This is a genomic window from Streptomyces sp. DT190 (assembly GCF_049846985.1).
Classification (GTDB): domain Bacteria; phylum Actinomycetota; class Actinomycetes; order Streptomycetales; family Streptomycetaceae; genus Streptomyces.
The window spans coordinates 524,887-635,694 of record NZ_JBNCNM010000002.1 but is presented as its reverse complement, the minus strand read 5'-3'; the positions used below and the strand labels follow the sequence as shown (position 1 = coordinate 635,694).

112 protein-coding genes, 2 tRNA genes and 3 pseudogenes (1 of these 117 only partly in view) are annotated in these 110,808 nt (G+C 72.3%); 23 read left to right on the top strand and 94 right to left on the bottom strand.

Annotation, left to right across the window (positions count from 1 at the left end):
- The 13 genes from ACPXCS_RS06440 to bldG form a co-directional block, all read right to left on the bottom strand.
- A partial coding sequence (locus tag ACPXCS_RS06440; RefSeq protein ID WP_425970910.1) for a BTAD domain-containing putative transcriptional regulator occupies positions 1-2,406 on the bottom strand: 2,406 nt, incomplete at its 3' end.
- Positions 2,407-2,768: 362 nt separating this feature from the next.
- On the bottom strand, positions 2,769-3,662 hold the full coding sequence (locus ACPXCS_RS06435; protein ID WP_425943652.1) for a glycosyltransferase family 2 protein: 894 nt from the start codon (positions 3,660-3,662) through the stop codon (positions 2,769-2,771).
- 260 nt (positions 3,663-3,922) lie between these two features.
- Positions 3,923-3,999 (bottom strand) — tRNA-Thr (locus tag ACPXCS_RS06430).
- A 107-nt stretch (positions 4,000-4,106) separates the two neighbouring features.
- Entirely contained in the window at positions 4,107-5,774 is a 1,668-nt protein-coding gene (locus ACPXCS_RS06425) for an alpha/beta hydrolase (protein WP_425943654.1), read from the bottom strand.
- A 137-nt stretch (positions 5,775-5,911) separates the two neighbouring features.
- Positions 5,912-7,117 carry a DNA polymerase III subunit delta' gene (locus ACPXCS_RS06420; RefSeq protein ID WP_425943656.1) on the bottom strand — a complete coding sequence of 402 codons (1,206 nt, stop codon included), beginning with the start codon at positions 7,115-7,117 and terminating at the stop codon, positions 5,912-5,914.
- 338 nt (positions 7,118-7,455) lie between these two features.
- Positions 7,456-10,719, bottom strand: coding sequence for a dTMP kinase (gene tmk, locus ACPXCS_RS06415; protein WP_425943658.1), 3,264 nt, complete (start codon positions 10,717-10,719; stop codon positions 7,456-7,458).
- Positions 10,720-10,873: 154 nt separating this feature from the next.
- Complete coding sequence (topA, locus tag ACPXCS_RS06410; RefSeq protein ID WP_425943660.1) at positions 10,874-13,732, bottom strand: type I DNA topoisomerase; 2,859 nt, start codon at positions 13,730-13,732, stop codon at positions 10,874-10,876.
- A gap of 246 nt (positions 13,733-13,978) precedes the next feature.
- Positions 13,979-14,176, bottom strand: a complete 198-nt coding sequence (locus tag ACPXCS_RS06405) for a hypothetical protein (protein WP_425943662.1) — start codon at positions 14,174-14,176, stop codon at positions 13,979-13,981.
- A 308-nt stretch (positions 14,177-14,484) separates the two neighbouring features.
- Positions 14,485-16,014, bottom strand: a complete 1,530-nt coding sequence (locus tag ACPXCS_RS06400; protein WP_425943664.1) for a DUF7059 domain-containing protein — start codon at positions 16,012-16,014, stop codon at positions 14,485-14,487.
- 124 nt (positions 16,015-16,138) lie between these two features.
- A complete protein-coding gene (locus ACPXCS_RS06395) occupies positions 16,139-16,729 on the bottom strand; it encodes a small secreted protein (protein WP_425943666.1) in 591 nt (196 codons plus the stop codon).
- Positions 16,730-16,922: 193 nt separating this feature from the next.
- Positions 16,923-19,328 carry a sodium-translocating pyrophosphatase gene (locus ACPXCS_RS06390; protein WP_425943668.1) on the bottom strand — a complete coding sequence of 802 codons (2,406 nt, stop codon included), beginning with the start codon at positions 19,326-19,328 and terminating at the stop codon, positions 16,923-16,925.
- Between the two features lie 277 nt (positions 19,329-19,605).
- On the bottom strand, positions 19,606-20,028 hold the full coding sequence (locus tag ACPXCS_RS06385; RefSeq protein ID WP_425943670.1) for an ATP-binding protein: 423 nt from the start codon (positions 20,026-20,028) through the stop codon (positions 19,606-19,608).
- A 138-nt stretch (positions 20,029-20,166) separates the two neighbouring features.
- Positions 20,167-20,508 carry an anti-sigma factor antagonist BldG gene (gene bldG / locus ACPXCS_RS06380; protein ID WP_003991900.1) on the bottom strand — a complete coding sequence of 114 codons (342 nt, stop codon included), beginning with the start codon at positions 20,506-20,508 and terminating at the stop codon, positions 20,167-20,169.
- Positions 20,509-20,587: 79 nt separating this feature from the next.
- Here bldG and ACPXCS_RS06375 point away from each other — a divergent pair, with 79 nt between their 5' ends.
- Positions 20,588-23,107: a DEAD/DEAH box helicase gene (locus tag ACPXCS_RS06375; protein WP_425943672.1), complete on the top strand. Its 2,520-nt coding sequence runs from the start codon at positions 20,588-20,590 to the stop codon at positions 23,105-23,107.
- Between the two features lie 375 nt (positions 23,108-23,482).
- Here the strand turns inward: ACPXCS_RS06375 and ACPXCS_RS06370 are convergent.
- The 6 genes and pseudogenes from ACPXCS_RS06370 to ACPXCS_RS06345 form a co-directional block, all read right to left on the bottom strand.
- Positions 23,483-23,869: pseudogene (locus tag ACPXCS_RS06370) on the bottom strand (Rv3654c family TadE-like protein); the annotation flags it as partial.
- A complete protein-coding gene (locus tag ACPXCS_RS06365; protein WP_425943674.1) occupies positions 23,866-24,225 on the bottom strand; it encodes a TadE family type IV pilus minor pilin in 360 nt (119 codons plus the stop codon). The pseudogene ACPXCS_RS06370 and the gene ACPXCS_RS06365, both read right to left, overlap by 4 nt.
- Complete coding sequence (locus ACPXCS_RS06360) at positions 24,212-24,421, bottom strand: DUF4244 domain-containing protein (RefSeq protein ID WP_365091649.1); 210 nt, start codon at positions 24,419-24,421, stop codon at positions 24,212-24,214. The genes ACPXCS_RS06365 and ACPXCS_RS06360 overlap by 14 nt, the downstream gene beginning before the upstream one ends.
- Before the next feature lie 95 nt (positions 24,422-24,516).
- The gene (locus ACPXCS_RS06355) at positions 24,517-25,308 is read right to left on the bottom strand and encodes a type II secretion system F family protein (protein WP_425943676.1); all 792 of its coding nucleotides are present in this window, start codon (positions 25,306-25,308) and stop codon (positions 24,517-24,519) included.
- Entirely contained in the window at positions 25,305-26,180 is an 876-nt protein-coding gene (locus ACPXCS_RS06350) for a type II secretion system F family protein (RefSeq protein ID WP_425943678.1), read from the bottom strand. The genes ACPXCS_RS06355 and ACPXCS_RS06350 overlap by 4 nt, the downstream gene beginning before the upstream one ends.
- Positions 26,164-26,550 (bottom strand): annotated as a pseudogene (locus tag ACPXCS_RS06345) (ATPase, T2SS/T4P/T4SS family); the annotation flags it as partial. The gene ACPXCS_RS06350 and the pseudogene ACPXCS_RS06345, both read right to left, overlap by 17 nt.
- A 34-nt stretch (positions 26,551-26,584) precedes the next feature.
- On the opposite strand from ACPXCS_RS06345, the gene ACPXCS_RS06340 reads away from it, so the two are divergent.
- Positions 26,585-28,159 (top strand): recombinase family protein, encoded by a 1,575-nt coding sequence (locus ACPXCS_RS06340; RefSeq protein WP_425943680.1) that lies wholly within the window; start codon positions 26,585-26,587, stop codon positions 28,157-28,159.
- 424 nt (positions 28,160-28,583) lie between these two features.
- Positions 28,584-28,826 (top strand): helix-turn-helix domain-containing protein, encoded by a 243-nt coding sequence (locus ACPXCS_RS06335; RefSeq protein ID WP_425943682.1) that lies wholly within the window; start codon positions 28,584-28,586, stop codon positions 28,824-28,826.
- A 53-nt stretch (positions 28,827-28,879) separates the two neighbouring features.
- Here ACPXCS_RS06335 and ACPXCS_RS06330 read toward each other — a convergent pair whose 3' ends face one another.
- Positions 28,880-29,071 (bottom strand): hypothetical protein, encoded by a 192-nt coding sequence (locus ACPXCS_RS06330; RefSeq protein ID WP_425943684.1) that lies wholly within the window; start codon positions 29,069-29,071, stop codon positions 28,880-28,882.
- Between the two features lie 407 nt (positions 29,072-29,478).
- Positions 29,479-30,000, bottom strand: a complete 522-nt coding sequence (locus tag ACPXCS_RS06325; RefSeq protein WP_425943686.1) for a hypothetical protein — start codon at positions 29,998-30,000, stop codon at positions 29,479-29,481.
- Positions 30,001-30,292: 292 nt separating this feature from the next.
- On the opposite strand from ACPXCS_RS06325, the gene ACPXCS_RS06320 reads away from it, so the two are divergent.
- From ACPXCS_RS06320 to ACPXCS_RS06310, 3 genes are read left to right on the top strand one after another with little or no spacing between them, the layout of a single operon-like run.
- Entirely contained in the window at positions 30,293-30,550 is a 258-nt protein-coding gene (locus tag ACPXCS_RS06320) for a hypothetical protein (RefSeq protein ID WP_425943688.1), read from the top strand.
- Complete coding sequence (locus tag ACPXCS_RS06315) at positions 30,525-31,058, top strand: DUF6879 family protein (protein ID WP_425943690.1); 534 nt, start codon at positions 30,525-30,527, stop codon at positions 31,056-31,058. Before ACPXCS_RS06320 ends, ACPXCS_RS06315 begins: the two co-directional genes overlap by 26 nt.
- Positions 31,059-31,080: 22 nt before the next feature.
- Positions 31,081-31,932 (top strand): helix-turn-helix domain-containing protein, encoded by an 852-nt coding sequence (locus ACPXCS_RS06310; protein ID WP_425943692.1) that lies wholly within the window; start codon positions 31,081-31,083, stop codon positions 31,930-31,932.
- A 64-nt stretch (positions 31,933-31,996) separates the two neighbouring features.
- On the opposite strand, the gene ACPXCS_RS06305 is transcribed toward ACPXCS_RS06310, so the two are convergent.
- The 50 genes from ACPXCS_RS06305 to ACPXCS_RS06060 form a co-directional block, all read right to left on the bottom strand.
- Positions 31,997-32,728, bottom strand: a complete 732-nt coding sequence (locus tag ACPXCS_RS06305; protein ID WP_425943694.1) for a collagen-like protein — start codon at positions 32,726-32,728, stop codon at positions 31,997-31,999.
- Positions 32,725-33,054, bottom strand: coding sequence for a hypothetical protein (locus tag ACPXCS_RS06300; protein WP_425943696.1), 330 nt, complete (start codon positions 33,052-33,054; stop codon positions 32,725-32,727). Before ACPXCS_RS06300 ends, ACPXCS_RS06305 begins: the two co-directional genes overlap by 4 nt.
- 11 nt (positions 33,055-33,065) lie before the next feature.
- A complete protein-coding gene (locus ACPXCS_RS06295) occupies positions 33,066-33,317 on the bottom strand; it encodes a holin (RefSeq protein WP_425943698.1) in 252 nt (83 codons plus the stop codon).
- 9 nt (positions 33,318-33,326) lie between these two features.
- The gene (locus ACPXCS_RS06290; RefSeq protein ID WP_425943700.1) at positions 33,327-34,118 is read right to left on the bottom strand and encodes a peptidoglycan recognition protein family protein; all 792 of its coding nucleotides are present in this window, start codon (positions 34,116-34,118) and stop codon (positions 33,327-33,329) included.
- Positions 34,111-34,362, bottom strand: coding sequence for a hypothetical protein (locus ACPXCS_RS06285; protein ID WP_425943702.1), 252 nt, complete (start codon positions 34,360-34,362; stop codon positions 34,111-34,113). The genes ACPXCS_RS06290 and ACPXCS_RS06285 overlap by 8 nt, the downstream gene beginning before the upstream one ends.
- Before the next feature lie 63 nt (positions 34,363-34,425).
- Positions 34,426-36,417, bottom strand: a complete 1,992-nt coding sequence (locus tag ACPXCS_RS06280) for a right-handed parallel beta-helix repeat-containing protein (protein WP_425943704.1) — start codon at positions 36,415-36,417, stop codon at positions 34,426-34,428.
- Between the two features lie 10 nt (positions 36,418-36,427).
- Positions 36,428-39,772 (bottom strand): hypothetical protein, encoded by a 3,345-nt coding sequence (locus ACPXCS_RS06275; RefSeq protein ID WP_425943706.1) that lies wholly within the window; start codon positions 39,770-39,772, stop codon positions 36,428-36,430.
- 3 nt (positions 39,773-39,775) lie between these two features.
- Entirely contained in the window at positions 39,776-41,893 is a 2,118-nt protein-coding gene (locus ACPXCS_RS06270; RefSeq protein WP_425970908.1) for a hypothetical protein, read from the bottom strand.
- A 40-nt stretch (positions 41,894-41,933) separates the two neighbouring features.
- Positions 41,934-42,227 carry a phage tail assembly protein T gene (locus tag ACPXCS_RS06265; protein WP_425943710.1) on the bottom strand — a complete coding sequence of 98 codons (294 nt, stop codon included), beginning with the start codon at positions 42,225-42,227 and terminating at the stop codon, positions 41,934-41,936.
- Between the two features lie 50 nt (positions 42,228-42,277).
- Positions 42,278-42,643, bottom strand: coding sequence for a hypothetical protein (locus ACPXCS_RS06260; RefSeq protein WP_425943712.1), 366 nt, complete (start codon positions 42,641-42,643; stop codon positions 42,278-42,280).
- Positions 42,640-42,948 carry a hypothetical protein gene (locus ACPXCS_RS06255; RefSeq protein WP_425943714.1) on the bottom strand — a complete coding sequence of 103 codons (309 nt, stop codon included), beginning with the start codon at positions 42,946-42,948 and terminating at the stop codon, positions 42,640-42,642. Before ACPXCS_RS06255 ends, ACPXCS_RS06260 begins: the two co-directional genes overlap by 4 nt.
- Positions 42,948-43,370, bottom strand: a complete 423-nt coding sequence (locus ACPXCS_RS06250) for a phage tail tube protein (RefSeq protein ID WP_425943716.1) — start codon at positions 43,368-43,370, stop codon at positions 42,948-42,950. Before ACPXCS_RS06250 ends, ACPXCS_RS06255 begins: the two co-directional genes overlap by 1 nt.
- Before the next feature lie 13 nt (positions 43,371-43,383).
- Positions 43,384-43,785 carry a DUF3168 domain-containing protein gene (locus ACPXCS_RS06245; RefSeq protein WP_425943718.1) on the bottom strand — a complete coding sequence of 134 codons (402 nt, stop codon included), beginning with the start codon at positions 43,783-43,785 and terminating at the stop codon, positions 43,384-43,386.
- Complete coding sequence (locus tag ACPXCS_RS06240; protein WP_425943720.1) at positions 43,782-44,159, bottom strand: HK97-gp10 family putative phage morphogenesis protein; 378 nt, start codon at positions 44,157-44,159, stop codon at positions 43,782-43,784. Before ACPXCS_RS06240 ends, ACPXCS_RS06245 begins: the two co-directional genes overlap by 4 nt.
- 4 nt (positions 44,160-44,163) lie before the next feature.
- Positions 44,164-44,490: a hypothetical protein gene (locus ACPXCS_RS06235; protein WP_425943722.1), complete on the bottom strand. Its 327-nt coding sequence runs from the start codon at positions 44,488-44,490 to the stop codon at positions 44,164-44,166.
- A 9-nt stretch (positions 44,491-44,499) separates the two neighbouring features.
- Entirely contained in the window at positions 44,500-44,838 is a 339-nt protein-coding gene (locus ACPXCS_RS06230; protein ID WP_425943724.1) for a phage head completion protein, read from the bottom strand.
- The gene (locus tag ACPXCS_RS06225) at positions 44,835-45,431 is read right to left on the bottom strand and encodes a hypothetical protein (RefSeq protein ID WP_425943727.1); all 597 of its coding nucleotides are present in this window, start codon (positions 45,429-45,431) and stop codon (positions 44,835-44,837) included. Before ACPXCS_RS06225 ends, ACPXCS_RS06230 begins: the two co-directional genes overlap by 4 nt.
- Before the next feature lie 12 nt (positions 45,432-45,443).
- Positions 45,444-45,974, bottom strand: a complete 531-nt coding sequence (locus tag ACPXCS_RS06220) for a hypothetical protein (RefSeq protein WP_425943729.1) — start codon at positions 45,972-45,974, stop codon at positions 45,444-45,446.
- Positions 45,975-45,976: 2 nt separating this feature from the next.
- On the bottom strand, positions 45,977-46,354 hold the full coding sequence (locus tag ACPXCS_RS06215; protein ID WP_425943731.1) for a hypothetical protein: 378 nt from the start codon (positions 46,352-46,354) through the stop codon (positions 45,977-45,979).
- A 21-nt stretch (positions 46,355-46,375) separates the two neighbouring features.
- The gene (locus ACPXCS_RS06210) at positions 46,376-47,239 is read right to left on the bottom strand and encodes a phage capsid protein (RefSeq protein WP_425943733.1); all 864 of its coding nucleotides are present in this window, start codon (positions 47,237-47,239) and stop codon (positions 46,376-46,378) included.
- 14 nt (positions 47,240-47,253) lie between these two features.
- A complete protein-coding gene (locus ACPXCS_RS06205; RefSeq protein WP_425943735.1) occupies positions 47,254-48,021 on the bottom strand; it encodes a hypothetical protein in 768 nt (255 codons plus the stop codon).
- A 220-nt stretch (positions 48,022-48,241) separates the two neighbouring features.
- Positions 48,242-49,207 carry a hypothetical protein gene (locus tag ACPXCS_RS06200; protein WP_425943737.1) on the bottom strand — a complete coding sequence of 322 codons (966 nt, stop codon included), beginning with the start codon at positions 49,205-49,207 and terminating at the stop codon, positions 48,242-48,244.
- The gene (locus ACPXCS_RS06195) at positions 49,204-50,733 is read right to left on the bottom strand and encodes a phage portal protein (protein WP_425943739.1); all 1,530 of its coding nucleotides are present in this window, start codon (positions 50,731-50,733) and stop codon (positions 49,204-49,206) included. Before ACPXCS_RS06195 ends, ACPXCS_RS06200 begins: the two co-directional genes overlap by 4 nt.
- 13 nt (positions 50,734-50,746) lie before the next feature.
- Positions 50,747-52,393: a hypothetical protein gene (locus tag ACPXCS_RS06190; protein ID WP_425943741.1), complete on the bottom strand. Its 1,647-nt coding sequence runs from the start codon at positions 52,391-52,393 to the stop codon at positions 50,747-50,749.
- Positions 52,377-52,868 (bottom strand): hypothetical protein, encoded by a 492-nt coding sequence (locus ACPXCS_RS06185; protein WP_425943742.1) that lies wholly within the window; start codon positions 52,866-52,868, stop codon positions 52,377-52,379. Before ACPXCS_RS06185 ends, ACPXCS_RS06190 begins: the two co-directional genes overlap by 17 nt.
- Positions 52,869-53,430: 562 nt before the next feature.
- Positions 53,431-53,622 (bottom strand): hypothetical protein, encoded by a 192-nt coding sequence (locus tag ACPXCS_RS06180; protein ID WP_425943744.1) that lies wholly within the window; start codon positions 53,620-53,622, stop codon positions 53,431-53,433.
- 100 nt (positions 53,623-53,722) lie between these two features.
- On the bottom strand, positions 53,723-54,037 hold the full coding sequence (locus ACPXCS_RS06175) for a hypothetical protein (RefSeq protein ID WP_425943746.1): 315 nt from the start codon (positions 54,035-54,037) through the stop codon (positions 53,723-53,725).
- Positions 54,038-54,161: 124 nt separating this feature from the next.
- Entirely contained in the window at positions 54,162-54,401 is a 240-nt protein-coding gene (locus ACPXCS_RS06170) for a MerR family transcriptional regulator (protein ID WP_425943748.1), read from the bottom strand.
- Positions 54,402-54,641: 240 nt separating this feature from the next.
- Entirely contained in the window at positions 54,642-55,349 is a 708-nt protein-coding gene (locus tag ACPXCS_RS06165) for a hypothetical protein (protein ID WP_425943749.1), read from the bottom strand.
- Between the two features lie 115 nt (positions 55,350-55,464).
- Positions 55,465-55,740: a hypothetical protein gene (locus ACPXCS_RS06160; protein WP_425943751.1), complete on the bottom strand. Its 276-nt coding sequence runs from the start codon at positions 55,738-55,740 to the stop codon at positions 55,465-55,467.
- Positions 55,741-55,742: 2 nt separating this feature from the next.
- A complete protein-coding gene (locus ACPXCS_RS06155) occupies positions 55,743-56,441 on the bottom strand; it encodes a hypothetical protein (RefSeq protein WP_425943753.1) in 699 nt (232 codons plus the stop codon).
- A 3-nt stretch (positions 56,442-56,444) separates the two neighbouring features.
- Positions 56,445-56,678: a hypothetical protein gene (locus ACPXCS_RS06150; protein WP_425943755.1), complete on the bottom strand. Its 234-nt coding sequence runs from the start codon at positions 56,676-56,678 to the stop codon at positions 56,445-56,447.
- Entirely contained in the window at positions 56,675-57,052 is a 378-nt protein-coding gene (locus ACPXCS_RS06145) for a hypothetical protein (protein ID WP_425943757.1), read from the bottom strand. Before ACPXCS_RS06145 ends, ACPXCS_RS06150 begins: the two co-directional genes overlap by 4 nt.
- Complete coding sequence (locus tag ACPXCS_RS06140) at positions 57,049-57,387, bottom strand: hypothetical protein (protein WP_425943759.1); 339 nt, start codon at positions 57,385-57,387, stop codon at positions 57,049-57,051. The genes ACPXCS_RS06145 and ACPXCS_RS06140 overlap by 4 nt, the downstream gene beginning before the upstream one ends.
- A gap of 16 nt (positions 57,388-57,403) precedes the next feature.
- Positions 57,404-57,898, bottom strand: a complete 495-nt coding sequence (locus ACPXCS_RS06135; protein WP_425943761.1) for a hypothetical protein — start codon at positions 57,896-57,898, stop codon at positions 57,404-57,406.
- Between the two features lie 19 nt (positions 57,899-57,917).
- Positions 57,918-59,402: a hypothetical protein gene (locus tag ACPXCS_RS06130; RefSeq protein ID WP_425943763.1), complete on the bottom strand. Its 1,485-nt coding sequence runs from the start codon at positions 59,400-59,402 to the stop codon at positions 57,918-57,920.
- Positions 59,403-59,507: 105 nt separating this feature from the next.
- The gene (locus ACPXCS_RS06125; RefSeq protein ID WP_425943765.1) at positions 59,508-59,735 is read right to left on the bottom strand and encodes a hypothetical protein; all 228 of its coding nucleotides are present in this window, start codon (positions 59,733-59,735) and stop codon (positions 59,508-59,510) included.
- Positions 59,732-60,070, bottom strand: coding sequence for a hypothetical protein (locus ACPXCS_RS06120; protein WP_425943767.1), 339 nt, complete (start codon positions 60,068-60,070; stop codon positions 59,732-59,734). The genes ACPXCS_RS06125 and ACPXCS_RS06120 overlap by 4 nt, the downstream gene beginning before the upstream one ends.
- 59 nt (positions 60,071-60,129) lie before the next feature.
- Positions 60,130-61,557: a glycosyltransferase family 2 protein gene (locus ACPXCS_RS06115; RefSeq protein ID WP_425943769.1), complete on the bottom strand. Its 1,428-nt coding sequence runs from the start codon at positions 61,555-61,557 to the stop codon at positions 60,130-60,132.
- Positions 61,557-61,784, bottom strand: a complete 228-nt coding sequence (locus ACPXCS_RS06110) for a hypothetical protein (protein ID WP_425943771.1) — start codon at positions 61,782-61,784, stop codon at positions 61,557-61,559. The genes ACPXCS_RS06115 and ACPXCS_RS06110 overlap by 1 nt, the downstream gene beginning before the upstream one ends.
- A 286-nt stretch (positions 61,785-62,070) precedes the next feature.
- Positions 62,071-62,727: a hypothetical protein gene (locus ACPXCS_RS06105; protein WP_425943773.1), complete on the bottom strand. Its 657-nt coding sequence runs from the start codon at positions 62,725-62,727 to the stop codon at positions 62,071-62,073.
- Positions 62,724-64,025, bottom strand: a complete 1,302-nt coding sequence (locus ACPXCS_RS06100) for a hypothetical protein (RefSeq protein WP_425943775.1) — start codon at positions 64,023-64,025, stop codon at positions 62,724-62,726. The genes ACPXCS_RS06105 and ACPXCS_RS06100 overlap by 4 nt, the downstream gene beginning before the upstream one ends.
- A gap of 76 nt (positions 64,026-64,101) precedes the next feature.
- Complete coding sequence (locus ACPXCS_RS06095) at positions 64,102-64,314, bottom strand: hypothetical protein (protein WP_425943777.1); 213 nt, start codon at positions 64,312-64,314, stop codon at positions 64,102-64,104.
- Positions 64,311-64,541 (bottom strand): hypothetical protein, encoded by a 231-nt coding sequence (locus tag ACPXCS_RS06090; RefSeq protein ID WP_425943779.1) that lies wholly within the window; start codon positions 64,539-64,541, stop codon positions 64,311-64,313. Before ACPXCS_RS06090 ends, ACPXCS_RS06095 begins: the two co-directional genes overlap by 4 nt.
- Positions 64,535-65,047 carry a hypothetical protein gene (locus ACPXCS_RS06085; RefSeq protein ID WP_425943781.1) on the bottom strand — a complete coding sequence of 171 codons (513 nt, stop codon included), beginning with the start codon at positions 65,045-65,047 and terminating at the stop codon, positions 64,535-64,537. Before ACPXCS_RS06085 ends, ACPXCS_RS06090 begins: the two co-directional genes overlap by 7 nt.
- A complete protein-coding gene (locus ACPXCS_RS06080; protein ID WP_425943783.1) occupies positions 65,044-65,490 on the bottom strand; it encodes a hypothetical protein in 447 nt (148 codons plus the stop codon). The genes ACPXCS_RS06085 and ACPXCS_RS06080 overlap by 4 nt, the downstream gene beginning before the upstream one ends.
- A complete protein-coding gene (locus tag ACPXCS_RS06075) occupies positions 65,487-66,122 on the bottom strand; it encodes a hypothetical protein (RefSeq protein ID WP_425943785.1) in 636 nt (211 codons plus the stop codon). The genes ACPXCS_RS06080 and ACPXCS_RS06075 overlap by 4 nt, the downstream gene beginning before the upstream one ends.
- Entirely contained in the window at positions 66,119-67,087 is a 969-nt protein-coding gene (locus ACPXCS_RS06070; protein WP_425943787.1) for a hypothetical protein, read from the bottom strand. Before ACPXCS_RS06070 ends, ACPXCS_RS06075 begins: the two co-directional genes overlap by 4 nt.
- 87 nt (positions 67,088-67,174) lie before the next feature.
- Complete coding sequence (locus ACPXCS_RS06065) at positions 67,175-67,366, bottom strand: hypothetical protein (protein ID WP_425943789.1); 192 nt, start codon at positions 67,364-67,366, stop codon at positions 67,175-67,177.
- Positions 67,363-67,590 carry a helix-turn-helix domain-containing protein gene (locus ACPXCS_RS06060; protein WP_425943791.1) on the bottom strand — a complete coding sequence of 76 codons (228 nt, stop codon included), beginning with the start codon at positions 67,588-67,590 and terminating at the stop codon, positions 67,363-67,365. The genes ACPXCS_RS06065 and ACPXCS_RS06060 overlap by 4 nt, the downstream gene beginning before the upstream one ends.
- A 151-nt stretch (positions 67,591-67,741) precedes the next feature.
- Between ACPXCS_RS06060 and ACPXCS_RS06055 the strand changes: the two genes are divergently transcribed.
- Positions 67,742-68,200, top strand: a complete 459-nt coding sequence (locus ACPXCS_RS06055) for a hypothetical protein (protein ID WP_425943793.1) — start codon at positions 67,742-67,744, stop codon at positions 68,198-68,200.
- Positions 68,201-68,265: 65 nt separating this feature from the next.
- On the opposite strand, the pseudogene ACPXCS_RS06050 reads toward ACPXCS_RS06055, so the two are convergent.
- Positions 68,266-69,105 (bottom strand): annotated as a pseudogene (locus ACPXCS_RS06050) (TadA family conjugal transfer-associated ATPase); the annotation flags it as partial.
- Entirely contained in the window at positions 69,102-70,214 is a 1,113-nt protein-coding gene (gene ssd / locus ACPXCS_RS06045; protein ID WP_425943795.1) for a septum site-determining protein Ssd, read from the bottom strand. The gene ssd and the pseudogene ACPXCS_RS06050, both read right to left, overlap by 4 nt.
- Positions 70,215-70,789: 575 nt before the next feature.
- Here ssd and ACPXCS_RS06040 point away from each other — a divergent pair.
- Positions 70,790-71,623 (top strand): HAD family hydrolase, encoded by an 834-nt coding sequence (locus ACPXCS_RS06040; protein ID WP_351354748.1) that lies wholly within the window; start codon positions 70,790-70,792, stop codon positions 71,621-71,623.
- 355 nt (positions 71,624-71,978) lie between these two features.
- Here ACPXCS_RS06040 and ACPXCS_RS06035 read toward each other — a convergent pair whose 3' ends face one another.
- On the bottom strand, positions 71,979-72,803 hold the full coding sequence (locus ACPXCS_RS06035) for an oxidoreductase (RefSeq protein ID WP_425943797.1): 825 nt from the start codon (positions 72,801-72,803) through the stop codon (positions 71,979-71,981).
- 266 nt (positions 72,804-73,069) lie between these two features.
- Positions 73,070-74,362, bottom strand: coding sequence for a polysaccharide deacetylase family protein (locus ACPXCS_RS06030; RefSeq protein WP_425943799.1), 1,293 nt, complete (start codon positions 74,360-74,362; stop codon positions 73,070-73,072).
- A gap of 293 nt (positions 74,363-74,655) precedes the next feature.
- On the opposite strand from ACPXCS_RS06030, the gene ACPXCS_RS06025 reads away from it, so the two are divergent.
- From ACPXCS_RS06025 to ACPXCS_RS06000, 6 genes are all read left to right on the top strand, one after another.
- Positions 74,656-77,025: a SulP family inorganic anion transporter gene (locus ACPXCS_RS06025; protein ID WP_425943801.1), complete on the top strand. Its 2,370-nt coding sequence runs from the start codon at positions 74,656-74,658 to the stop codon at positions 77,023-77,025.
- Between the two features lie 484 nt (positions 77,026-77,509).
- Positions 77,510-79,465 (top strand): acetate--CoA ligase, encoded by a 1,956-nt coding sequence (gene acs, locus ACPXCS_RS06020; RefSeq protein WP_425943803.1) that lies wholly within the window; start codon positions 77,510-77,512, stop codon positions 79,463-79,465.
- A 199-nt stretch (positions 79,466-79,664) separates the two neighbouring features.
- Positions 79,665-81,101, top strand: coding sequence for a Na+/H+ antiporter NhaA (gene nhaA / locus ACPXCS_RS06015; RefSeq protein WP_425943805.1), 1,437 nt, complete (start codon positions 79,665-79,667; stop codon positions 81,099-81,101).
- A 126-nt stretch (positions 81,102-81,227) separates the two neighbouring features.
- On the top strand, positions 81,228-81,716 hold the full coding sequence (locus tag ACPXCS_RS06010) for a phage holin family protein (protein ID WP_425943807.1): 489 nt from the start codon (positions 81,228-81,230) through the stop codon (positions 81,714-81,716).
- Complete coding sequence (locus tag ACPXCS_RS06005; RefSeq protein WP_311677962.1) at positions 81,713-82,651, top strand: alpha/beta fold hydrolase; 939 nt, start codon at positions 81,713-81,715, stop codon at positions 82,649-82,651. Before ACPXCS_RS06010 ends, ACPXCS_RS06005 begins: the two co-directional genes overlap by 4 nt.
- A gap of 174 nt (positions 82,652-82,825) precedes the next feature.
- The gene (locus tag ACPXCS_RS06000) at positions 82,826-83,008 is read left to right on the top strand and encodes a hypothetical protein (protein WP_425943809.1); all 183 of its coding nucleotides are present in this window, start codon (positions 82,826-82,828) and stop codon (positions 83,006-83,008) included.
- A 99-nt stretch (positions 83,009-83,107) separates the two neighbouring features.
- Here ACPXCS_RS06000 and ACPXCS_RS05995 read toward each other — a convergent pair whose 3' ends face one another.
- The 3 genes from ACPXCS_RS05995 to nth form a co-directional block, all read right to left on the bottom strand.
- The gene (locus ACPXCS_RS05995) at positions 83,108-84,307 is read right to left on the bottom strand and encodes a MarP family serine protease (RefSeq protein WP_425943811.1); all 1,200 of its coding nucleotides are present in this window, start codon (positions 84,305-84,307) and stop codon (positions 83,108-83,110) included.
- Positions 84,308-84,320: 13 nt separating this feature from the next.
- Positions 84,321-85,016: an NUDIX hydrolase gene (locus ACPXCS_RS05990; protein WP_425943813.1), complete on the bottom strand. Its 696-nt coding sequence runs from the start codon at positions 85,014-85,016 to the stop codon at positions 84,321-84,323.
- A gap of 259 nt (positions 85,017-85,275) precedes the next feature.
- On the bottom strand, positions 85,276-86,406 hold the full coding sequence (gene nth, locus ACPXCS_RS05985; protein WP_425943815.1) for an endonuclease III: 1,131 nt from the start codon (positions 86,404-86,406) through the stop codon (positions 85,276-85,278).
- Between the two features lie 392 nt (positions 86,407-86,798).
- On the opposite strand from nth, the gene ACPXCS_RS05980 reads away from it, so the two are divergent.
- On the top strand, positions 86,799-87,473 hold the full coding sequence (locus ACPXCS_RS05980; protein ID WP_010031945.1) for a Crp/Fnr family transcriptional regulator: 675 nt from the start codon (positions 86,799-86,801) through the stop codon (positions 87,471-87,473).
- Between the two features lie 117 nt (positions 87,474-87,590).
- Complete coding sequence (locus ACPXCS_RS05975; protein WP_425943817.1) at positions 87,591-88,424, top strand: nucleotidyltransferase; 834 nt, start codon at positions 87,591-87,593, stop codon at positions 88,422-88,424.
- 125 nt (positions 88,425-88,549) lie between these two features.
- Here the strand turns inward: ACPXCS_RS05975 and ACPXCS_RS05970 are convergent, their stop codons facing one another.
- The 4 genes from ACPXCS_RS05970 to ACPXCS_RS05955 all read right to left on the bottom strand — a co-directional run bounded on the left by ACPXCS_RS05970 (position 88,550) and on the right by ACPXCS_RS05955 (position 90,956).
- Complete coding sequence (locus ACPXCS_RS05970; protein ID WP_425943819.1) at positions 88,550-89,380, bottom strand: MBL fold metallo-hydrolase; 831 nt, start codon at positions 89,378-89,380, stop codon at positions 88,550-88,552.
- Positions 89,377-90,255 carry an NUDIX hydrolase gene (locus tag ACPXCS_RS05965; RefSeq protein ID WP_425943821.1) on the bottom strand — a complete coding sequence of 293 codons (879 nt, stop codon included), beginning with the start codon at positions 90,253-90,255 and terminating at the stop codon, positions 89,377-89,379. Before ACPXCS_RS05965 ends, ACPXCS_RS05970 begins: the two co-directional genes overlap by 4 nt.
- Before the next feature lie 81 nt (positions 90,256-90,336).
- Complete coding sequence (locus ACPXCS_RS05960) at positions 90,337-90,798, bottom strand: RidA family protein (protein ID WP_425943823.1); 462 nt, start codon at positions 90,796-90,798, stop codon at positions 90,337-90,339.
- On the bottom strand, positions 90,798-90,956 hold the full coding sequence (locus tag ACPXCS_RS05955) for a DUF4177 domain-containing protein (RefSeq protein WP_003991873.1): 159 nt from the start codon (positions 90,954-90,956) through the stop codon (positions 90,798-90,800). Before ACPXCS_RS05955 ends, ACPXCS_RS05960 begins: the two co-directional genes overlap by 1 nt.
- Positions 90,957-91,074: 118 nt before the next feature.
- Here ACPXCS_RS05955 and ACPXCS_RS05950 point away from each other — a divergent pair, with 118 nt between their 5' ends.
- Together ACPXCS_RS05950 and ACPXCS_RS05945 are read left to right on the top strand one after the other, a co-directional pair.
- Entirely contained in the window at positions 91,075-92,052 is a 978-nt protein-coding gene (locus tag ACPXCS_RS05950; protein WP_425943825.1) for an ArsA family ATPase, read from the top strand.
- Positions 92,053-92,140: 88 nt separating this feature from the next.
- Positions 92,141-93,553 carry an ArsA family ATPase gene (locus tag ACPXCS_RS05945; RefSeq protein ID WP_425943827.1) on the top strand — a complete coding sequence of 471 codons (1,413 nt, stop codon included), beginning with the start codon at positions 92,141-92,143 and terminating at the stop codon, positions 93,551-93,553.
- A gap of 176 nt (positions 93,554-93,729) precedes the next feature.
- Here ACPXCS_RS05945 and wblA read toward each other — a convergent pair whose 3' ends face one another.
- A complete protein-coding gene (gene wblA / locus ACPXCS_RS05940; protein ID WP_425943829.1) occupies positions 93,730-94,068 on the bottom strand; it encodes a transcriptional regulator WblA in 339 nt (112 codons plus the stop codon).
- Between the two features lie 408 nt (positions 94,069-94,476).
- On the opposite strand from wblA, the gene ACPXCS_RS05935 reads away from it, so the two are divergent.
- Positions 94,477-96,798, top strand: a complete 2,322-nt coding sequence (locus ACPXCS_RS05935; protein WP_425943831.1) for a transglycosylase domain-containing protein — start codon at positions 94,477-94,479, stop codon at positions 96,796-96,798.
- Positions 96,799-96,908: 110 nt separating this feature from the next.
- Here ACPXCS_RS05935 and ACPXCS_RS05930 read toward each other — a convergent pair whose 3' ends face one another.
- Positions 96,909-97,373, bottom strand: a complete 465-nt coding sequence (locus ACPXCS_RS05930) for a GatB/YqeY domain-containing protein (RefSeq protein WP_425943833.1) — start codon at positions 97,371-97,373, stop codon at positions 96,909-96,911.
- Positions 97,374-97,507: 134 nt separating this feature from the next.
- On the opposite strand from ACPXCS_RS05930, the gene ACPXCS_RS05925 reads away from it, so the two are divergent.
- The 3 genes from ACPXCS_RS05925 to ACPXCS_RS05915 all read left to right on the top strand — a co-directional run bounded on the left by ACPXCS_RS05925 (position 97,508) and on the right by ACPXCS_RS05915 (position 99,559).
- Positions 97,508-98,434: a metallophosphoesterase gene (locus ACPXCS_RS05925; RefSeq protein WP_425943835.1), complete on the top strand. Its 927-nt coding sequence runs from the start codon at positions 97,508-97,510 to the stop codon at positions 98,432-98,434.
- A gap of 236 nt (positions 98,435-98,670) precedes the next feature.
- Entirely contained in the window at positions 98,671-99,438 is a 768-nt protein-coding gene (locus ACPXCS_RS05920; RefSeq protein ID WP_425943837.1) for a Pr6Pr family membrane protein, read from the top strand.
- 47 nt (positions 99,439-99,485) lie between these two features.
- A tRNA-Pro gene (locus ACPXCS_RS05915) sits at positions 99,486-99,559 on the top strand.
- An 86-nt stretch (positions 99,560-99,645) separates the two neighbouring features.
- Here ACPXCS_RS05915 and ACPXCS_RS05910 read toward each other — a convergent pair.
- The 10 genes from ACPXCS_RS05910 to ACPXCS_RS05865 all read right to left on the bottom strand — a co-directional run bounded on the left by ACPXCS_RS05910 (position 99,646) and on the right by ACPXCS_RS05865 (position 109,529).
- Complete coding sequence (locus tag ACPXCS_RS05910; protein WP_425943839.1) at positions 99,646-100,011, bottom strand: hypothetical protein; 366 nt, start codon at positions 100,009-100,011, stop codon at positions 99,646-99,648.
- 152 nt (positions 100,012-100,163) lie between these two features.
- Positions 100,164-100,700 (bottom strand): Pycsar system effector family protein, encoded by a 537-nt coding sequence (locus tag ACPXCS_RS05905; protein ID WP_425943841.1) that lies wholly within the window; start codon positions 100,698-100,700, stop codon positions 100,164-100,166.
- Positions 100,701-100,734: 34 nt separating this feature from the next.
- Positions 100,735-102,138 carry a DUF4407 domain-containing protein gene (locus tag ACPXCS_RS05900; RefSeq protein ID WP_425943843.1) on the bottom strand — a complete coding sequence of 468 codons (1,404 nt, stop codon included), beginning with the start codon at positions 102,136-102,138 and terminating at the stop codon, positions 100,735-100,737.
- The gene (locus ACPXCS_RS05895) at positions 102,131-103,204 is read right to left on the bottom strand and encodes a hypothetical protein (RefSeq protein WP_425943845.1); all 1,074 of its coding nucleotides are present in this window, start codon (positions 103,202-103,204) and stop codon (positions 102,131-102,133) included. Before ACPXCS_RS05895 ends, ACPXCS_RS05900 begins: the two co-directional genes overlap by 8 nt.
- A complete protein-coding gene (locus tag ACPXCS_RS05890) occupies positions 103,201-105,498 on the bottom strand; it encodes a hypothetical protein (RefSeq protein WP_425943847.1) in 2,298 nt (765 codons plus the stop codon). The genes ACPXCS_RS05895 and ACPXCS_RS05890 overlap by 4 nt, the downstream gene beginning before the upstream one ends.
- On the bottom strand, positions 105,491-106,240 hold the full coding sequence (locus ACPXCS_RS05885; RefSeq protein ID WP_425943849.1) for a hypothetical protein: 750 nt from the start codon (positions 106,238-106,240) through the stop codon (positions 105,491-105,493). The genes ACPXCS_RS05890 and ACPXCS_RS05885 overlap by 8 nt, the downstream gene beginning before the upstream one ends.
- Positions 106,241-106,374: 134 nt before the next feature.
- Positions 106,375-107,043: a Crp/Fnr family transcriptional regulator gene (locus tag ACPXCS_RS05880; protein ID WP_425943851.1), complete on the bottom strand. Its 669-nt coding sequence runs from the start codon at positions 107,041-107,043 to the stop codon at positions 106,375-106,377.
- Positions 107,044-107,309: 266 nt separating this feature from the next.
- Positions 107,310-107,720 carry a hypothetical protein gene (locus tag ACPXCS_RS05875; RefSeq protein ID WP_425943853.1) on the bottom strand — a complete coding sequence of 137 codons (411 nt, stop codon included), beginning with the start codon at positions 107,718-107,720 and terminating at the stop codon, positions 107,310-107,312.
- 64 nt (positions 107,721-107,784) lie between these two features.
- A complete protein-coding gene (locus ACPXCS_RS05870) occupies positions 107,785-108,489 on the bottom strand; it encodes a TIGR03943 family putative permease subunit (RefSeq protein ID WP_425943855.1) in 705 nt (234 codons plus the stop codon).
- The gene (locus ACPXCS_RS05865; protein ID WP_425943857.1) at positions 108,486-109,529 is read right to left on the bottom strand and encodes a permease; all 1,044 of its coding nucleotides are present in this window, start codon (positions 109,527-109,529) and stop codon (positions 108,486-108,488) included. Before ACPXCS_RS05865 ends, ACPXCS_RS05870 begins: the two co-directional genes overlap by 4 nt.
- 180 nt (positions 109,530-109,709) lie before the next feature.
- On the opposite strand from ACPXCS_RS05865, the gene ACPXCS_RS05860 reads away from it, so the two are divergent.
- A protein-coding gene (locus ACPXCS_RS05860; protein ID WP_425944521.1) for a potassium channel family protein crosses the window boundary here: on the top strand, positions 109,710-110,808 show its 5' portion. It continues 800 nt past the right edge of the window; the window shows 1,099 of its 1,899 coding nt (coding positions 1-1,099); its start codon is at positions 109,710-109,712; the stop codon falls past the right edge of the window.

The following is a 110,808-nucleotide window of genomic DNA, read 5'->3' as shown; positions in this document are numbered from 1 at the left end:
GTTGGCGGGGGTGACGTCCGGGTCGGGGGCGCGGGTGGCGGCAGTGGTGCCGTCCTCCGGGGCCCGTCCGTGGGCGACGGCGCCCGGGCCGGTGGCCGTGGCGGAGGTGCCGTCCTGCGCGGCCCGTTCGTGGGCGAAGGCGCGGACCAGGTCGTGCGGTACGTAGCGGCCGTAGGCGGGTTCCTCCAGCAGGGCCACGTCGACGAGCCGGTCCAGCGCCGCCTCCGTACGGGGCACGCCGGTGCCGGTGAGCCGGGCCAGCAGCGGGACGCCGTACGCGGGGAGGTCGAGCGCGCCGATCACGCGGAGCGTCAGGGCCGCGTCCCGGTCGGCCTGGCGCGGGGAGCCGGCCAGGGCGTCGTACCCGACGGCCAGGGAGCGGCGGACGCTCAGGTCGTCGTACTCCAGGTGCCGCAACCGGCCCTCCCGCGCGGCCAGTTGCCCGGCGAGGGCCGCCGGACTGAGAGACCGCCGGGCGGCCAGGCGTGCGGCGACGACGCGCAGGGCCAGGGGCAGGCCGCCGGTGCGTGTGACGAGGAGGCGGGCGGCCTGCGAATCGGCTGGGCCGCCCGAGCCGTCCAAACCCTCCAAGCGATCCAAGCCGCCCAAGCCGCCCTGGCCATCCCGGCCGTCCAGGCCATCCCGGCCGTCCAGGTCGCCCTGGCCATACCGGCCGTCCAGGCCATCCCGGCCGTCCAGGCCGTCCAGGTCGTCCCGGCCCGAGGCCGCGCGTAGCAGGTCGGTGCCCTCCTCGTCCGTCAGCGGGGCGAGCGGGAAGCGGGCCGCACCGTCCAGGGCGGTGAGCGGGGAACGGCTGGTGACGATCACCGCGCAGCCGGCGCCGCCCGGCAGCAGCGGCCGCACCTGCGCGGCGCTCACGGCACCGTCCAGCACGAGCAACGTGCGCGTCCGGGCGAGCAGAGTACGCAGCAACGCCGCTGCGGCGTCGGGCGATGCCGGAATACGGCAGGGCTCGACGCCGAGGTCGCGCAACAGGGCGGTGAGCGCCTGACCAGGGGTGAGTGGGGTCGTACCAGGAGTGGCGCCCCGCAGATCGAGGTGGAGCTGCCCGTTGGAGAAACGTTCCGCCAGATCGTGCGCGACCCGCAGGGCGAGTGCGGTCTTGCCGACCCCGGGCATGCCGCTGATCACCGCGGTGGGGCGGGGCCCGGCGGCGGTGAGGACGCGGTGCAGGGCCTCACGCTCGGGGGTGCGGCCGGTGAAATGGGCCGGTGGCGGGGGCAGTTGGGCGGGCTGTGGGGGCAGGGTGGCCGGGGTGGCGGGCAGGCCGACGGAGGCCGGGGCACCCGTGTCGTCACCGGACGGCCGTGCGGGGCGCCCGCCGGCGGGCCCGGCCGCGTCGGACCCCTGCCGCTGCCGACCTGCCGCAGGGGAGGCCTGCTCCGCCGCCCCCGCCGCAGAAGAGGTCCGCCCCGGCCCTGCCGCAGGGGAGGTCCGCTCCGCCCCCGCCGCATGGGGTGGCCGCTCCCCCACCTCCGCCGGGGTGGAGCCGGCCCGCCGCCTCCGACCCCCGTTTCCGCCGGCCTCCCGCAGCACCTCCACGTGCGCGGCCCGCACGCCCGGCCCCGGTTCGATGCCGAGCTGGTCGACGAGACGGGTGCGCAGGTCGCGGTGGACGGCCAGGGCCTCCGCCTGGCGGCCGGTGCGGTGCAGAGCGAGCATCAGCTGGCGGTGGTACGCCTCGCGCAGCGGATACTCCCCGGTCAGCGCCGTCAGCTCCGGCACCAGGGCGGGCAGCCGCGGTCCGCCCAGCGCCAGTTCGGCGTCGTAGCGCCACTCCAGGAGCAGCAGCCGGGCCTCGCGCAGCCGCTGGGCGAAGCCGTAGCCGCCCACCTCGGGCGGCAGGCCCGCGAGCGGCGCGCCCCGCCACAGCGCGAGCGCGGCGGCACAGGCGCGAAGGACGCCCTCCCAGTCCCGCCCGGCGTGCGCGGCACGGGCCGCGGCGACCCGGGCGTCGAACACGTGGACGTCCAGCTCGCCCTGCTCGACCCGCAGCAGGTAACCGGAGGGCGTGGTCCGCAACCGCCCGGGATCGTCGAGCAGCCGCCGCACCCGGGCCACGTGGTTGTGCAGCGAGGCCTGCGCGGAGACGGGCGGCGCCTCGCCCCACAGCGCGTCCTTGAGCGACTCGACGGAGACGATCCGCCCCGCGTCGAGCAGCAACGCGGCCAGCAGCGCCCGGGACTTGGGGCTGCGCACGGCCCGGGCCGCGCCGGGCCCGGCCTCGTCCGCGGTCCCGTCCGGGCCGTCGTAGTAGAGCACCGGCGGCCCCAGCAGGCCGAACCTCAGCCCGCGCCGCTCACCGTGCTCCTCGCCCGTCTCTTCCGTCTCCCCGACCGGGCAGGGAATCCCGTTGCCCGAGCAGGGGGATGCAGATGCCCCCATTGCGCCCCCGTTTTTTCGCTCACCGTCCGCGTCGGGTCGCGAGCGTGTCGCTTTCCCGCTCTCGGGCGGTGTTTTCACGCCAGTTCGCCCCTGTGCCCTCCACCGGGATCAGCCGCTGCTCCGGCCGTCCTCGACTCCGGTTCGGCGACTTCTCGCCAATCGAGGAACGACGCAACGGCGAACCGTTGGCCACATGTTAGCGATCCGTTGGCAAAGCCTGATGTGATCACAACATCGGATCTGGCCCGGCGGCGCGCGCGTGTGAACGCGCAACTCGGGGGAGTGTCGCCGCCGCGGCCGGGTCCGGGTCCCGGTCGGCGGAGGTGAACGGCCGGGGCCCCTCAACTTCCGCGCCGCGCCGCTCAGACGACGGGCGGCCGCCCCAGCCGCGTCAGCCGCCACACCGTGCGCCAGCGCATCGGCCGCCGCTCCCCCGCAGGCTCCCGTACGCCTTCCACGAATCCGCCGAACCATGCCCGCAGCCCCGCACGCGACCGGATCCGGGCGAGCGTGAGCAGCACCCAGACGCCCAGATGCACGGGGACGAGCGCGATCGGCAGCCGCCGGCGGGCGAGCCAGACCCGGTTGCGGGCGTTCACGCGGTAATAGATGGCGTGCCGGGCGGGCGAGGTCCGCGGGTGCCGGAGCACCAGTTCGGGCACGTAGAGGATCCGCCAGCCCGCGTCGGCCGCCCGCCAGGCGAGGTCGGTCTCCTCGTGCGCGAAGAAGAACTCGGCGGGCCAGTCCCCGACTTCGTCGAGCATCGCCATGCGCAGCGCGTGCCCGCCGCCGAGGAACCCGGTGACGTAGCCGCCCCGCATCGGGTCCGCGTTGCCGATCCGGGGCACGTGCCGTTGCTGCGTCTCGCCCTGTTCGTCGGCGATGCGGAAGCCGACGACGCCGAGCCGTTCGTCGGCGGCGTACAGGTCCCGGACCCGGCGCAGCACATCGGCGTCGGCGAGCAGACCGTCGTCGTCCAGGTCGACCACGACGTCGATGTCGCCGAACTCCCGCAGCCGGGCGAGCGCGGCGTTGCGCCCGCCGGGACAGCCCAGGTTCTCCTCGAGTTCGACCGCGGTGACCTCGCCGGGCAGCGACAGCCGCCGGGCGAACTCCGGCAGCGGGCAGCCGTTGCCCACGATCACGATCCGCTCGGGCGGCACGTCCTGCTTGGCCACCGACTCCAGCAGGGCGTCGATCTCGGCGGGCCGGTTGCCCATGGTCACCACGGCGACGGCGATCCTGGGTGCCCCCATGTCCTCCACCTCGTCCCGGTCGGCAGCTGACGGTCAGCGGGCGATGCTAGCCGTTCACGGCCCGGACCCTCTCCGTACGCCTGCCGGACGGCGATTCGCGCGCCGGGGAGCCGGGGGGAGGGGCAGGGACGGGCACAGGCGTTTGCACGGGGCGGCGTCCAGACCCGGCAGCAGGGCGGCACCGCCGGGAGGAGGGCGGCCGACCTGCCGCAGAAGACGACGAAACCCCAGCTCGGAGTCCATCCGACCTGGGGTTCCAGTGGAGCCGCCTTCGGGATTCGAACCCGAGACCTACGCATTACGAGTGCGTTGCTCTGGCCATCTGAGCTAAGGCGGCGCGCTGTCCGCACTATGGTGCGATCAGCAACGACGGTAAGTCTACACAGTTTCCGAGGGTGCTCCGTACCAGCCCCGGAGGCAGGCCCTCCGGGGCCGGGCGCACCGCTACGAGCAGCGCTTTCCGTCCTTCGGCGGGGTGCCGCGGAGCAGGTAGGTGTTGATCGTCCGGTCGACGCACGCGCTGCCGCGGCCGTACGCCGTGTGACCGTCGCCCTCGTAGGTGAGGAGGCGGCCCGAGGAGAGCTGGCCGGCCAGGGCCTGCGCCCAGCGGTACGGGGTGGCCGGGTCGCGCGTGGTGCCGACCACGACGATCGGCGCCGCGCCCTTCGCCTCGATGCGGTGCGGCTCGCCCGTGGCGGCCACGGGCCAGTACGCGCAGTTCAGCGCGGCCCACGCCAGGCCCTCGCCGAACACCGGGGAGGCCTTCTCGAACTCGGGCAGCGCCCGGCGCACCTCGTCGGGGGTGTCGAAGGAGGGCGGCAGGTCCAGGCAGTTCACGGCCGCGTTGGCGAACATCAGGTTGCTGTACCGGCCGTCGGCGTCCCGCTCGTAGTAACCGTCGGAGAGGACCAGCAGCCCGGAACCGTCGTTCTCCTTCATCGCGGACGTGAGGGCCTCGCGCAGCTGCTCCCAGGAGCCCTCGTCGTACATGGCCGCGATCACGCCGGTCGTGGCGAGCGACTCGGTGAGCCTGCGGCCGTCGGCGTCGCCGGTGGGCACGGGCCGCGCGTCCAGCTTCTCGAAGAAGGCCTTGAGGTTCTCGCCGACCTGTTCGGGCGAGGTGCCGGCACCGCCCAGCGGGCAGCCGGACTGCCGCACGCAGTCCCGCGCGAACGACCGGAACGCCGTCTCGAAGCCCGCCGTCTGTTCGAGGTTCAGCCGCCGCGCGGGCAGCGACGGGTCCATCGCGCCGTCCAGCACCAGCCGGCCCGTCCGGTCGGGGAACAGCCCGGCGTACGTCGCGCCGAGGAACGTCCCGTAGGAGGCCCCGACGAAGTTCAGCTTCTCGTCGCCGAGCGCCGCCCGCACGATGTCCATGTCCCGGGCCGTCTCCACCGTGGACACGTGGCGCAGCAGCCGGGGCGCGTCCGCGCCGCAGCCCTCGGCGAACGTCCGGTACGCCGCGACCAGCCCGTCCGTCTCCCGCGCGTCGTCGGGCGTGGAGTCGGTCCGCGTGTAGGTGTCCATGGCCGGCCCGTCCAGGCACTCGACCGGCTCGCTGCGGGCCACCCCGCGCGGGTCGACCGCCACCACGTCGTAGCGGGCGCGGACCTCGGCCGGGTAGCCGATGCCGGCGTACGCCTGCACGTACCCGATGGCCGAGCCGCCCGGCCCGCCCGGGTTCACCAGGAGCGAGCCCAGCCGCTCGCCCGGCCCCGTGGCCTTCTTGCGGGTCACCGCGAGCCGGACGTCACCGGCGGACGGGTCGGCGTAGTCGAGGGGCGCCTTGACCGTGGCGCACTCGAAGCCGGGCACGCCGCAACCGCGCCAGGCCGGCTTCTGCGCGTAGTACGGCGACAGCGCCGCGGGCGTGGACCGCGGCAGCGCGACCAGGGCCGCCTCCTCCGCCGCCGAGGCGGTGGACGTCGACGAGCTCCCGGAGGAGCAGGCGGAGACGAGCAGCGCGGCCGTGGCGAGGAGGCCGGCCGCCGTCCTGGCTCCGCTGCGGGCCCTGCGGTGGGCGCCGCGGGAGCGGGACGCGGCGGGGCCGGGCGGCGTGACGGCGACGGGGGCCGGAGCGGAGGCGGTGCGTGGGGTACGCCGTGTGTCCATCCAGCGAGCGTAACTCTGCGCGACGGGATGAGTGCCGTGCGTGCGTGTCGTGCCCCGTACGAGTTACGGCGTCAACCGCGGACCTGCCCCGGACCGCCGGAGCCCGAGGCCCGGGACCTTCCCGCCGCCCGGCGCGCTCAGCCCGCTCTGAGTGCCATCGTCATCGCCTCCACCGCCAGCAGCGGCGCCACGTTGCGGTCGAGGGCGTCGCGGCAGGCGCCGATCGCCTCGATGCGGCGGAGCGTGGCCTCGGGGGTGCTGCCGCGGGCGAGCCGCTCCAGGGCCTCCTCCGCGTCCGCGTTGGCGATGGCGACCCGGGAGCCGAGCTGGAGGGCGAGGACGTCGCGGTAGAAGGCCGTCAGGTCCGTCAGGGCCAGGTCGAGGCTGTCGCGCTGCGTGCGGGTCCTGCGGCGCTTCTGCTTGTCCTCCAGGTCCTTCATCACACCTGCCGTGCCGCGCGGCATGCGGCCGCCCTGGGCCGCGCCGAGAGCGGCCTTCAGCTCCTCGGTCTCCTTGGCGTCGAGCTCCTCCGCGAGCTGCTTGGCGTCCTCGGCGGCCGCGTCCACCAGCTCCTGGGCGGCCCGGAGCGCACCGCCGATCTCCTCGACGCGCAGCGGCAGCCGCAGCACGGCGGCCCGGCGCTCCCGCGCGGCCGGGTCGGTGGCCAGCCGGCGCGCCCGGTCGACGTGCCCCTGCGTCGCGCGGGCCGCGGCGGCGGCCACGGCAGGCTCGATGCCCTCGCGGCGCACCAGCATGTCGGCGACGGCGTCGACCGACGGCGTGCTCAGGTTCAGGTGGCGGCAGCGGGAGCGGATGGTCGGCAGGACGTCCTCGATGGAGGGGGCGCACAGCAGCCAGACCGTCCGCGGGGCGGGCTCCTCCACGGCCTTGAGGACGGCGTTGGCCGACTTCTCGTTCAGCCGCTCGGCGTCCTCGACGAGGATGATCTGCCAGCGGCCGGTCGCCGGGGAGGTGAACGACTTGCGGACCGTGTCGCGCATGTCGTCGGCGAGGATCTGCGTGCCGACCGCGGCGACGGTGGTGACGTCGGCGTGCGTGCCGATCAGGGCCGTGTGGCAGCCGTCGCAGAAGCCGCAGCCCGGGGCACCGCCGAGCGCGCGGTCGGGGCTGACGCACTGCAGGGCCGCCGCGAAGGCCCGCGCCGCCTGGTTGCGCCCGGCCCCGGGCGGGCCCGTGAACAGCCAGGCGTGCGTCATCTTCGACACCTCGGGCGGCGGGGCGTCGGTGGTGGCGGCCGTGACCAGCGCGTCGGCGTCCCGGGCGGCGGCGGCCAGCTGCTCGCTCACCCTCTCCTGCCCGACGAGGTCGTCCCACACGGTCATGGGTCACGCCGCCCTTCCGTCACGTCTGCCTTGCGCAATCCATTGTGGGGGTCACCACTGACAGCACCTGACGCCCGGCCCCTCGGGCCGACGCGACCCGGGCGGCCTCAGGCCGCCCGGGACAGGCCTTCCAGGCCGACCCCTCGCCGACCGGGCCACCTGGCCCCGAGGGACCCGCCCGGCCTGCCACAGGCGCCCGGGCTGAGCCACCTGCCAGGAACCGGGCCGGGGCCGCCTCCCGCAAGCCGACCAGGCCCGCCGCCCAGGGCGAACTCAGCCCCGGGCTCTTCCGCAGGTCAGCGCCCCGGCACCGGTACCCGCCGAAACCGCGGGAGGCCTCAGCGGCCCCGGCCGCCCCTGCCCCGGCGTCCACGGCCCTCGCCCGGCTCGTCGTCCTGCGGTCCGAGCAGTTCGTCCGCCAGCGACGGCAGGTCGTCCAGCGGCGTCTCCTCGGCCCAGTCGGACCGGCGGCGCGGCCTCCCCTCGGCGTCCACCTGGGGCAGCTCCCGCGTACGGTCCGTCCCGTCGGGGCGCTGCGCCGGAGCGTCCTCGCGGAAGTAGCCGGGCGGCACCCGGTCCGCCGGGCCGTCCTCGCGCACGGGCGGCAGCACGGCTGTCTCCTCGGCGTCACCGGACCGGACGGGCGGGAGCACGGCCGTCTCCTCGGCATCGGTGGGCCGGACCGGCGGCAGCACCGCCGTCTCCTCGGCCTCCCCCGGCCTGACCGGCGGCAGCACATCCGTCTCCTCACCGGCCGCCGGCGGAACCGGCGGCTTCGGCAGCTCGGCCGTCACCTCGGCCTCGGACTCGCCGGAGGCCCGGTCCCGGCCCCGCTCCTCGTCCCGCACCGGCCGCAGCACGGTCGTGTCGTCCGCCGAGCCGCCCGGGGTCACCACCGGCGTCGGCACGGTCACCGCGTCCTGACCCGCCGCCGAACGGGAGGGGCGCTCGGGTTCGGGGCCCTTGGACATGGAGATCTTCGGACCCGCCTCGGCCGCGGCTGCCGCCGCCTCCGCGAGCCGGCGCGCCTCCTCGGCCCGCAGCAGGGCCTCCTCGGCCTTGCGCTGCTTCTCCAGGCGGAGCGCCTCGGCCTCGGCGCGCAGCCGGGCCTCCTCCTCGGCCTGCTTGCGGCGCCGCTCCTCCTCGGCCTTGCGGCGGGCCTCCTCCTCGGCGCGGGCCTTCTCCTCCGCGAGGAGCCGCGCACGCTCCTCCTCGGCCTTCCTGCGCGCCTCCTCTGCCCGGCGCCGGGCCTCCTCCGCCTGCCGTTCGGCCTCGCGGCGCTGCGCCTCCTCCAGCTCGCGGCGCTTGCGCTCCTCCTCCTCGGCGCGCAGCTTGGCCAGCTGCTCCTGGCGCTCGCGCTCCAGGCGCTCCTCCTCGGCCTTGCGGGCGGCCTCTTCCTCGGCCTTGCGGCGGGCCTCCTCCTCGGCCTTCCTGCGCGCCTCCTCGCGGGCCTCGATCTCGGCCTCGGACAGCGGCAGCACCTGGTCGAGCCGGTGCCGGATGACGGTCGTGACGGCCTCGGGCTCCTGGCCTGCGTCCACGACCAGGTACCGCCCGGCGTCGGCGGCGGCCAGGGTGAGGAAACCGGCCCGCACGCGCGCGTGGAACTCGGCGGGCTCCGACTCCAGCCGGTCGGGCGCCTCCGTGAACCGCTCGCGCGCGGTCTCCGGCGCGACGTCCAGCAGCACGGTCAGGTGCGGCACCAGTCCGTTCGTCGCCCAGCGGTTGATCCGGGCGATCTCGGTCGGCGACAGGTCGCGGCCGGCGCCCTGGTAGGCGACGGAGGAGTCGATGTACCGGTCGGAGATGACGACCGCGCCCCGCTCCAGGGCGGGCCGTACGACGGTGTCGACGTGCTCGGCCCGGTCGGCCGCGTACAGCAGTGCCTCCGCGCGGTGCGACAGGCCGGCGCTGGACACGTCCAGCAGGATCGACCGCAGCCGCTTGCCCACCGGCGTCGCCCCCGGCTCGCGCGTGAGCACCACCTCGTGGCCCTTGGCGCGGATCCACTCGGCGAGCGCCTCGGCCTGCGTGGACTTGCCGGCGCCGTCGCCGCCCTCCAGGGCGATGAAGAAACCGGACTCGGCGGGCGCCTGCTCCGGGTCGTCGCCGCCGAGCAGCGCGTCCTTCAGGTCCTGCCGCAGCGGCACGCCGGAACGGTCGTCGACCTTGGCCAGCACCAGCACCGCGACCGGCAGCAGCAGCGCGCCGGCCAGCATCAGCGTGAAGGCGGCGCCGCCGTGTGCGAAGACGAACTTGCCGCTCTCCAGGTGGTGCGGGCCGATGGCCGCCGCCACCAGCGGGGCGATCACCGCGGCGAGCGCCACGCAGACGCGGACCACCGCGTGCAGGTGCTCCGTCGTGCGGGGCCGCCGGTACTCCTCGGTCTCCTGGTCGAGCAGGGTGTGCCCGATGTTGGCGGACATGCCCGCGCCGACACCGGCCAGGGCGAGGATCAGCAGGACCGTGGTGACGTCCGGAACGAGCCCGGAGGCCAGCAGCGCGACACCGGTGAACGCGATCGCCAGGGCGAGCATCCGGCGGCGCGACAGGGCGGGCAGCAGCGCGGGCGCCGTGCGGATGCCGACGACGACTCCGCCGGTCAGCGCGCCCGCGAACAGCCCGTACAGCACCGGACCGCCGCCGAGGTCCTTCGCGTGCAGCACGGCCACGGCGACGGCGGCGGACACCGCGGCGGCGACGGCCGCGCAGGCCAGGACGAGCAGCGGCGTCGCGCCGGTGCGGCCCTTGTCGGTGCCGGTGCCGGTCTTCGGGCGGCGCAGGCCCTCGAGCGGTGACCGGGCGCGCGGAGTGCGGGTGCCGGGCAGTTCGAGGAAGGTCAGCACGGACAGGGACGCGGCGAACAGGCCGGCCGCGACGTAGGAGGCGAGGGCCGCCTGGTGCTGGGCGAACCACTCGATGCCGGCGCCCAGCAGGTTGTTGAGGAGGGACGCGGCGACGAGCACGACGGCCGCGAGCGGGATCGCCACGAAGCCGGTGCGCAGCGAGAGCCGGCGCAGGGCGTCCATGTGGTCGGGCAGCGGCCGGACCGTCGCGCCCTCGGGCGGCGGGGCGGGCAGCAGCGCGGGGGCCGCGCTCTCCCGGCACACCGTCCAGAACCGCTCGGCGACACCCGTCACGAAGGCCGTGACGAGGAGGACGGCCAGCGCGTCCTCGGGCGTCCAGTCGATCCACAACGGCGCGACGATCAGCAGGGCGGCACGCAGCCCGTCCGCGCCGACCATGGTCCAGCGGCGGTCGAGCGGACCGTCCTGGGAGGTGAGCGCGGTGAGCGGGCCGAGGAGCACGGCGCCGAACAGGAGCGTCGCGAGGATGCGCACGCCGAAAACGGTCGCCACTGCGAACGCCGCGCCCCGGTAACCGCCCCCGAACGCCGCCTCGGCGACAGCCGCCTGGAGGGCGAGAAGCACCAGCACGAGAAGGGCGAGGGTGTCTCCCACGCCGCCCACGAGCTGCGCGCTCCACAACCGCTTCAGCTGCGGGCGGCGCAGCAGGGCGCGGACGGCACGCTCGCGGGAGTCCGCGACCAGGGCGTCGTCGGGGGCCGGCTGAGGGGCCGTTGGATGCTCGGCTCGCGTCATGCGTTCAGCCTATCGGGAGCCACCGTCACCCCGGGGTCCCCGGTCTGGCATGCGCACGCCCCGACACCGAAGTGTTGCCGGGGCGTTCGCTTTCCGAACCCGACGCGAAGATCCGGGCCGCGCCCCGCGGGGCGGGCCCGGGACGCGAACGGCCTCAGTCCTCCGTCGCCTTCGCGGCGGTCGCCGTCTTGGCGGCCGTCTTCTTCGCGGCGGTGGTGGTCTTCTTCGCCGTCGTCTTCTTCGCGGTCGTGGTCTTCTTCGCCGCGGTCTTCTTGGCCGTCGTCGCCTTCTTCGCCGGGGCCTTCTTCGCCGGCGCCTTCTTGGCCGTCTTCTTCGCCGGTCCCTTGGCGCGCTTCTCGGCGAGCAGCTCGAAACCGCGCTCCGGGGTGATCGTCTCGACACTGTCGCCGGAGCGCAGGGTCGCGTTGGTCTCCCCGTCGGTGACGTACGGGCCGAAGCGGCCGTCCTTGACGACGACCGGCTTCTCGCTGACCGGGTCGGTGCCGAGCTCCTTCAGCGGCGGCTTGGCCGCGGCCCGGCCACGCTGCTTGGGCTGGGCGTAGATCGCCAGCGCCTCCTCCAGCGTGATCGTGAAGAGCTGGTCCTCCGACTGCAGCGAGCGCGAGTCCGTCCCCTTCTTCAGGTACGGGCCGTAGCGGCCGTTCTGCGCGGTGATCTCCTGGCCCTCGGCGTCCGTGCCGACCACGCGGGGCAGCGACATCAGCTTGAGGGCGTCGTCGAGGGTGACGGTGTCCAGGGACATCGACTTGAACAGGGACGCCGTGCGCGGTTTGACCGCGTTCTTGCCCGTCTTCGGGGTGCCCTCGGGGAGGACCTCCGTCACGTACGGGCCGTAGCGGCCGTCCTTGGCGACGATCGTGTGGCCGGTGGCCGGGTCGGTGCCCAGCTCGAAGTCGCCGCTGGGCTTGGCCAGCAGCTCCTCGGCCAGCTCCACGGACAGCTCGTCCGGCGCGAGGTCGTCCGGGATGTCGGCGCGCTGGTGCTGCTCGGTGTCCTTCTCGCCGCGCTCGATGTAGGGGCCGTAGCGCCCGACCCGCAGCACGATGTCGTTGCCCACGGGGAACGAGGACACCTCGCGCGCGTCGATCGCGCCCAGGTCGGTGACCAGTTCCTTGAGGCCGCCGAGGTGGTCGCCGTCGCCGTTGCCCGCGTCGGCGGCGCCGGTGACCCCCGCGGCGAAGCCGCTGTCGGGCACTGTCTCGCCGAAGTAGAACCGCTTCAGCCACGGCACGGACTGGGCCTCGCCGCGGGCGATGCGGTCGAGGTCGTCCTCCATCTTGGCGGTGAAGTCGTAGTCGACGAGCCGCCCGAAGTGCTTCTCCAGGAGGTTGACCACGGCGAAGGACAGGAAGGACGGCACCAGGGCCGTGCCCTTCTTGAACACGTAGCCGCGGTCCAGGATCGTGCCGATGATCGACGCGTACGTCGACGGGCGGCCGATCTCGCGCTCTTCCAGCTCCTTGACCAGGGAGGCCTCGGTGTAGCGGGCCGGGGGCTTGGTGGCGTGCCCGTCGACCGTGATCTCCTCGGCGCTCAGGGGGTCGCCCTCGGAGACCTGGGGCAGCCGTCGCTCGCGGTCGTCCAGCTCCGCGTTCGGGTCGTCGGCACCTTCCACGTAGGCCTTCAGGAACCCGTGGAAGGTGATCGTCTTGCCGGACGCGCTGAACTCGACGTCGCGGCCGTCGGAGGCGGTGCCGCCGATCTTCACCGTGACGCTGTTGCCGGTCGCGTCCTTCATCTGGGAGGCGACGGTCCGCTTCCAGATCAGCTCGTAGAGCTTGAACTGGTCACCGGTCAGCCCGGTCTCGGCGGGAGTGCGGAAACGATCGCCCGAGGGGCGGATCGCCTCGTGGGCCTCCTGCGCGTTCTTGACCTTCCCGGCGTACGTCCTCGGCTGCGGCGGCAGGTAGTCGGCGCCGTACAGCTGCGTGACCTGGGCGCGGGCGGCGGCGACCGCCGTGTCGCTCAGCGTCGTTGAGTCCGTACGCATGTACGTGATGTAGCCGTTCTCGTACAGCTTCTGCGCGACCTGCATCGTGGCCTTCGCGCCGAAGCCGAGCTTGCGGCTGGCCTCCTGCTGCAGCGTCGTCGTGCGGAACGGGGCGTACGGCGAGCGGCGGTAGGGCTTGGACTCGACCGAGCGGACGGCGAACCGCGTCTGCTCCAGGGCGGCGGCCAGGGCGCGGGCGTTCGCCTCGTCGAGGTGGAGGGTGTTCGCGCTCTTCAGTTGTCCCAGGGAGTCGAAGTCGCGGCCCTGCGCGACCCGCCTGCCGTCGACGGTCTGCAGGCGCGCGACCAGCGACGACGGGTCCGACGGGTCTCCCGCGCGGCCGGTCGAGAAGGTGCCCGTCAGGTCCCAGTACTCAGCCGAACGAAAGGCGATGCGCTCGCGTTCCCGCTCGACGACGAGACGGGTGGCGACCGACTGGACACGGCCCGCGGACAGCCGCGGCATGACCTTCTTCCACAGGACCGGCGAGACCTCGTAACCGTAGAGACGGTCGAGGATGCGGCGGGTCTCCTGGGCGTCGACGAGCTTCTGGTTGAGCTGGCGCGGGTTGGCCACGGCGGCCTGGATCGCGGCCTTGGTGATCTCGTGGAAGACCATCCGCTTGACCGGGACCTTGGGCTTGAGCACCTCCTGGAGGTGCCAGGCGATGGCCTCGCCCTCGCGGTCCTCATCGGTGGCGAGGAAGAGCTCGTCCGACTCCTTCAGCAGGTCCTTGAGCTTCTTGACCTGCGCCTTCTTGTCGGCGTTGACCACATAGATCGGGGCGAAGTCATGTTCGACGTCCACACCGAGGCGGCGGACCTCGCCGGTGTACTTCTCGGGCACCTCGGCGGCGCCGTTGGGAAGGTCGCGGATGTGCCCGACGCTCGCCTCGACGGTGTATCCGGGCCCGAGATAGCCCTTGATCGTCTTCGCCTTGGCAGGCGACTCGACGATGACGAGTCGGCGGCCGCCCTTCGCGGTCTCGCTGGTCGGGGACAACTTCGCTCTTCTCTCCGGTCGACGCTGGGGCCTCCCCGGAGTCGCTCACCGGGGCTGGGTACGTGCTGACGCTGCGGAGTGTGACGGTACAGCCCGCCCCCGTGTCAAACGGGAAAAGCCCGCAACGGCCACTCGAACGGTAACCCGACTACCACCATTCCTGCCGCCCGGAGTGCCCGGACCAAGCCCGGCCCTGTGCGGAGCGCGACGCCCCGCTTACGCGCGGGGGCCGTGCCGCAGCGGGTCTCACAGGCGCGTGAAGCACCACGTTCCGACCGCCAGGGTGAGCACCGCGACGGCGCTCGCGACGGTCGCCGACGCGACCGGCCTCACCCCCTGGGCGACGGGCCGCTGCTGACGCACGCGCGTCACGGTCCACGCCAGCAGTGCCCCTCCGAACAGGGAGAACACCGTTCCCGCGAAGATCGCCGGTTCGCTCTCCATGGCTCGCCCTGCCCCTTTTCCCCGGTCCGGCCTTTCCCAGCCACGGGAGGCTGACACGCGCGGGCGGCGGGGAGGCGAACCCGAGGTGAACGCCGCGACGACACGGCTGCGGAGCGGGGCGCCCGGCCTGTCACGACCTGTTCCGGGCGAGGTGTCCAAATCGACTCGAAATTATTGGCGGACTTCCGCGACCCCGTGCCGGAGAAGCCGGTGAGGTCGCGGAACCCGGGGAAGCCGGGCAAGCCGCGGAAGCCGTCCGCCCGGCCGGGAAGCCGTCCCTGCGAGCAGGCGGTCCCCTGCGATCACACTCAGCGCACCGGCATCAGGAACCCCTGCTCCACCAGCAGCCGGATCTGGGCCGGGGTGCGGTCGCGCAGCAGGACCGGGTCCTCTCCGATCAGCTGGGCGATGGCGTCCAGGATGCGGCCCGCGCTCAGGGTGCCGTCGCACACACCCGCGAAGCCCGCCGCGACCGTGTCGACCCGGGTGGCCCTGCGCATGCCGCGGTTCTGGCGCAGCACGACGTGCTCGGGGTCCTCCGCTCCGGGCAGCCCGACCTGTTCCTGCACGACCTCGGCGGCCAGCCGGAAGTGTCCCTCCAGCAGGGCGGCGTCGTCGCGCGCCCGCAGGTGGTCGAGCCGGTCGAAGTGGTCGCGGATGGTGTCGCCGAGCGGCTGCTCGACCGGATGCGGCCATTCCTCCACCGTGAGGGACGGCACGGCGGCGTCCGTCCTGCGCAGCGTGATCCAGCCGAAGCCGACGGCCTTCACCTTGCGCGCCTCGAACTCGTCGAGCCACGCGTCGTACCGCGCCTGGTACTCCGCCACGTCCTCGCGGTGGTCACCCGCGTCCCGCAGCCACAGCTCGGCGTACTGATTGACGTCCTGCACCTCGCGCTGCACGATCCACGCGTCGCAGCCCCGGGGCACCCACGACCTGAGCCTGTCCTGCCAGTCCTCCCCCTCCACGTGCTGCCAGTTGGCGAGGAACTGCGCGAACCCGCCCTCGTTCAGCCGCTCCCCCGCCTCCTGAACGAGCGTGCGGCACAGATCGTCCCCGCCCATCCCGCCGTCGCGGTAGGTGAGCCGGGCACCGGGCGAGATCACGAACGGCGGGTTCGAGACGATCAGGTCGAAGGTCTCGTCGTCGCGGACCGGCTCGAAGAGGGAACCCTCGCGCAGCTCCGCCGCGGGGACACCGGACAGCGCCAGCGTCAGGGCGGTGATGTGCAGCGCGCGCGGGTTGAGGTCGGTCGCCGTCACGCGGGTGGCGTGCCGGGCGGCGTGCAGGGCCTGGATGCCGGAGCCGGTGCCGAGGTCGAGCGCGGCGGCGACGGGCGTACGGACGGTGATGCCGGCGAGGGTGGTGGAGGCGCCGCCGACTCCCAGGACGACGCCCTCGTCACGACGGCCGATCCCGCCGGCGCCGCCGACCGCACAGCCCAGGTCGGACACGATGTACCAGTCCTCGCCGTCGGGCCCTCCGTAGGGCCGCACGTCCACCGTGGCGGAGAGCTCGTCCCCGCCGGAACGGGCGAGCCAGCCACCGTCCAGGCACGCCTCGACGGGCAGGACGTCCGCCACGCGCGCGTGCGGCACGGGCTGCTGCAGCAGGAACAGCCGCACGAGGAGCTCCAGCGGCGTGTCCCCGCGGGTGGCCCGGAGCGCGGGCACGGTCTCGCTCCGGGCGAGCGCCGCGTACGCGGGGGCACCGAGCAGTTCGAGCAGTCCGTCGGCGGTGAAGGAGGCCCCGAGCAGGGCGTCCCGGAGCCGTGCGGCGACGTCGGGGCGGTCGGAGGCGGGCAGCGGGGGCAGCGGTGACTGGCTGGCGTTACTCACGTCCCCATTGTGGCGGCCGGGGGCGGCAGCGCACGTGCCCCGCCCCGGCCGGAGCGGAGGTGCGGCCGGCCGCCGTCACCCCGCACGCCGTGAGCGGCGGGACCTCGCCCGGCCGCCCGTCCGCTCAGCCCTGCGTGGCACCCGCCGACGCCGTGGCCGCCTTGCAGCTGTCCTGGCGGGCCATCGCCTGACCGACCTCGCCCTCCTCCAGGTTCCGCAGGGCGTCGTTCCCGCTCTTGCTGAGCTTGTCGAGCTCGGTGGCGATGTCCTTCAGGCCGTCGGCGAACTTGCCCTGGTCCTTGGTGTCGAGCCCGTCGACCTGCTTCTTCAGGGAGGCGTAGGACGCGGAGATCGAGTTGAGCTCCTTGACCGCGTCCTGCTGCTTCTTCTCCCCATTCTCGACATCCGGCGCCCCGGCCTTGTTCACCGCGCTCCCGATCGCCTTGTAGGCGTCGGACATGTCCTGGAAGGCCTGCGCGTCGGTCTTCTGGACCTCCTTGGGCGTGCTGTTGTCGGAGGTCTCCTTCTGGATCGCGGCGTTGGCCGACTCGATCTTCTTCGCCTGCGGCTGCACGGCGTCGCAGACCTGCTTGGCCCAGGCGTCGAGCTTCTCGTTGCCGTCGTCGCCGCCGCAGCCCGACAGCGCCAGTACCAGTACCGCACCGCCGGACAGTGCGGCCGCGAGCTTCTTGTTCACCGGTTTGGTCCCTTCCATGGCTCTCGGCCCCGGAACTTACACGCCAGATGCACGGCAACCGCACGTCGGACGTCTATTAAGACCTTTTTGTAACCTTTTGCACCAAGAGAGAGAAGGCTCACGCGTGATCGTCCACCCACATGGAGCGGGCGGGCGGTGCGCCAACGCGCACCACCCGCCCGCACCTTGAGCTGGGGCTCCTCAAACCTCCCTACGAAACCACCGCCGGATCGGCCGACTTGGGCTTCGGCTCGGCGTTGCCTTCGTCACCCATGGCGATTCCGCGCCGCTTTGACACGTACACCGCCCCGGCGATCACGAGGAAGGCGAGGACCGCGACCAGGATCCGCACCCCCACGCTCTTGTCCGGCCCGTAGGAGAACTTGATCACCGCGGGCGCGATGAGCAGCGAGACCAGGTTCATGACCTTCAGCAGCGGGTTGATGGCGGGGCCCGCGGTGTCCTTGAAGGGGTCACCGACGGTGTCGCCGATCACGGTCGCCGCGTGCGCCTCGCTGCCCTTGCCGCCGTGGTGGCCGTCCTCGACGAGCTTCTTGGCGTTGTCCCAGGCACCACCGGAGTTGGCGAGGAAGACCGCCATGAGCGTGCCCGCGCCGATCGCGCCCGCGAGGAACGCGCCCAGCGGCCCGACACCGAGCGTGAACCCGATGAAGATGGGCGCCATCACCGCCAGCAGACCGGGGGTGGCGAGCTCGCGCAGGGCGTCCCTGGTGCAGATGTCGACGACCTTGCCGTACTCCGGTTTCTCGGTGTAGTCCATGATCCCGGGCCGCTCGCGGAACTGCCGCCGCACCTCGAAGACCACGGAACCCGCCGACCGCGACACGGCGTTGATCGCCAGCCCCGAGAAGAGGAAGACGACCGCCGCGCCCGCGATGAGACCCACGAGGTTGTTGGGCTGCGAGATGTCCATCATCAGGCTCATCGGGGCGCCCTCACCGCTGAGCTTCTCGCCCACGTCCCGCGCGCCGGTGATGATCGCGTCGCGGTAGGAACCGAACAGCGCCGCCGCCGCGAGCACGGCCGTGGCGATCGCGATGCCCTTGGTGATCGCCTTGGTGGTGTTGCCGACCGCGTCCAGGTTGGTGAGCACCTGCGCGCCCGCGCCCTCGACGTCGCCGGACATCTCGGCGATGCCCTGCGCGTTGTCGGAGACCGGCCCGAAGGTGTCCATCGCGACGATCACGCCGACCGTGGTGAGCAGGCCGGTGCCGGCCAGCGCCACCGCGAACAGCGCCAGCATGATCGACGTGCCGCCGAGCAGGAACGCCCCGTAGACGCCCAGCCCGATCAACAGGGCCGTGTAGACGGCCGATTCGAGACCGACGGAGATGCCGGCGAGGACGACGGTGGCCGGGCCGGTGAGCGAGGTCTTGCCGATGTCCCGCACGGGCCGGCGGGTGGTCTCCGTGAAGTAGCCGGTCAGTTGCTGGATCAGGGCGGCCAGCACGATGCCGATGGCCACCGCGACGAGCGCGAGGACCCGGGGGTCGCCGTCCTTGCCCAGGATCGCCGCGTCGGTGACGCCGTCCAGATCCGAGTACTTCCCCGGCAGGTAGACATAGACGGCCACAGCCACCAGCACGAGCGAGATCACCGCGGAGATGAAGAACCCGCGGTTGATCGCGCTCATGCCGCTGCGGTCGGAGCGCCTCGGTGCCACCGCGAAGATGCCGATCATCGCCGTGATCACACCGATGGCCGGCACCAGCAGCGGGAAGCCGAGTCCCGCGTCACCGAAGGCCGCCGAGCCGAGGATGAGCGCGGCCACCAGCGTCACGGCGTACGACTCGAAGAGGTCGGCCGCCATGCCCGCGCAGTCGCCGACGTTGTCGCCCACGTTGTCGGCAATGGTCGCGGCATTGCGCGGATCGTCCTCCGGGATGCCCTGCTCGACCTTGCCGACCAGGTCGGCGCCGACGTCGGCGGCCTTGGTGAAGATGCCGCCACCGACCCTCATGAACATGGCGATCAGCGCGGCGCCCAGGCCGAAGCCCTCCAGCACCTTCGGCGCGTCCGCCGCGTACACCAGCACGACACAGGCCGCGCCCAGCAGGCCGAGGCCCACCGTGAACATGCCGACCACGCCGCCCGTGCGAAATGCGATCTTCATCGCTTTGTGCGAGACGGCGGTCAGATCTTTTTCCGGCTCGCCTGCCGCCGGAGTGGCCTCGCGCGCCGCCGCCGCGACCCGCACATTGCTGCGCACGGCGAGCCACATGCCGATATAGCCGGTGGCCGCCGAGAACGCCGCTCCGATCAGGAAGAACACCGAACGCCCGGCACGCTGATTCCAGTCGTCCGCGGGCAGCAGCATGAGCAGGAAGAACACGACCACGGCGAATACGCCGAGCGTGCGCAGCTGGCGGGCCAGATAGGCGTTGGCGCCTTCCTGGACCGCGGCCGCGATCTTCTTCATGCTGTCGGTGCCCTCACCGGCCGCGAGTACCTGGCGCACCAGGACGCCCGCGACCGCTAGAGCCGCCAGGGCCACGACCGCGATGACCACGACGAGGACGCGGTTCCCATCGGTCAGTACGGCGGCTGCGAGGTCTGTGGGATGGCCCGACTGTGGTGAGAGAGAAAGCCCCGCCATTCGTCCTCCTTGACGCTTGGGCTGAGCTCAAGATGTGCACGGGATTGTAGGTACCGGAACCTGATCAAAACAGAGCGCGATAAACGGAATTGGCCTGCTGAAGTAATGCCTTGAAAGCATTCTGGCGCGACCGTGGAGCACGCGAATGATCGTGAACGAATTCACGCGATGAACGGCACAGGAACTACTGTAAAGGCGAGCACTGACACCCGCACATGCCGAAGGGCCCCACGAGTGGGGCCCTTCGGGCAGGAACGGTGTGCGCGGTGGTCCGGTGTCAGACCAGGATCGTCGGCGGAGGCGTGGTGGGCCACGTCATCTTGATCGATCCGCCGTGCTCCCCCGCGCTGACCTCCACGTCGTCGACGAGGCCGCTGATGACCGCGAGGCCCATCTCGTCCTCCTCGGCCTCCGCGTCGGGAGCGCCGGCGCCGGCACCGGGCACGGCGTGCGGGGCCTCGTCGCCGACCTCGATGGAGAACTGCTTCTCCTCCTCGATCAGCAGCACCTTCACCGGTGCGGAGATCCCACCGATCTGGTGCAGTCCGACGGCCCGGGTGCAGGCCTCGCCGACAGCGAGCCTGACCTCGTCGAGGACGGCCTCGTCCACTCCGGCCCTGCGCGCCACCGCCGCCGCCACCAGCCGGGCGGTCCTGACATGCTCGGGCAGCGCGCTGAAGCGGAGCTCAACGGTGGCCATGCATCCCCCTCGCAACTACGGGCGTGCTGTCGAGGGGCTCCGGGCCGCCGAAAAGCCCGGGCCCCCTCGGTCGGTCTTCACATCTGCCGAACTCGTGCCGCACTGCGGCCGGCCCGGGCATAGGGCCCGGGTCCGGTCTCAGTCGGTGGCCGCAACCGCTTCCTCGACCGAGGTGTGAATCGGGAACACCTTGGTGAGGCCGGTGATGCGGAAGATCTTCAGAATGCGCTCCTGGTTGCAGACCAGGCGCAGAGAGCCCTCATGGGCTCGCACACGCTTCAGGCCGCCGACCAGCACGCCGAGCCCGGTGGAGTCGAGGAAGTCCACGCCCTCCATGTCGACGACAAGGTGGAAACTGCCGTCGTTCACCAGCTCGACCAACTGCTCGCGCAGCTTGGGCGCGGTATATACGTCGATTTCGCCACCGACCCTGACGATCGTGCGATCGCCCATGGTCTCGGTCGACAGGGACAGGTCCACGGATCCTCCAGCACCTTGCTATCGAGCGGTCGCCCTTGGGGCATCTCGGCTTCAGCCCTTGGACGCTTCGCCAGCCGCGATGGCATTCAATCACTTACCGGCAGGCGTGCACGACGCCTTGGCTCCATTGTCCGTCACGCCAGTGACACACTCGGTGCCGATGGCCAAGAATCACCGACCCGATCGAACCCCGACGGACCCCGCCTCCCGGCCCGCGCCGGGCGAGGTCCTGGACCGGCTCACGTCCGGTCCGAGCAGGGCTTCGCGCGTTACTCATACGGAGCACTTGCCCCCGCGTGCGGGTCGGCATGCCGTCTGGCCGGACCGGATCCGCGCCGAGGTCGTCTCGGCCGTGCAGGCCGCGGGAATCGAACACCCCTGGGCCCACCAGGCCCGCGCGGCCGAGCACGCCCTGGACGGCGAGTCGGTCGTCGTCGCCACCGGCACGGCCTCCGGAAAGTCCCTGGCCTATCTGGTGCCCGTCCTGTCCGCCCTCCTGGACGGCGCCGAGGCCCCGAACGGCCGGGGCGCGACCACCCTCTACCTGGCCCCCACCAAGGCCCTGGCGGCGGACCAGTGCCGCTCGGTGAAGGAACTTTCACATCCGTTGGGCCATTCGGTGCGTCCCGCCGTGTACGACGGCGACACTCCGTTCGAGGAACGCGAATGGATCCGCCAGTACGCCAACTACGTGCTGACCAACCCGGACATGCTGCACCGCGGCATCCTGCCGTCCCACCCCCGCTGGTCCTCCTTCCTGAAGTCGCTGCGCTACGTCGTCATCGACGAGTGCCACACCTACCGGGGCGTCTTCGGCTCCCATGTCGCCCAGGTGCTGCGCCGCCTGCGCCGCCTGTGTGCCCGTTACGGCGCCTCGCCCGTGTTCCTGCTGGCATCCGCGACCGCCGCCGAGCCCGCGGTGGCCGCCCGCCGGCTCACCGGCCTGCCCGTCGTGGAGGTCGCCGACGACGCCTCCCCACGCGGTGAACTGGTGTTCGCCCTGTGGGAGCCTCCGCTGACGGAGCTGCACGGCGAGAAGGGCGCCCCCGTCCGCCGCACGGCCACCGCCGAGGCCGCCGACCTGCTGACCGACCTCACCGTGCAGGGCGTGCGCTCGGTCGCCTTCGTCCGGTCCCGGCGCGGCGCCGAACTGATCGCCGTCATCTCCCAGGAGCGACTGGCCGAGGTCGACCGGTCGCTGGCCCGGCGTGTCGCGGCGTACCGGGGCGGCTATCTCCCGGAGGAGCGCCGGGCACTCGAACACGCCCTCCATTCGGGTGAACTGCTGGGCCTCGCGGCGACGAACGCCCTCGAACTCGGCATCGACGTCTCCGGCCTCGACGCGGTCGTCATCGCCGGCTACCCGGGCACCCGCGCCTCCCTGTGGCAGCAGGCGGGCCGCGCCGGGCGGGCCGGGCAGGGCGCCCTGGCCGTCCTGGTCGCTCGCGACGACCCCCTGGACACCTTCCTCGTCCACCACCCCGAGGCCCTCTTCGACCGGCCCGTCGAATCCACGGTCCTCGACCCGGACAACCCCTACGTGCTGGCCCCGCACCTGTGTGCCGCCGCGGCCGAGCTGCCGTTGACGGACGAGGACCTCGACCTGTTCGGCCCCGCCAGCCAGGGCCTGCTGCCCCAGCTGGAGGCGGCGAAGCTGCTGCGCCGCCGCACCAGGGCCTGGCACTGGACCCGCCGCGAGCGCGCCGCCGACCTGACCGACATCCGCGGCGGGGGCGGACGCCCCGTCCAGGTCGTCGAGACCGGCACGGGCCGGCTGCTCGGCACGGTCGACGCGGGTGCCGCGCACTCGACCGTGCACGAGGGGGCGGTCCACCTCCACCAGGGCCGCACCTACCTCGTGCGGTCACTGGACCTGGAGGACTCCGTCGCCCTCGTCGAGGAGGCCTCCCCGCCCTACTCCACCGTCGCCCGCGACACGACGTCCATCTCCGTCCTGGAGACCGACACCGAGATCCCCTGGGGCGACGGCCGGCTGTGTTACGGATCCGTCGAGGTCACCAACCAGGTCGTCTCCTTCCTGCGCCGCCGGCTCATGACCGGTGAGGTCCTGGGCGAGACGAAGCTCGACCTCCCTCCCCGCACCCTGCGCACCCGGGCGGTGTGGTGGACCGTCACCGAGGACCAGCTGGACCGGGCCCGGATCAACCCGGAGATCCTCGGCGGCTCCCTGCACGCCGCCGAACACGCGTCCATCGGCCTGCTGCCCCTCTTCGCGACCTGCGACCGCTGGGACATCGGCGGCGTGTCGATCCCGCTCCACCCCGACACGCTCCTGCCCACGGTCTTCGTCTACGACGGCCACCCGGGCGGAGCGGGCTTCGCCGAGCGCGCCTTCCACACCGCCCGCAGCTGGCTGACCGCCACCCGCCAGGCCATCGCCTCCTGCGAGTGCGAGGCCGGCTGCCCGTCCTGCATCCAGTCCCCCAAGTGCGGCAACGGCAACGACCCGCTGCACAAGAGGGGTGCGGTCCGGTTGCTCACGGTGCTGCTGGAGGGGGCTCCGGAGGAGAAGGAGCCGGCCGAGGGGGCGAGCAGGCAGCCGGCCGAGGGGGCGGCAGGGGCGTCGGCCTCGGACTGACCTCGGGAGCGAGCGAGGTGGCGACCGGGGAAGCGGCCTCGGGGGCGACCGGGCAGCCGTCGGGAGAGCCGGGGGTGGCGTCGGAACGCCAGGCGGAGTCAGCGCGGAGGCTGCGGCGAACGGCTGCGGTGGAGGACCCGCCCGGGTCCCGGGCAACCCCCGCACGGGAGCCGGGAGTCTCTGGGAGAGCGCCGGTGAACCCGGGGAAGGGCCAGGAGGCGCCGAGGCAGGCCCATGACGACCCAGGGAAGGCCCCTGAGGCGCCTGGGCAGGTCCAGGGCGACCCGGGGGAGGCCCCGGAGTAGCCAGGGCAGGCCCGAGACGACCCGGGAGAGCCCAGGACGGCCCGGGAGGCCCCGGAGGACCCAGGGAAGATCCCGGACGATCCGGGAAAGGTCCCGGACGACCCGGGGAAGTCCCCGGAGGACCCGCCCTCGCCCTGACCTCCGCCGTGAACGGCCCCCGTCCGGACGCCGCCGTCACGTCCGAGATCTGCCCGGCGACCTCGCACCGCACCAGCCGCACGCCCTGGGCCCGGGCCACCCGGTCCGCCCGGGCACAGGCCGCCGAACCGCCCTCGGCCCAGTGGTCAGCGGCCGCCAGCGCCGCGAGGTCCGCTCCGCCGGCCGCCCGGTGCCGGACCACGACGGCCTGCCCGAGGGCGAGGACGACACCGAACACCACGCACAGGACGGCGATCGCCCCCACACTCCAGACGGTGGCGGATCCCCGGTCCGAGGACCCGCCCGACGGGCGTCTCATGTGCCCACCGCCTCCTCCACCGCCGCCACGGCCTCCTCGCGCACGGTGACGGACAGCCCGCGCAGCACGGGCGGCTCGGCCACGACGACCACCCTCACCTGCTCCGCGTCCCGGCTCACCGTCACCCTCGCGCCGGGCGGTGCCGCCTCACGGGCCAGGCGCACCACCGCGCCGGGCGGGTCCTGACGGGCCGCCGCACGCGCGCCCGTCCGCGCCGCGTCCACGCACTGGATCTGCGCGGCCACGACCAGCAGCCCCCACACCAGGGCCATCGCGAACATCACCAGCACGGGCAGCACCACGGCCGACTCCGCCGTCACGAACCCCCTGTCTCCACGCCGCTCACATCCGCGCATTGAGGGCTTCCTTCACGATGCTCTGCAGCTCCGAGCTGACCGCCCCGCTCGTGACGACCTTGTAGAGCACCACCGCGAACGCCACGGCCGCCACGATCCCCGTCGCGTACTCCGAGGTGACCATCCCCGCGTCCCGCCGCGCCGCACGCATCCCGCACACCAGGGCACGCAGCCGTGCCCGCACCATCTGAACCATCTCGACCCCCGTGGGAAGAAGTCCGAACCTCTGTCGGACGCTGCTTATTTGTTTCCGTCGCTTACTTGCTTCCGCCGCTTGCTCTCCCTGCGCGTCTAGCCGCCACCCCCTCCGAGCACCCCGCCCGCGAGCCCGATCACCACGGGCAGCACCCCGACCGCGATGAACGCGGGCAGGAAACACAGCCCGACCGGCGCGCTGACCACGACGCCCGCCCGGCGGGCCCTGGCCGTCGCGGCCCGGCCCCAGTCGGCACGGGCCTCGGCGGCGAGCCGTGCGACCGGCACGGCGGCGGGCAGCCCCGACACGTCGGCCCTTTCGAGCAGCCGCGCCAGCCCTCCGGCCCCGGGCACGCCGGCCAACCTCCGCCAGGCCGCCCCTGGTTCACCGCCCAGCCGTACCTCCGCCGCGCCCCGGGCCAGGGCGTCGCCCACCGGCCCGCCCAGTGCCTCACCGACCGCCTGTGCCGCGACCACCGGCCCGGCACCCGCCGCGATACAGGCGGCCAGCAGGTCGGCGGCGAGCGGGAGTTGCCGTGCCGCCTCGGCCAGGTCGGGGGCGCCCGGGTCCGTCCCGGCCGCCGTCTCCTGGCGCAGCCGCCACCGCCACACGCCCACCGCGGCGGCCGCACCCACGGCGACACCGGTGAGGCCGCCGACCAGCGCCCACCCGGCGCAGGCCACGCCCACGGGGGCCGACCAGCTGCCCGCCGCCCGGCGCCAGGCCAGGCGCGGGGCACGAGCAGCCGCCTCCACGACCGCCAGCTTCGCCAGTCGCCGCCGCATCCCCCGCCGGCGCCGTGCCTCCACGCACCACCGCAGCCACCATCCGAGGCCGAGCACGATCCCCGTCGCCACCCCCAGCCTGTGGACAACTTCCCCGCTCACACCGCCTCCTCCGCTCCGCGCACGATCCGCAGCACCCACCACACCCCCGAGGCCTCCAGGGCCCCTCCGACGAGCAGGCAGCCCAGGCCCGCCGGGGTGTGCAGCAGGACGTGGAGGGGGTCGGCCCCGAGGGTGGTGCCGATGAGCAGGCCCAGGGCCGGCAGGCCGGCGAGCATCACCGCCGTGGCCCGGGCGCCCGCCAACTGCGCTCTCAGGTCGGAGCGCTGGTCCCGCTCGGCGCGCAGTGCGGTGGCCAGCCGGTCGAGTCCGGCCGCGAGCCCGGCGCCCTGGTCCACGGCCACCCGCCAGCACGCCGCGAGTCCCCGCAGCCCTTCGGCGCCCGGCTGACGCGCCGCCGTGGCGAGCGCGTCCGGCACGTCACCTCCGAACCGCGCCGCCGCCAGGACCGTCGCCCGCGTCTCCGCCAGGCCTCCGCAGTCCCGCGCGGCCCGCAGCAGTGCCTCACCCGGCTGGCGTCCGGCCCGTACCTCTCCGGCCAGCGCCCCGCACAACGCGATCACCGCGTCGGCCCGCACCTCCCGGTCCCGCCGGGCCCGCGAGGCCAGCCGGGCCCGGCGCAGCAGCGGTACCCCGGCCGCTCCCAGCAGGAGCGGCAGCACCGACGCCCCGAGCACCGCCAGCACCAGCCCGGCCACCGGTGACCACCACTCGGCCGGCAGCCGCCCGCGGGCCCTGCGCAGTGCCCCGGCCGTCCACCTCCGTCCGTACGGCCGCCCGCTCCCGGCGGCTCCGCCGCCCGCGAGCAACAGGCGCGCCCGACGGGCCGTCGCGTCCCGCTCGCCCAGCAGCCACACCACCGCTCCCATGCACGCCACGGCCGCGCCCAGGGACATCTCAGCCGTCCCCGTCATGACCCACCTCCTTCGTCCCGGACTCACACAGCCCGTCGCCCTCACCTCGAAGCAGCCCCCGCAGCCGCTCCCAGCCCCGCTCCCGCACGAAGGCCGGCTCCCCCCACCGCAGCGCCGGCACCGTCCGCACCAGGCCCGAGGGGTCCCGCTCCAGCACGTGCACCTCGGCGATCCGCCGCCGCCCCGACCGGTCGCGCACGAGGTGCAGCACCACGGACAGGGCGGCCGCCACCTGGCTGTGCAGTGCGGCCCGGTCGAGCCCGGCAGCCGTGCCGAGCGCCTCCAGCCGGGCCGGCACCTGGGCGGCGGCGTTGGCGTGCACCGTCCCGCAGCCGCCCTCGTGGCCGGTGTTCAACGCGGCCAGCAGATGACTCAACCTCTGCTATGCACCTACACTCCCCCTCATGCTGAAAAAGCCGCAGCGGGCTGGCATCTACTGCCGGCTGTCGTACGCTCCCGACGGATCGCTCGAGAAGGTGGAGCGGCAGGAAGCGGACTGCCGCGAGCTTGCCGCGCGTCTGGGTTGGCCGGTGTCCAACGCGCACGTCTTCCCGGACAACTCCCGCTCGGCGTGGCAGCGGGCCCGGAAGCGGCCCGCCTGGGACGCGATGCTCCGCGCTATCGAGGCGGGTGAGATCGACGCGGTCATCGTGTATCACGGCGACCGGCTGATCCGGCAGCCGTTCGATCTGGAGATGCTGATTAACATCGCTGAGTCGAAAGGGCTCCGCATCGCCTCGCCCTCGGGCACGCGCAACCTGGACAGCCCGGATGACCGGTTCATCCTGCGCATTGAGGCGGCGCAGGCGTGCCGGGAGTCCGACAACATCAGCCGTCGCGTGACACGGGGGGTGAAGTCCCGCGTCGCCAAGGGGCTGCCGGGCACCGCGGGTGGGAAGCGGCCGTACGGGTGGGGCGTTGAGTCGGGCACGAGGACCAAGACCGACCGCGCAACGGGCGAGACGATCACCGTGCCTGTGTTCGACACCACCCAGCCGCGTCCGGAGGAGATCAAGTTCATCAAGGGCGGCGCCGAGCGGCTGCTGGCGGGCATGAGTCAGGGTGGCGTGGTGAGGTGGCTGAACTCTTCGGGCGCCCGAACGACCGAGGGGAACCTGTGGACCGCGAAGTCCTGGCGTAACGTCATGCTGAACCCGCGGACGGCCGGCCTCATCCAGCACGACGGTTCGCTGCACCCGGCGACGTGGAAGGGCGCGCTGTCGGTGGAGGCCTGGGAGGCCGTGCGGGCCTTGTACCGCCAGAACGCCGCCGAGAGCCCGTATCAGGGCCGTGAGCGGCGGCACCTGCTGACCGGGGTCGGCGAGTGCTATCGGTGCCACAGAGGAGCTCCTGCGGGCTCAGGGCCGGCCGCGTGCGGCGGCGATGGGTGCGCTGGCCCCCACCACACCGTGCGATGCAAGCCGTCCGGGGGGCGCAACCGGAAGGTCTCGCGGCTCTACTACTGCCCGTCGTGCCGTGGTGTGGGGCGTAACCAGGCGCTCCTGGACGCGTACGTCGAGGGCAGGGTCCTGCGGCTGCTGCAGAGCCAAGAGCTCGCCAGCGAACTCGATCGCGCGATCAACGACGCGGGGAGCGCTGAGCTGCAGACGCAGATCACAGCGCTGGAGCAGCGCCGTGAGACGACCCGCAAGGAGATCGAGCACCTGGCCGACCACCCGGACGTCGACGCCACTTTGGCGCTGCTGTCGCTGGCGTCGTTCGACCGGAAGATCGCTGAGCTGCGGTCCCAGATCGCGACATCGGCGAAGTTCCGCCGGCTGACGCGCATGGTGGGCATGAGTCGCGAGGAGTGGTCTGACTTGCCGATCGACTTGCGTACCACCGTGGTGAAGGACCTGTTCCGGGTCGTCATCCTGCCGACTGCGCAGCGCGGCCCGGGCTTTGATCCGTCCAGCGTGCGGGTCCTGAGGCGGCCGCTGGGGTCTCCCAACCGGGATGACGCTGGGACGAGTAGATGAGACGCAGAGAGGAACGTTTCTCCGCGATCGCCTCCGCGTCCCGATGCTCCGCTCGCACCGCTTCGGTGGCGGCGTTGAGGGCATCCAGCATGCGCCCTCGATGCTCCGGCTCCGGCTCTCCGAGGGCCACGGAAAGCGCGACCTCTATGACGTCCAGCCGATCACCGAGTTGTCGCAGCTGATCCATGCGCCTCCTTCCGCCGCAAACGCTCACCGGCCGTCCGTGCATGGTGACTGATTGTGCCAGTGCCCTATGCACGCGTCCATCAAACTGGCGCGAAAGATCCTTGCCGAAACGGCCACATAGTCACTCGACATGGACACGCGGCGTAACGAGTCGCAGGTCAGAGCCCTCGCTTTCAAGATCATAAAAAGCGGAATCTAATACGCTGACTCCCTGGCGGGCTGGTTCGAGGTTTGTCGAGTGCCTCATGACCCGCCTGATGACGACGACTGGATCCGAGCCCGGCAGCAGGCCGTCGGAGGGAGGATCCGGGCCGAGCGGCTGCGGCGGAACCTGACACAAGAGGCAGTGCACCTCACCGCCGGCATCGACCGCCGCACGCTGCAGGCGATCGAAGCGGGCCAGGCCAACCCCACCCTGGCGTCCCTACTGCGGATCGCCCGCGTCCTGGGCGTGCCGCTCGCCGAGCTCCTCGGCGAGTGAAGCCCCGCCCACCTGCCACGGGGGGGGGCAGGCAGACGGGGCGGTCAGAGGCCCTACCAGGCGGTGCCGCGCTCGTGCTCCCTGTCGCCGTGGTCCAGCGGGCAGGCGTTCGCCCAGCCGATAGGGATCATCTGCTGCGACCGGTGCTGTGGGCAGTACCGCCGTCCGTGGCTGGTGTCCGTGACGTAGTCGTCGTGCGCGATGTCGCGCTGCGTGGGGATGCGGTTCCGGCTGCTCGAGGCCATGTGTCACTCCGAGGGGGTGGGCGGGTCGTCTTCCGGCCGGGGGACGATCGGTTCGAAGTCGTCGTCCTCGCCGCCGGCGTTCCTCAGCTCGTTCATGGTGAGCCGCATGACTGGGCCCCTTCTGCGGGGCAGCTGGCTTCGGTCGAAGCCGGTCATCGGCTTGACGGGTGGTGCGACCCGCCCCGGCGCTCGACCTGTCCAGGGGTGATCACCGGGGCGGGGGTCTTATCGGCCAGGTTGGCCGCGGTGGCAGGTGCAGCTGCAGCGCGGCTGGAGGAGGATGCCGCTGGCGTGCGGGAGCGGGATGTCGGCGGTCTGGCGGCACTCGCGGTGCAGGCCCCGGTAGCCGGGCCGTGTCGCCAACTGGCATTCAGCAGACAGCGAGCCCGGCACAGGCGAAGGCGCGGTCATCCCTTCGGGTTCACGCTCGCGAGCCGCCGCTTGAACTGGACGGCGGTGGCGATGAGGCGTGCCACGGCGATCGGTTCGCACAGCTCGCCCGGGCGTCTCATGGGGACGGACCAGTACGAGGCGGAGCGCGGGCCGATCCAATCCTCGGCAGGCAGGCGCGGCACGCCCAGGTGCCAGTCGTTGCCGAGGATCTCCACGCCCAGCCGGGGCCACTCCGCAGCTGCTGCGGTCCACACCAGGGGGGTGTCGGCGGGCACGAGCGCGTAGTACCGCTGTGCGTGCTGGTCGCAGATGACGGGGCCGTCCCACAGCATCTCGGCCAGGAACCGGTCCAGGGTGCCGTTGTGCGCCGTCTCGAGACGGATGGAGTTCAGCACCACCGTGCGGGGGATGCGGACGGCGGCGAGCTGTGTCCCGAGGGGCAGCACAGCCACCCCCGCACCGTCCCACTCCGCCCGGGCGTCGCTCGGCGTGGGGTGCGCGGACAGCAGCCACTCTTCGCACGCTTCACGCTGCACTGATGTGTCGTACGGGACCGAACGCAGGGCGCGCTTCGGGGGGTTGGCGGGCATCGTCGCGCCTCCAGGGACAGGGCTCTACCCGGCGCCGTGACGTGTTGTGCAGGGGCAGAGCTGCGTGTCGTTGCTGGTAGTGACGCTAGGAGCACGTTGTGCAGCACAGCTAGCAATGTGCATGAATGTGCACGAAGCGTAGGGTGAATGGTCGCGTCTGGTTCGCGCCCTTGACCGGCTCGCGCCAGGCCGTCAGGTTGGTGCACATCGGTGCACGCCGCCAACGAAGAAGGTGACCATGGACCTACAGTTCATCGGGATCGACCCGGATACCGGGAAGAACGGGTCCCCCACGGCCTGGGTGGACCTGAGCAGTGCGGACATCGTGCTGCAGAGCTACACGGCCGATGAGGAGACGCAGGCGCAGTGTGAGCAGAACCCCGCGCCCGGGCATACCCCAGGCATCCCCGCCCACGAGAGCGTGATCCGGATTCCCGCCCGCTGCATCCCGATCCTGAGGGAGGCCTGCGATGCCGCAGAACGAGCTCAGCTTTGACGAACTGTTCGAGGCCGCACAGCACTCGGCGGTCCACCTCGAGATGCGCGACCAGTACGCAGTCGGAGACGAGGCCGACGACTACGCCACCTGGCTGCGCACCGGCCAAAGGGACACCGACCCGGCCTCGGAGTACTGGGCCCCGTGGGTCGACATGATCTCCAAGGCAGTCGCCAAGGGGGTCGACGTACGGCGAGCCCGGATCGTCTCAGAGCCTGTCACCGACTACATCAGGTACGAGCACGCCGGCACCACCGTGAACGTGCAGGCTGGCGAGCAAGTGCGCTGGTTGCCCCGCACGCGCGCCGCCGATCTCATGGTGCCCGGCGCGGACCTGTGGATCTTCGACGGCTCCAAGGTCCTGTTCAACCACTTCAACGGGGCAGGCGACTGGACGGACCCGCACATGGAGCTGCGAACCGAACCGGCCATCGTCAAGCAGTGCTCTGCCGCCTTCGAAGCAGTCTGGCGCCGCGCCATCCCGCACGACGAGTACAAGATCCACTGACAGAAAGCACCACGGCCAGCTCATGACCATATCTCCGTCGTCCTCAGCGCAAGCCGCCCGCGAAAACGTGGCGCGCCAGCTGCGCGACCTGAGGAGAAACGCCGGCATGACGGTCACTGAGCTGGCCTCTCAGTGCGGCTGGCACCACGCCAAGACGAGCCGCATCGAGAACGCCCGCACCCCGCCCTCGCCCACAGACATTCGCAAGTGGTGCGAAGCCACGAGAGCCCCCAAGAAGGCCGACGACCTGATCGCTGCGTCGCAACACGCCGAGTCCCTCTACCGGGAGTGGCGCGACCGGGTACGCTCCGGCCTGGCCCGCCTGCAGGACAGCTACGTCGAGCTGTACCGGTCAACCGAGCTGCTGCGCGTCTACTCGCCCGTCCTGGTTCCGGGGCTGCTGCAGACCGAGGGTTACGCCCGCGCACTGTTGAGCACGAACGCCCGCCTCCTCGGCATCCCGGATGACGGACAGGAGGCGGCCGCAGCTCGCGTGCGCCGCTCCCAGATCATCCACGAGGCAGGCCACCGCTTCGTGTTCGTCATCGAGGAAGCGGTGCTCCATTACCAGCTGGGCGATACGGACGCGATGGCTGCCCAGCTCGGCTACCTGATGACCGCCGGCGCCCTGCCCAGTGTCTCGCTCGGCATCATCCCGACGTCCACCCCAGAACGTGCACTCTGGCCACAGGAGACCTTCGACGTCCACGACGACATGCTCGTCTCCGTCGAGTTGCTGTCGGCGGAAGTGAACGTCACCCAGCCCTCCGAGGTCGCCCTGTACGTCAAGGCCTTCGAGGAACTGCGGAGCATGGCCGTGTACGGGGCGCAGGCCCGCGAACTCGTCCTGCGGGCCATCGAGTCCCTGCGCTGACCCGGACGCACGACAACGCCCCCTGTACGGCCCGGATGCGGGCCGCACAGGGGGCGCTCTGTGTTCACGGGTACTGCCGTCGGTACGGCTCAAGGCCTGCAGCGAGCGGCCCGGGCGAGGGGCTCGGGGAGGGCTCGGGGTCGGGGGCTCCATCGCGTCTGCAGACCAGCGCGTCCGGGTCCCAGGAAGGCGCCTGCAGGCTGTACCCCTCGGGGCAGTCCGGGCCAGGCGGACCTTGCTCGCCGCGCGGTCCGGGTTCGCCCTGCGGGCCCTGCTCGCCGCGCGGCCCCTGCTCGCCTTGAGGTCCCTGTTCACCGCGCGGCCCCGGCTCGCCCTGAGGGCCGGCCGCGCCCGGGGCGCCGTCCTTCCCGGCCTCCCCGGGCTCGCCGGGCGCCCCGTCCCGCCCCGGGACGCCGGCCTCGCCGTCACTGCCGTTGCTGCCGTTCTTGCCGTCGCGGCCGGGGCGCCCGGACGGCCCAGGCTCCCCCGGCGGCCCCGGGATCGGCACCGGCACCTCCGCCCGCGCCGGGAGATCATCGACCGCGTCGGCCGGGTCCGGCGCCGCCGGCGTCCCACCCTCCTTCTTGACCTGGGCCCGCAGCAGCCGCACATCCGTCGCGAGCGTACTGACCGCCTCACCACGCCGGTCAGCCTCCGCGGCGAGCCGCTCCGCCCGCGCCGCCTCCTGATCGATACGGGCCCAGATGATCAGCACCGCACCGCTCAGCGCCACGAGCGTGCACACGAGCAGGACGCTGCGCCAGCGGCGGGCCAGGGTGCGCTCGGCACGGGTCACGGCTCTCCTCCGAGGTGGACGATCAGGGCGCGCAGCCGGGCGATCTCCGCCTGGTCCGCCGCGCGCAGGGCGGCCTGCTCGGCCAACCTGGTGTTGAGGGCGGCGAGCTCCGCCCTGGCGGCCGCGAGCTCTGCCTTGACGGCGTCGCGTTCCGCCTTGGCCGCCGCAAGATCCGTCTTGAGAGTTTCGCGTTCTTCCTGCAGGTCGTTGGTGAGCGAGGAGTAGCCGGTGAGTGCGTTCTCGCTCCTCTTACCGAGGTACGCCACCACCGCGCCGACGACCGCGCCGAGCCCGACGAGCAGACTCCCGAGGGTGGTGGCGTCCAACGGTGGCCCCCTTACTGGCCGTGCCGGCGCGCGGCGCGCACCAGGTCCTCGTCGGTGCGCGGGGTGTGCTTGGCCGCCCAGCCCGATACGAACGCGATGGCGGCCGGGACCAGGGCGAGGACGAACGGGGCCAGGACCGGGGGCATCCACCCGACCAGCTCGGCATGGTCCTGGACTGCCTCCAGCGAGGCGAGCAGGCCGGTGCTGCCGACGTACGCCGCGGCGGTCGCGGCGGTGACCTTCTTCTCGATGGGTCCAGCCATGGGGTTACCTCACTTCTTGGGGAGGGTGAGCTCTTGGCCGGGCGTGATGTCGTCCGGCCGCTTCAGGGCGTTCAGGGTGGCGATCTCGCGCCACCGGTTGCCGTCGCCCAACTTGCTGGCCGCGATGGACCACAGGGTGTCCCCCGGGGCGACGGTGTACGTGATGCTGGGCGACCAGCCGGGCTCGTGCGCCAGGAGCTCGTCGACGTCGCGGCGGAAGGCGGCCATGTCGATGCCGCGCGGGTCGACCTTCCAGTCCGACCACTCCAGATGCCCGATGGCGCTCTTGGCGTTCCAGCCGTGCGCGCGGCAGACCGCGGCCGTGGCCCGCACCATGGCCTCGTACTGCACGCGCGGCCACGGGTCGCGGCCGTCGCCCTTGTTCTCGCACTCCCAGCCGTAGAAGCGGGCGTTGCCGTCGACCGCGCCGCCCGAGCCGTCGTGCTCCCGCGGCGCCGGCGGGCGGGTCTTGTAGGACTCGCCGATGACGGCCTGCAGCACGGCCAGGTCGCCGCCCCCGGCGTGGTTGGCGCGGCCGTTGCCGGTGAGATGGACCACGCCGTCCTTGGTGATGCAGCCGGTGGCGAGCGGGCCCGGCAGAGTGCTGTGACCGCGGAAGATGAGCCCGACCACGTCCGTGCCCGGGCCGGTGACGGTGTGATGGATCTGCACACCGTGCACCGGGCCCCACGGCCCCCGATGGTTGCGGTTGTTCGTGCGCCAGCCGGGCACCTCGCGGACGGTGCAGCCCTCGGCGCGCAGCGCGGCGACCAGTCGGTCGGCACTCAGTGGGTTAGCCATTGAGCGGCCTCCCCTCGTCAGCGGCCCGGTCGTCCAGGACGGCGAGCAGGACGCAGCAGTCCTTCGCCTCGCGGATCTTGCGGATGGCGGCCGTCAGTTCCGGGTCGTCCGGGAGCATGCGCAGCATCTCGGTGACCAGGTCGTGGAACGGCTTGGAGACGACCTGCAGCCGGTGCGGGAGGTGGTCGTAGGCCAGGCCGCGCACTGCCTGCACGGTGCTGGGATGGCGTCCTGCGGTGTCCATCAGGCCTCCAGGGCATGAGAAAGGCCCCGGCCGGCGGGCGCGGGGCGAGCGGGGTGGGCGCGGTCAGGAGACGAGGTTGGCGCCCGGCGACGTCGTGCCGCCGGTGTAGGCCGTGATGGCGGCGGTGCTGAAGATCAGGGCTGTGGCGACGGCCCAGCCGCCGTTGGTCAGGTCGTTGTTCGCCACGACGTTGTCCCCGGCGGTCACGGCGCTGACGGTGATGCCGTTGGTGCCGGTGCCCTTGATGATCCGGTTGCCGACCACGCTGCCGTCCTGGGCGCCGTCGCTGAGGCGGATGCCGGCTGCGGCCGCGGACTGGATCCAGTTGCCCTGGACGTTGAACTTGCTGGACGTGGCCAGGAAGATGCCGTGGTTGGCGGTGGTGCCGTCGATGGTGTTGCCGGTGATGTTCGCCCCGACGCAGCCCGTGACGTTGACGCCGTTCGACCCGACGGAGCGGATCGTGTTGGAGCCGACGTGCGCGCCGTCGCTGTTGAAGACGACGATGCCGGTGGACTGGGTGCCGGAGATCGTGTTGCCGGTGACGTTCGGCCGCGAGCAGTACTCGACGTGGATGCCGTTGGACGTGTCCGTGTTGAAGCCCAGCACCGAGTTTCCGGCGATGACGACCTGGTCGTAGGTGCCGCCCGCCGCGCCGTACACCCTGATGCCGCTGGCGTCCTTGGCGCCCTCCACCGTGTTGCCGGTGATGCTGATGTTCCGGCCGTTGACGGTGAAGCCCTCGCTCGGGCCGGGCCCGGCCGGGTCGGGGCGGGACAGCTGAATGCCCGAGAGGCCGGAGCCGTTGATCACGTTGTCGGCGATGACCGCGCGGCGCCAGCCGAAGCCGTAGATGCCCTGTTGGCGGGTGCCCTCGATGCGGTTGCCGATGATCTGGATGCCGTAGTAGTAGACGCCGGAGCGCAGCATGTGCGAGCCGAAGCCGCGGCCGAAGGAGCCGAGCCTGCTGGAGGCGCCGACCTGGCAGCCCTGGATCAGGATGTCCTTGGACGGGGTGTTGTCGAACAGGCCGATCGCCGCGGAGCCGGAGACGGCCATGTCGATCTGGATCGCCTCGCTGAAGTCGCGGCTGCCGTCACCGCTGTTGTCCTTGTAGCCGAGGAACCTGCAGTTGATGGCGCGGCCGCGGGCCGTGCTGTTGAACTCCAGGCCGTGTGCGGACGAGACGTTGGTGATGGTGGCGTCCCGGACGGTGATGTCCTCGCAGTGGATGAACCCCATGACGTTCGTCGTAGCGGTCACCGTGCCCACGCCGGCGTCGGCGGCGTTGCCGTCCCAGGTGCCGCCCAGGATCTGGATGTGTGAGTGCCCGGAGTAGCCGCCGAACGACTCGTCGCTGCGGAAGTTCCGCAGCAACCCGCTGTTGCCGATCGCCTTGATGGTCGCGCCGTAGGCCCAGATCGTCGTGTTGTCGTACACCACCAGGAAGGTGGAGACGCCGTAGGTGCGGCCGCCGGGGATGACGACGGTGCCGCCTCCGGCCGCGTGCGCGGCGTCCAGCTGGGCCTGGATCGCCCAGCCGTCGTCCGAGACGCCGTCACCCGCCGCGCCGGTGACCCAGAACAGGCCGGCCTCGGTGTACGTCGTGATGTCGGTGGTCTCGTCGTGGGAGTAGCCGCCCGGGGTCTCGCTGATCCACATCGAGGTGACGCGGACGTTGGTGCCGGTGGCGATCGTCCCGGAGCCGGAGATGGAGCGCAGGTTCACCTCGCCGGAGGTGACGATGGTCGCCTCGCCGTCGGTGGAGCCGTTGCCCCAGGTGGTGTTCACCGGGCGGGGCGGGGCCCAGCCGGAGGGCAGCGTGCACAGCAGCGGATCGCCCGCGATGTTGCCCGACCCCGCCGACGACTCGGTGATGTCCGCACCGGTGCGGGTGATGAAGATGTCGACCTCGGTGACGCCGTGCACGCGGGTGCCCTGGAAGGACGACACCGCCCAGCCGGACGGCACGACCAGGCCCGAGGTGATGACCTCGTCGGCGGTGTTGTCCATCAGCCGCTCGGGGGTGATCTTCAGCCCGTTGAGCCACTTCACGGGCGCCTCCTTACTCGGTGAGTGCCGTGAACGGCATGTGGAACAGCGACACCCGCGCGCCTGCGGGCTGCGCCTTGACGACGCCGTTGACGGAGCGGACGACGGTGAACGCCTGCGGGGCGGCGACACGGAACCGGCGGAACCGCAGCTGCGGGTTCACCGCCGTGCTGCCGGTGTTGGCGAAGGAGCGGGTGCCGACGGTGGCGGCCGCCGTCAGCACGGTGTCGGTGACTTCGATGTGCCAGGCCCGGGGCTCTGGCTGGCTCGCGGGCCACACCTTGGCCTTGATGGCGCTGCCGATGGCCTGCAGCCGCACCCGGTACCAGGTGCCCGCGGTGTGGGTCAGGCCCGTGGTGTACGAGCCGAGCTGGGTCTCCACGTTGGCCGCCCGCCGCCGCAGCGTCAGGACGATCCCCGCGCTCGTGGTGAAGTCCAGGCGGGCCATGTAGAAGTCGACGTTCCCGGTGGCCCGCACATACGGGCCCGCGTACAGCGACGACCCGGCCGCCAGGACGGACGTGGCGACGTCCACGTAGACGTCGACGTCGGCCGACGGGGCGGGGGTGTGCGTGAGGTGGGCGATGCCGGTGGCCGGCTGGGTGGCCGAGCCGTAGCCGCCGCTGACGGCGTAGTCGGCGGCCGCGCCGGTGACGGTCCACGCCTGCCCGGTGTCCATCGTTCCCCAGCCGCCCGCCACCGTGCGCGCGAAGGAGTCCTCCCGGGCGCCCGAGACGCCGGTGAGGGTCATGCGCTCGCCGTCGACGAGGATGTCCATGGGGAAGTCGCCGGGGTAGTCGGCCGACCGGGCCCACGGTGCCCCCTCGTTGACGACCTGCAGCGTGGTGGCGGTGGCGGTGGCCGGCACCGCCAGCGTGCTGCCGGAGGTATCGGCCCGGGCCTCGCCGACGACGGCCGTCATCCACGGCCCGTAGGGCACGCAGTTGAACGTGATCTGCCACCGGAACTGGCTCAGGACCTCGGTGTAGCCCATGACGAGCAGGTACAGGTCGTTGAACGAGTACTTCGTGGGGACGTTCGTCAGCTTGATGACGCGACCCACGTCCAGCTCGGCGACCTCCGGGACCTGGTCGACGATGGCCCGGGCGTCCACCGTCAGGGTCGGGAAGCGGGCTTCGTCCCAGGTGCCCAGGTGGACGCGCCAGGCGGCCAGGCCCTCGCACTGCTCGTCCGAGTACAGGCTGAGGGTGACGCTCTTGGCGTACCGGCCCACCCCGTCCTCGTCGAGCTCGGGCGGGTTCACGTTCAGCGACCCGCTGGTCTTCTCGTAGCGGCCCGACGAGCCGCCCTCCCGCTGCACCGTGGAGTCGTTCTCCAGCGCGGAGTCGTCGTCGACCGGGCTGAAGGCGCCCACCACGTGCCCGGGCTGGGTGTAGTCCAGGACCAGCTTCGGGGTCTGGTTCTGCAGCGCGGACGGGGACAGGTAGAGGAACCCGTTGCGGTCGCGCTGGTCCAGCAGGATCCCGCCGTCGGCGTCCGCCGCCTCGCGCAGCGCGGTCAGGAACGTGTCCACCGGCTGCGGCCCGATCCGCTCGCCGGCGTACCGCTTCCCGCGCCAGGCGAGGGGGACGTCGTTCTCCTTGGCCAGGCGGGTAAGGCGGTCGGAGGTGAACTCGCCGGTGTAGCCGAGCAGCATGTTGCCCAGGGAGTTGGGGTCGGTGTAGGCGTCGGTGCTGATGGCGTCCCACACGGAGATGTGGCCGAGGGCCAGGCCGTCCATCTGCTGGTGCCAGCCGTTGGGCGGGGAGCCCACGGAGGTGACCCGGCCCGCGGTCCCCGCGAAGGAGTCGCTGAAGCCGCCGGCGTCGCCGCCGACGTCCTGCCACGAGATGCGCCAGGTGACGTTGCCGCCCACCTGCTGGACGTAGAAGCGGCACAGCACCCACTGGTTGAACAGGTCCGGCCCGGTGGCGACCAGCTGCGAGACGACCGCGACACCGTCCGCGTTGTAGCCCATGATGCGGCTGCCGGTGTCCTTGATCTGGATACGCCAGCCGCGCACGGTGCCGGTGGTCTCGATCGACATGTAGGAGGCGAACTCGCTGGGCTGGCTGCCCAGCCGGTACAGCCAGTACACCGACCAGGCGGTGGCCGACCCGCCCGCGGGGACCTGCCCGGACAGCCGCGAGGTGACGGCCCCGTTCTGGGTGCTCACCGTCGGCAGCGCGGCCGACGACGGCAGCGACGACTCCTGTGCGAACTGCATGTTCAGCGCGCTCATCGGCGTCACCCCCTCGAGGGGGCTGTACGCCTGGGTCGCGGCCGCGCCTTCCTCCAGGGGCCAGTAGGCGCGCGGCCGGTAGCTGGGCACGCGGCGGGCCAGGATGGACGTGAGCGGGTCACGGCCGGAGTCCAGGCGCCGCTTCAGCGACTGCGCGGTGATGCTGACGATGCTGTCGGTGTCGGACTCGTCGGTCTCGGCCGGCCACTCCGACACCTCGCCGTGGAAGCGGTAGTTGCGGGCCACGACGGCCGCCCCGCCGGACACGGTCCACAGGTTCCCGGCCGCGTCGGTGAACGAGGTGGTGCCGGGCGCCAGTCCGGTGAAGGCGGCGTCCGCGACGATGAGGCCCTTGATGCCGCGGCGGAGCTGGAAGCGGTAGCCGTAGCCGAGGAACGGGGTCCGCGGCGGGGTGGTCTCCGGCTGGGACACGCCGATGGCCAGGGGCCCGGCCGTCGTCGGCCTGACCCCGGTGTAGCCGGCCGCGACGAGCGGCTCGCTCGTCGACGTCCACGGCCCGTCCCAGGACTCGCCCTGCCAGAACTGCGCGACGCTGGCGCCGTCGCCGTTGTCGGCGTCCAGGGTGACCCGCAGGATGCGGCCGCCGTAGGCGGCGATGGTCTGCCACGCCTGGGCGACGAACCCGGTGGAGGTCACCCACGCGAAGCGGATCAGCCCGTCGTAGACGCGCACCAGCCACTGCTGCTCGGCCGGGTTGGCGGACCACTTGCCGAAGAACGTCTGGTTCGCCGTGGCGCTGGAGAGGTTGGCGTCGGCCTCCAGCCGCACGTCCAGGTCGCCGGCGATGTCCACCTGGGCGCTGTGCGGGGTGGTCACCGTGCCGGTCGCGTCGTAGATCTCCAGATGGCTGGTCGGCGACGGCACGGAGATGCGGATGGGGGTGTTGCGCGACAGCAGCCGGTAGTACGGCGAGACCGGGTTCCTGGGGCTGTACTTGCCGTGCCGGTTGTTCAGGGCGAACACGTACTTCGACGGGTCCGCCTCCGACGCCCACGAGGACAGGCCGCGGGTGCCCTGCATGTCCGACTCGGTGCGCACGTCGGCGCTGATGTCGGTCCAGATGCCGCCCAGGTTCAGCTCGGTGGTGATGTCCACCCGTCACCTTCCTTGCCCGTAGGCCCGCTGCACGTTGCCGCCGCCGAGGACGACGACGGAGCGGCGCAGGAACCGGTTGAAGTCGTCTTCGGAGCCAACGAACCGCACCGTCACGTCGCGGCTCGCGGCGGCCGCGCGGCGCACTCCGGTCGGGGTGACGTCGGCGGTCATGCCGGGGAGGGACCCGGTGATGCCCTGCAGCTGGTCGCGCAGGGCCGGTGTCTGGGCGGCGATGCCGTCCATGAACCCGGACATGAGCGCGGCGCCGGACGGGGCGAGGATGCGCATGTCGACCCGCATGGGGCCCTTCCAGTCCGGCAGCATCCCGGTGATCGACGACAGCTTGCCCTTCAGGGCGCCGACCATCCCGGTGATGCCGTTGATCAGGCCCTGGATCAGGGCGCGGCCGGCGCCGACCAGGAGCCGGTTGAGGTTGCCGATCGCCGAGAGCAGCCGCCCGGGCAGGCCGCGCATCCACGCCAGCAGGCCGAGCGCCTTCTGCACGGCCGTATCCCGCAGCGCCTGGAAGGCGGTCGAGGCCCGCTGGCGCAGGACGCCGAGCAGCCCGGCCAGAGCGCTGTTCACGCGCCCGGGCAGGCCGATCATCCACGCGACCAGGGCGAGCGCCCGGCTGATCGCGGCGTCCTTGGCCTGCCCGAACCACGCGGCGATCTTGCCGGGGATCCGGGAGAGCCACTCGACGCCGATGAGGATCCCGTTCACGGCGGCCTTGATCTGGTTCAGGGCCCAGTTCCAGGCGGCCGACGTGTAGGCCTTGACCTTGTCCCAGTTGGCGATGACCAGCGCGACCAGGGCGATGACGATGCCGATGACCCAGCCGATGGGGCCCATGGCGATCAGCCACTGCGCGGCCATGGTCGCCGCCCAGATCACCGCCCGGGCGGCCATCCGCACGAACTGCGCGATGGCGATCGCGGCGGTGCGGATCATCTGCGCGGCGAAGCGGGCCATCGCGCGCAGGGCCGCGCCCGTCCACGCGGCCGCGGTACGCGCGGCGTTCGCCACCGCGGAGGCGGCGATGCGGGCGCCGGACTTGACGGCCGTCGCCGCGGTGGTCACCCACCGGCGGGCGACCCGCCCAAGGCGGGAGTCCATCAGGTCCGAGGCCGTCTCCACGGCCGCCGAAGCGGCGGCGAACGCCTTGAAGGCGACGACCGCGCCCAGGATCGCGGTGGCCAGCACCGTGACCGCCTCGGGCGGCAGCGCGTTAATGATCTTCGCCAGCCACAGGGCCACCGTCGCCGCGATCCCGACGAGCGGCGCCAGCGCCACGATCAGCTTCAGCGCGGCCTGGGCGAGCGTGCCCAGCGTCTGGGCGCCCTGCCGGGCCAGGGCCACGAACTGGGCGAACCCCTCGCTGTTGCTCAGGCCCTGCCCCCACTTGGCGAACGCCGCGGTGGAGGACTCGAACCCGCCGGACATCTCGTCCGACATGGGCAGGAAGGCCTTGATGATGCCGCCGATACCGACGGCGATGTTCTTCAGCCCGAACAGGAAGCTCTTGAGGTTCCGCCCGGCGACCTTGGCCATCGACTTCGCGAACGACTCCAGGCCCTTGCCCTTGGTGCCGCGGTCGATCTCGTCGACGAACTCGCCGAACGCCTTGGACGCCTCCTTGACGAACGGGGTGAGCAGCGGCAGCAGCCGCCGCACGACCTGCAAGCCCTTGGTGTACACGGGCATGGTCGAGCTCGACAGCGAGTCGGACCACTTCTGGTGGTCGTTCTTCAGCCCGATGAACTCCTTGGCCATCGCGCGTGTGTGCGGGGGCATCTGTGCGAGGGCGTCGGTGTAGGCCTTCTGCTTCTCAGCGGCGTCCTCGGCGCCGGCGGCCGCGGCCTTCTCCGCCTCCTCGGCGAGCGTGGCGGCGTCCTGGACGGACTGCATCTGCGGCCCGACCGCCAGCTGGAAGGCCTTCGCCGCGACGCCGGCGGAGGCGAACGCGGCCGCCATGCCGCCCACGCCGGCCGCGACCGCCGCGGCGACCGGCACACCGACACCGAGGCCGGCCACCGCCTTGCCGAGCCCGGCCAGCTTGGCCTTGGCGCTGTCGACGCCCTCGCGCAGGGCGTCGGTGTCGATGCCCAGGCGGACCGTCATCGAGGCGAGCGTGGCCAAGGCCATCACCCCCTCGAAGTCGCTATGGAGTTGTGGAGTTGAAGCTGCCGCCGAGGGCGGCGTTGGCCATCTGAGCCATGCGGAACAGCTCTTCCGGGGACTTGCGGACCTTGGTGCGGTCCCAGCGGGGCATGAAGTCCGCGATCGTGGGGGCGCGCTGGCCCTTGCCGCGGTTCACGCTGGCGATGACGGAGGCGATCAGCGCGGCCTGGACGTCACCGCGGGCCCCGCCGAGGGGGCCGGTGAGCTTCTCGTAGGCCATCCACTCGGTGAGCTCGGCAGAGCCGGTCTCGGCGAGCAGGCGGCGCACGGTCATGCCGAGGTGCGCGGCCAGGCGGAAGTAGAACTGCCGCTCTGGCCGCGCCCTCAGTTTCCCGTCAGCTCCTTGATGTCCTCCTCGGACATCTGCGACAGGCGGGTGGCGACTTCACACACGCGCTGCAGCGCGCGACCCGACTTCTCCCCCAGCCGCTTGGTCTCGGCCGGCGAGCGGAACAGAGGCTTGCCGTTCTCGTCGACGATGGACGCGGCGGCGAGCCGGGCCCTGAAGCCTTCCAGGCCCTCGGACCGCACGGAGGCGCCGTCCTTGCCGACGAACTGCGCCTCGAACTTGTCCCGCTCGGTGCCGGGCAGCTCCCGCACGCGCACGGTGCCGCCCCACTCGGGCACGGGCACGTCCTCGTAGGCGAGGTCGTCGGCGCCCAGGATCTGCTCTGCGGACAGGTACGTCATCGGTCGGTCTCCTTGATGTGCCAGTGCGGCGGGGGATCGGCGACGAGCGGCACAACCCGCTCCTCTTGAGCGGCCTCGCCGGTGGCCTCGTCGAGGTACTTGTGACCGTCGGCGTTCCGCAGGTGAGCGGTGTAGCGGATGACTTGATCACCACCGAATGTGAGTGGCTCGATGGTGATCTCTTCGCCGATCGACACGTCTTCGGGAGCGATGCCGTTGGCCCGCAGCCACTCGCACAGCTCTTCTCGCTGCCCTGTGACGCAGACATGCGGCCAGAAGTCCGGCTCGTAGACGATGCGCGTCATCAGGCACCGGTGGTGATCTCGGGCTTGCCGCTCACCTTGAAGGTCAGCGACGCGGCCAGCTTGTCGTCGTGCGGCGCCTCCGGCTCGAAGTTCGTCAGCACAGCCTTGAACGCCCAGTCGCCGAGGTTCTTCGGCCAGACGACCTTGTAGGAGCGGGGCTCGTCGTCCTCGAAGTCGGCGACCAGGGCGTCGTGTTCGCGCGGGTCGTAGTTGATCTCGATCTCGACCTCGCCGCCGTCCTTCAGGCCGCCGATGAACTCCCGCCAGGCGTCCGGGGAGCCGTGCGAGGTGACGTCGAGGGTCTCCCGCTCCAGGCCGGGCGGGGTGATGTCGGTGACGTTCGCGATCGCCGTGAACGTCTCACCGGGAGTGGCACCGTCGCCGCGCTGCAGCTGGGTACCGAAAGCGTCCAGACCAGCCATGGGCCTGTCCTCCTTACGCCTTGGTCAGCCACACGCGATAGCTGACGTTGATGTGCCTGATGTCGGGGTCGGGGTCGCGCAGCTCGGTGTGCTGCTGGTGCGCGATCGACACGTCGCGGAAGCCGGCCACGGTGAGCGGCTGGCGGTCCAGTGCGGCGTCGAGCTCGGCGAGGATGTCCGCGGCCTGCTTGAAGCCGCGGTACTTGGACCACACGTGCAGCACGACGGAGGCCTCCAGGCCGCGCTGGTTGTGGGCGTCGTCCACGTTCTCCGTGATCGACCCGAGCGATACGTAGGGGTGGGCGACCTGCTCGGGCACCTCGTCGTAGACGCCGGAGACGAGCGCCGTGAGCGGGGCGTGCGCGCGCAGCTTCCCGACGACGGCCAGCTGCAGGGGCCACAGGGCGACCGTCATGAGCCGCTGCCCATGTGCCGGCGGAACGCGGCCCGGTAGGTGCGGGTGACCTGCGCGCGGTGCTCGTTGAACGCGGGCACCAGGTAGGGCTGGTCGTCCATCTTGCTGGTGCCCTTCTCCACGTACATCGCGTACTCCAGCTGGGCCGGGTCCCACACGCCGACCTCGGCGCGGCCGAAGTGGTCGTTGACGCGTTCCTCCAGGGCCTGCCACAGGTTGCCCTTGTCGCGCGGCACCCGGTCCTCGGCGGTGGCGAGCACGGCCCCGGACCACTCGTGCAGGGTCTCGGTGCGCGCCTCGTTCATCGCGTGCGGGATCCGCTCGATGGCCCGCAGAGCGTCCTGCAGGCCGTCAAGACGGGAACGGCGGGCCACGGCTTCAGGGCAGCTGCAGGACGGCCACGGTGACGGACGTGACCGCGCTGTAGCTGATCGAGGCCCGGCCCGTCATCGGGTCCCGGAACGCCGACTTCAGCGGGATGAACGCCGAGCCGGAGGCGGGGATGGTCTGCGCCGCGTCGGCTACGGCCAGGTCGCCGACCGTGCCGGGGGTGGCGATGGTGACGGTCTTGGAGGTGGCGTCGCCGTTGCGGACGTGCAGCACCAGCTTCTCCCCGACGGGGGCCTGGTCGCCGCCGCCGGCGGCGTTGGCGTAGGTGGGCTGCAGCCCGGACAGGGGCAGCCTCTGCGCGGGCAGGATGGCCATGGTGGTTCCTCAGCTTCCGGTGGTGGGCTGGCGGACGGTGCAGTCCGCCCGCAGGTAGGTGCCGGGCTCGGACGGCTCGAACACGGCGAAGACCTCCAGCACCCGCCCGGGCGGCCGCAGCTCGTCGCCGCGGCGCACATCGGCGGTGGGGTGGAAGTACCAGGTCTCGTCGAGCTCGGCGCCGGACTGGTCGGCGGCCTGCCGCTCGCGCGCGGAGGGCTGCGAGCGACGCGCGCGCGGGGTGCTCGCGTGCGCCCAGGTGGTTTCCTGGCCGCCTCCGCCGTCGTCGACGGTGGTGGCCCGCCACACCGGCACACTCGTGTTGAGCAGGCGCCCGACGCGGCTCACCGGGACTTCACCATCTCGGCGCCGCCGCCGAAGCGGGCGGCGAGCTGCTCGCGCAGGTACTCGGGCAGCTCGATTTCGGTGATGCGTCCGCCGTCGCCGTACTGCACGGCGTAGTCGCCGATCCGCTCGGACCGGATGTCCTTGGCTGCGAGGCCCTCGCCGCCGGGCTGGGCCCGGAAGTGGACGAGGACGGCGGCCGCGATCCGGCACACCAGGCCCACGATGTCCTCGGGGACGTCCGGCAGGCCGTGCAACTGGGTGACGGTGACCTCCGACGGGCCGTAGCCGGTGCTCCAGCCGCCGGCCCGCCACAGGCGGTGTGAGCGCAGCCGCCAGTCGGTGACGGCCTGGCCGTCGATCTCGACCGCGCTCACGGCCTGGATCGGCGGCCCGGGCAGCGTCAGCCACTGCGAGTCGTCCGGGCCCTCGAGGTCAACGGTCGAGGTGGTCTGGCTGATGGGCACGCCGGCCGCCTCGCGCACGGCGGTGGAGGCCTCCGCCAGGTAGATGCCGACGATCGCCGTCTCGGACGGGTCGACGGTCACGCCGCGGGCCTCGAGGTCGGCCACCGTCGCCAAGGGATCAAGTGCCACGGTGGCCTCCCGTCAGCTCGCCAGGTCGATCAGGTCGTCCCGGGTGTAGTTCGCCGCGTCGTCGGCGGAGAGCAGCCCGCGGCGCACGACGTAGGCGATCCACTCGGACTTGTCGGCGTCCTCGGCCGGCCGCCCGTCGGCGCCGCCCGGCGTGGTGTCCGGGGTCTGCTCGCTGGGCAGCTCGGGCACGACCGGCTGTTGGGGCAGCTCGGGCAGGTCCATCAAGTCCTGCTTGGTCATGGCGTCCGCGTCCTCGGGGGCCATGCCGTGCACCCCGACCGCCCAGCCGACCCATTCGGCCTTGCGGGCGTTCGCGGCCGGGCGTGGGGTGCGGCCCTCGGTCAGTGCGCTGGACGCGGCCGCGCTGCCGGTGACGTGCACCTCGGGCGTGGGCTCCGGGACGTTGCCGGTGTAGGGGCTGCCGTCGGCGTTGACCCGGCGGAGCAGGCCCCGGGTGAGGCGGTCCTGGATGGGCTCGGGCAGCGGCAGGTCCATCTTGATGATCTGCCCGCCTTCGCCGCGGACGTGGATGCTCTGTGCCACGGTCAGACCGCCTTCGGGATGCGCAGGGCGGTGATCGTGCCGGGCACCACCGCGGCGGCGACGTCGACGAGCATGCTGCCGTCGTTCTGGATGAAGCGGCCCGACTCGAACGGGCCGAGCCACTGGGTGGTGTTCGCGGCGACGTTGACGACCAGGTCGCCCATCGCCGCGGCGATGGCGGGCGGGTTGGCGCCCGCCTTGATGGTGACGTTCCCGCCGGTCGCTCCGACGACGACCCGAAGCACCGTGCGCTCCGGCTCGGCCGAGGCGATGCGGTGGCCGTTGTTCGTGCCGGGGTTGAGGGCCACCGCCGTCAGCGCGGTATCGGCCACGTTGGCGTTGGGGAGCAGGTTGGAGTAGGCGACAGCAGTGCGCGCCATGATGATCAGTCCTCTCCAGGGTCAGGGGGTGGCGTCGATGTAGGCGATGGCGATGCCCTCGGGACGGATCAGCTTCGCGCCGTACAGGGCCAGGCCCTTGACGGCGTCGCTGAACGACGACTCCGGCCGGTAGGCCTCGGTCTTGTTGATCTGCTCGGCGAAGGAGATCGCGCCGTTGACGCCGGCCTGGACGACGTGCACGCCCGCGGTCGGCTCGGGAGCGTTGTTCGACTCGTAGATCTCGAATCCGGCCGCGCGGCCGACGGCGCCGTTGCGCAGCGCGTCCGTCTGCCCGCTCTTGCCGTAGTCGGTGAACCGCTCGTCCAGCAGCAGGGAGGCGTAGCCCTCGGGCGGGACGATGCAGTACCGGCCCGCGGTCGGCGCGTTCGCGCGCTTCAGCTTGGTGCGCAGCGGCACGAGCACCTTGCTGTAGAAGTCGCCCGGCGCGGTGTGCACGTTGATCGGGGCGCCGGTGGAGCCGAGCGTGTTCGCGGGCACGGCCCCGGTGTAGAAGCCGGCCACGTAACGGTCGGTCTCGTCGGCCAGGGCGTGCGCGGCCTCGCTCATGGCCTGCGGCATGACGCTGCCCTTGGCCTGCCGCTTGTCGACGTCGTCGACCTTGAACGCCCAGTACTTGGACTGGTCGATGACCAGCGTGCGCTGGGCGTCGGTCAGCTCCTCGGGGACGATGACCGTGGTGTTCGGCACGTAGGTGCCGATGGTCGGGCGGGAGATCGACGTGATGCGGACGGTGTCGCCCGCCTCTGCGATCTCGCCCTCGTAGTCGCGGTTGACCACGGTCGGCCCGGCGTACACCAGCTCCTTGCGCCAGGCGACGAGCAGGCGTGCCGACCAGACCTCGGGCACGAAACGGCGGATGGACATGGGGTGTTCTCCTGTCAGCCAGACCCCAGCAGGTCATCCAGGCGCCCTTCGTTCTGCGCCTTGACGATCTGGTCCGGGGTCATCTTCTTGAGGTCGCTCTGGGTGAGCTGCTTCGGCCGGCCCGCCTTGCGCTGGGCGCCACCGTCGCCGGAGCCCTGGAACCTGCGACCCGTTGCGGCTGCCAGGTAGGGCTTTTCCTTGATCAGATCCTCGATCGCGTCTGCGATCTCGTCGGCGTCGACCTCGCCGTCCTCGTCGACCTCGAACTGGCCGAGGTCGAGGAACTTCAGCGCGTCGCGCGGGTCCGCCAGCTTCTTCGCGGCGGCCGCGCGGATCTCGGCCTTGATGATGCGGGTGTTCGCCGCGGCCGTTGCGGCTGCGGTCGCCTTGGCGACAGCGTCATCGCTGGCACCCTTGTTCGCACGCTCCTCGGCCTGGCGGCGGCGCGCCCGCTCGGCCTTGAGCTTCTCCTTCATCCGGGCGAGCGCCTTCTTGCCCGGATCACCGAGCTGGTCGGCGCCCTCGGGGTCGGCGTCGTCGTCCTCTTCGTCCCCGTCGCCGCCCTCGTCGTCTCCGTCGCCGGCGTCGTCGTCCTCGTCGCCCTCGCCGTTGTCGCCGGTGCCCTCCTCGTCCTGGTCCTCGTCGTCCTCGTCGTCGCCCGGTGCGGCGCCGAGCACGGGCCAGATCGGGTACAGCTCGCCGTCGTCCTCGCCGGGGCGGGCCTTGCGCCAGCCCAGCGCCAGGGCGCCGGTGAGCGGGTGGGTGGGCAGGGGTGCGTGCATGACGGTCTCTCCCGTTGCGGGTGAAGGTGGGGCCGCGCGTTGCGCGCGGTCGGTGACGGACCTGCGATGCTGGCCGTATGTGGACGTTCGAACCGCATCCCGTGCGGGGATGGTTTGCCATCTGCGCGACCGGCTACCGGTCGTGGTTCACCACTGAGGCGAAGGCCCGACGCTTCGCCTCAGCACGACCTCGTGGCGTCGCCAGGCCACCGGTGCGCGGTCAGACGATGTAGCCGTTGCGCTTGAGCAGCCGGATGGCGTGCTCGCGGTCGCCCTTGGCCAGGCGGTAGATCTCCTCCGGCATGAGCCGGGGGGTCTTCGCGCGGGTGCGTGCCCGGGTCGTCTCACCGAACCGGGCGCCAGCCGCCTTGTGGAACTTCCGGGCGCGCGAGCCGTACAGGCCGTGGCGGGTGGTGCCCTCCCTGGTGGCCTGCACTTCATGTCCGTAGCGGGTCACGGTGGTCATGCCGCGACGGGCGTTGACTACCTGGGCGATGTCGGCGCCCTCACGGATGGCGTTCATGCCGGCCTCGCCGAACGCCCGACGCTGCTGCGCTTCGGTCATCTGCTCGAACAGGGACGTCGGGGAGGCCAGTTCCCAGCTGTCGCCGGGGCGGCGCGGGGCGAGCGTGCAGTCACAGCGGGGATGCCGCAGGAACTCTTCCGACAGGCTGTACTCGCGGCCGGCGAGGATGACGCACCGCGCGCACGCGGGCAGGTGCACGACGCGCACGTAGGACACCACCCGGGGGCGGGCGATCATCCCGGCCATGTCCGCGATCCGCCCGGCATCGGCGATCAGCGTGCGGGTGACCATCTCCAGGAACGCGGCCCCCGACAGGATCGACATGGCGGTGCTGAAGCCGCGCCCGATCCGGTTCAGTGCGATCAGCAGCGGATACACCAGCGGCACCGTGAGGTCACCGGTCGCGGCGGCCGCTGCCTCCGGGTCCACCGTGCCCTCGCCCTCGCCGGCCGCCTGCCGAAGCCACGGCTCGGCTGTGGACGCGGCGGCCAGCTGCCCGGCCCGGATCAGCTCGGCCGCCAGCACGGCCCGCGCCAGCCACGAGCCCTCGAGGTCCTCGGGGTCGACGCCGCCCCACACCGCGCGCACGGCGGCCGCCGTCGTCGCGGCCTGCTGTGCGCGCTCGGCCTGGTGCGCCTCGTCGGCCGCGGGCACCGTCACGCCGGCACCTCCTCCGGGACGTCCTCGTCGACGTCGGCGTCCTCCCCGCCGTCGTCCGGCTGCGGGCCGGGGCGGCGGGCGAGCATGGCGGTGGCCGCGGCCACCGGGTCCATCTCGGCCTCCCGCTCGCGCATCGCGACGACGTCGGCGACCTCGGTGGGGGTGAGGCCGTAGCGCAGGGCCAGCCACTCGAACGGGAATCCGATGTCCTTCAGCTTCACCAGGGCGTCGGCGAGCTGTGCGTAGGAGCGGGACTCGGAGTCCGCCCACAGCACGCTGCCGGCGCGCATGGCCTTGGCCTTGGCGTCCTCGCCCCGGGCCAGGTAGATCAGGCGGGCGACCTCGCGCAGGGCCTGCCCGAACCACAGCTTCTTTTCGTTGACGCGCTTCACCAGGCCCGTCTCGGCGGCCAGCAGCGCATCGCCGGACAGGTTGGCCATCTTGCCGATGAGGTAGTGCTGGGGGGTGCGGGTCTGGGCGGCGAGGTGGCCCACGGCTACCTCGATGATCTGCGTGTAGGCGGCCAGGTTCGCCGCCTGCCACTCGGCGATCTTGGCGTCCTTGCCGGTGATCCACGCGACGCGGTCGATGGCGAACTTGTTGAGGTCCACCGGCTGCTTGCCGACGATCTCCCCCGCGCTGTTCAGCTTCGGGATCATCGGCCGCTCCGCGCCGAGCACGACCCGCTGCGGGAAGCTGGCGTAGTCGGAGGCGGTGAACAGCTGCGCCCAGACGAGGTTGATGGCGTCCTGCATGGCCACCACGCCGGACACGTCGCTGATCGGGTCCTCCACCAGCATCGGCTTGTTCGGCAGCTCCACCAGCGGCACGATCCCCATGGGGTTGGGCTGCGGGTTCGGCTCGCCCAGCGCGAACTCGTCGCGCGGCTCCCACGCCCGTCGGCGCTCCTCGGCCCCGGCCGGCAGCCACAGCCGCATCGCGTCGTCGACGTCGGCCATCTGCGGGGACTTGTCCTGCCGGGACAGCGGCCGCTCGAACTTCCACAGCTGGTCCGGCAGGTAGAGGGTGGCGTAGTCCATGTTGCCGTCCTGCCACCTCTTCAGCCCGGCCCGCCGGCGCACGCGCGAGCCGGGCTCGTAGGCGACGATGCACTGCGCGGCGTCCTCGAACGTGACGACGGGGGTGTCCTCGTCGTCGGGGTCACCCCACACCAGCACGAACGACCGCGCGGAGTTGACCGCGCCGAGGAACCCCAGCTGGCTGTCGCCGTCGAGGCCGTTGATCTGCCAGACCTGCCACAGGTCCTTGTCGGCCTTCTCCTCGCCGGAGGCCTGGAAGCCGGTGACGTCCAGCCGCTCGACAGGGCTGTCGGCGACGACCTGGACCCAGTTGTCGCTGAAGTCGCGGTAGCGGTCGCCGTGGAACTTGGCGAAGTCGTCGCTCGCGAACTTCAGCGGCTGCTTGCCGCGGTAGTACTCGCTGTTGCGGTCGATCTCCGCCCGCCGCCGGATCAGCTCCGACTCCAGCAGGGACACCAGCTGCAGGGCCTGCGCCAGGGTGGCCATCCACGCCCCCCCTTCACGAGCCGTAGTAGTAGGACACTTCCTTCTCCGCCAGGCCGGCCGCGATGACGTCGCCGAGGGCCTCGTGCGCGAGCACGGACGCCACCGCGATGTCGATCTTCTGAGCCGGGCTGGCCTTGCGGAGCACGTACAGCCCGCTCGGCCGCTCGGCCTGGCGGGTGTTCTCGATGTGCGACTGCGTGAGCTCGCAGCCGTCGTGCGTGAACTGCGACGCGCGCTGGCCGTCGGCGGTGTTCCGCTTCACCACGTCGGTCTTGAGCCGCTCGGCCGCGGAGTGCATCTGCACCAGGCGGCGCGTGTACCAGCGGATGACGCGTTCCTCGCCGTAGGCGTCGATCCAGTCGTCGACCTCGGTGTCCCAGTACGGCGGGTCGGCGTACAGGCGGACCACGTCGTAGCGGTTCATCAGCTGGTCCATCGCCGCGCGGACCTCGGCGCGCGGGACCTGGCCGCCGTAGTCGGCCGGGTTCCAGATGGTCGGCTCGTCGCGCGGGCCCCACAGCGGGGTGAACTGGTAGCCGTCCATGGTCTCGGCCCGGATCGCGGTCCAGTCGTCCATGTCGGAGCCGTCGAACCCGAGCACGATCCGGGTCATGGGCCGCACCCGGCGCGGCTTGGCCTTGGCCGCCCACTTCGTACCGGCCAGCCACCCGGCCGTGCCAGCGACACACCGGTTACCGAAGAACCGCTCCGCCTGGGCCGGGTCCTTCTCCATGATCTCGGCGCACTCGGCCTCGATGGCGTCGAGGTCGACGTGCGCGGAGCCGGCATAGACGTGCCGGAAGATCCGCCGGCGCTGCCGCTTGTCCCCGAAGCTGAGCGACTTCGGGGCCTGCGGGTGGTACTTGAAGATGTCCCGCCGCTTGGACTGGCTGGTGGTCTGAGCCACGGAGTCCTCGGACGGGTCCCACGCGTTGGTGGTCTCCATCGAGCGGCCGCCCATACCGGCCGCGCCGCGGCGCTGGGTCTCGGCGACCTTCCGCAGCTTGTTCGCCGCGGTGTACAGGCCGGTCTCGTCCTGCAGGGCGAAGATGATCGGGTTGCCCAGACGCGACAGGGCGGACGACGTGACGACGTCGATCTGCCCGTCCTCACCGATCCGTGTGAACTCCTCGCCGACCCGCAGCCTCTCCTGCAGCGGGCCCTTCTTGACCATCGCCTTCAGCGGCCGGTAGACGTTCGCGACCTGGTCCTCGCTGGTGGCCGTCAACTGGATGAGCGGCGTCGGCCACGGCACGCCCATCGGCTCGCCGGGCTCGTAGGTGTACCACCAGCCACAGCCGCAGCCGTAGTCCGAGCAGATGAACCGCTCGCCGCCGCGCGCCCACCCGGCGAACACCACCGGCCCGCAGGCCTCGGCCAGGACGACCGTGGCACTCCAGGGGCCCTTGCCCGTCTTCTGCGGCGCCACGACCTGACTGCGGCGGTAGTGGAACGCCGGCGCGAGCTGGCCCGGGCGCGCCTCCGGGCGCACGCGGTAGTGGTTGACGGTGCACCACAGCTGCCACGGGTACAACTCGAGGTCCTGGCCGGCCTTGAAACCGTCCGGGACGGGGCAGTGCGCTTCGATCCAGTCCGGGACGACCCACAGCGTGGGGAAGTCGACGACGAACTCGGCCTGCGGCTCACGCCCCCGGGCCACGGAACGGCACAACCTTCATACGGTCGCGCGCGGAGGGGCGGCGCGGTGCCGGCGTCGACGGCTCGGCCGCGGCCGGTACCGGGACGGTGCCGGGCTCGCCGGGCGAGATCTTCCACCGGTTGCGGAGCATGCCCTGCACGGACAGGCCGAGGCTGTCGAGGTACTGGCGGGCGAGCTTGCGCACGTCCACCTTGGCGTCGGGCTGCTCGGCCTCGGCGAGGCAGCGCACGAACAGGGCCACCTCGAACTCCTGGCTGAGCTCCTCCCACATGACGGCCTGGGGCCGCTCCCACAGATCGCACCACAGGTGCCATTCGCGGTCGGTGGCCTCGGTCAGCGGCCACTCGGGCGGCTCCCCGGGACGGCCCTCGTAGGGCAGGAGGGTCCAGCCGGCCTTGTCGGAGGGCCGGTTGCGGCGCAGTGCGGCAGGGTCTGGGGCCGGTCCGGAGACGACGCGGGCTCCTCCACGGGGCATGGTGATCACTCCTCCGAGCTGCGTTGCGCAGCATCAGCCGATCGTCACGTTGCGTGACGATCTTGACCCTTTGAACCTGACGGACCTCCCGGAGCCCTCCCCGGCGTTCCGGGCCCCCTATTCGCTAGGGGTCCACCCCCACCCCTCTGACCTGCGCTTTTGAATCCAAAACCGCTTCTGACCTGCGGTTTTGCATTCTGATCACTCTGGGCGATCGTTCCAGCCTCCAGGCTGATGTCTCGCGGTCTCACGAGAGTGATGAGCCTTGGTCATGGCCTGCAGGTTGGCCCAATCGTGCCCTCTCGGCCCGAGCGGTCCGAGTCCGTCACGGTGGTTGACCTCGGTCGCCCTGGGCCTGAGCAGTGCGGGCAGGGCCTCGCACTCCTCGCACTCGCAGTAGGGATGCGCGCGCAGGTACTCGGCTCGTGTGCGTGCCCAGCGTGCGTCGTAGCCCTTGGAGGCCGCGCTGGGGCGTGCGCGCTGCGCCTCGCCTTGGCACACCCCGCAGCGTCCACCTGGGGTGAGCCTCCAGCAGCCTGGGGTGGGGCAGACCTGCAGGCCTCTACGTGAGCCCATGGATGTGCAGCGTCGCCATGAGGCCGGCGAGGGCGTTGACCATGGGCCCCTCGGTGTGGCCGCAGCTGCATTGAAGGCTGCACATCCCTGTCAGCTCCCAGCAGCGCCATCCGTCCTGTGGGGGCAGTTCGTGCTTCTCGGGGATCACTCGCACGTCGTGGACGGTGTAGGCCAGCATGTTCACCTCCGGTCCCGTCGCCGGGCAGTGGACGTCTGGGCGCGGCGAAGCCCCCGGCCGGTGAAGGAGCGCGGGGGCTTCGCCGTGCGTCTGTGGTGGGTCAGGAGTCGGAGACCAGCTCGAAGTCGATGGGCAGCGCTCCGGCGGCGAGGGCCTGGGCGACGGCAGCCCACATGTGGGCCAACTTGAGCGCTTCGGTGGACCGTACGCCGTGGAACTGGGCCAGTGTGCGGGACTCGGCCGCACGGTCGCGCTGCCAGCCGCTGTCGTACTGCTGGCGCTCGCGCGCGTCGTCCTCGTACCGCACGGCCGTGCCGTATTCGGTGGTGGCGCGTTCGGCCCAGCTGACGGCGTGGGCCTGGGCGCGGTTGTGCTGCTCTGCGCGCCAGGCGCCGAAGTCCTGCTCTGTGTCCATGGGGCTTCCTGGGGGCGGCGGTGTGGGCGGGGTGCGGCGTTCTGGAGGGGCGGCCGCCCCGGGTCTGCGTGTTCCCGGGGCGGCTGCTCCCCTCCACCCCTGCCGCTGGGGTGGCTGGTGGGTGTCAGGTGCCGGTGGTGTCGACGAGGCGCAGGGCGCGGTCGCGGGTGGCGCGTTCGGCGCGTGCGAGGTCGCTGCGGTCGTAGAGGGGCCGCTGGTGGTGGTCGAGGCCGCAGGGGGTGAGGTGGCCTCGGTGGGCCCAGGAGCGGATGGTGGCGGTGGTGACGGCGGCGGCGCCGGCGGAGACGAGGCGGCGCCAGGTGGTGGCGAGTTCGGCGGCTTGGGTGGTGGTGAGGTGGTCCATGGTCACCTCCTGTGCACATGCCGAGGCCCCGAAGCCGGGGGGATGGGCTTCGGGGCCGTATGGGCACACGTGTTCTGCTGGCACGAGTGTTGCGCTAAGTCACGATCTTGTCCAGCGGGGCCGCGTGGGGAACGCGGCGGCCCGCCCCTGTTCAGGTCGGGGGCGGGCCGTGTGAAGCGTCGACCGGGACCAGTCGATGTGCCGGAAGGCAGTGTGCCACGGGGGTCTGACAGTGGGGTGTCAGGCGGCGGTTTCGGCGTCGGCCTGGTGGGCTTGCCGGTACGCCGCGGCGTGCTGCTCGTAGGCCTGGGGGTCGAGTTGGTGGCCGCAGGTGTTGCACAGGATGTCGGTCTGGCCGTCGATGGCGACCAGGTCGAAAGTGCCGCAGTGGGGGCAGGGCGCGCTGCGGGGGTGGGTGTGGGGGGTGGCGTGGGTGAGGTCGAGGATGCGGGCGTTGAGGTCGCCGAGCTGGCGGTAGAGGTCGCCGACCCACGGTTGGGTGAGGGCGTAGGGCAGGTATCGGATGAGCCAGGTGCACCAGCCGGTGACGGTCTCGCCGTGGCGTGGCCAGGCCTGCTCGCAGGGGCGTACGTGGGCGGTGCCGTACGGGTCGCGGGTGACGGAGGGCTGTGTGTAGGCGATGTGGCCGGCCCAGCCGCCGAGCCAGGCGAGGATGGGCACGGTGCCGTCGTCGTCGGCGTGGTGGGGGTCGACGTGTCCGGGGCCGAGCAGGGTCAAGACGCGCAGGTCGACGGGGACGGGTGCGGTGGCGCGGCCGGTGCCGCCGAGGCGTCCCTGGGCCGGGGCGCTGGCGGGGATGAGGAACCGCCGCAGGAGGCGGACCTGGGCGGGCAGTTCGGCGAGCCAGACGCGCAGCTCGGCGGTGTGGCGGGGGCAGGCGTGCAGGCCGGCCTCGGTGGCGCGGCGGCAGACGGCGCACATGCTCATGGGGTGCTCTCCCGTCGGTGGGCGGCGGCCAGTCGTACTGGCGGGTAGGGGCAGGGATCTTGCGCTCCTGCGATCGCGCGCGCGGAACGCAGGCGCGCGTGCGCGCGCGAGGCGGTCAGTGGCGGCCGCGGGGCGGGGGCCCGTACGGGCTGGCCCATGCGGGCCGGTCTGGGCGTTTCACGGGCTGGCCGTCCTCGTCGATGTAGCCGGCCTGCTGCAGCGCCTGGAAGGCCTTGACCATTTCCCGCGCCGCGGCGTTGACGGAGGGCAGGATGGCCTCGGCGATCTGGCGCATGTAGGCCATGGTGGTGGCCAGTTGGTGGAGCAGCTGCTCCTGCTGCTCGGGGGTGAGCTTGGTGGCGCGCAGGGGTTCGGTGGGGCGCTCGTGCATGGTCACCGGTTCCTCGCGATCTCGCAGCGGCCCGTCTCGGTGTGCATCTCGGAGCAGGCCGGGCCGCAGCGCTGCGCGAGCTCGGCCGTCCAGGCGGCGATGCCGGCGTATTTGTCTTCGGTGCTGTGGCCGTCCCACTGGGCGCGGGCGTCGCCCGCCGTCACGTGCTCGACGTGGCGGAAGAGTGTGGCGTCCTGGGGGGAGATGTGCCAGGACGCCTGGCGGCCGCCGAGGGTGAGGTAGAGGAGCCACCAGCCGGGCTCGTCGACGTCCGGGGCCGGTGCGATGACGGCGTGGTCGACCATTGTGGCGAGCAGGGCGAGCAGGTGGGCGCGTTCGCGGTACGCGACGTCCCGGTCGTGCTGCATCCGGTCGGCGCGGTCGGCCTGTTCGTTGCGCCAGCGGGCGGCGTTGTCGTAGTCGTCCTGCAGCTGGCGCAGGCGGGCCTCGTGGTTCATCTCGAAGCAGGTGGAGGCGCGGGTGCAGGCGTCGATGATGCGCTCGACGACGGCCAGGCGCTCGGGGATGGGCGAGTTGTTGAACTTCCGCAGCCACTGTCCGGGGGTGGGGCGGACGAGCGGGTCGTAGCCGTCCTCTTCGCCGGTGCGCAGGCGGGCGATTTCGGCGGTGAGTTGGTTGATCTGGGCTTGCTGGTCGAGGAGTTTCTGGGCGGCGGCGGTGTGGTCGGGGTAGTTGGCCATGGGTCAGTGCTCCTTGGGGTGAGGGGTGGTGCCGAGTGCGTCGATGGCGTGGAGGGTGGCGAGTTCGGCGGCTTGCTGGCGGGCGTGGGTGCGGCGTTCGCGGTAGGCGTCGTGGAGGTCGATGATGCGGGACACGGCGGCGTGCAGGGCGAGGGCCAGGAGCACGATGAGGGCCAGGGTCACGGCGAGGCTGGCGCCGCCGATGGCGCCGATGAGGTAGGCCTGGTTGGGGGTCACTGGGTCCCCCTGCGGCGGTGGGCGCGGCGTTCGGCGAGTTCGTCGGCGACTTCCCAGCTGAACAGGACGGCGCCGACGGCGCCGGCGAGGGCCCACGGCCACTCGTGGCGGGCGAGGGAGACGAGGCCGCCGGTGGTGAGGGCGAGGACGAGGAAGACGGTGAAGGCGACGGTGCCGCGGCTGGGCGGGGCGGGTGCGTGCATGGTGGGTATTCCGGTGTCGGGGGCGATGTAGTAGCCGGAGCTGAGCAGGTAGTGCTCGACGGTTTCGGCGACGGTGGCCGGTTCGAACGGTGCGGCGGGGTCGGTGGTGATCCACCAGTCCTCGAGGGCCGCGGCGATGACCTTCTGGTGGGGGCTGGAGTGGGTTGTCATCGCTGCCACCTGACGGGTCGTACGCCGCGGCGGCCGCGGCCGCCGGCCGGGGGCTGCTGGGTGGGGCGGGGCGCGGGGACGGGGCAGGTCTTGATGTGGGGCATGTGCAGGTGCTCGTCGTTTTCGGGGGTGGGGCGTTCGCGGGTGAGCTGGCGGGTGAGCCAGCGGCCGGTGTGGTCCTGGCGCACGGCTTGGTTGCCGTTCTCGTTGCGCTGCAGGTCGACGGCGAACGGGACGCGGGCCTTGGCGGTGATGCACCACAGGACTTCCTGCAGGCATCTGGGGCAGTGTCCGGGGCCGTTGGGGGCGGGCGGGCGCGAGGTGGGGTAGGGCATCGCAGAACGGTTCCTCTCAGGTCGTGGTGTCGTGGGTCGGGCGGGCCCCGTCCTGCTGCGCCTCGGCGGTGCTGCTCGTGGCGGACTCCAGCAGGCGCCTGGCTGTGATGTGGTTGCCTGCTCGCAGCGCCTCCACCGCTCGGTCCACGGTGGCCCGGTCGACGCCGCGCTGCTCGGCGGGCTGCGCCTCGTCGGCCATGCGGCGCAGCTCGTCGGCGAGGTCCTGAAGCGCGGTCAGCGGGCCGATCTCCCGGGTCTTCATGGCCTGCTCGATCTCCATGCTGAGGCGGTCGGCGAGGGCGGCGGCTTCGCGGAGGATGTCGGCCCGGGAGACGGGCGGCGGCAGCACGGCCAGCACCGCGTCGTCGTAGGCGTCCATCAGCGCCTCCACGCTGTTCCAGCCCAGTGGGCCGATGACGTAGGAGGAGTCGAGCGCGTGGAGCATCTGGTCGCGCAGTTCGGCGATGCGGTCGCGGAGCGCGGCCCGGTCGGTGGTGGTGTGCTCGCTCATGGTCTTTCCTTCGGGTGGGTCAGGCGGTTTCGGGTGGCAGGAGTTGGGCGTGGTCTCCGGTCCAGCGGTGGCGGTAGGTGCGGGCGGCGTCTGCGGGTCGTTCGCGGGCAACGAGGGCTCTCCAGCCGCCGGGGTCGGGTGGTGGGCCCACGCGGGCGGGGGGTGGCTCGTCGTCGGCTGGTTGTTGTGGGCCGTACACGGCGCTCAGGGGCAGCGTCTGGCCGTTCGCGGCCAGTTGCTGCAGCAGGGCGGCGCGTTCGCGTCCGGCGGCCGCGTGCTGCTGCCGGGCGATCTGTTCGGCGTGGCGGAGCTTTTCGTAGCGGGCGGTGGCGTGGGGTGGCGGAGCCTGGCGTGGGGGTGGCGGGGCGGGGGCCGGAGCGGGGGTGGCGGGGCGGGTGCGGTGGTCGGCGCAGGCTTTGCAGGGGGCGCCGGTGTGGCGCATGAAGCCGCGGATGCAGTCGGTGAGGCCGCAGGGGCCCGGTTGTGCGGGCAGGGCGGCGCCGAGGATCCAGCGGCCGGGGTCGGTGAGGTTCTCGTGGGGGGTCCAGGCGCGCAGCAGGCGCAGCTGGTCGGTGATGTCCTCGGCCAGGACGCCGGTGTCGAGCTGGCGGGCGACTTCGTCGCGGATGCGGCGCAGGACGAACGGCCGCAGGCCGGGCAGCAGGTCCCGTACGGGCTCCAGAACGGCCCAGACGCGCGGCGGGAGGGTGAGCGGCTCGGCGGAGGGCGGGCAGGCCGTACGGGGCGCTGAGCGGAACGTCGCGGGCGTCGCGTTACCGGGAGTATCCACAGGGGCGGCGGCCCACTTACGGTCACCTCGCCTACGGCGGAAAGCACCACCCACCTGCGTGGTGCTCTTGTCAGTCAGTCCAGGGTCTTCCTTAGACGCGAGGGATCCGCCATTCGTGTCCGGACCCGATCCGCCATCTGTGTCCGGACTCGGCGCGTCGGGTCCGGCGTGGCCGGGGCATCCGTTGACGGTGATCTGGTGGCGGCCCTGGTAGCCGGCGCGGTGCTCGACGGTGATCCAGCCGGGGGCGGCGAGCTCGGCCAGCAGCCGGCGCACGGTGCGCTCGGTGACGCCCAGGAGCTCGGCGAGCTCGCCCGCGGTGACCGCGAGGCCCATGGCGTCGGCGTAGGCCAGGGCCAGGTACAGGACGTACAGGGTGGGTCGCAGGGCCTTGCACGCGCACACCGGCACATACGCGAAGTGCTCGCCCTTGCCGGGGACACGCACGCGGCGCTCGGCTGTCGTGCCGCGGCCGCCGGGGTCGGTGTGGCGGATCACCTCGGTCTCGGGCACGCCGGCCGGTCCGGGTCCGGTGAGCTCGGCGAGGTAGCGCTCACCGGTGCGCTTGCTGTCGCCCATCATGGCCGCGAGCACCGCGACACCGGCCCGGCAGCGCTCGGCGCGGCTGTCCAGCGCCAGGACTTGGCTGTGGTAGCGGATCGCGCCGTGTGAGAAGAACCCGCTGCCCCAGACCAGCTTCGACACCTTGATCATCTGGCCGTGCCAGGGAGGGGCGGTCTCTGCCCGGGCAACGCCACCGGCCCCGCCACGGCTGTGGCGGGGCTCGGTAGCGGGCGCGGGCAGGAACGGCACGGTGTCCTAGGGGGAGTCGTCGGCGTCGGGGACGGTGTAGGTGGCGCCGCATGGGCCGGTGCGGATGCCGGGGCCGGTGTGGCGGTGGAGGTGGCCGCAGCCGGAGGGCCCGTTGCAGCGGACCGTGTATTCGGTGCGGCCGGAGGTGACGATGGGGTCGGCCGAGACGGCGGCCGGGCCGCCCCAGCGGGGCGGGTCGGCCGGCAGCAGCGGTAACTGCTCCCCGCCGCTCACCTCTCCGCCTCCGGATGGGATGGCTCCGTACGGGCGGCCGGGGCGGGGTGGACGAGGGTGATCGGGCGGACCAACTGCTGGGGCTGCCAGGTGGCGAGGTCGGGGCGGTGGATGAACCCGGTGACCTCGAGGACCTTCAGCGACACCCGGGCCTGCTTGATGTTCAGGCCGGTGCGCTCGGCGAGGCGGCTGGCCATCTGGGGGCCGTTGACGGGCAGGTAGCCGGCCGGGCCCGCGCTGTGTGCGAGGACCAGGGCGACCAGGCGGGCGTAGGGCTGCAGGTCGCTGGCCAGGACGGCCGGGGTCGGTATGGCTCTGGTGAGCTGTTCGGTCATCAGGTCCTCGCAGGTGTGTCGGTTCGGTGCCGGGCCCCGGCGCGGGGCCCGGCGGCGGTTCAGCGGGCGGCCGGGAGGGCGAGCTGCAGGGTGGTTTCGGTGTCCGGCTCGGCCGGCGGCGCCGTGGCGGTGAGGGAGACCTCGGCGCCGTTCTGCCGCGTGCCCCAGCCGGTGCGGGCGCAGGTGGCGGCGCCGTACCAGCGCATGACGCGCAGCACCGTCCACGCGCCGACCACGGCGAGCGGCATCAGCAGCCACGTGACGGCCCGCTGGCGCATGCGCTCGTCGGAGCGGATGACGCTCAGGTAGCGCAGGGCCTGCGCCCAGCCGATGAGGAACGGCACCACCAGGAACGAGGCCGGCGGGGTGTTGCCGTAGCGGACGGGCTCGACGACCAGGAGCCAGCCCAGGACGGCCGTCGACAAAGCGACTTGGAACCAGCGCAGCAGGTGCGCCCAGTAGGCCCAGCCCGTCAGCGGCAGGTAGCGCATGCGCCATATGGAGCGGATGGTGGAGCCGCGCATCCAGCGCATGTACATGCGGGCGAAGTGCGAGGCCTTCTCCGGCAGGGCGGTGAACACCACGGCGGACGGCTGCTGGACGGTGCGGCCGCGCAGCAGCGCGTACAGGGTGAGCAGGCTGTCGTCGGAGAACCCGACGGGGCGCCCCATGAACGTCTCGTGCAGGTAGGAGTCGAGGTTGTCGCGGACGACGGGGGCCCGGTAGGCGGCGAGAGGGCCGGAGTTGACGAGGACGGCGCCCATCGCGGACAGCGCGGAGCGGTCGGTGAGCTGCCCTGTGGTGAACCACAGGTCCGTGATGCGGGTCAGCAGGTTGGTGCGGTGGTTGGTGGCCAGGACGATCCCGGCGACTGACTGCACCTTCGGCCGGGCGAACGGGGCGAGGATCTCCTCGATGGCGTTCGGCGCCAGGCACGAGTCGGAGTCGACCGTGATGTAGATGTCCGCGCGGGGCGAGGCCTTCACGCCGGCGGCCTGGGCGTGGCGCTTGCCGCCGTTGGGCGTGCGCTGCCACGTCGTGTTGATCCCGGCCTCGCGGGCGTGGCGCATCCACCAGGCGCGCACCTCGGCGTAGTCGCCGGTGGTGGAGCCGTCGTCGACGACGTGCACCGAGTCCGGCCGCCGCGTCTGGGTGAGCAGCGACTCCAGGCCGAGGTAGAGGTAGCCGTCGTCCTCGTTGTAGACGGGCAGCAGGACGGCGACGTGCAGGGCGTCGAGCTGGCGGCGGGCGCGGGCGGTGACGCGGCGGGGCCGCTCGCAGTGGTACATGAGGGTCTGGCTCAGCAGGAGCAGGAACGTCACCGTCCACACGGCGGCCAGGCGGCTGCCGGTGGCGTCGCCGTAGGAGGCGGCCTGCACGCCGTGGTGGGCGGCCCACACCGCGGCGGCGACGAGGGTGATGGCGGCCGCCAGGACGGTGCCCGAGCGGTGCACGCGGGCGTCCAGGGGTGTGCGCTGGCCGGTCATCACAGGCCCGCCCCGGGCTCGGTGTCGCCCTGGCCCTCGGCGACGTCGGCCGTGACGGTGCTCTGGCCCGCGGCGAGGCGCGGCCGGAACGACATGCGGATCACGACCGCGCCGATGATGACGATGGTCAGGGCGATCGCCAGGAGCCACCAGCCGGTGACGACGGTGGTGCCGATGACGAGGGCTCCGGCGGTGCCGGTGCGGGCGAGCTGGGCGTTGTCGGACACAGGAATCCTGTTCGGGTGAGTCCGGCCGGGGCCGGTGAAGTTGAGGGGGCCCGGGCGGGGCCGGGCCCTTGCGGTCAGGGCGTGGGGGGACGTGTGGGGTCCGGGCGGTTCGCGCGGTGCCAGGGGCTGTGCCGGTCGCAGAGCCAGCCGGATACGTACAGGCGGGCCCGGGTCAGGGAATGCCAGCCGCGAGGGACTTGGCACTCCGGTACGGGCTGCCCGGGCCGCCACGGGTAGGTGGGGGCCGACCGCCCCGGAAGGGGGGCGTGCGGGGCGGCCGGCCCGGTCACGGCCGCTCCGCCGTCTCCGGCCGGGCGGCCGAGTGCGGGGAGGGGCGCAGCGTCATGTCGGCGACCAGGAACCACTGCCCGGGCTCGAGGTCGCCCGCCTTGCGGGCCAGGCGGTAGGCGTACGCCATGGCGGTCACGGCCTGGTGCACCAGGGCCTCGGGGGTGCGGCCGGTCTCAGCCAGCACCGCGAGGTCACGGCTCAGCGCCCGCCACTGGCTGACGTCCATCCCGGCGAGCGGGTCGGCCACCCGGCGCGGCAGGCGCAGCTCAGCCACCGGCCGCCGCTCCCGGCCCTCGGCGGCCGCCACCGGCCGGCCACCCTCAGCCACCCGGTCAGCCACCGCAAGCGGCTGGTCAGCGGGCAACTGGCTGTCCCCGGCAGCCACCTCGTCAGCCACCCGGGCCGACGGAGCAGCCACCCCGGCCACCAGCTCGGCCGGTGGCTGGCCGTCCTTGCCAGCCGCCCCGGCCACCTGGCCAGCCGCCCCGGCCACCTGGCCAGCCACCCCGGCCGGCTGGTCGGCCAGTGGCTGAGCCAGCAGCTGGGTGGCCGCGTGCCGGGTGATGCCGAGCTCATCGGCGATCCGGCGCGCCCCGTAGCCGAGCTCGTTCTTCAGCCGGTGTGCCTCGGCGTGCGGGTCGACGGTGCTCACTGGTCGTCCTCGGGGTCGTGCGTGTCGACGGGCTCGCGGTCCATGCCGTAGTCGAAGACGTCCTCCGGATCGGCGACCGCCCCGTCCACGTCGTCGTAGTCGTCGGCGTAGTCCTGCGCGTCCAGCGCGGTCGCCCTGCCCTCGGCCGCCCACTCCTCCTCGGCGCGCAGGTCCGGCAGCATGCGCAGCGGTGCGACGACCGCCAGCTGCACGCCGACCACGTGACGCTCGTTCGCCAGAGGCAGCTGCAGCATGACCTCGCCGGGCAGGCCGGGCGCGGGCTTGACGTACCGCTCGGTGAGGTCCTCGCGGAAGGCGGCGAACCCGGACGCGTGGTCGATGGCGATGTCCCGGTCGGGTGTCACGCCGGCGATGTGGACGTAGGTGGACTTGGCGTCGACGGTGAGCACGGCGTGCAGCTGCTCGGGCAGAGCCGGGCACTCGTGCGGCGGCGCCACGTAGTCCGCCTCCGGGCTGCACGGCGGGCGGTGGCCGCGCGGCCGCGCACAGTCCGTCTCCTCCGCGGTGATGCCGGGCGCGCCGCACGGCGGCAGCGGCTGGCCTGACCGCAGGCGGGCGAGCGCGAGTTGCGGTTCCTCCCGCTCCAGGTAGCGGCGGACGTCGCGCATGGTCGCGGCGTGGCGCTCGGCCTCGAACAGGATCCGCGTGGCGGCCTGACCGCGGCCGCGGGCAGGGCCGTCGTGGACGACCCGGCCCTGGCGGACGATGGTCAGCGTGTGCGGGCCGGCTTCGAACCACAGCTCCATGAGCGGGTCGGGGTCGTCTTCGACGGCGAAGCAGCCGACCATGCCGTCGAGGAACTCGGTGTCGGCGGGCAGGGTGTGGGCGAGCAGCCGCATGGTCAGGGAGCCGTCGTAGGCGCCGGCCGCAATGAGGTAGGTCTCGCCGAACGCGGGCACCGTGCCGCCGGCCTCGTGGTGGACGTGGACCAGGTCCCCGGGACGGGCCGGGTACCAGGGCGCGGAGGTGAGCGCGGTGTGCCCCTGCACGAGCGCGGAGATCTCGCCGTCGAGGTCCCGGCGCCGCTTGGCGTCCTCGGCCTGCTCCAGGGGGCTGAGCTGCTCGCCGGAGCGAGGGCGGCCGTACAGGGCGGTGAACACCCGCTCGGCGAGACCGGCCGGGCTGCCGGTCCAGGTGTTGCGGTGATCGCTGCTGCCGGGCAGCTTCTCGGTGACCTCCACGGTCAGGAACGCCGGCGTGGCGCCGGGGATGAGGCGCTCGATGGTCTCGGTGATGATCTTCAGGCGCGGGTCATCGCGCCGCACGGTGGGACGCACGGTGGTACTCCAGAGATGGTGGTTGGTGGCCGGGCGGGCGGCACGGTTGTCAGGGCACGGGCCGCCCGCCCGGGGATCAGGTGGCGCGGCTGGCCTTGAGGCGCCGCGCGGTGGTGGCGAGGGCCTCCACGGGCACGGTGACGTGGAACCCGGCGCGGGTGAGGTCGTCGGCCTGGCGGCGGGCGATACGGTCGATCTCGTCCTGGCCCAGCCCGGGGATCTCCACGGAGAGGCGGGCGGCGAGGACGGCGATCGCGGCCTCGGCCACGAGCCCGGGACGAGTCGTCATGTCGACTCCTTCGCGTGCGGGATCCGTGCGCGGGTGGCGCGGACTCGGTCCGTCACCGCCTGCAGCCGGTCACGGTGGACGTAGGGCGGGAGCCAGCCCGGCACCAGACGTGCGGCCCAGCGGTACGGGATGCGGATGCGGCGGCCGATCAACTCGTTGGCGACGATGGCCACGACCCACCAGAGGGCGACCAGGACCGCGAATGCGAGCAGCAGCGCCATCACCACGTCGGGCCGCCCTTCTCGTCGAACAGGCCGAGGGCGACGTCGAGGTAGACGGCCTCGGACCAGCGGCCGTCGGCCGGCGGCACCCACGGGCGGGCCTCGTCGATGCCGTGCCGGGCGTGATGCCGGGCGGCGTCGGCCACCAGCTCCGGGGCGGCGAGCGCGTCGACGTCGAGCAGCGCGCAGTTCTCCTCGGCGTCGTGCACGGACCAGCCGGTGACGTGCGACCACGCCACCGTCAGGCCGTGCGCCCGGGCCGGGGCCGCCAGCGCTGGGGAGTCCGCCGGCCAGACGGCGCGCAGGTACAGCTCGGACGCTCCGGTCCGGACGCGCCGTAACCCGATCTCGAGGGCCGCGGGCGGCATGCTCACGGCGTCGAGCGCGGCCGTGATGGCGTCGGCGTACGGCGCTTGCGGCACGGCCAGCGTGCGGGTGGCCTCGCCCACGGACAGCTGGCTGCTGCCCTGGGTGCTCTTCCCGTGCTGCGCCGGTTCGGTGGCGGCGCTCACTGGCCACCACCCGCCGGGACGTCCCCAGCCGCCTGCTCCCGCACGGCACGCCAGGCCGCGGCCTCCTCGGCGGTCAGGTCGCTCGAACCGGTGATCACCAGTCGTACGCCGTAGATCACCGTGTCGATCTCGACGTAGTCGGCCAGCGCCTCCGGGTCCCCGATCACGGGCCAGTCCTTGACCTCGCTTTCGGTTGCCACGTCCAGGGCTTTGGCCCAGGCCCGCACCCCATCGGCGGTGCGGGCGCTGAACTGCAGGGCCAGCTCGGTGTCAGCCGGATCGTCGTCCAGCCACGCGGTGACCTTCACGGACGGGCGGAAGTAGAACACCGGCAAGCCCGGGTGCTCGGCGAGCAGGCGGCGCATCACCTGCCCGACGCGGAAGGCGCCGGCTTCGAAGGCCTCGATGGCCTCGATGGGGGTGTGTGTCGTCTCAGTGCTCATTGGGCACCGCCGGTCTGCTGCTCGGCGAGCCGCGCCTGGATGTACTTCGCGGCGGCGGAGATGGTCTTGAAGCCTTCCGCTGCGTGCGCCCACCGCAGGCCCAGCCCGGCGCCGTACGGGCCGGTCGGGGACTGCACGGCGGCCGCCGCCCACACGATTCCGCCACGCTTGCCGCGCGCCTGGGTGATCTGACCGACCACGTCGTCCCGCTCGACGCGCTCGACGCGCGTGGCGGTGACGAGGAAGTCGTGCGGCTCCGCCGTGTTCAGCCGGCCGAAGGGCAGCCACGGCTCACCGGGCCACAGGAACAGCCCGTCCGTCCGGCGGGGCGGCAGCCCGTACCCGAGGCAGGCGGTGCTCGTGCTCGTACGGCCGACGCTCTCGGTGCGCTCGCCCGTGACCAGCTCGGCGACACCGCAGGAACGGCACACGATCCGCACCGTGATGGCCTCGAAGCGGTTGCCGTGCTCGCAGTTGTCGTCCGCGCACTTGTGCTGCCGCTCCTCGCCAGGCAGGCGGTAACGCAGCTCGTCCTCGGTGGTGCGCAGGTCGACGTCGAAGCGGGGCCGCTTGCAGGCCGGGCGGTGGATCAGCTGCTCCCACCCGAGGTAGGTGTCCAGGGTCTGCCTCACCGGGCACCGCCAGCGGCTTGCTCCTCGGTGAGGTACTCGGGCGCGTTGTCGTCGGCCGGCAGGTAGGGCACCTGCTCGTCCGGGTCGACCGCGGCGAGCTGCTCGGCGGCCGCAAGCTCCTCACCGGCGCGGGCCACGGCGTTGGACACGCACTGCGGGGAGCAGTACCAGCGGGGGCCGCCCTCGGTGCAGGCGACCTCGATGCGGATCCAGCCCGCCAGGAACGGGTTGGTGGGGTCGAGGTTCTCGGCGGTGCCGCAGCCGGCCGTGGCGCACGTGGCGTGGATGTCGCGGACCAGCTCGGCGTCGAGGAGGGACGCCAGCGCCTGGCGGTCCTCGCCATTGATGGTGAGGTGGGCGCGGCCGCCGTAGGAGGAACGGCAGTGCACGGTGACGCGCTTGTCCGGGTCGGTGGCCTCGGGGATGTCGGCGCTGCGGTCCCAGGTGAGCGGCATGGGAATGCCGTCCAGGGCCGTGCTGCCGCACTCCGCGGCGGTGGCGATCGCGGCGACCATCACCAGGTCGTCGCCGCGGTGTCCCTCGCACAGCCGCATCACGGCCTGCAGGCGCCGGTGGTCGCCGGCCGTCTTGGCGAGTTCGCGGCGTGCGTCCTGCAGCTCGGCGCGGACGCCCTCGAGGTCCGCCGCTGCCTCGGCGTAGCCCTGGGCGCGGGCCGCGTCCGCGACGGCCTTCACCCGGGCGGGGTCGAAGAGGATCCCGGCGTTCTGCTCGGCCTCGGCCAGCTCCTCGGCGGTGGCGCCGCCGTCCTGGGCGATCCGCGCGTCGAGGACCGCGGCCGCGGCCTCGGTCACCGTGGCCGCCGGGGTGGTGTCGGTGGTGGGGCCGGCCGGGGCGGGCACCGCGAGACCGAACGTCTCGAACCGGGCCTGGTGCAGCGGCCGCACCACCGGATACGGGGCCTCGGGGGGCAGCGCTCCGGGCGGGGTCTGGGAAGATGTGTTCACGGGTGATCCACTCCTGTCTTGGGTGGGGGTGGGTGTGCCGTAGGGGTCGTGCCTGGGGGCGCCAGGTGCGACCCCGCTTTCGTGTGGTCAGGCGGCCGCCGTGCGGGCGGCGGGCTCGGCGGCCGCTTCGCCGCGCAGCAGCACGGTCAATCGGCCGATCTCGGCCTTGGTCAGTCGGCACTTCGGGCAGTCGTTGGGGTCCGAAACGAGGTGCTCGCAGGGCTCGTTGAACCCGGCTTCGAACGCCGCGTCTGCGTTCAGGCAGATCCGGCCAGTCACGCCGAGACCGCCTCTCGCGGCGGCATGAGATCCGGGATTTCACAGCCGAGAGCTGTAGCGATACGTCGAAGCACAGGTGGCGAGGGATTCACCCGACCGTGCTCGATCGAGGACATGTGCGGCTCGGAGATGCCCGCCTGCTGAGCGAGCTCTTTCTGTTTCAGGCCAGCTTCGATTCGCTTCCGGCGAACCGCCGCCGGATCATGCGTCCGTCGTGGTTCCATGCCTAGAACAGTAGGAGAAAGAAGAAGAAAGTGCAATCATCCGAGAGTCTCCGCTTCTCCTTGGCGCGACTTGACCCTCGCTTGAGCTGTTGACCTGCTGCTATTCGCTAGAATTTCGTGCAGTTTCCTGGCCGCTAGACGAGGAGGCACCATGCCTGCGCCATCCGACGGTGCCCACGAGGCGCCCCCAGAGGCTGTGCTGATCCGCATCGCACGCCAGGCACGCGGACTCAGCCCTGAGGCAGCCGCCAAACTGGTTCCGATCAGGCTGGGCGGGTCCCGCTGGCGAGAAATCGAGAAGGGATACAAGGGTGCGGACCGGCAGGAAGTGATCGGCCCCGACCTCACCGTGGCTCACATGGCTCGGGTAGTCGGTGTCGCGCCTGACCGACTCCAAGAGGTCGGCCGGGCTGAAGCCGCGAAGATCCTCGAAGAGATCCTGCGGCAGGAGTCCGAAGCCGAAGAGGCCGGAGAGAGGCCGTACGCCAACATGACGGACCGGCTGGAACGTACGGCGTGGGAGATGCCGCTCTCGGTCGAGCACCGGCGGTTGATCGTGGACATGCTGCGCGAGGCCAAGGCGCGCGGAAGTCGGGAGCGCAGCGCCTAACCCAGGCAGAGGAACCTCTGACCTGGGCTCACTACTCCCCGGAGTGTTGGTGCGATCTCGCCTTTGAGATGGACCACTTCGGGTCCGCGCACCTCGCCCACGACCAGCCGGTCGGGCCGCATCCGCAGCGCCTGCCGCACCAGGTCCTCCAGGGTGACGAGGCCCGCGCCCTCCTGGTTGGCGGGTCTGGTCTCCAGGCGCACCACGTGCGGATGGTCCGGCCGCAGTTCCGCCGAGTCCTCGGCGAGGACGATCCGCTCGTCCGGCCCGGCGAGCCCCAGCAAGGCGCTCAGCAGCGTCGTCTTGCCGCTGCCCGTGCCGCCGCTGACCAGGAAGGACAGCCGCGCGTCGAGCAGGGCGCGCAGCACGCGGTCCCCGCCCGGCGGCACCGTGCCCGCCGCGACCAGCTCGTCCAGGGTGAAGGCGCGGGGCCGTACCACCCGCAGCGCCAGGCAGGCGCAGTCCACCGCCACGGGCGGCAGCACCGCGTGCAGCCGGGTCCCGTCGGGCAGCCGGGCGTCGACCCACGGGCGGGCGTCGTCCAGACGCCGTCCGGCCACCGCTGCCAGGCGCTGGGCGAGCCGCCGTACGGCCGCCGCGTCGGCGAACCGCACGGGTGTCAGCTCCAGGCCGCCCCCGCGGTCCACCCAGACCCGGTCCGGGCCGGACACCAGCACGTCGGTCACCGACGGATCGGCCAGCAGCGGCTCCAGCGGCCCGCTGCCGACCAGCTCGGACCGCAACCGCGAGGCGGCTCCGAGCACTTCGGCGTCCCCGAGCACCCGCCCCTGTTCCCGAAGGGCCTGGGCCACGCGCGCGGGAGTCGGGTCGGCGCCGCTCTCGGCCAGCCACCGCCGCACCCCGTCGAGCAGCTCCACGCCCTCCGGTCCGGCCAGCGTGCTCATGCCGCACCCGCCTCGACGAGCGCACGCTCCCAGAACGCCTTGCAGAAGCGGGCGAGCGGTCCGCGCGGGCGGGCACCCGGCGGTGCCGTGCCCCCGTCCGGGCGCAGCAGTCCCGGTTCCACCGGCACCTCGCCGACCAGGGGCAGTCCGAGCAGCCTGGCCACCTCCCGGTCGTCGAGCCCGGGCGGATAGGGCCCGCGCACCGCCACCCGCAGGTCCCGCAGGACCATGCCGACGGCGGACGCCACGCGCCCGGCGGCCGCCACGGCCCGCAGCTCGGCGGGCACCACCAGCACACCGACGTCGAGCTGGCCGAGCACCTCGGCGACCCCGTCGTCGATGCGGCGCGGCAGGTCGACCACGACGGTGCCGCCGCGGCGCCGGGCCGCGGCCAGCACCGCGCGCACGGCCTGCGGCGGCACGGCGATCCGGTCGCCGCGGTCCCAGCTGAGCACCCGCAGCGCGTGCAGCTCGGGCAGTGACTCCTCCAGGGCGCCCCCGCCGACCCGCCCTCGGGAGGAGGCGAAGGCGGGCCAGCGCAGCCCTTCGGCCGTCTCACCGCCGAGAAGTACGTCGAGTCCGCCGCCCAGCGGATCGGCGTCCACCAGAAGTGTGCGCAGTCCCTCCCGCGCGGAGGTGACGGCCAGGGCGCACGCGAGCGTGGACGCTCCGGAGCCGCCCCGGCCACCGATCACCCCCACCGTGAGGGCGGGCCTGCCGACGCCCTCGGCCACGTCGGCGATGCGATCGACCAGCCACTGCTCGCCGTCGGGCAGCATCAGGACGTGTTCGGCACCGATCTCGACGGCCCGCCGCCACACCCCCGAGTCGTCCTGGTCCCGCCCGACCAGGACGACACCCCTCCGGCGTGCGGCTCCACGGACTCGCCGTGCGGCGTCGTCGCCCACCAGGACCAGCGGCGCGGCCTCCCAGCTGCCTCTGCGCTCGGGCACCCCGTGGTGCACCTCCGGAGTGGCGCCCGCGGCCGCGCACAGGCGCAGCAGGTCGTCGAGGAGCTCGGTGTCCTCGGTGACGATCAGCGGTCCGCCCGGCCGCCCTCCGGCGGCCGGCGGCGGATCGTGTGTGACTGCTCCGGTCACGGTGTCCATCCCCCTTCGTTGCTCGACTCGCGCGGCCCCTGCGGCCCCGCGATTCCCGAACGTGGGAAGAACCGGCAAGGCGGCCTCCCTTTGACCGGCCGACAGAAACCGGCCAAACACCCCCGGCATTCGGAACCGGTCCTGAACCGGCCACGAGCGGGATGCGCTGGAATCACGGTGCAGCGATCCCGGAAATCGTGTGGATCTTGGTGGAAAACTGTGGACGCCTCGGGGGTTGTGAATATCGCCGTCACCCGTACCGGTGACGCCCGCAGCCCTTCTGTGCGACCCCCACAGAGCAGTCCGACCGCTACACAGCGTGACGGATCATGGGCATGAAGAAGGGGCGGCCGAAGCCGCCCCGGGTGCGGCGCTCGGGCCGCGAAAAGACGATGAAAACCCATCCGGACATGCGACGACCCCCGCCGGGGGGGAGAGCGGGGGTCGTCTCCACGGCCGACTCGGGGGGGGAGGAGCCGGGCCGGGTTAGCACGGTCGCGAACGATCCGTGACTTCCATGGTGTACCCGAGAGCCCTCTCAGGCAAACCCACGCGCCCCACCTTACGCCGAATGGGCTGCCCCTATGCTCAAGGGCGTGGAAAACCACTCCTTGCCCCGCACAGCGGCCTTCTTTGACCTGGACAAGACGGTCATTGCGAAGTCGAGCACGCTCACCTTCAGCAAGTCGTTCTACCAAGGCGGTCTGATCAACCGCAGGGCTGTCTTGCGTACCGCATACGCCCAGTTCGTCTTCCTGGCCGGCGGCGCCGACCACGACCAGATGGAGCGGATGCGCGCCTACCTGTCCGCGCTGTGCCGCGGCTGGAACGTGCAGCAGGTCAAGGAGATCGTGGCCGAGACGCTGCACGACCTGATCGACCCGATCATCTACGACGAGGCCGCCTCCCTCATCGAGGAACACCACACCGCCGGCCGCGACGTGGTCATCGTGTCCACGTCGGGCGCGGAGGTCGTCGAGCCGATCGGCGAACTGCTCGGCGCGGACCGGGTCGTGGCGACCCGCATGGTCGTGGGCGACGACGGCTGCTTCACCGGGGAGGTGGAGTACTACGCGTACGGCCCGACGAAGGCCGAGGCCGTCAGGGAGCTGGCCGAGTCCGAGGGGTACGACCTCAGCCGCTGCTACGCCTACAGCGACTCGGCGACCGATGTGCCGATGCTGGAGTCCGTCGGCCATCCCCACGCCGTGAACCCCGACCGCGCGCTGCGCCGCGAGGCGCTCGCGCGGGGCTGGCCGATCCTGGACTTCCACCGTCCGGTCCGGCTCAAGCAGCGCCTTCCCGCGTTCTCGGTGCCCCCGCGGCCGGCCCTCGTCGCGGTCGCCGCGATAGGCGCTGCGGCGGCCACCGCGGGACTGGTCTGGTACGCCAGCCGGCGCCGCGCCACGGTCGCCTGAGCCTCGCCCGGCAACACGTCCGCCCCGTCCCGTTTGAACCTAAAAGTAAAGAAGTGCGGTCCGGACTTCCGCTTGCTCGGGGGCAGGAGTACAAAGGAGTCAACGGCCCGCGAGACCAAGGACATCCGCGAGGATCACCTTCACCACGCATCAGGCCCCACGGACCGAGCATGAACACCGGGCACCCACGCGACGTCGACCCGTCGATTACGGGCCAGCCGCACCAGGTGACGGGCGAAGTTCCCGACCTGATGGGCATATATCGAGGACGCTTGGTACCCCGGTGCTCATGCCAGCGGCGGTACGAGCTCTCGTACCGCCGCATTTATGTGCCGAAGGGCCCTTCGGGCAGCCGTCACGCCGCTCCGCGCTGGAGCGCCTCACACACCGCCGTCGACTCGCGCGCCCCCAGTCCGACCGCCTTGCCGCAATGGGCGATCCAGGCGGCCATGCCCTCCGGGGTGCCGGAGGCGTACCCGTCGAGGGCCTCCAGGTAGGCCTCGCGGCCCAGCTCGGCGTAGCCGACCTCGGCCGGGCAGACCGACTTCGGGTCCAGGCCGCTGCCGACCAGGACGATGCGCTCGGCCGTGCGCGCGATCAGGCCGTTGTGGGACGTGAAGGGGCGCAGCGCGAGGAGCTCGCCGTGCACCACGGCGGCCGTGACCAGTGCCGGGGCGGAACCGCCCGCGATGATCAGTTCCGCCAGCCCGTCCAGCCGGCCGTGCGCCTCTGCGGCACTCGGCAGCGGCAGGGAGACCAGCGGCTCGTCGACCGGCTCACCCTCCTGCCGGGGCCGTCCCACCTGATCGGCCTGGTCGGCGGCCGCCACCAGGTGCAGCCGGGCCAGCACCCGAAGGGGCGACTGCCGCCAGATCGACAGCAGCTGGCCCGCCTCCGCGGTCAGCCGCAGCGCGGCGCCGACGGTGCGTGCCTCGTCGTCGCCGCTGAAGTCCGTGCGCCGCCGCACCTCCTCCAGGGCCCAGTCCGCACCGGACAGGGCGGCCGAGCCGCGGGCGCCGCGCAGGGCGGCCTCGGAGGTGATCGCGTTGCTGCGCCGCCGCATGATCCGGTGCCCGTAGACCCGGTCCACGGCCTTGCGCACGGACTCCACGGAATCGGCCACTCCGGGCAGCGCCCCCAGGGCCGCGAGGGGATCGGCGGTCGCGCCTGCTGTACTCATGAGTACGACCCTACGCACCCCGGGGCCCCGCCCCTGCGACGGAGTGGCCTTCTTCACGCGCGAGTGCCCGTCTCGACCCCGGGCGAGTGCAGGGCACGCCCCCGCGCGCGTGCCCGGCAGGACCCCGCGTGGGCGCCCGGGACGACCGCACGCGGATGCCCATGCGGGCCATGCGCAGGCCCGGACTTGAGCACGCGCGCGTCGCCACGACCACGACCCCGCGCGCGTGCCCGGCACCGCGCACCCCGCCGCTGTGGGATCCGGCCCTAGCCCCTCGCCGCCGGAGCGCCGGGCTCGCCCTTCGCCGCCGGAGCGCCGGGCACGCCCTTCGGGGCGGGTGCGGGACGGCCGGCCAGGAAGGACGCCCAGCCCTGCTTGGGCGCCTCGCCGACCTTCAGGGTGCGCAGCTTCTCCAGCGTGGTCGGGTCCTGGGCGTCGAGCCAGTCCGCGAGCTGCCGGAACGAGACGCAGCGCACCTCCTCCTTGGTGCAGACCGTCTCGATGACCTCCTCGACGGCGCGCATGTACGTGCCGCCGTTCCAGGACTCGAAATGGTTGCCGATGATCAGGGGCGCGCGGTTGCCGTCGTAGGCGCGCTGGAAGCCCTTGAGCAGGCCGTCGCGCATCTGGTCGCCCCAGAAGTCGTGCATGGCCGGGTTGCCCTGGGTGGAGGTGCCCGACTGGTTGACCATGAAGTTGTAGTCCATGGTGAGCTGCTCGAAGGAGTGGCCGGGGAACGGCACGAGCTGCATGGACAGGTCCCACAGACCCTGCCTCCGCTTCGGCCACACCTGGTCGGTGACGCCGCTCGTGTCGTAGCGGAAGCCCAGGTCGCGGGCCGCCTTCATGAAGTTGCGCTGGCCTTCGAGGCAGGGCGTGCGGGCGCCGATGAGCTCCTTGTCGTAGTCGAAGGGCAGCGGTGAGGCGTTCTTCATGCCGGTGTTGGTCTTCCAGGTCTTCACGAACTGCTTGGCCTGGTCGATCTCGTCCTTCCAGTCCTTCACGGACCACTCGCCGACCCCGCCGCCGCTGCCGCAGAAGTGGCCGTTGAAGTGGGTGCCGATCTCGTTGCCCTCCAGCCAGGCCAGGCGCAACTGCTTCACGGTGGCCGCGATGCCGCGGCGGTCGTTGAAGCCGATGTCGGAGCGGCCCGGGGAGTGCTGGGGCGGCCGGTAGAGGTCCCTCTTCTCCTCCGGCAGCAGGTACACGCCGCTCAGGAAGTAGGTCATGGTCGCGTTGTTCTGCCGGGCGACCTTGCGGAAGTGGGAGAACAGCCGCTGACTGTCCTCGCCGGCGCCGTCCCAGGAGAAGACGACGAACTGCGGGGGCTTCTGGCCGGGGCGCAGCCGCTCGGGCCGGGGCAGGTGGGGCTGGGCGCCGGTGTAGGCGGTGGAGCCGTCCCCGATCAGCCGGACCATGCTCTTCGGGGCCTGGGCGGGCTTCGCCCTGGAGGGTTCGGGAGCCGCTGGGCGGGGAGTGCCGGTCCCGCAACCGGCGAGTGACGCGGCGCAGACCGCGGCGATCACGGAGCACGCGGCGAACCTGGGGGTGGCGGCCATGTTCCGTCCACCTTCTTCCTTCTCTCGGGTGCCGACAGCGCCGCCAAGGTCGCACGGGACGGAAAAGGAATTAGTACGACAAGCCGATCACATAGCCACTTCACTCGTCGGGGTGATTTATTAGCCCATTTGCCCGTAAAGTCTATGCTCGCCCTTTACTCTGCATTACGATCCGTTTACCGAGCGTTGATTTATCCCGCCGAAACACGCCGTGACCCACGGCCGCGACCGATCCCCGCCCCGAGCGGGACCCCAGTCACGCGACCGCGCAGCCCCGGAGGAGACGGGAAACCATGTCAGCCTGCGTCCCCACACGTGCCGCCGACCCGAACCGCACCGAGCGCACTCATCCGCCCCACAGTCCGCCGCCGACCGGCCCCCGCCGCTTCCGCGTCGCGGGTGCCGACGTGTCGGCCTCGATCGCGGTCTTCCTGATCGCCCTGCCCCTGTCCCTGGGCATCGCCCTCGCCACCGGCGCCCCGCTCCAGGCCGGCCTCGTCGCCGCCGCCGTGGGCGGACTCGTGGCCGGGCGGCTCGGCGGCTCCCCGCTCCAGGTGAGCGGTCCCGCCGCCGGACTCACCGTCGTCACCGCCGACCTCATCCAGCGCTACGGCTGGCGGACGACCTGCGCCATCACCGTCCTCGCGGGCCTCGCCCAACTCGGGCTCGGCTGCCTGCGCGTGGCCCGTGGCGCCCTCGCCGTCAGCCCCGCCATCGTGCACGGCATGCTCGCCGGCATCGGTGTCACCATCGCCGTCGCCCAGCTGCACATCGTGCTCGGCGGCACCCCGCAGAGCTCCGTCCCGGACAACCTGCGCGCGCTGCCCGCCCAGTTGGCGCAGATGCGCCCCGCGTCGGTGTCGGTCAGCGCGCTGACGCTGGCGCTGCTGCTGCTCTGGCCGAGACTGCCCGGCCGGGCCGGACGCCTGCTGCGCAAGGTGCCGGCCGCGCTCATCGCCGTCGCCGGAGCCACCGCGGCCGCCGCCCTCGCCGGGCTGCGCCTGCCCAAGGTGGACCTGCCGTCCTGGAGCAACCACGCCCTGGCCGGACTGCCCGAGGGCCCCGTACTGGGCCTGATCGCCGCCGTGTTGACCACCACGCTGGTGTGCAGCGTGCAGTCGCTGCTCGGAGCGGTGGCAGTGGACAAGCTGGTGGCCGGCCGCCCGGGCCTGCCCCCCGGGGTCGGACGCTCCGACCTCGACCGGGAGCTGCTCGGACAGGGCGCCGCCAACATCGTCTCCGGCTCGCTCGGCGGCCTGCCCATCGCCGGTGTGGCGGTGCGGACGACGGCGAACGTGAACGCGGGAGCGGTGAGCCGGAACTCCACGATGCTGCACGGCGTTCTCGTAGTGATCGCCACGCTGCTGATGGTCCCCGTCCTGGAGCTCATCCCGCTCGCCTCGCTCGCCGCCCTGGTGATGTCGGTCGGCATCCAGATGGTGTCCCTGAACCACATCCGTACGGTGACGCGCCACCGAGAAGTGTGGGTCTACGCCGTCACGACCCTGGGCGTGGTGTCCCTCGGCGTCCTCCAGGGCGTCGCCCTGGGCATCGCCATGGCCGTGGCCGTCGCCCTGCACCGCCTCACGCGCACCCGCATCACACACGACGAGAGGGAAGGAGTCCATCACGTACACGTCAGAGGACAGTTGACGTTCCTCGCGGTGCCGCGGCTCAGCCGGGCCCTGCATCTCGTCCCCCATGGCGCGGACACCGTCGTCGAACTGGACGGGTCGTTCATGGACCACGCGGCGTACGAGACGCTGCAGGACTGGCAGAAGACGCACACCGCGCAGGGCGGCACCGTCGAGATCACCGGCCGGCACCCCGGCACGCGCATCTCCGAGCCCTCAACCATCGCCGACTGCCGCTGCCGGCCCTGGACGGCCTGGCGCAACCACCAGTGCGAGGGCCAGCAGTCCCCGCCTCCGCCCGAGAAGAACGCGGACGGGTCGAACGGTCCCGAGCCGGATCCGGCGGGCACCGGCGCCGGCCGCGGGCACGAACTGGCGCGCGGCATCAGCACCTTCCAGCGCAACACCGCGCCCCTGGTGCGCAGTGAGCTGGCCCGGCTGGCGCGCGAAGGGCAGCGGCCGTCGCAGCTCTTCCTGACCTGCGCCGACTCACGACTGGTCACGTCGATGATCACCTCCAGTGGTCCGGGCGACCTGTTCGTGGTGCGCAACGTGGGCAACCTCGTCCCGCGACCGGGCGAGGAGAGCGGCGACGACTCGGTGGCGGCCGCGATCGAGTACGCCGTGGACGTACTGCGGGTACGGTCCATCACGGTGTGCGGGCACTCGGGATGCGGTGCCATGCAGGCCCTGCTCAACTCCGAGCCCGGCGGCACCCGGACACCGCTGGAGCGCTGGCTGCGGCACGGCCGGCCGAGCGTGGAGCGCATGGCCGACGGCAGCCGCCCCTGGGGCAGCCTGGCCGGACGGGCGCCCGAGGACCCGGTCGAGCAGCTCTGCCTGATCAACGTGGTCCAGCAGCTGGAGCATCTGCGCGCCCACGACTCGGTGGCCCGGGCCCTCCGGGAAGGCACGCTGGAACTGCACGGCATGTACTTCCACGTGGGCGAGGCCGAGTCGTACCTGCTCACCGACGCGGACGGCGGCCGCGCCTTCGACCGGGTCCGGGAGGCGGACCTGACGGCGTGAGCCGGGCAGTCGGTCACCCGGGGCCGGGCGGCCGGTCCCCGGCGCGCGAGTGAGCCGACCCGAGCCACTCGGGCGGCCCGCCGGTCCCGGACCCAGGCCCGGCCGGCGCACCGGTCTCCGGCCCGCCCGACCGACCCGCCGGTCCCGGGCCCGGGCCCGGCCAACCAGCCCGGGCCCGGAAACCGGCCCAGGCCGGTCAGCCGGACAGGGGGCGCGATCCCTTCCCCCACGGGACAGGGGCGCGCCCCCCACCCCCGCGGGATCACACACCCCGCCACCCGCCGGGCCCTCCCGCCCGCCGGGTGACGGCCGTTACATCGGCTGAACTTTCCCTGGTCGGCGTCCGTGGGTACGGATGACCCCGGCCGCCGACCCCACCCCTGACAGGTCTAAACCAATCGGCGGTCGACCCTTGTCATCGCACCCCCGGGTCTGATGAGCTGTGGCCTGGGACACAACGGACACCCTGGGAAAGGCAGATGCCGTGAGCAACGAAAGCCTGGCCAACCTGCTCAAGGAAGAGCGCAGGTTCGCACCCCCCGCCGACCTGGCCGCCAACGCCAACGTCACCGCGGAGGCGTATGAACAGGCCAAGGCTGACAGGCTCGGCTTCTGGGCCGAGCAGGCCCGTCGGCTGACCTGGGCCAAGGAGCCCACCGAGACGCTCGACTGGTCGAACCCGCCGTTCGCCAAGTGGTTCAAGGACGGCGAGCTCAACGTCGCCTACAACTGCGTCGACCGGCACGTGGAAGCGGGGCACGGCGACCGCGTCGCCATCCACTTCGAGGGCGAGCCCGGCGACAGCCGCGCGATCACCTACGCCGAACTCAAGGACGAGGTCTCCAAGGCGGCCAACGCGCTGCTGGAGCTGGGAGTCCAGGCCGGCGACCGGGTCGCCGTCTACATGCCGATGATCCCCGAGACGGCGATCGCGATGCTGGCCTGCGCCCGGATCGGCGCCGCCCACTCGGTCGTCTTCGGCGGGTTCTCCTCGGACGCGCTCGCCACCCGCATCCAGGACGCCGACGCGCGCGTGGTCATCACCTCCGACGGCGGCTACCGGCGCGGCAAGCCGTCCGCGCTCAAGCCGGCCGTGGACGAGGCCGTGACGAAGGCGGGCAACGTCGAGCACGTCCTGGTCGTGCGCCGCACGGGCCAGGAGGTCGCCTTCACCGAGGGCCGCGACGTGTGGTGGCACGACCTGGTGGGCCGCCAGAGCGCGGAGCACACCCCGCAGGCCTTCGGCGCCGAGCACCCGCTGTTCATCCTCTACACCTCGGGCACCACGGGTAAGCCGAAGGGCATCCTGCACACCTCCGGCGGCTACCTCACCCAGGCCGCCTACACCCACCACGCCGTCTTCGACCTCAAGCCGGAGACCGACGTCTACTGGTGCACCGCCGACGTCGGCTGGGTCACCGGCCACTCGTACATCGTCTACGGCCCGCTCGCCAACGGCGCGACGCAGGTGATGTACGAGGGCACGCCCGACACTCCGCACCAGGGGCGCTTCTGGGAGATCGTGCAGAAGTACGGCGTGACGATCCTCTACACGGCGCCGACCGCGATCCGGACGTTCATGAAGTGGGGCGACGACATCCCCGCCAAGTTCGACCTGTCCAGCCTGCGCGTGCTGGGCTCGGTGGGTGAGCCGATCAACCCCGAGGCGTGGATCTGGTACCGCAAGAACATCGGCGGCGACCGCACCCCGATCGTCGACACCTGGTGGCAGACCGAGACCGGCGCGATGATGATCACTCCGCTGCCGGGCGTGACCGCCACCAAGCCCGGCTCCGCGCAGACGCCGCTGCCCGGCATCGCCGCGACGGTCGTCGACGACGAGGCGAACGAGGTGCCCGACGGCGGGGGCGGCTACCTGGTGCTGACCGAGCCGTGGCCGTCGATGCTGCGCACCATCTGGGGCGACGACCAGCGGTTCATCGACACGTACTGGTCGCGCTTCGAGGGCAAGTACTTCGCCGGTGACGGCGCCAAGAAGGACGACGACGGCGACATCTGGCTGCTCGGCCGGGTCGACGACGTCATGCTCGTCTCCGGGCACAACATCTCCACCACCGAGGTCGAGTCCGCGCTGGTCTCGCACCCGTCGGTCGCCGAGGCGGCCGTCGTCGGCGCGGCGGACGAGACGACCGGGCAGGCCATCGTCGCGTTCGTGATCCTGCGCGGCTCGGCCGCCGAGACCGAGACGCTGGTCGACGAGCTGCGCGCCCACGTCGGCAGCACCCTCGGCCCGATCGCCAAGCCGAAGCGGATCCTGCCGGTGGCCGAGCTGCCGAAGACCCGCTCCGGCAAGATCATGCGCCGGCTGCTGCGGGACGTCGCCGAGAACCGCCAGCTGGGTGACGTCACCACCCTGACGGACTCCACGGTCATGGACCTCATCCAGGCGAAGCTGCCGGCCGCACCCAGCGAGGACTGATCGCGCACGCGCATGGCGCGGACCGCGGAGGGCACCCGGCGCTCGGTACACCGGGTGCCCTCCGCGCGTCCCCACCGCAGCTCAGGGGATGCGAGCGGGCACACCCTTAGCTAAACTAAGCAAAACAACTGCTCCATGGTGCGCCGGGAAGTCTGGTCGGCATGCGCTCAGCCCTGCCCACCGACCGGAGGTCTCCCCCGTGACCGCGCCCCGCTCCAGCACCCCCCGCAAGGTCCTCGGACGGCTCTCCCTCCCCGAGCGGACCTACGTGGCCGACGCGCTGCGTACCGAGACCGTCGGCGGGGTGCTGCTCCTCGTCGCCGCGGTCGCCGCCCTGCTCTGGGCGAATCTCCCCGGACTGCACGACAGCTACGAGAGCGTCTCCCACTTCCACTTCGGTCCCGCCGCGCTCGGCCTCGACCTGTCGGTCGCCCACTGGGCCGCCGACGGCCTGCTGGCGATCTTCTTCTTCGTCGCCGGGATCGAGCTCAAGCGCGAACTCGTCGCCGGGGACCTGCGCGACCCCAAGGCGGCCGCGCTCCCGGTCGTCGCCGCCCTGTGCGGCATGGCCGTGCCGGCGCTGGTCTACACCCTCACCAGCGTCAGCGGCGGCGGTTCCCTGGCCGGGTGGGCCGTGCCGACCGCCACCGACATCGCCTTCGCCCTCGCCGTGCTCGCCGTCATCGGCACGTCCCTGCCGAGCGCGCTGCGGGCGTTCCTGCTGACGCTCGCCGTCGTCGACGACCTCTTCGCGATCCTGATCATCGCCGTGTTCTTCACGGATGGGCTGAACTTCGCGGCGCTCGGCGGTGCCGTGGCAGGGCTGCTGCTCTTCTGGCTGCTGCTGCGGGGCGGCGTACGCGGCTGGTACGTGTACGTGCCGCTCGCGCTGGTGATCTGGGCGCTGATGTACAACAGCGGCGTCCACGCCACCATCGCCGGTGTCGCCATGGGCCTGATGCTGCGCTGCCACCGCAGGGAGGGCGAGGACCACTCCCCCGGCGAGCACATCGAGCACCTCGTCCGGCCGCTGTCGGCGGGACTGGCCGTTCCCCTGTTCGCGCTGTTCAGTGCGGGTGTCTCGATCTCCGGCGGTGTACTCCCCGAGGTGTTCAGGCAGCCGGAGACCCTCGGTGTGGTCCTGGGGCTCGTCGTCGGCAAGGCGCTCGGCATCTTCGGCGGGACCTGGCTGACGGCCCGTTTCACCCGGGCCTCGCTCAGCGACGACCTCGCCTGGGCGGACGTCTTCGCGGTGGCGAGTCTCGCCGGCATCGGCTTCACCGTGTCGCTGCTCATCGGCGAACTCGCCTTCGACGGCGACCAGGCCATGACCGACGCGGTCAAGGCGGCGGTGCTGATGGGCTCCCTCATCGCCGCGGCCCTCGCGACCGTCCTGCTGAAGATCCGGAACGCCAAGTACCGCCGCCTGTGGGAGGAAGAGGAGCGCGACGAGGACGCCGACGGCATCCCGGACGTCTACGAGGAGGACGACCCGGCGTACCACCTGCGCCTGGCCGACCGCTACGAACGCAAGGCCGCCGAGCACCGCCGGATCGCCCGGGAGAAGGCAGCGGCGCGCCACGGGCTTGCAGAAGTGCCGGGCGGGGCAGGCGATGACCGCGACGGTCCGGCATGATCTGACGAGACGGTACAAAAGACGGGACCGTACGCAGTCGGGCCGCACGCAGTCGACGACTGTGGCGAGCCCGGCACGGAACGCGGAAATCGGACCGTACGCAGAAGAGGGAAGAGGGAGACCGCGATGAGCGCACCCGACGGCAGCCCGGTCGGCGCCGAACGCAGCATCGGCCAGCTGTTCGCCTCGGCGACGGCGGAAATGTCGGCGCTGGTGCACGACGAGATCGCGCTGGCGAAGGCCCAGCTCAAGCAGGACGTCAAGCGGGGTGCGACCAGCGGCGGCGCGTTCTCGATGGCCGGCGCGGTGCTGATCTTCTCCCTGCCGATGCTGAACTTCGCGCTGGCCTACGGCATCCGAACCTGGAGCGACTGGAACCTCGCGGTCTGCTTCCTGCTGTCCTTCGCGGCGAACGTGCTGGTCGCGGGCGTTCTGGCGCTGATCGGCGTGGTCTTCGCGAAGAAGGCCAAGAAGAGCAAGGGCCCGCAGAAGGTCGCCGCCTCGATGAAGGAGAGCGCGGTCGTGCTGCAGAAGGCCAAGCCGCACCCGCGCCCGGAGCTCACCCAGGACCGGGTCCCCGAGGCCATCGAGGCTGTGGCACGCTCATCGTCATGACGGACCCCGCCCCCGCCCCGGCACAACCGGCCTCGGCCGTACTCCTGGACGGCCCCTGGAGCCACCGCGACGTCGCCGCCAACGGCGCCCGCTTCCACATCGCCGAACTGGGCGACGGACCGCTGGTGCTGTTGCTGCACGGGTTCCCGCAGTTCTGGTGGACCTGGCGGCACCAGCTGGTGGCGCTCGCCGACGCGGGCTTCAGGGCCGTCGCGATGGACCTGCGGGGCGTCGGGGGCAGCGACCGCACACCACGCGGCTACGACCCCGCCAACCTCGCGCTCGACGTCACCGGAGTCATCCGCTCGCTCGGCGAGCCCGACGCCGCGCTGGTCGGCCACGACCTGGGCGGATACCTGGCGTGGACGGCCGCCGCGATGCGCCCCAAGCTGGTGCGGCGGCTGGCGGTCGCCTCCATGCCGCACCCGCGGCGCTGGCGCTCGGCCATGCTGCGGGACGTCAAGCAGACGCGCGCCGGTTCACACATCTGGGGGTTCCAGCGGCCCTGGATCCCGGAGCGTCAGCTCACCGCCGACGACGGGGCGCTGGTGGCCGAACTGATCCAGGAGTGGTCCGGGCCGCGCCCGCCGGAGGAGGAGGCGCTGGAGAACTACCGCCGCGCGATGTGCATCCCCTCCGCGGCGCACTGCGCGGTCGAGCCGTACCGCTGGATGGTGCGCTCCCTGGCCCGCCCGGACGGCATCCAGTTCAACCGCCGGATGAAGCGGCCCGTGCGCGTGCCGACGCTCCATCTGCACGGCTCGCTCGACCCCGTGATGCGCACCCGCAGCGCGGCCGGCTCCGGCGAGTACGTCGAAGCCCCCTACCGCTGGCGGCTGTTCGACGGTCTCGGTCACTTCCCGCACGAGGAGGACCCGGTCGCCTTCTCCTCGGAACTCATCAACTGGCTGCGGGATCCCGAACCCGACCGGTGACCGCGCGACCGGCGACCGCCCGACCGGTGACCGCCCGACCGGTGACCGCGCGACCACGTCCGGTACGCCCCCGTCTGAACACCTGTCCTACGAACGGCCACTTGCCCGGCGCATAGGCCAATTGGACCCGCCGGAGGCGGTTATCGACCATGGGGCGGGGGCACACGTCGGGGTATGGGCTGGACGCACGACTACAGTGACGCAAGCCGCAATCGCCGCTCGGCGGGCGGAGCGAACCCCCACCGACGCAGCGGCGCACCGCAGATGGCGACCGCCGACCCCAGGGTCGGGATCCCTCGCATCCTCCGCCGCCGGGCCCGCTGGGTCTCCGTACGACTGCGCCACACACGCGACTGACGCGTCACCCCGGCGAGTGATAGGCGAGTGACCCGCGCGGGACTGATACGCGAATGACCCGCGTGTGACGCGCCGGAACGCCCGGTCCCGGGCCCGTCCCTAGAGCGCGCAGCTGTCGCTGCCCACCTGCTGGGTGGCGGTGCGCCCCTTGGTGATGTCGTCCTGGATCTCGTCGACGGTGAGCGCGTAGCCCGTCTCGGCGTCGTCGAGGGACTTGGCGAACACCACGCCGTAGACCTTGCCGTCGGGCGTGAGGAGCGGGCCGCCGGAGTTGCCCTGGCGGACGGTCGCGTAGAGCGAGTAGACGTCGCGGCGGACCGTGCCGCGGTGGTAGATGTCCGGGCCGTTGGCCGTGATGCGCCCGCGCACGCGCGCGGCCCGCACGTCGTACGCCCCGTTCTCCGGGAAGCCCGCGACGATCGCGCTGTCTCCGCTGCTCGCGTCACCGGTGGTGAACCGCAGCACGGGCGCCTTGAGGTCCGGCACGTCCAGGACGGCGATGTCGCGCCGCCAGTCGTAGAGCACGACCGTGGCGTCGTACTTCCTGCCCTCGCCGCCTATCTGCACGGTGGGCTCGTCGACGCCGCCCACCACGTGGGCGTTGGTCATGACACGGCGGTCGGAGAAGACGAAGCCGGTGCCCTCCAGGACCTTGCCGCAGCTCGGGGCCGTGCCCATGACCTTGACGATGGAGCGCTGGGCTCGGGTCGCGACCGGGCTGTTCGCCAGGGCCGGGTCGGGCGGCTGGACGTCGGTGATCGGCTCGTTCGCGAACGGGCTGAAGACCTGCGGGAAGCCGTTCTGCGCGAGGACGGAGGAGAAGTCCGCGAACCAGGTGGCGGCCTGGTCCGGCAGCGCCTGGGAGACGCCGAGCAGGACCTTGGAGTTGCGGACCTCCTTGCCCAGCGTCGGCAGCGTCGTGCCCGCGAGGGCCGAGCCGATCAGCCAGGCGACCAGGAGCATGGCCACGACGTTGACCAGGGCGCCGCCGGTGGCGTCCAGTGCCCGGGCCGGGGACCAGGTGATGTGCCGGCGCAGCTTGTTGCCGAGGTGGGTGGTGAGGGCCTGGCCCACGGAGGCGCAGACGATGACGACGACGACCGCGACGACGGCCGCGGTCGTGCTCACCTCCGCGTTGTCCGTGATCGCGTCCCAGATGACGGGCAGCACGTAGACGGCGACGAGGCCACCGCCCAGGAAGCCGATCACCGACAGGATGCCGACGACGAACCCCTGGCGGTACCCCACGACCGCGAACCACACGGCGGCGACCAGCAACAAGATGTCCAGCACGTTCACGGAGGCCACCCTGTCATGCGCGCCAGTCGAGCGGGACCTGCTTCTCCCGGTCCCAGGGCCGCTCCCAGCCCGCGAAGTGCAGCAGCCTGTCGATGATTCCGGCCGTGAAACCCCAGACAAGGGCCGATTCGACCAGAAATGCCGGGCCTCGGTGGCCGCTGGGGTGGACCGTGGTGGCCCGGTTCGCCGGGTTCGTGAGATCCACCACGGGGACGGTGAAGACCCTCGCGGTCTCGTTCGGATCGACGACCCCGACCGGGCTGGGCTCACGCCACCAGCCCAGCACCGGCGTCACGACGAAACCGCTGACCGGGATGTACAGCCGGGGCAGGACGCCGAAGAGCTGGACGCCGGCGGGGTCGAGGCCCGTCTCCTCCTCCGCCTCGCGCAGGGCGGCGCGCAGCGGACCGTCACCCTGTGGGTCGCCGTCCTCCGGGTCGAGAGCACCGCCGGGGAACGAGGGCTGGCCGGCGTGCGCGCGCAGGGAGCTCGCACGCTCCATGAGCAGCAGCTCGGGGCCGCGCTCGCCCTCCCCGAAGAGGACCAGCACGGCGGACTGCCGACCGGCGCCGTCCTTCGGGGGCAGGAAGCGGCTGAGCTGCGTCGGCCGGACCGTCTCCACGGCGTGCACCACCGGGTCGAGCCACGCCGGCAGGCCGTCCTTGCTCACCGTCACCGGCCCGCCCTGTGTGTCGCTCGCCCGCGTCATCGCCACCCCCGTCGTCCTGCCGCTACCAACGCCCGGCACCCCCGAGATCGTTCCGCGGCGGGCCGGTATCCATCGTCCGGGGGGCTTTCGGGGAGGCCGGGAGAGCGCACGGGACGCACACAGCGGCTCAGACGACCACGGACACGCCCCCTCGGCTTCCCGCCGCGGCCGGTTCGCCCTGGCGTACGCCCTGGCGTCGCACCGCGGTGGCCCGGGCGACGGCCCGGGCGGTCCGCGCCGCCGGTCCGGCACCGCTCCCTCATCCGGCCCCCAGGGGCGGGGCCGGTGTGCCGCCCGCGTCCAGGTACGCCTGCGGAGGCCGCAGCCGCTGGCCCGGGAAGCCGCCCTTCTCGTACTTGAGCAGCTTCTTCGCCTTCTCCGGGTCCGTCTCCCCCTCCCCGTACGCGGGGCAGAGCGGGGCGATCGGGCAGGCGCCGCAGGCGGGCTTGCGGGCGTGGCAGATGCGGCGGCCGTGCCAGATGACGTGGTGCGAGAGGTCCGTCCAGTCGCTCTTCGGGAAGAGCGCGCCGATCGCGGCCTCGATCTTGTCCGGGTCGGTCTCGGCGGTCCACTGCCAGCGGCGCACCAGGCGCTGGAAGTGCGTGTCGACGGTGATGCCGGGGCGCCCGAAGGCGTTGCCGAGCACGACGAAGGCGGTCTTGCGGCCGACGCCCGGCAGTTTGACCAGGTCCTCCAGCCGGCCGGGCACCTCCCCGCCGAACTCCTCCACCAGGGCCTTCGACAGCCCTATGACCGACTTCGTCTTGGCCCGGAAGAAGCCGCAGGGGCGCAAAATCTCCTCCACCTCCTCCGGGTTGGCGGCGGCGAGGTCCTCGGGCGTCGGGTACTTGGCGAAGAGGGAGGGTGTCGTCTGGTTGACGCGCAGGTCGGTCGTCTGCGCGGACAGCACCGTGGCGACGACCAGCTGGAAGGGGTTGTCGAAGTCCAGCTCGGGGTGGGCGTACGGGTAGACCTCGGCGAGCTCGCGGTTGATACGGCGGGCCCGGCGCACCAGCGCCGTGCGCGACTCGCCGCCCGGCGGGTGGACGACGGTCTTGGCGGGGGCCGTGCCCTTGACCCGCGCGGTGGCCTTCTTGGGCGCGACGGTGACCTTCTTGGCGGCGGGGGCCTTCTTCACGGGGGCGGCCTTCCGAACGGCGGCCGCCTTCCCGGCAGGCGCGGCCTTCTCCGCCCCGGCGGCTTTCGTCCCACCGGCACTCTTCGTCGCCCCGGCGGTCTTCTTCACGCCGGTGGTCTTCTCGGCGGCAGCGGTCTTCTTCGCGCCGGTCGTCGTCTTCGCAGCAGCGGGCTTCTTCACACCACTCGTCGTCTTCGCAGCAGCCGTCTTCTTCGCGGCGGCGTCCCCCTTCCCAGGGGCGGCTTCCGTCACTGAAGTCGCTCTCTTCCCGGCAGGCGTCCGCCCGGTCGGCGCGGGCCCGCCCGGAGCCGCCGCCTCCCCTGTCGCTTTCGCCGTTTTCCTACCGCCATCGGGGCTCTGTTCGCCCACGGCGGAATCGCGACGTACAACCACCCGCGCAGCCCCCTCGGCCTGTGCTCTCACCGGCGATTTGGACACCCGGCCAGCCTAAGGCCAGGCACCGACATCCGCCCCGGCCCCTGAAGATCGGCGCCCAATTGGACCCCTGCCGCGTACCCCGGGACACCTGTGCGGCATCCTTGTGACAGATCACACTGTTTGGACCGTCCGGCAAAATGGGCACCACGGTCCCCTGATACGCGGGGGAACAAGATCCCCTGAGCAGGTCGAAAGGGAGAGAACTCGTGGACGACGTTCTGCGGCGCAATCCGCTCTTCGCGGCGCTCGATGACGAGCAGGCCGCGGAGCTCCGCGCCTCCATGAGTGAGGTGACCCTCGCCCGCGGTGACTCGCTGTTCCATGAGGGCGACCCCGGTGACCGCCTGTACGTGGTCACCGAGGGCAAGGTCAAGCTTCACCGCACGTCCCCCGACGGCCGGGAGAACATGCTGGCCGTGGTCGGCCCCGGCGAGCTGATCGGCGAGCTGTCGCTGTTCGACCCGGGCCCGCGCACGGCGACCGCCACGGCGCTGACCGAGGTCAAGCTGCTCGGTCTCGGCCACGGCGACCTCCAGCCCTGGCTCAACGCCCGCCCCGAGGTGGCCACGGCGCTGCTGCGGGCCGTCGCGCGCCGGCTGCGCAAGACCAACGACGCGATGTCCGACCTCGTCTTCTCGGACGTGCCCGGCCGTGTCGCCCGCGCCCTGCTCGACCTGTCCCGCCGGTTCGGCGTGCAGTCGGAGGAGGGCATCCACGTCGTGCACGACCTCACGCAGGAGGAGCTGGCCCAGCTGGTCGGCGCCTCCCGCGAGACGGTCAACAAGGCCCTGGCGGACTTCGCCCAGCGCGGCTGGCTGCGCCTGGAGGCCCGCGCGGTGATCCTGCTGGACGTGGAGCGCCTCGCCAAGCGCTCGCGCTGACGCGCACCCCGGCCGTACGTCATCGGGCCCCGTTCCTCCGGGAGACGGGGCCCGACGTCGTGCGCGCCCCCGGGAAACCGGCGGCGCCGGACGCCCCGTTCGGGCCGGAGTGACCGTATGACCGGCAGCACGCTCTCCCGCCCCGGACTGGACGCGCGGGGCTTCCTCACCCGGGAGGGCTCCCTGGCGCGCGTGCCCCGCCCCTTCCGCGCGGTCGTCGACACGACCACCAAGCGCCTGACGGAGGTGTTCGGGCGGCGGCTGCACAGCGCCTACCTCTACGGGTCCGTCCCGCGCGGCACCGCGCGCGTGGGCCGCAGCGACCTCGACCTGCTGCTCGCCCTGCGCCAGGAGCCGACCGAGGCGGACCGGGCCGACGCCCTCGCGCTCGGCGCGGCGCTGGACGGGGAGTTCGAGCAGATCGACGGGGTCGGCACGCTGCTGTTCAGCCGGGCGCGGCTGCTGAGCGACCTGGAGCGGTACGACCTGGGCTGGTTCGTCGCCTGTCTGTGCACACCGCTGCTGGGCGAGGACCTGGCGGCGCGGTTGCCGCGCTATCGCCCGGACTCGCTGCTGGCCCGCGAGACCAACGGCGATCTGCACCTGCTGCTGCCCCGCTGGCGCCGGCGGATCGCCGAGGCGGAGGACACGGCCGAGGCCCGCCGCCCGCTGGTCCGTTCCCTGTCCCGGCACCTCGTCCGCACCGGCTTCACCCTCGTCATGCCCCGCTGGAACGGCTGGACCAGTGAGCTGGCGGAGATGGCGGAGGCGTTCGCCGGGTACTACCCGGAGCGTGCAGCGCAGCTGCGGGCCGCTGCCGTGCTGGGCCGGGAGCCGACGGGGGACGCCGCCGTGCTCGGGACGTACGTCGACGATCTCGGGCCCTGGGTCGCCGGGGAGTACGCGCGCGTGCACAGCGTCAAAGCGCCCCGGCCGCCCGGCTGGTCCTGACCGCCGGTCCTGACCGTTGGTCTCGGCCGCTTGCCCTGGCCGCTGGTCCTGGCCGCTTGGTTCCTGGCCGCTGGTCCTGGCCGGGCGCTCCGCCCGGGCCGGTGAGGCCGCGCGGCCGACCGGGCCTAGATGAGCCCGTGCTCCTCCAGGTACTCCATCTGCGCCCGCACCGACAGCTCCGCCGCGGGCCACAGGGAGCGGTCGACGTCGGCGTAGACGTGGGCGACGACCTCGGCCGCGGTGCGGTGGCCGTCCTCGACGGCCGTCTCGACCTGGGCGAGGCGGGTGGCGCGGTGGGCGAGGTAGTACTCGACGACGCCCTGGGCGTCCTCCAGGACCGGTCCGTGGCCCGGCAGCACGGTGTGGACGCCGTCGTCGACCGTGAGGGACCTCAGGCGGCGCAGGGAGTCCAGGTAGTCGCCGAGACGGCCGTCCGGGTGGGCCACGACCGTGGTGCCGCGGCCCAGGACCGTGTCGCCGGTCAGGACCGCGCGGTCGGCGGGGATGTGGAAGCAGAGGGAGTCCGAGGTGTGGCCGGGGGTGGGGACGACGCGCAGTTCCAGACCGCCGGTGGTGATCACGTCACCGGCGGCCAGGCCCTCGTCGCCCAGCCGCAGCGCCGGGTCGAGCGCCCGCACGCGCGTGCCGGTCAGTTCGGCGAACAGGGCGGCGCCGGCCGCGTGGTCGGGGTGGCCGTGGGTCAGCAGGGTCAGGGCGATGCGCTTGCCCGCCCGCTCGGCCGTGCTGACGACCTGGCGCAGGTGCCCCTCGTCCAGCGGGCCCGGGTCGACCACGACGGCGAGGTCCGAGTCCGGCTCGGACAGGATCCAGGTGTTCGTGCCGTCCAGGGTCATCGCCGACGGGTTCGGGGCGAGGACGTTGACGGCCCGGGCGGTGGCGGGACCGGTGAGGACCCCGCCGCGGGGCCGGCCGGGAAGGGCTGCTGCGTCCGTCATGCGGGGGCTCCACCGGTCGGGGCGTTCGGGATGTGCTGGGTGAACTCGTCGTGGCCGGGCCAGGAGAGCACGATCTCGCCGTCCACCAGGCGCGCACCGGCCAGGACGGGAGCGAGGTCACGGCCCGCAGCCGCCGCGAGGACCTCGGCGGCCGTCCCGTACGCCGTCAGCTGGCGCAGGGTCGAGATGGTCGGCGGCATCATCAGCAGCTCGCCCCTGTCGTACCCGGCGGCCGCCTCGCGCGGGGCGATCCACACCGTGCGGTCGGCCTCCGTGGAGGCGTTGCGGGTGCGCTGCCCCTCGGGCAGGGCGGCCACGAAGAACCAGGTGTCGTAGCGGCGGGCCTCGAACTCGGGCGTGATCCAGCGGGTCCAGGCGCCGAGCAGGTCCGAGCGCAGGACCAGCCCGCGGCGGTCCAGGAACTCGGCGAAGGACAGCTCCCGCGCCACCAGGGCGGCCCGGTCCGCCTCCCAGCCGGTGCCGGTGGTGTCTCCGACGACCTCATCGGGCGCCGGGCCGGCGAGCAGTACGCCCGCCTCCTCGTACGTCTCCCGTACGGCAGCGCAGACGATCGCCTGGGCCGCCGTCTCGTCGACGCCGAGCCGCTTCGCCCACCACGCGCGCGTGGGGCCCGCCCAGCGGACGTGGTGATCGTCGTCACGCGGGTCGACACCGCCGCCCGGGTACGCGTACGCGCCTCCGGCGAAGGCCATGGAGGCGCGTCGGCGCAGCATGTGGACGACCGGGCCGCTGCCGGTGTCCTTCAGGAGCATGACGGTGGCCGCGCGCCTGGGGGTCACCGGAGTGAGGGTGCCGGCCGCGAGCGCGCGGATGCGGTCCGGCCACTCCGGGGGGTACCACTGACCGTTCGCCATGGGCGCGAGGCTATCCCGTGACGGGCGGATGTTCGAGTGGCCCCCGGGGCGGATTCCGCAGCTGGGACCGCCGGAAAGGGGTTACGCGAGCTCCACCTGGATCTCGACCTCCACCGGCGCGTCCAGCGGCAGCACCGCCACGCCGACCGCGCTGCGCGCGTGCACGCCCTTGTCGCCGAGGACCTCGCCGAGCAGCTCGCTCGCGCCGTTCAGCACGCCGGGCTGGCCGGTGAAGTCCGAGGCCGAGGCGACGAAGCCGACGACCTTCACCACGCGCGCGATGCGGTCCAGGTCACCGGCGACGGACTTGACGGCGGCCAGGGCGTTCAGCGCACAGGTGCGCGCCAGCTCCTTGGCCTCCTCCGCGGTGACCTCGGCGCCGACCTTGCCGGTGACCGGAAGCTTGCCGTCCACCATCGGGAGCTGCCCGGCGGTGTAGACGTACGGGCCGGACTGCACGGCCGGCTGGTACGCGGCGAGCGGCGGGACCACGTCGGGCAGGGGCAGGCCGAGCTCGGCCAGCCGCGCCTCGACGGCGCCCACTACTGCTTCTCCCGCTTCAGGTAGGCGACGAGCTGCTCGGGGTTGTTCGGCCCGGGCACGACCTGGACGAGCTCCCAGCCGTCCTCGCCCCAGGTGTCCAGAATCTGCTTCGTGGCGTGGACGAGCAGCGGCACGGTTGCGTATTCCCACTTGGTCATGCGGCCGACTTTAGCCCCTGTCCGAACGGGGTCACGGCCGCGGTCCGGGGCGGGCCCCGGCACGGGTTGTCCACAGCCTCCCGCGTAGCCGGGGCGCGGACTGGTTAGGCTCGAATACGTGAGCAGGCTCCAGGTCGTCAGCGGCAAGGGCGGTACCGGCAAGACCACGGTGGCCGCGGCCCTAGCGCTGGCCCTGGCCACGGAGGGGAAGCGGACGCTTCTCGTCGAGGTCGAGGGCCGTCAGGGCATCGCGCAGCTCTTCGAGACCGAAGCGCTGCCTTATGAGGAGCGGAAGATCGCCGTCGCTCCCGGGGGCGGGGAGGTGTACGCACTCGCCATCGACCCCGAACTGGCCCTTCTGGACTACCTCCAGATGTTCTACAAACTGGGCAGCGCCGGGCGGGCCCTGAAGAAGCTCGGCGCGATCGACTTCGCCACCACCATCGCGCCCGGCCTGAGGGACGTGCTCCTGACCGGCAAGGCCTGCGAGGCGGTGCGGCGCAAGGACCGCGGCGGCCGGTTCGTGTACGACTACGTCGTCATGGACGCCCCGCCCACCGGGCGCATCACCCGCTTCCTGAACGTGAACGACGAGGTGGCGGGGCTGGCCAGGATCGGCCCGATACACAATCAGGCGCAGGCCGTGATGCGGGTGCTGAAGTCGCCGCAGACGGCCGTGCACCTGGTCACCCTGCTGGAGGAGATGCCCGTCCAGGAGACCGCGGACGGCATCGCCGAGCTGCGGTCCGCCCGGCTGCCGGTGGGGCGGGTCATCGTGAACATGGTGCGGCCGGAGGTGCTGGACGCGGCCGACCTGGAACTCGTCCGGACGGTCCCGCGTTCCATGGTCGCGCGGTCCCTGTCGTCCGCGGGGCTCGGCGGGGCGCGGCGCGGCGGGCACGCCGAGCGGCTGGTGGACCCGCTGCTCAGGCAGGCCGAGGAGTACGCCGAGCGGTACGCGCTGGAGCACGAGCAGCGCGCGGTCCTCACGGAGCTGGGCCTGCCGCTGCACGAACTGCCGTTGTTCGCCGAGGGCATGGACCTGGCGGGGCTGTACGCCCTCGCCCGTGAGCTGCGCGGGCAGGGCGTGTCATGAGCCGGGGTGCACAGGCGAGGCCCGTCACGAGTCGGAACCATCAGGGTGCACGGTCAAGGCCCGTCACGAGTCGGAAGCAGGGGATGTCATGAGCCGTCCGGACCCGGCCCACGCGCACGAGGCGGCCCGCCCCCGCCTCGCTCCCGCGCGCGTGCTCGACGTCGATCCGCTGCTGGAGGACGCGAAGACACGGATCGTGGTGTGCTGCGGCTCGGGCGGCGTCGGCAAGACCACGACGGCCGCCGCCCTGGGGCTGCGCGCCGCCGAGCGGGGCCGCAAGGTGGTCGTCCTGACCATCGACCCGGCCCGTCGGCTCGCCCAGTCCATGGGCATCGACTCGCTGGACAACACCCCGCGCCGGGTGAAGGGCATCGACGACACCGCGGGCGGCGAGCTGCACGCGATGATGCTCGACATGAAGCGCACCTTCGACGAGATCGTCGAGGCGCACGCGGACCGCGAGCGGGCGGCCGCGATCCTGGGCAACCCCTTCTACCAGTCGCTCTCGGCGGGCTTCGCGGGCACGCAGGAGTACATGGCGATGGAGAAGCTCGGGCAGCTGCGCGCCCGGGACGAGTGGGACCTCATCGTCGTCGACACCCCGCCCTCGCGCTCGGCGCTGGACTTCCTGGACGCGCCCAAGCGGCTCGGGTCGTTCCTGGACGGCCGGCTGATCCGGCTGCTGACGGCCCCGGCGAAGCTGGGCGGCCGCGCGGGCATGAAGTTCCTGAACGTCGGGATGTCGATGATGACCGGCACCCTCGGCAAGCTGCTGGGCGGTCAGCTCCTGAAGGACGTCCAGACGTTCGTGTCGGCGATGGACACCACCTTCGGCGGCTTCCGCACGCGCGCGGACGCGACGTACAAGCTGCTCCAGGCGCCCGGCACGGCGTTCCTCGTGGTCGCGGCCCCGGAGCGGGACGCGCTGCGCGAGGCCGCCTACTTCGTGGAGCGCCTGGCCGCGGAGGACATGCCGCTGGCCGGTCTGGTGCTCAACCGGGTGCACGGCAGCGGCGCCGACCGGCTGTCGGCCGAGCGGGCACTCGCCGCCGCGGAAAATCTTGAAGAGCCCCGCATTGTGGATCAGGAGGACGGGAAAGCACTACTTCGTAACTCCCCCGACACACACAACAGTTCAGACTCTCCCACGCCCGGCACACCAGCCCGGACTCCGGCATCGGCTCCCGAGGGTGGCTCCCCCACCGAAGACGCCGAGGAGACCGAGCACGCCGAGGACAGCGCCGAGGGCAGCGAGCGGTCCGTCGACCAGCTCACGGCCGGCCTGTTGCGGCTGCACGCCGATCGCATGCAATTGCTCTCCCGTGAGCAGCGCACGCGTGACCGCTTCACCGCGCTCCACCCCGAGGTGGCCGTGACGGAAGTGGCCGCGCTGCCCGGCGATGTGCACGACCTCGCGGGCCTGCGCGCCATCGGCGACCGTCTCGCGGCCGACGAGCGCGAGCTGCCCGACCCGGACGTGCAGCCCGAGGCGACCGCCTGACCACGGTCCGTGTGACCACGGTCCGTCCGTCCCGGCTCCGGTGACGTCTCCGGTGACGGTGACGACCTCCGGAGACGGTGGTGGTGGCCTCCGGAGACGGTGATGGGGGTCTCCGGAGACGGTGATGGCGAAGGGCCCGTGAAGGGCCCTCGGACCTGCGGGGCTCCCGGAGGAGCTCAGCTCACCGCCGCGTAGTTCTCGTAGATCTCGTCGTCGTCGAGGGGCACGACACCCGTGCCACGCTCGTACTCCGAGCGCGCGGTCTCCAGCAACCGGCGCCAGGAGGTCACCGTGGGCCGCCTGCGCAACAGCGCACGGCGCTCCCGCTCCGTCATGCCTCCCCACACGCCGAACTCGACGCGGTTGTCCAGCGCGTCGGCCAGGCACTCCGTACGCACCGGACATCCGGTGCACACCGCCTTGGCCCTGTTCTGCGCTGCTCCTTGAACGAACAGTTCATCCGGATCGGTAGTGCGGCAGGCCGCCTGCGCACTCCAGTCGGTTACCCAGCCCATACCGGCGCCGTCCTCTCCCGAATCGAGGCTCCCCCACGGCGGCAGCGGCATATTCACCGCCGCCAGTTGAGGACGTTACGGAAGGTGGGCACAGTGCAACACCCCCAGCGGGCCCAATCTTGAATGGTCCGAACGGACTATGGGTAAGCGGCAGATCACCCGGGGGAGTGAGGTGGCGACATACAGAACTTTCCCGTCAAAACGGGACAGTTCAGTTGCGTCACAACGGGCGCCGTGTGACACACAAGGCGGATTCGGACACGACCCCACCAAAAAAGTCGGGGAACACCCGGAACGATTCGGGGTCGCCGGACGTATTGATACGTGGCCCCACTGCTGTGACAGTTGGCAGCAGCTTAGGCCAAGGCATATACGCCTGTCCGGCGAATGAGAACGTAGGCTGCCCTCATGCCAAAGAAGCGCTCGGGCGGTGGTCTGTCTCCCACGCAGCAGGCCGCCAAGTTCCTCGGTGTCAGTGTCCTCGCGGGAGCCGTGCTGGCCGGCATCGCGCTGCCCGCGGTGGGTGCGCTGGGGCTGGCGGCGAAAGGATCCGTCGAAAGCTTCGACGAGCTCCCGGCCAACCTCAAGACGCCGCCCCTGAGTCAGCGCACCACCATCCTCGACGCGGACGGCGGCCAGATCGCCACCGTCTACTCGCGCGACCGCACGGTGGTCCCCCTCAAGGACGTGTCGCCCTACATGCAGAAGGCGATCGTCGCGATCGAGGACTCGCGCTTCTACCAGCACGGCGCGGTCGACCTGAAGGGCGTGCTGCGCGCCCTCAACAAGAACGCGCGCAGCGGTGAGGTCGCCCAGGGCGCCTCGACGCTGACCCAGCAGTACGTGAAGAACGTCTTCGTCGAGGAGGCGGGCGACGACCCGACGAAGGTCGCGCAGGCCACCCAGCAGACCATCGGCCGCAAGATCCGCGAACTCAAGTACGCGATCCAGGTCGAGGAGGAGCTGGGCAAGAAGAAGATCCTCGAGAACTACCTGAACATCACGTTCTTCGGGCAGCAGGCCTACGGCGTCGAGGCCGCGGCCCGGCGTTACTTCTCCAAGCCGGCCAAGGACCTGAACGTCCAGGAGGCGGCCCTCCTCGCCGGCATCGTCCAGTCGCCCAGCCGCTACGACCCGGTCAACGACGAGGCCGAGGCCACCAAGCGCCGCAACATCGTGCTGCGCCGCATGGCCGAGGTCGGCGACATCTCCCGGGCCCAGGCCGCCGAGGCGATGAAGGCCCCGCTCGGCCTGAAGGTCAGCAAGCCCAGGAACGGCTGCATCACGGCGGTCAAGGGCGCGGGCTTCTTCTGCGACTACGTGCGCGAGGTCTTCCTGACGGACCCGGTCTTCGGCAAGTCCAAGGAGGCCCGGGCGAAGATCTGGAACCAGGGCGGCCTGACCATCCGCACGACGATGGACCCGCAGGCCCAGGACGCCGCCCAGCGCTCCATCAAGGACCACGTCTACAAGAGCGACGAGGTGGCCACGGCCGCCACCGTCGTCCAGCCCGGCACCGGCAAGGTCCTCGCCATGGGCCAGTCGCGTCCGTACGGCTTCAAGAAGAACGAGACGCAGATCAACCTCTCCGTCGACCAGTCGATGGGCGGCGGCATGGGCTACCAGCCCGGTTCGACGTTCAAGCCGATCGTGGCCGCGGCCGCGCTCGACGACGGCATGCCGGCGAACAAGGTGTACTCGGCGCCGTACCAGATGGCCTACCCGTCGCCGGTCTCGGCCTGCGACGGCAAGACCTGGCAGAACGACCGGGGCAACCCCGCCCGGCTGGAGAACGAGAACGAGTCCGAGGTCGGTCCGTACGACATGAAGGAGGCGACCGCCAAGTCGGTCAACACCTACTACGTGCAGATGATCAGCGACATCGGCATCTGCCCGGTGACGACCATGGCGAAGAAGATGGGCGTCGTGCGGGCCGACGGCGACAAGATGCCGCAGGTGCCCTCCATCGCCCTCGGCACGCAGGAGATGTCCCCGCTGACCATGGCGAACGCGTACGCGACCTTCGCCTCGCGCGGCATGTACTGCACGCCGGTCGCCATCGAGTCGGTCAGCCAGCGGGTCGGTAACGCGTCCAAGAAGCTCGAGGTCCCGAAGTCGACGTGCTCACGCGCCATGTCGGAGCAGACCGCCGACACGATCAACGAGCTGCTGAAGGGCGTCGTCGAGGACGGCACGGGTTCGAAGGCGGGCCTGGACGGCCGCCCCAGCGCGGGCAAGACGGGTACGACGGACGAGCGCTACGCGGCCTGGTTCGTGGGCTACACGCCGAACATGGCCGGCGCGGTCTGGGTCGGCGACCCCGCGCACAAGCGGAAGATGATCAACATCACCATCGGCGGCCGCCCGCACTCCAAGGTCTTCGGCGGTGAGGTCCCCGGCCCGATCTGGCGCGACATGATGTCCGGCGCGCTGGAGGGCAAGCCCGTCGAGCAGTTCAACTCGGTCGACATCCCCGACGGCATCGACCGTGACCGCGGCGACGGTGGCGACGACGGCGACGGCGACGACGGGGGCGACGACGGGAACAACGGCGACAACGGCGGTGGCGGCGGCGGCGACGGCTTCATCGGCGGCCTGGTCGGCGGCAACAACAACGGGGGCTCGGGCGGCGGAGAGCCCTTCCCGTCCCCGTCGTTCTCCATCCCGGAGGGCTTCTTCCGGGGGCAGGACAACGGCGGCGGCAACGGCAACGGCGGCCGGTTCGGCTGACCCGGCCCGATGACCGGACGGAAGTGGCCCCCTGCCGACCGCATGGTCGGCAGGGGGCCACTTCCGTCGTTCGGACGAGAAGACCGGGCCGTCCCGGAAGGCCGGCGCGGTCAGCCGGCCAGCAGCTTCTTCACCGCGGCGGCGACCCGGCCGCCCTCGGCCTGGCCCGCCACCTTCGGGTTCACGATCTTCATGACCGCTCCCATGGCCCGCGGCCCCTCCGCACCGGCCGCCTTCGCCTCCTCGACGGCCTGCGCCACGATCTGCTGGAGCTCCTCGTCGGACAGCTGCTTCGGCAGGTAGCCGGCGAGCACCTCGCCCTCCGCCTTCTCCCGCTCGGCCTGCTCCGCACGACCACCCTGCGCGAAGGCCTCGGCCGCCTCGCGCCGCTTCTTCGCCTCGCGGGTGATCACCTTCTGCACCTCGTCGTCGGAGAGCTCGCGCTTCTCCTTGCCCGCGACCTCCTCCTTGGTGATCGCGGCGAGCGTCAGCCGGAGCGTCGCGGAGCGGAGCTCGTCGCGCTCCTTGATCGCGGCGTTGAGGTCATCCTGCAGCTTCGACTTGAGCGTGGTCATGGGGTCGATTGTCGCAGGTGCGGCGGGAAGGACGCCCCTCCATTTACCGGGCGGCGGCACAAGGGCCGGTGCGGACGGGCCATTTCACGCACCGCCGGACGCGGGCATCCCGCGCGGTCTGACACGATGGTCGTATGCGTGCGCGATACGGAGTGCCCCTGGGAATCGCGGCGGCTGGTGCCGCCGGTGTGTTGTACGCGGCGGGCTTCGAGGCCCGCTCCTTCCGCCTCCGCCGGGTCACGGTGCCGGTCCTGCCCCCGGGGATGCGTCCGCTGCGCGTGCTCCAGGTCTCGGACATCCACATGGTCGGCGGCCAGCGCAAGAAGCAGCGCTGGCTGCGGTCCCTGGCCGGCCTGCGCCCCGACTTCGTGATCAACACGGGCGACAACCTCTCCGACCCGGAGGGCGTCCCGGAGGTCCTGGACGCGCTCGGCCCCCTGATGGACTTCCCCGGCGCGTACGTCTTCGGCTCCAACGACTACTACGGCCCCAAGCTGCGCAACCCCGCCCGCTACCTGCTGGAGAAGGCCCAGGGCCGCCACGGCCTGAACGGCAACGCGCCGGCCGTCGGCGTGGTGCACAACCCGTGGGAGGACCTGCGGGACGGTTTCGACTCGGCGGGCTGGCTCAACCTGACGAACACGCGCGGCACGCTCAAGATCGACGGCGTGTCGGTGGAGCTGACGGGTCTGGACGACCCGCACATCAAGAAGGACCGCTACGAGCGGGTCGCCGGCGGCCCCTCGGACTCCGCCGACTTCTCGATGGGGGTGGTCCACGCCCCGTACCTGCGCTCCCTGGACGCCTTCACGGCCGACGACTACCCCCTGATCCTGGCCGGCCACACCCACGGCGGCCAGCTCTGCATCCCCTTCTACGGGGCGCTGGTCACCAACTGCGACCTGGACACGGACCGGGTGAAGGGCCTGTCCACGCACACGGCCGAGGGCCGTACGGCGTACCTCCACGTCTCGGCGGGCTGCGGCACGAACCGCTACACACCGGTACGGTTCGCGTGCCCGCCGGAGGCGACGTTGCTGACGTTGGTGGGGCGGGAGTAGGACGTCGTTGGTGGTGGGGCGGGAGTGAGGAGTGAGCGGGCCAGGTGGCCGGAGCCGGGGCGGGGCAGGAACCGGAACCGGGGCCGGGCAGGAACCGGAACCGGGGCCGGGCAGGAACCGGAACCGGGCGGTAGCCGGAGTCGGGCGGTTACCCCCGCCGAGCGGGAACCCACGGGGGTAACCCACACAGCGGCGCCCACATGGCCCCCTTTGTCCGGTTCTGTCAGCTTGAAGGCATGACAGCCCCGATACCCAGGGAGATCCCGGACCTCCCGGCGATCCCGCGCAAGCCGGCACTCCGGCCCACCCCCGTCCCCGCGACGGCGGTCGTCACGCCGGTCCGCCGCCCCGCGGCGGCGGCCTACCGCCTGCTGATCGCCCTCGCGGCGGCGGCAGGCGTGACACTGGAACTGCTCCTCGGCGACCCGACCCGGACCCTGAGCCTCTTCGCGGTCCAGAGCAACATCCTGCTGGCCGTGGTCATGGCCTTCTCGGCCCGCCGCGCCTGGACGGCCTCCCGCCCCCTGCCGGGCTCCATCCTGGGCGCGACCCTGCTCTACGTCGCCCTCGCGTCCCTGGTGCACCACCTGCTCCTGGCGCACCAGGCGAGCCCCTTCTCCCTCGCGGGCGAGGCCGCCCCGGCCGGCTGGCAGGCCCTGGCGCACCACACGCTCCACACGGTGACGCCGATCGCGGCGGTACTGGAGTGGCTCCTGCTCACCAGCCCGGGCCGCCTCCACCTGCGCCACGCCCCGACCTGGCTGCTCTACCCCCTGGCCTACCTGGCCTTCTCCCTGGCCCGCGGCGAGCTACTCCTCCCGGGCGCCACCGACCGCTACCTCTATCCCTTCCTGGACGTCGGCCAGGACGGCTACAAGCGGGTCCTGGGCAACGCCCTCCTCCTGGGCCTGTCCATCTACGCCCTGGCCCTCCTCCTCGTGGCCCTGGACCACGCCCGCCCGGCCCTCATGCGCCACCGCGGGAAAACCGGATTTCGTCTCTAGCCACCGGTGGGCTAAAGTAAACGTCGTCGCCGCGACAGCAGCGACATCGGGGTGTAGCGCAGCTTGGCAGCGCGCTTCGTTCGGGACGAAGAGGTCGTGGGTTCAAATCCCGCCACCCCGACAGTCGAAACAGCAGGTGAGGCACCTACCGTATGCGGTAGGTGCCTCACCTGTTTCTTCTGCGTTTTTGTTCGCGCACCAGGCGCGTCACTCGCCGGGCGCGTGCCGGGCGAAGACCTGCTCTTGCTCGTCCCGCCAGGTCCAGTCCGCCGGTCGGGAGAAGGGCAGGCCTCGGGCAAGGGCGGAGAACTGGCCGGAAGGCTCCCGGCTGGCCTTGTTCACCACGATCGCCGAGAGCATCGGTGCCCGTCCGTCGTCGTTGTCGTGCAGGCAGACGTCCTTGAGCAGGTAGGTCATGACCCCGCGGTGAGGCGGGACGGAGTCGAAGCCCGCTGCCGTCAACTCGGCGCTCAGTTCCCCGTAGGTGATGGTCTGTCCCTGCCGGGCCCGCTTCCGCAGGATCTGCACGGCCGTCTCGATCGCCGCCGGGTAGTCCGGATCCGTGGTCCTCATCGGCTCTCCCCCCATGCCCGGACACCGTCCGGTCTGCGCATCGTATCGACCGGCCACCTGACCCGCACCGAGATCTGCGGAGCCTCGTCGGGCGTGATCGGGCACCCGCCCCGGGAAGCGGGTGCCCGATGCGTTTCCGTCGTGTCGTCGCCCTACGCCGTCGCCCCCGTCACGATGCCCAGCAGCGTGAGGGTGGTGAAGGCCGTGCCCCAGGCCAGGGCGTGGCGTATGCAGCGGTACTTGGTCCATGCCGTGTGGGAGAGGACCGTCAGCTGGCTCAGGTCCCGGGCGAGCGGGTCGGTGCGGCGGACCGTGTGCTCCAGTTGTGCGGCCGACATCGTCAGCCGTACGTCACCGAAGTAGTGCGTGCGCAGGCGGCGGGGGTCGCCCAGCCGCGGGGTCACGGCCAGGCCCAGCAGGACCAGGGCCGGCACGCAGGCGGCGCAGCCGGCCCACAGGAGGAGCTGGGGGACGGCCGGGTACTGGCGCGGCGCGATCACGCCGCTGCCGATCGCGCCGAGCAGGGCGGTCAGGGCCGCGCCCAGGGAAGCCAGTAGCAGACCCGCCTTGTTGTCGGCCCGCACCAGCTCCTCCCGGGCCTCGGTCAGCAGAGTCCTGGCCAGTTCCGCGCCGCGGTCGGGTCCGGTGCGGTCCGGACCCGGGTCCGGGCCGTCTCCACGTGTGGTCATGTGTGCCTCCTCCTCGCCGTCACCCCCGGCGCTCTCAGACCGCCGACGACTTCCTGATCTCGTCCTCCAGCGCGTTCACCGCCTGCCGGACACGGATGTTCATCGCCGCCGTGTGCTCCCTGGAGGCCGCTTCCGACTCGGCGCGATGGCGGCGGACGTCCTGTTCGATGGCGTCCTGCGCGATCTCCAGGTCCGCCAGGGCCCGGCGTTCGGCGATCCGGACCTGCTCGCCGTGGATCCTGACCGCACTGTTGCTCTCGGTACTGAGCATCCGCTCGTACGCGGTCTCCCCGCTGAGGTACTTCACCAGGACGGGAAGCATGTCGAGGAGCACGAACAGCAGGCGGACCAGCCAGACGCCCGCGAACAGCACCGCGTTGCCGCCGGCGAGTTCGTCGAGTGCCCGGATGCGTTCCAGGACGCCGATCTCCTTCTGCTTGGCGCGTTCGACGTCCAGCCGCTGCTCGATGCCGACGTCCCGGGCCTTGAGGAACGCGCCGCGCGAGGAGGTGAGTTCGGCCTCGATCCGCGCGATGCGGTGATGCATGCCGGCGAGCCGCTTCTCGTTCTCGCTCGTGCGGTGCGTGGTCCGGTAGTCCTGCGCCTTGTCGCGCAGGCGCCGGCATTCCGAGGTCCTCTGGTAGAGGCCGGTCGCGGCGATGCGCACCAGGCGGCGGCACTCGTCCCGGACCTCGGAGTCGATGGCCTCCAGCCGGGTGGTGTCCCGGTCCACCCGCTTCTGCAGGGCGGCGGCGTCCGAGCGCAGGGCGCCCAGCTCCTCGCCCCGCTCGCCGGGCGTCGCCCCGAAGGAGAGGACGTACGTCCCGCCGCACCCCTCGGGTGTGACGGGCCGGGTCGTGGAAGGCACGGGGTTGCAGCGGACCAGGTTGGTGCGCAACCGGTCGACGGCTCCGGTGCGTTCGTCCGCGACGCGTTCCTCGATCGCCGTCTGGAAGATGCGCAGCACCAGCGGCTCGGCGATCACCACGCCCAGCAGCAGCGCGATCAGCAGGCGCATGACCAGCGGGCCGGCCCGTCGTCTGGCGTTCGGCTGCGGAGTGACCAGCCAGCGGTCGAGGTTGAGGACGAACAGCATCCAGATGACCGTCGGCACCAGGGCCACGACGGAGACCCTGCCGAGCGCCTGGGTCGCGAAGTTCCACATGGAGAACGCCGCGATCACGGAGGTGCCGAGCACCACGCCGCCGAGCGCCGTGTACTTGCTGCGCTCGTACCGGACCCTGGCCAGGAGTTCCTCGTCGACACCGGTCAGGGCGCGCAACCGCCGGGCGGCGTCGACGTCGAAGGGGCGGGCGGCAGTGCGGGCGGAGGCCCGGCCGCGTCCGGTGCGGGCCACGGCCTCGTCCCGAGGGGCGCCGGCGGGAGGCCCGTCCTGCGGGGCGGCGGGCTGTACGGGGTTCGTCAGGGTGTCAGTCAACGAGATCGTCCTCGTCCGTGACGAACCCGCCCGCCGTCTCGCGCGATCCGTCCCGGCCCGCCGCGGTGCGGCCGGGGTGGGCCGATCCGGGTCCGACCATGCGGGACGGGTCGGTGGCGGCCCCGATGCCGGGTGCGGCCTGGCCGCCCGTCTCGCGCAGGACCTGCTCCAGGACCTGGTGGTAGTCGACGTAGTCGCTGCCGCCCATCTGCCGCAGCAGCGTCAGCAGCATGTCGCGGCGCATCTGCGCCTCGGCCGTCTCCCGCGCCTGCGCGTGGGCGCGTTCCGTGGTCTCCGCCCGGTCACGGCGGGCCGACTCCTCGTCGGTGGCCCGGTGGATACGGGCCGCCACCTGCGTGACGTCGATCTCCTTGCGGGCGATACCGAAGGCGTCCACGTGGTCGGAGCCCTGCGAGAGCAGTTCGGCTATGCGCATCGCGTCCTGGGTCTCGAAGGCGCGCTGTCCCTGCTGCAGTTCCCAGGAGCGCCGCTCGTCGCGCAGCTTCTGCTCCCAGTCGCGCAGGTCGTCCGAGGCGTGCACCTCGGCGCTGACGAACTCGACGCTCATGCCCGCGACGCGGGGCGGCACGATCGCGCTGTAGGCCGTCATGCGGTGACCGGCCTCGGTGCGCACGGCGTTGATCTCCTCCACGCGGTGCCCCGCGCTCACCCTCGGCAGGTCGCTGTCGCCCAGCAGGTAGGCCCGCAGCGGGACGGTGACGTCGATGACGCCCTGCCGGGCCACGACGGTCGGGTCGGTCACCTGGCAGGTGAAGGACGCCCGCAGGGTGAAGTTGTCCGCCTCGCTCATGGAGGGCAGCGGCCGCTCCACGTCGACCAGGCGCGCCCGGGTGTCGACCAGGCTGACCGAGGACGCGTCCAGCACGTCGGGGTGGGACGGGTCGAACACCATGCCCTCGGGGAAGGTGCGGTAGTTCCCGCCGATCCTGAAGACGTACGCCGCGCCCGGCGGCAGCGGGGGCACGTCCTCACGGCGGCGGCGCCGAGACCACCAGGTCCCCTGGACCGTGGGCAGGATGTGCTCGGCTATGACCGGGTAGTTCACTTGCTTCGGCCTCCTCGGGCGGAAGGGAAGGGTGTGGGGGGCATGAGGGGCGCGGTGGCCCGCCTGGGATCCGCCGGCGTCCGTCCGCGCAGGGTTCCGAGAAGCACCTGGGCGAGCCGGCGGGCGCCGGGGATCGCGTAGTCGGGGTGCCTCAGGGCGATGGACAGGTGGTGGCACAGGGCGGCCCACTGACGTTCGGTCATGGCGTCCCGCATGGCCTCGCCGAGTTCGCGCACGGCGCCGATGACGGACGGGTCGTCCCGCAGCTGCACCAGCGTCCGGCACAGGGCGCCGACCGCCCGGCTCCGGTTGGTGCTGTGCAGGACGTCCGCCCAGAGCGACCCGAGGTGACGGGCGCTGCCGGGGACGGTGCGCAGCAGGGCGGCGGTGACCGGCTCGGCGGCCTCCAGCCGGGTCGCCTCCAGGAGCTGGACGGCGGTGCGCAGCGCGATCGAGCGCTCCCTCGATGCCGGTGCCGTCCTGGTGATCACCGTTCGGGTCCACCGCAGGAGGAACAGGGCGCGTTCGGGGCTCTGCTCGGCCGTCTGCAGCAGCAGCACCAGGGAGCGGCGGGCCGAGAAGGCGATCCGCTCGCCGCGCAGCGTCAGCAGCCACAGGCGGTTGAGGGACTCCAGGCGGTACAGCGAGCCCAGACGGCCTGTCAGTGCCATGGCGGCCGTCACGGCCCGTCCGGCGCCGCTGTTCTCGGTCCAGCCCAGGACGATGGTGAGGGCCTGCGGGGCGAGGTGTTCGACCTCGCACATGAACTGCAGCGTCAGCGCGGCGGTCACCCGCTGGCTCGTGACGCCGTCGGACCACACCGTCAGCAGGTTCTCGTCGACCTCGACCAGCGCGTAGCGGGCCAGGAGGGCGACTCCCCTGGCCACTTCCGTGCGGGTGTCGAGGTCGCCGCGCAGGGCGAGATCGCCGAGCCACCGGCGCAGCGGGTACCAGAGCTCGTAGCCGTACAGGTCGTGCAGTTCGGCGATGACGAGTTCGCGCACGCGCGGCGAGACGAAGACCAGGCGGCGCTCGCTGCGCCCCGCGTCCCGGCCGGGTCCGGGCCGGTGCTCGGTCGTCACGAGACCCGCCGCCCGCTGCTTCCAGCGGGCCCGGGACTGCTCGGCGACCGCGGTCCGCGTAGGCGCCCGGGCCGCGCCCTCCGGGTCACCGACGGGCGTCTCGCCGCTCTGCTCCCAGGCGCGCACGTGGGCGGCGAGCGCGGCGCACTCCTTCTCGAACGTCCGCTCCGGGATGCCTTCGAGGAAGGCCAGGGCGGCGAGCGGGAGCAGGTCGTCCGCCGACGGCTGCGTGCGGAAGTGCTCCTGGACCTGTTCCCGGTGCCGGTCGCGCAGGGTCTCCAGCGCCTTCCCGGCGCCCTCCTGGGACAACGCCTGCGCGGCCGCGACGACGTCCGCCGGCCGCGGCTGCTCGCCGACCCGCCCCAGCAGTTCCTGTTCGGTCCCGGGGTCGAGGCCGGCGGCCGGCAGGTGCTCACGGCAGTGCGTGAACAGCGTCACCGGGTCAGGGGCCTGCCACGGTACGCAGTGGTCGCGCAGCGCCAGCCGTCTTCGGGTCGTGTCGCCCGCCGTGATCACCAGGTACGAGCCCTTGCGGCGCAGTTCCTCACCGAGCCGCCCGACCTCGTACGCCTGCACGGCCTGGTCCGGCAACTCACCGGCGTAGTCGAGGATGACGTAGCCCTGGCCGGGCTTGAGGTCCTGTGACGCCGCCAGCTGGGCCAGGGCGTTGGCCGGTGACATGCTGCGCAGCCTGGCCTCCCGGCCCAGGACGGTCCTGAGCAGGGCGAGGGATGCCGCGCGGCGGCCGCAGCCGTCCCGGCCGGTCAGTACGACGAGTCCGTCCGCCCGCAGCCGGCCCAGCGCCTCGTCGAAGCAGGGCTGCGTGGGCAGGAAGAAGCGCAGGGTCCGGTCCGCCTCCCGGGGCTCGATGGTGCCCGGGGAGAGCCCGGGGGGCGAGGCGGTACCGACGCCGAACGCCGCTCCCGAGGCGTCGACGGTGCCGTAGAAGTTGTTGCTGACGAGTTGGTGGACGCGGCGCAGGTCGTCGTACCCGCGGTCGTCCTCCTCCCGTTCGTCCGGCTGCCGGCGTGGTGCGGGGGCCGGGTGCGGGCCCGCTTCCTCGTCACCGGCCCGGGGTGCGTCGTCCTCGCTCTCGTCCGGCACGGGCGGCTCGGCGTCCGCGCCGGGCGGGGAGACGGGCGGTGCACCGGGCCCGTCCCGGGTGTCCGTCGTCTCGGCCGCCGGCATCTGCGCCACCGGCAGCTCAGCCACCGGCGCTCCCGAAGCCGAAGACGGCTCCGCGGGCGTCCACCGGGCCGGCGATGTTGGTGACGCTGATGGAGTCTCCGCGGTACTCGTTGCTGATTCCCGCCGTGCCCGCGGCGGCCGGCTCCGGCCGGGCCGCCGCGGGCTCCCCCGGCGCCGGGGCCGCGTGCTTCCCCCATTGCGCGGTCCCGGGCTCTCGTGCGGCCGCCGCGGGCACGGGCACCCACAGCCAGGCCGTGGCCTCGTACTCCTTCACCCGCACGGTCTCGCGGGTGAACTCCTCGGTGGACAGGGTGGTGTGTCCGCCCGCCACCGTGGACCGGAAGACGTCGTCGGACAGCAGCAGCGCCAGGTCGGCACGGGGGTGCGCGGCCAGGGCGTCGTAGAGCGGCTGTGCGCTCAGCAGCCGTGCGGTGGCCACGACGGCGGTGCCGGCGAAGCCGTTGTCGGCCAGTTCCACCAGGCCCTGGTGGACGACGGCCCGCAGCCGCATCCGCGCCTCCGGTACGCGCTGCGCGTTGTACGCGCGCAACTCGGCGACGAGATGGCGGAAGTAGTCGTCGACCAGCCGCGGCTCGGTGCCGTCCAAGGGACGCACCGCGAGCTGCTCGTCGCCCTTGCGCTGGATTTGCCACTGCGCGCGGTCCAGGCCGGCGCCCCTGGCGGCGGCGTCGAGAATCCGCGGCAGATCGTGCTGCGTCTGGGACTGTCTACGGTCGTTCTTTCCCCCGTAGGCCTCCGCGTCCACGGCTATACAAGCGCACGGACGGAAACCGGACCACTCAACCACCCGATCATTCCTCTCTGGACGTGCCATGAGCGGACACCGCTCACGAAGTGCTGCACGAGACGTTAGGAGAGGGGGCGAGAGGCAACCCCGTACTAATACGGGTTGTCGGCCACGACTTTGGCGAATTCCAGCAGTTTCGGAACGTCACAGATGGTTATGTTTCTGTAACTGCGTTCCACCAGTCCCCTGGATGCCAGGGCGGCCAGGCTCTTTTCGGCCGTATTGAGGGCGAGTCCGGCCAGGGAGGCCAGTTCCTTCTGGGTGAGCGTCACGCCGAGGTCGCACCGCTTGCCGTCGCCGTCCGGCGCGGGCTGGGCGTAGGCCTGGCACAACTCGGCGAGGACCCGGGCCAGCCGGGTCATCGAGTCGTAGGCCTGGAAGTCGACGCGGCGCCGGTTGGCCCAGCGCAGCCGGGCGCACAGCATGTGCAGGATGGCCCGCATGGCGTCGGGGTGGCGCGCGAGGAAGGTCTCCAGCGTCCGCACCTGGATGATGTGCGCGGTCACGTCGCTGCACGCGAACACCGTGCCGGACCGGGGCCGTTCCTCGAAGGCGGCCATCTCCCCGACCAGGTCACCCGCTATGCGGACGGCGAGCAGCATGTCGTAGCCGCTCTCCGAGCTGGCGACGACCTTCACGACACCGCTCGTGATCAGCAGGATGTGCCGGCTCCCGTCGCCCTGCTGGAGCAGCGCCCGGTGGGGCGGATAGGCGATCGGCGTGCCCTGGCCCAGGAGTTCCTCGCGTGTGGCGTTCCGCAACCGGCCGAGAAAGGTGGACGGCGGCCACGCGTGATTCACCAGCACCTCCGACGGTCTCGCTCCGCGGCGCCTCGCGCCGTTCAAGCTCGACCATGCTGCCGTCGCGGCGTGCTCGGGCACACAGACGGGAAGAGATGTGTCCTGATTTCTCGCCTGCGAGCCGGAATTGACCGAACGAGCGTTCCCCGGAGTGCGATGACTCTGAATACCGGCGAGTAATTGAAGGCGGGCGCCGGGCCTTTCCCGGGTCCTGTTCCGGTGCCGCGTTAAGTGAGTGATCCCGTCAGTGTTCCGGCCAGGGTCAAGATCACGAATAGCGTGCCCCAGACCGTCGCCTGGCGGATACGGCGGTGTTTGGCGGTGGTCGTGCGGACCAGGAGCGGGCGCGGGATGCCGGAGGCGGCCGGTGGCTGGAGGCGGGTGGCCAGGCGCAGCAGGACCAGGGCCGGGGCGCAGGCCGCGCAGCCGGTCCACAGCAGGAGCTGGGGGACCGGCGCGTACTGGTTCGGGGTGAGGACGCCCGCGGTGATCGCGGTGAGGAGCCCGGCCAGGGTCGCGCCCAGGGTGGCCAGGGTCAGGCCCGCGCGGCGGTCGGCCCGCGCCAGTTCCTCGCGGACCCTCTCGGGAGGGAACGGCCGGCCGAGTTCCGCCGTGTGCTCGCCATGGAGTGTGCTCATGCGTACTCCTCGCTGATCAGCGGTGTTCTTCGGGTACCCCGAAGTCGCCGGGCCACGCCGCGGTTCAGGTGTTCCACGTCTCGTCGTACGGGTCGTGCGGCGGGGGCACCGGGCGGGAGGAGACGACCTCGACGTACGGGATGGGGCCCTTGTTGACCGGGTCGACGGTACGGCGGGGGGTGTAGCGGCCGGTGATCTCCAGCCAGGTGTCGGGGCGCAGGACCGGCGGGACGTCGCCGGTGAGGGCGATCTTGACCGGTTGGGCGTCCGCGGCGCAGCAGTTGAGGCCCATGCGGACCAGGTAGGGCGTGCCCGTACGGTCCAGGGTGACGAAACCGGTGATCCTCAGGTCCCGGCCCTTCAGGGAGCGGCCCCGGTCGTAGACGGCGCGGCCCGCGTAGTCGGCGACGGCCAGGCGGAGGGGGCCGTCGCCGGCGGGCAGGGCCGGGAAGCCGAAGGGCTTCGTCAGGGCCGTGCCCGTGTGGGACGCGCTGTAGGAGCCGAGGGCCGGCGGGGCGACCAGGATCAGGGCGAGCACCGGGAGGGTGAGCAGCCAGGAGACGCGGGATTCGTGGTGGTGGTCCCGGCCCGGTGCCCTGCGGTCGTAGTGGACGGTCGCGACCGCTGTGGCGATCAGGACCGCGCCCGCCAGCAGCACCAGGGGGCGCAGGCCCTCCTTGACGTAGCGCAGGTACAGGTCGGTGGTGCCGGCGTGCAGGAGGGTCGCGCCGAGCAGGAACAGCAGGGCCGACTGGGCGAGGCGGTTCACAGCAGGACCGTTCCGGTGAGGGCCGACACGGCCACGGCCAGGGCGAAGGTGGCGGGGGCGAAGCGCAGGGCGAAGGCACGGCCGAAGGTGCCCGCCTGCATCGCGAACAGCTTGAGGTCGATCATCGGGCCGACGACCAGGAACGTCAGACGGGCCGTCAGGGAGAACTGGGTGAGGGACGCCGCCACGAAGGCGTCCGCCTCCGAGCAGATCGACAGCAGCACGGCCAGGACGGCCAGCGACAGGACCGCCAGGACGGGGTGCCCGGCGGCGAGGGCCAGCCAGTCCGCCGGGACCACGGCCTTCAGGGTCGCCGCGGCCATCGCGCCGATCACCAGGAAACCGCCCGCGTGCGTCACGTCGTGGCGTACCGAGCCCCAGAAGGCCGCCCCCTTGCCCTGCCCCTCGTACGGCGTCCGCGCCGGCAGGCGCAGCCAGTCCGCGCGGCCGACGCGGTGCCAGAGCCAGCCCATCGCACAGGCCACCAGCAGGCTCGCGACGAGACGGGCCAGGACCATCTCGGGGTTGCCGGGGAACGCCACGGCCGTCGCCGTCAGGACGATCGGGTTGATCGCGGGTGCCGACAGGAGGAACGCCAGTGCCGCCGCCGGGGTGACGCCCCTGCGGACCAGCGCCCCGGCCACCGGGACCGAGGCGCACTCGCAGCCCGGCAGCACCGCGCCCGCCGCGCCCGCGACCGGCACCGCGAGGGCCGGGCGGCTCGGCAGGACCCGGGCGAAGAACGACGGCGGCACGAACACCGCGATCGCCGCCGACAGCAGCACGCCGAGCACCAGGAACGGCAGCGCCTGGACCAGCACCGCGACGAACACCGTCATCCAGCTCTGCATCACGGGCGCGGACAGGGCGCCGCGGATCGGGTCCTGGAACATCACCGCCGTGAGCAGCAGGAGGGTCAGGACGAGGGGGGAGTTGAGGTGGTGACCCGCCTCCTTCTCGTCCCCGGCCGGGTGCGTCTTCCCGGGATCGGCCGGGTGCGTCTTCCCGGGCTCGGCCGGGGCGGTCTTCGTGGTGGCCACGGGCCCGGTACCTCCGGTGGTGCGCGAGGGCATGTCCCTCCCCTCCCCTGCTTTACGGGCGGGGCGGCCCCGGCGTTCACGCGGCGCCGTCCCCGGTGGAACCGGCGGTCCCGGTGCGGCAGTCTTCTCCCCGTGGGGAGCGTTCCGAACCAGGGTCAGCCAGGTGTTCCGGCCACGCACATGATCGTGTGCGGTGACGACGGACTCGCGCACCGACTGGCCGCCGAACTGCGCGGTGTCTACGGTGAACAGGTCACGCTCGTGGTGCCGCCCTCGGGGCGCCGGGTGCGGCAGCCGGTGGTCGGGCGGGCCCGTGCCGCGTCGGCCGCGCTGCTCGACCGGTTCGTGAACGCCGCGGCCAGCCGGACGGGCTCGGGCGGTGCCGAACCGGCCGCCCCCGAACAGGTCGTGGAGGCCGCCGAGATCACCGAGGCCGTGCTCGGCGAGGCGGGCGCCGACCGGGCCGCGGCGCTGGCGCTCGTGTACGACGACGACGAGACCAACATCCGCGCCGCCCTCACCGCCCGCCGGCTCAACCCGCGCCTGCGACTCGTCCTGCGGCTGTACAACCGGCGGTTGGGGCAGCACATCGAGGAACTGCTCGACCAGACGGCCGCGGTGGCCTCCGGGACGGGGCCGGGGTCCGCGGGGCTCGACGCGTCGACGACCGTGCTGTCCGACGCCGACACGGCCGCGCCCGCGCTGGCCGCCACCGCTCTGGCCGGCACCAGCAAGGTCGTGCAGACGGAGGGGCTGGTGCTGCGGGCGGTGGAGCGGCAGCCGCCGCGGCCGGGCGAGGTGGCCGACCCGGGGCTGTGCACGCTGGCGTTGCTGTCGGCGACGAGCAACGACCCGGCCGGGGCGGACGGTTCCGAGAGCAGCGGCGAGCAGGGGCCGCGGCTGCTGCCGGACGAGGCGGCGGTCGCGGCGGCGACCGGGCGCGGGACCGTGGTGCTGGAGCAGGTGTCGTACTCGGGGCCGTCCCTGCCCTCGGGACGGGGCGGTGTGCCGCCGTTCGCCTCGCTGTTCTCACGCCGGCTGCGGTGGTCGCTGGCCGGTCTGGTGGGGTGCGTGCTCGCGCTCGCCGTCGCCCTGACGGTCGTGACCGGGGAGCATCCGCTGTACGCGACGTACGTGACGCTGCTCGACCTGTTCGGCATCAACGATCCCGCGTTCCACGACTCGACCGGGCGGCAGATCCTGCAACTGCTGTCCGGGCTGGTGGGGTTGCTGCTGCTGCCGGTGCTGCTGGCCGCGGTGCTTGAGGCGCTGGGGACGT

Bases quoted from the DNA above. Each gene is read 5' to 3' on its own strand.
- ACPXCS_RS06435 (WP_425943652.1), bottom strand. From the start codon at position 3,662: ATGGGGGCACCCAGGATCGCCGTCGCCGTGGTGACCATGGGCAACCGG.
- ACPXCS_RS06425 (WP_425943654.1), bottom strand. From the start codon at position 5,774: ATGGACACACGGCGTACCCCACGCACCGCCTCCGCTCCGGCCCCCGTC.
- ACPXCS_RS06420 (WP_425943656.1), bottom strand. From the start codon at position 7,117: ATGACCGTGTGGGACGACCTCGTCGGGCAGGAGAGGGTGAGCGAGCAG.
- tmk (WP_425943658.1), bottom strand. From the start codon at position 10,719: ATGACGCGAGCCGAGCATCCAACGGCCCCTCAGCCGGCCCCCGACGAC.
- ACPXCS_RS06405 (WP_425943662.1), bottom strand. From the start codon at position 14,176: ATGGAGAGCGAACCGGCGATCTTCGCGGGAACGGTGTTCTCCCTGTTC.
- ACPXCS_RS06395 (WP_425943666.1), bottom strand. From the start codon at position 16,729: ATGGAAGGGACCAAACCGGTGAACAAGAAGCTCGCGGCCGCACTGTCC.
- ACPXCS_RS06390 (WP_425943668.1), bottom strand. From the start codon at position 19,328: ATGGCGGGGCTTTCTCTCTCACCACAGTCGGGCCATCCCACAGACCTC.
- ACPXCS_RS06385 (WP_425943670.1), bottom strand. From the start codon at position 20,028: ATGGCCACCGTTGAGCTCCGCTTCAGCGCGCTGCCCGAGCATGTCAGG.
- ACPXCS_RS06375 (WP_425943672.1), top strand. From the start codon at position 20,588: ATGGCATTCAATCACTTACCGGCAGGCGTGCACGACGCCTTGGCTCCA.
- ACPXCS_RS06365 (WP_425943674.1), bottom strand. From the start codon at position 24,225: ATGCGCGGATGTGAGCGGCGTGGAGACAGGGGGTTCGTGACGGCGGAG.
- ACPXCS_RS06360 (WP_365091649.1), bottom strand. From the start codon at position 24,421: ATGGTTCAGATGGTGCGGGCACGGCTGCGTGCCCTGGTGTGCGGGATG.
- ACPXCS_RS06350 (WP_425943678.1), bottom strand. From the start codon at position 26,180: ATGACGGGGACGGCTGAGATGTCCCTGGGCGCGGCCGTGGCGTGCATG.
- ACPXCS_RS06340 (WP_425943680.1), top strand. From the start codon at position 26,585: ATGCTGAAAAAGCCGCAGCGGGCTGGCATCTACTGCCGGCTGTCGTAC.
- ACPXCS_RS06330 (WP_425943684.1), bottom strand. From the start codon at position 29,071: ATGGCCTCGAGCAGCCGGAACCGCATCCCCACGCAGCGCGACATCGCG.
- ACPXCS_RS06320 (WP_425943688.1), top strand. From the start codon at position 30,293: ATGGACCTACAGTTCATCGGGATCGACCCGGATACCGGGAAGAACGGG.
- ACPXCS_RS06315 (WP_425943690.1), top strand. From the start codon at position 30,525: ATGCCGCAGAACGAGCTCAGCTTTGACGAACTGTTCGAGGCCGCACAG.
- ACPXCS_RS06310 (WP_425943692.1), top strand. From the start codon at position 31,081: ATGACCATATCTCCGTCGTCCTCAGCGCAAGCCGCCCGCGAAAACGTG.
- ACPXCS_RS06295 (WP_425943698.1), bottom strand. From the start codon at position 33,317: ATGGCTGGACCCATCGAGAAGAAGGTCACCGCCGCGACCGCCGCGGCG.
- ACPXCS_RS06290 (WP_425943700.1), bottom strand. From the start codon at position 34,118: ATGGCTAACCCACTGAGTGCCGACCGACTGGTCGCCGCGCTGCGCGCC.
- ACPXCS_RS06285 (WP_425943702.1), bottom strand. From the start codon at position 34,362: ATGGACACCGCAGGACGCCATCCCAGCACCGTGCAGGCAGTGCGCGGC.
- ACPXCS_RS06270 (WP_425970908.1), bottom strand. From the start codon at position 41,893: ATGACGGTCCGCCTGGGCATCGACACCGACGCCCTGCGCGAGGGCGTC.
- ACPXCS_RS06265 (WP_425943710.1), bottom strand. From the start codon at position 42,227: ATGACCGTGCGCCGCCTGCTCGCCGAGACCGGCTCTGCCGAGCTCACC.
- ACPXCS_RS06260 (WP_425943712.1), bottom strand. From the start codon at position 42,643: ATGACGTACCTGTCCGCAGAGCAGATCCTGGGCGCCGACGACCTCGCC.
- ACPXCS_RS06255 (WP_425943714.1), bottom strand. From the start codon at position 42,948: ATGACGCGCATCGTCTACGAGCCGGACTTCTGGCCGCATGTCTGCGTC.
- ACPXCS_RS06250 (WP_425943716.1), bottom strand. From the start codon at position 43,370: ATGGCTGGTCTGGACGCTTTCGGTACCCAGCTGCAGCGCGGCGACGGT.
- ACPXCS_RS06245 (WP_425943718.1), bottom strand. From the start codon at position 43,785: ATGACGGTCGCCCTGTGGCCCCTGCAGCTGGCCGTCGTCGGGAAGCTG.
- ACPXCS_RS06235 (WP_425943722.1), bottom strand. From the start codon at position 44,490: ATGGCCATCCTGCCCGCGCAGAGGCTGCCCCTGTCCGGGCTGCAGCCC.
- ACPXCS_RS06215 (WP_425943731.1), bottom strand. From the start codon at position 46,354: ATGGCGCGCACTGCTGTCGCCTACTCCAACCTGCTCCCCAACGCCAAC.
- ACPXCS_RS06210 (WP_425943733.1), bottom strand. From the start codon at position 47,239: ATGTCCATCCGCCGTTTCGTGCCCGAGGTCTGGTCGGCACGCCTGCTC.
- ACPXCS_RS06205 (WP_425943735.1), bottom strand. From the start codon at position 48,021: ATGCACGCACCCCTGCCCACCCACCCGCTCACCGGCGCCCTGGCGCTG.
- ACPXCS_RS06195 (WP_425943739.1), bottom strand. From the start codon at position 50,733: ATGGCCACCCTGGCGCAGGCCCTGCAGCTGGTGTCCCTGCTGGAGTCG.
- ACPXCS_RS06185 (WP_425943742.1), bottom strand. From the start codon at position 52,868: ATGCCCCGTGGAGGAGCCCGCGTCGTCTCCGGACCGGCCCCAGACCCT.
- ACPXCS_RS06180 (WP_425943744.1), bottom strand. From the start codon at position 53,622: ATGCTGGCCTACACCGTCCACGACGTGCGAGTGATCCCCGAGAAGCAC.
- ACPXCS_RS06175 (WP_425943746.1), bottom strand. From the start codon at position 54,037: ATGGACACAGAGCAGGACTTCGGCGCCTGGCGCGCAGAGCAGCACAAC.
- ACPXCS_RS06170 (WP_425943748.1), bottom strand. From the start codon at position 54,401: ATGGACCACCTCACCACCACCCAAGCCGCCGAACTCGCCACCACCTGG.
- ACPXCS_RS06165 (WP_425943749.1), bottom strand. From the start codon at position 55,349: ATGAGCATGTGCGCCGTCTGCCGCCGCGCCACCGAGGCCGGCCTGCAC.
- ACPXCS_RS06160 (WP_425943751.1), bottom strand. From the start codon at position 55,740: ATGCACGAGCGCCCCACCGAACCCCTGCGCGCCACCAAGCTCACCCCC.
- ACPXCS_RS06155 (WP_425943753.1), bottom strand. From the start codon at position 56,441: ATGGCCAACTACCCCGACCACACCGCCGCCGCCCAGAAACTCCTCGAC.
- ACPXCS_RS06145 (WP_425943757.1), bottom strand. From the start codon at position 57,052: ATGACAACCCACTCCAGCCCCCACCAGAAGGTCATCGCCGCGGCCCTC.
- ACPXCS_RS06140 (WP_425943759.1), bottom strand. From the start codon at position 57,387: ATGCCCTACCCCACCTCGCGCCCGCCCGCCCCCAACGGCCCCGGACAC.
- ACPXCS_RS06135 (WP_425943761.1), bottom strand. From the start codon at position 57,898: ATGAGCGAGCACACCACCACCGACCGGGCCGCGCTCCGCGACCGCATC.
- ACPXCS_RS06130 (WP_425943763.1), bottom strand. From the start codon at position 59,402: ATGATCAAGGTGTCGAAGCTGGTCTGGGGCAGCGGGTTCTTCTCACAC.
- ACPXCS_RS06120 (WP_425943767.1), bottom strand. From the start codon at position 60,070: ATGACCGAACAGCTCACCAGAGCCATACCGACCCCGGCCGTCCTGGCC.
- ACPXCS_RS06115 (WP_425943769.1), bottom strand. From the start codon at position 61,557: ATGACCGGCCAGCGCACACCCCTGGACGCCCGCGTGCACCGCTCGGGC.
- ACPXCS_RS06095 (WP_425943777.1), bottom strand. From the start codon at position 64,314: ATGACGACTCGTCCCGGGCTCGTGGCCGAGGCCGCGATCGCCGTCCTC.
- ACPXCS_RS06080 (WP_425943783.1), bottom strand. From the start codon at position 65,490: ATGAGCACTGAGACGACACACACCCCCATCGAGGCCATCGAGGCCTTC.
- ACPXCS_RS06060 (WP_425943791.1), bottom strand. From the start codon at position 67,590: ATGGAACCACGACGGACGCATGATCCGGCGGCGGTTCGCCGGAAGCGA.
- ACPXCS_RS06055 (WP_425943793.1), top strand. From the start codon at position 67,742: ATGCCTGCGCCATCCGACGGTGCCCACGAGGCGCCCCCAGAGGCTGTG.
- ssd (WP_425943795.1), bottom strand. From the start codon at position 70,214: ATGGACACCGTGACCGGAGCAGTCACACACGATCCGCCGCCGGCCGCC.
- ACPXCS_RS06040 (WP_351354748.1), top strand. From the start codon at position 70,790: ATGCTCAAGGGCGTGGAAAACCACTCCTTGCCCCGCACAGCGGCCTTC.
- ACPXCS_RS06035 (WP_425943797.1), bottom strand. From the start codon at position 72,803: ATGAGTACAGCAGGCGCGACCGCCGATCCCCTCGCGGCCCTGGGGGCG.
- ACPXCS_RS06030 (WP_425943799.1), bottom strand. From the start codon at position 74,362: ATGGCCGCCACCCCCAGGTTCGCCGCGTGCTCCGTGATCGCCGCGGTC.
- ACPXCS_RS06025 (WP_425943801.1), top strand. From the start codon at position 74,656: ATGTCAGCCTGCGTCCCCACACGTGCCGCCGACCCGAACCGCACCGAG.
- ACPXCS_RS06010 (WP_425943807.1), top strand. From the start codon at position 81,228: ATGAGCGCACCCGACGGCAGCCCGGTCGGCGCCGAACGCAGCATCGGC.
- ACPXCS_RS06005 (WP_311677962.1), top strand. From the start codon at position 81,713: ATGACGGACCCCGCCCCCGCCCCGGCACAACCGGCCTCGGCCGTACTC.
- ACPXCS_RS06000 (WP_425943809.1), top strand. From the start codon at position 82,826: ATGGGCTGGACGCACGACTACAGTGACGCAAGCCGCAATCGCCGCTCG.
- ACPXCS_RS05990 (WP_425943813.1), bottom strand. From the start codon at position 85,016: ATGACGCGGGCGAGCGACACACAGGGCGGGCCGGTGACGGTGAGCAAG.
- ACPXCS_RS05975 (WP_425943817.1), top strand. From the start codon at position 87,591: ATGACCGGCAGCACGCTCTCCCGCCCCGGACTGGACGCGCGGGGCTTC.
- ACPXCS_RS05970 (WP_425943819.1), bottom strand. From the start codon at position 89,380: ATGACGGACGCAGCAGCCCTTCCCGGCCGGCCCCGCGGCGGGGTCCTC.
- ACPXCS_RS05965 (WP_425943821.1), bottom strand. From the start codon at position 90,255: ATGGCGAACGGTCAGTGGTACCCCCCGGAGTGGCCGGACCGCATCCGC.
- ACPXCS_RS05955 (WP_003991873.1), bottom strand. From the start codon at position 90,956: ATGACCAAGTGGGAATACGCAACCGTGCCGCTGCTCGTCCACGCCACG.
- ACPXCS_RS05945 (WP_425943827.1), top strand. From the start codon at position 92,141: ATGAGCCGTCCGGACCCGGCCCACGCGCACGAGGCGGCCCGCCCCCGC.
- wblA (WP_425943829.1), bottom strand. From the start codon at position 94,068: ATGGGCTGGGTAACCGACTGGAGTGCGCAGGCGGCCTGCCGCACTACC.
- ACPXCS_RS05935 (WP_425943831.1), top strand. From the start codon at position 94,477: ATGCCAAAGAAGCGCTCGGGCGGTGGTCTGTCTCCCACGCAGCAGGCC.
- ACPXCS_RS05930 (WP_425943833.1), bottom strand. From the start codon at position 97,373: ATGACCACGCTCAAGTCGAAGCTGCAGGATGACCTCAACGCCGCGATC.
- ACPXCS_RS05925 (WP_425943835.1), top strand. From the start codon at position 97,508: ATGCGTGCGCGATACGGAGTGCCCCTGGGAATCGCGGCGGCTGGTGCC.
- ACPXCS_RS05920 (WP_425943837.1), top strand. From the start codon at position 98,671: ATGACAGCCCCGATACCCAGGGAGATCCCGGACCTCCCGGCGATCCCG.
- ACPXCS_RS05910 (WP_425943839.1), bottom strand. From the start codon at position 100,011: ATGAGGACCACGGATCCGGACTACCCGGCGGCGATCGAGACGGCCGTG.
- ACPXCS_RS05905 (WP_425943841.1), bottom strand. From the start codon at position 100,700: ATGACCACACGTGGAGACGGCCCGGACCCGGGTCCGGACCGCACCGGA.
- ACPXCS_RS05875 (WP_425943853.1), bottom strand. From the start codon at position 107,720: ATGAGCACACTCCATGGCGAGCACACGGCGGAACTCGGCCGGCCGTTC.